Source organism: Microbispora sp. NPDC088329, from assembly GCF_040685655.1.
Lineage (GTDB): Bacteria > Actinomycetota > Actinomycetes > Streptosporangiales > Streptosporangiaceae > Microbispora.
The window spans coordinates 1-112,864 of record NZ_JBFBIP010000011.1 but is presented as its reverse complement, the minus strand read 5'-3'; the positions used below and the strand labels follow the sequence as shown (position 1 = coordinate 112,864).

At 71.3% G+C, this 112,864-nt stretch carries 106 protein-coding genes and 5 pseudogenes (1 of these 111 cut by a window edge); 67 read left to right on the top strand and 44 right to left on the bottom strand.

Features of this window, described 5'->3' with window-relative positions:
* A protein-coding gene (locus tag AB0O28_RS21630) for a glycoside hydrolase N-terminal domain-containing protein (RefSeq protein ID WP_363642777.1) crosses the window boundary here: on the bottom strand, nt 1–1,858 show its 5' portion. It extends 1,748 nt beyond the left edge of the window; the window shows 1,858 of its 3,606 coding nt (coding positions 1–1,858); its start codon is at nt 1,856–1,858; its stop codon lies beyond the left edge, outside the window.
* 362 nt (nt 1,859–2,220) lie between these two features.
* On the opposite strand from AB0O28_RS21630, the gene AB0O28_RS21625 reads away from it, so the two are divergent.
* Nucleotides 2,221–2,940 (top strand): FadR/GntR family transcriptional regulator, encoded by a 720-nt coding sequence (locus AB0O28_RS21625; RefSeq protein ID WP_363642775.1) that lies wholly within the window; start codon nt 2,221–2,223, stop codon nt 2,938–2,940.
* Between the two features lie 42 nt (nt 2,941–2,982).
* Here AB0O28_RS21625 and AB0O28_RS21620 read toward each other — a convergent pair whose 3' ends face one another.
* The 3 genes and pseudogenes from AB0O28_RS21620 to AB0O28_RS21610 all read right to left on the bottom strand — a co-directional run bounded on the left by AB0O28_RS21620 (nt 2,983) and on the right by AB0O28_RS21610 (nt 5,589).
* Nucleotides 2,983–4,371, bottom strand: coding sequence for an alpha-L-fucosidase (locus tag AB0O28_RS21620; RefSeq protein WP_363642773.1), 1,389 nt, complete (start codon nt 4,369–4,371; stop codon nt 2,983–2,985).
* Nucleotides 4,359–4,781 (bottom strand): annotated as a pseudogene (locus tag AB0O28_RS21615) (alpha-L-fucosidase); the annotation flags it as partial. The gene AB0O28_RS21620 and the pseudogene AB0O28_RS21615, both read right to left, overlap by 13 nt.
* Nucleotides 4,782–4,845: 64 nt before the next feature.
* A complete protein-coding gene (locus AB0O28_RS21610) occupies nt 4,846–5,589 on the bottom strand; it encodes a FadR/GntR family transcriptional regulator (protein ID WP_363642771.1) in 744 nt (247 codons plus the stop codon).
* Between the two features lie 299 nt (nt 5,590–5,888).
* Here AB0O28_RS21610 and AB0O28_RS21605 point away from each other — a divergent pair, with 299 nt between their 5' ends.
* Genes AB0O28_RS21605 through AB0O28_RS21595 form a run of 3 tightly spaced genes read left to right on the top strand, consistent with a single transcriptional unit; the run spans nt 5,889 to nt 9,592 of the window.
* Nucleotides 5,889–6,974, top strand: coding sequence for a sugar ABC transporter substrate-binding protein (locus tag AB0O28_RS21605; protein WP_363642769.1), 1,086 nt, complete (start codon nt 5,889–5,891; stop codon nt 6,972–6,974).
* Nucleotides 6,975–6,987: 13 nt separating this feature from the next.
* Nucleotides 6,988–8,553 (top strand): sugar ABC transporter ATP-binding protein, encoded by a 1,566-nt coding sequence (locus AB0O28_RS21600; RefSeq protein WP_363642767.1) that lies wholly within the window; start codon nt 6,988–6,990, stop codon nt 8,551–8,553.
* Entirely contained in the window at nt 8,546–9,592 is a 1,047-nt protein-coding gene (locus tag AB0O28_RS21595; protein ID WP_363642765.1) for an ABC transporter permease, read from the top strand. The genes AB0O28_RS21600 and AB0O28_RS21595 overlap by 8 nt, the downstream gene beginning before the upstream one ends.
* Nucleotides 9,593–9,697: 105 nt before the next feature.
* Here the strand turns inward: AB0O28_RS21595 and larE are convergent, their stop codons facing one another.
* From larE to AB0O28_RS21580, 3 genes are read right to left on the bottom strand one after another with little or no spacing between them, the layout of a single operon-like run.
* Nucleotides 9,698–10,576: an ATP-dependent sacrificial sulfur transferase LarE gene (gene larE, locus AB0O28_RS21590; protein ID WP_363642763.1), complete on the bottom strand. Its 879-nt coding sequence runs from the start codon at nt 10,574–10,576 to the stop codon at nt 9,698–9,700.
* Nucleotides 10,569–11,276 carry an FCD domain-containing protein gene (locus tag AB0O28_RS21585; RefSeq protein ID WP_363642761.1) on the bottom strand — a complete coding sequence of 236 codons (708 nt, stop codon included), beginning with the start codon at nt 11,274–11,276 and terminating at the stop codon, nt 10,569–10,571. Before AB0O28_RS21585 ends, larE begins: the two co-directional genes overlap by 8 nt.
* Nucleotides 11,277–12,566, bottom strand: coding sequence for an enolase C-terminal domain-like protein (locus AB0O28_RS21580; RefSeq protein WP_363642759.1), 1,290 nt, complete (start codon nt 12,564–12,566; stop codon nt 11,277–11,279).
* Between the two features lie 216 nt (nt 12,567–12,782).
* On the opposite strand from AB0O28_RS21580, the gene AB0O28_RS21575 reads away from it, so the two are divergent.
* From AB0O28_RS21575 to AB0O28_RS21535, 9 genes are all read left to right on the top strand, one after another.
* Nucleotides 12,783–13,583 carry a fumarylacetoacetate hydrolase family protein gene (locus AB0O28_RS21575; RefSeq protein ID WP_363642993.1) on the top strand — a complete coding sequence of 267 codons (801 nt, stop codon included), beginning with the start codon at nt 12,783–12,785 and terminating at the stop codon, nt 13,581–13,583.
* Nucleotides 13,580–14,317, top strand: coding sequence for an SDR family oxidoreductase (locus tag AB0O28_RS21570; RefSeq protein ID WP_363642757.1), 738 nt, complete (start codon nt 13,580–13,582; stop codon nt 14,315–14,317). Before AB0O28_RS21575 ends, AB0O28_RS21570 begins: the two co-directional genes overlap by 4 nt.
* Nucleotides 14,314–15,228, top strand: coding sequence for an aldo/keto reductase (locus AB0O28_RS21565; protein ID WP_363642755.1), 915 nt, complete (start codon nt 14,314–14,316; stop codon nt 15,226–15,228). Before AB0O28_RS21570 ends, AB0O28_RS21565 begins: the two co-directional genes overlap by 4 nt.
* Nucleotides 15,218–16,474 carry a nickel-dependent lactate racemase gene (gene larA, locus AB0O28_RS21560; RefSeq protein ID WP_363642753.1) on the top strand — a complete coding sequence of 419 codons (1,257 nt, stop codon included), beginning with the start codon at nt 15,218–15,220 and terminating at the stop codon, nt 16,472–16,474. Before AB0O28_RS21565 ends, larA begins: the two co-directional genes overlap by 11 nt.
* A 2-nt stretch (nt 16,475–16,476) precedes the next feature.
* Entirely contained in the window at nt 16,477–16,899 is a 423-nt protein-coding gene (locus tag AB0O28_RS21555) for an RbsD/FucU family protein (protein ID WP_363642751.1), read from the top strand.
* A 99-nt stretch (nt 16,900–16,998) separates the two neighbouring features.
* Nucleotides 16,999–17,664, top strand: a complete 666-nt coding sequence (larB, locus tag AB0O28_RS21550; RefSeq protein WP_363642749.1) for a nickel pincer cofactor biosynthesis protein LarB — start codon at nt 16,999–17,001, stop codon at nt 17,662–17,664.
* The gene (gene larC, locus AB0O28_RS21545) at nt 17,661–18,791 is read left to right on the top strand and encodes a nickel pincer cofactor biosynthesis protein LarC (protein ID WP_363642747.1); all 1,131 of its coding nucleotides are present in this window, start codon (nt 17,661–17,663) and stop codon (nt 18,789–18,791) included. Before larB ends, larC begins: the two co-directional genes overlap by 4 nt.
* On the top strand, nt 18,788–19,678 hold the full coding sequence (locus AB0O28_RS21540) for an amidohydrolase family protein (RefSeq protein ID WP_363642745.1): 891 nt from the start codon (nt 18,788–18,790) through the stop codon (nt 19,676–19,678). Before larC ends, AB0O28_RS21540 begins: the two co-directional genes overlap by 4 nt.
* A gap of 121 nt (nt 19,679–19,799) precedes the next feature.
* Nucleotides 19,800–20,150, top strand: a complete 351-nt coding sequence (locus AB0O28_RS21535) for a hypothetical protein (RefSeq protein WP_363642743.1) — start codon at nt 19,800–19,802, stop codon at nt 20,148–20,150.
* Here AB0O28_RS21535 and AB0O28_RS21530 read toward each other — a convergent pair.
* Nucleotides 20,137–20,343: a hypothetical protein gene (locus tag AB0O28_RS21530; RefSeq protein WP_363642741.1), complete on the bottom strand. Its 207-nt coding sequence runs from the start codon at nt 20,341–20,343 to the stop codon at nt 20,137–20,139. The genes AB0O28_RS21535 and AB0O28_RS21530 overlap by 14 nt on opposite strands.
* Before the next feature lie 223 nt (nt 20,344–20,566).
* On the opposite strand from AB0O28_RS21530, the gene AB0O28_RS21525 reads away from it, so the two are divergent.
* Nucleotides 20,567–21,394, top strand: a complete 828-nt coding sequence (locus AB0O28_RS21525) for a hypothetical protein (RefSeq protein WP_363642739.1) — start codon at nt 20,567–20,569, stop codon at nt 21,392–21,394.
* A gap of 143 nt (nt 21,395–21,537) precedes the next feature.
* Here AB0O28_RS21525 and AB0O28_RS21520 read toward each other — a convergent pair.
* Nucleotides 21,538–22,015: pseudogene (locus tag AB0O28_RS21520) on the bottom strand (IS3 family transposase); the annotation flags it as partial.
* Between the two features lie 494 nt (nt 22,016–22,509).
* Between AB0O28_RS21520 and AB0O28_RS21515 the strand changes: the two are divergent.
* Nucleotides 22,510–22,983: an aegerolysin family protein gene (locus tag AB0O28_RS21515; RefSeq protein ID WP_363642737.1), complete on the top strand. Its 474-nt coding sequence runs from the start codon at nt 22,510–22,512 to the stop codon at nt 22,981–22,983.
* 190 nt (nt 22,984–23,173) lie between these two features.
* Nucleotides 23,174–24,283 (top strand): hypothetical protein, encoded by a 1,110-nt coding sequence (locus AB0O28_RS21510; RefSeq protein WP_363642735.1) that lies wholly within the window; start codon nt 23,174–23,176, stop codon nt 24,281–24,283.
* A gap of 353 nt (nt 24,284–24,636) precedes the next feature.
* Here AB0O28_RS21510 and AB0O28_RS21505 read toward each other — a convergent pair whose 3' ends face one another.
* From AB0O28_RS21505 to AB0O28_RS21495, 3 genes are all read right to left on the bottom strand, one after another.
* Nucleotides 24,637–25,530: a methyltransferase domain-containing protein gene (locus AB0O28_RS21505; protein ID WP_363642733.1), complete on the bottom strand. Its 894-nt coding sequence runs from the start codon at nt 25,528–25,530 to the stop codon at nt 24,637–24,639.
* A 198-nt stretch (nt 25,531–25,728) separates the two neighbouring features.
* Nucleotides 25,729–25,905, bottom strand: coding sequence for a hypothetical protein (locus AB0O28_RS21500; RefSeq protein ID WP_363642731.1), 177 nt, complete (start codon nt 25,903–25,905; stop codon nt 25,729–25,731).
* Nucleotides 25,906–25,915: 10 nt separating this feature from the next.
* Nucleotides 25,916–26,812 (bottom strand): aminoglycoside phosphotransferase family protein, encoded by an 897-nt coding sequence (locus tag AB0O28_RS21495; RefSeq protein WP_363642991.1) that lies wholly within the window; start codon nt 26,810–26,812, stop codon nt 25,916–25,918.
* 94 nt (nt 26,813–26,906) lie between these two features.
* Between AB0O28_RS21495 and AB0O28_RS21490 the strand changes: the two genes are divergently transcribed.
* Both AB0O28_RS21490 and AB0O28_RS21485 read left to right on the top strand, forming a co-directional pair.
* Entirely contained in the window at nt 26,907–27,446 is a 540-nt protein-coding gene (locus AB0O28_RS21490) for a GNAT family N-acetyltransferase (RefSeq protein ID WP_363642729.1), read from the top strand.
* A 429-nt stretch (nt 27,447–27,875) separates the two neighbouring features.
* Complete coding sequence (locus tag AB0O28_RS21485) at nt 27,876–29,228, top strand: family 43 glycosylhydrolase (RefSeq protein ID WP_363642727.1); 1,353 nt, start codon at nt 27,876–27,878, stop codon at nt 29,226–29,228.
* Nucleotides 29,229–29,306: 78 nt separating this feature from the next.
* On the opposite strand, the gene AB0O28_RS21480 is transcribed toward AB0O28_RS21485, so the two are convergent.
* Both AB0O28_RS21480 and AB0O28_RS21475 read right to left on the bottom strand, forming a co-directional pair.
* The gene (locus tag AB0O28_RS21480) at nt 29,307–30,710 is read right to left on the bottom strand and encodes a sorbosone dehydrogenase family protein (protein WP_363642725.1); all 1,404 of its coding nucleotides are present in this window, start codon (nt 30,708–30,710) and stop codon (nt 29,307–29,309) included.
* Nucleotides 30,711–30,957: 247 nt separating this feature from the next.
* Nucleotides 30,958–31,674, bottom strand: a complete 717-nt coding sequence (locus tag AB0O28_RS21475; protein ID WP_363642723.1) for a hypothetical protein — start codon at nt 31,672–31,674, stop codon at nt 30,958–30,960.
* 217 nt (nt 31,675–31,891) lie between these two features.
* On the opposite strand from AB0O28_RS21475, the gene AB0O28_RS21470 reads away from it, so the two are divergent.
* From AB0O28_RS21470 to AB0O28_RS21435, 8 genes are all read left to right on the top strand, one after another.
* Nucleotides 31,892–33,067, top strand: a complete 1,176-nt coding sequence (locus AB0O28_RS21470; protein WP_363642721.1) for a sensor histidine kinase — start codon at nt 31,892–31,894, stop codon at nt 33,065–33,067.
* On the top strand, nt 33,064–33,717 hold the full coding sequence (locus AB0O28_RS21465; RefSeq protein WP_363642719.1) for a response regulator transcription factor: 654 nt from the start codon (nt 33,064–33,066) through the stop codon (nt 33,715–33,717). The genes AB0O28_RS21470 and AB0O28_RS21465 overlap by 4 nt, the downstream gene beginning before the upstream one ends.
* A gap of 148 nt (nt 33,718–33,865) precedes the next feature.
* Nucleotides 33,866–34,615, top strand: a complete 750-nt coding sequence (locus tag AB0O28_RS21460) for a GntR family transcriptional regulator (RefSeq protein ID WP_363642717.1) — start codon at nt 33,866–33,868, stop codon at nt 34,613–34,615.
* On the top strand, nt 34,599–34,826 hold the full coding sequence (locus AB0O28_RS21455) for a ferredoxin family protein (protein WP_030510254.1): 228 nt from the start codon (nt 34,599–34,601) through the stop codon (nt 34,824–34,826). Before AB0O28_RS21460 ends, AB0O28_RS21455 begins: the two co-directional genes overlap by 17 nt.
* Nucleotides 34,827–34,838: 12 nt before the next feature.
* Nucleotides 34,839–36,293, top strand: coding sequence for an ABC transporter substrate-binding protein (locus AB0O28_RS21450; protein WP_363642715.1), 1,455 nt, complete (start codon nt 34,839–34,841; stop codon nt 36,291–36,293).
* A complete protein-coding gene (locus AB0O28_RS21445; protein WP_363642713.1) occupies nt 36,290–37,165 on the top strand; it encodes an ABC transporter permease in 876 nt (291 codons plus the stop codon). The genes AB0O28_RS21450 and AB0O28_RS21445 overlap by 4 nt, the downstream gene beginning before the upstream one ends.
* Nucleotides 37,162–37,947 (top strand): ABC transporter ATP-binding protein, encoded by a 786-nt coding sequence (locus AB0O28_RS21440; RefSeq protein ID WP_363642711.1) that lies wholly within the window; start codon nt 37,162–37,164, stop codon nt 37,945–37,947. Before AB0O28_RS21445 ends, AB0O28_RS21440 begins: the two co-directional genes overlap by 4 nt.
* A 2-nt stretch (nt 37,948–37,949) precedes the next feature.
* Entirely contained in the window at nt 37,950–40,736 is a 2,787-nt protein-coding gene (locus AB0O28_RS21435; protein WP_363642709.1) for a fumarate reductase/succinate dehydrogenase flavoprotein subunit, read from the top strand.
* Between the two features lie 109 nt (nt 40,737–40,845).
* Here AB0O28_RS21435 and AB0O28_RS21430 read toward each other — a convergent pair.
* Nucleotides 40,846–41,439, bottom strand: a pseudogene (locus tag AB0O28_RS21430) (helix-turn-helix domain-containing protein); the annotation flags it as partial.
* Nucleotides 41,440–41,756: 317 nt separating this feature from the next.
* Between AB0O28_RS21430 and AB0O28_RS21425 the strand changes: the two are divergent.
* On the top strand, nt 41,757–41,960 hold the full coding sequence (locus AB0O28_RS21425; protein ID WP_363642707.1) for a hypothetical protein: 204 nt from the start codon (nt 41,757–41,759) through the stop codon (nt 41,958–41,960).
* Here AB0O28_RS21425 and AB0O28_RS21420 read toward each other — a convergent pair.
* Both AB0O28_RS21420 and AB0O28_RS21415 read right to left on the bottom strand, forming a co-directional pair.
* A complete protein-coding gene (locus AB0O28_RS21420; protein WP_363642705.1) occupies nt 41,953–43,086 on the bottom strand; it encodes a putative sulfate exporter family transporter in 1,134 nt (377 codons plus the stop codon). The genes AB0O28_RS21425 and AB0O28_RS21420 overlap by 8 nt on opposite strands.
* Nucleotides 43,083–43,220, bottom strand: coding sequence for a hypothetical protein (locus tag AB0O28_RS21415; RefSeq protein WP_363642703.1), 138 nt, complete (start codon nt 43,218–43,220; stop codon nt 43,083–43,085). Before AB0O28_RS21415 ends, AB0O28_RS21420 begins: the two co-directional genes overlap by 4 nt.
* 468 nt (nt 43,221–43,688) lie before the next feature.
* Between AB0O28_RS21415 and AB0O28_RS21410 the strand changes: the two genes are divergently transcribed.
* The 4 genes from AB0O28_RS21410 to AB0O28_RS21395 all read left to right on the top strand — a co-directional run bounded on the left by AB0O28_RS21410 (nt 43,689) and on the right by AB0O28_RS21395 (nt 47,683).
* Nucleotides 43,689–44,213, top strand: a complete 525-nt coding sequence (locus AB0O28_RS21410; protein ID WP_363642701.1) for an NAD(P)H-dependent oxidoreductase — start codon at nt 43,689–43,691, stop codon at nt 44,211–44,213.
* Nucleotides 44,214–44,368: 155 nt separating this feature from the next.
* Nucleotides 44,369–45,673, top strand: coding sequence for a hypothetical protein (locus AB0O28_RS21405; RefSeq protein ID WP_363642699.1), 1,305 nt, complete (start codon nt 44,369–44,371; stop codon nt 45,671–45,673).
* Nucleotides 45,674–45,850: 177 nt separating this feature from the next.
* On the top strand, nt 45,851–46,633 hold the full coding sequence (locus AB0O28_RS21400; RefSeq protein ID WP_363642697.1) for a hypothetical protein: 783 nt from the start codon (nt 45,851–45,853) through the stop codon (nt 46,631–46,633).
* Between the two features lie 315 nt (nt 46,634–46,948).
* Nucleotides 46,949–47,683 (top strand): 1,4-alpha-glucan branching protein, encoded by a 735-nt coding sequence (locus AB0O28_RS21395; protein WP_363642695.1) that lies wholly within the window; start codon nt 46,949–46,951, stop codon nt 47,681–47,683.
* Between the two features lie 164 nt (nt 47,684–47,847).
* Here the strand turns inward: AB0O28_RS21395 and AB0O28_RS21390 are convergent, their stop codons facing one another.
* From AB0O28_RS21390 to AB0O28_RS21370, 5 genes are all read right to left on the bottom strand, one after another.
* Complete coding sequence (locus tag AB0O28_RS21390) at nt 47,848–49,386, bottom strand: FAD-dependent monooxygenase (protein ID WP_363642990.1); 1,539 nt, start codon at nt 49,384–49,386, stop codon at nt 47,848–47,850.
* Between the two features lie 101 nt (nt 49,387–49,487).
* On the bottom strand, nt 49,488–51,530 hold the full coding sequence (locus AB0O28_RS21385; RefSeq protein ID WP_363642693.1) for a beta-galactosidase: 2,043 nt from the start codon (nt 51,528–51,530) through the stop codon (nt 49,488–49,490).
* Nucleotides 51,531–51,608: 78 nt separating this feature from the next.
* Nucleotides 51,609–52,973, bottom strand: coding sequence for a sugar ABC transporter substrate-binding protein (locus tag AB0O28_RS21380; protein WP_363642691.1), 1,365 nt, complete (start codon nt 52,971–52,973; stop codon nt 51,609–51,611).
* A gap of 65 nt (nt 52,974–53,038) precedes the next feature.
* Complete coding sequence (locus tag AB0O28_RS21375) at nt 53,039–53,968, bottom strand: carbohydrate ABC transporter permease (RefSeq protein WP_363642689.1); 930 nt, start codon at nt 53,966–53,968, stop codon at nt 53,039–53,041.
* 3 nt (nt 53,969–53,971) lie between these two features.
* Nucleotides 53,972–54,844, bottom strand: a complete 873-nt coding sequence (locus tag AB0O28_RS21370; protein WP_363642687.1) for a sugar ABC transporter permease — start codon at nt 54,842–54,844, stop codon at nt 53,972–53,974.
* A gap of 311 nt (nt 54,845–55,155) precedes the next feature.
* Here AB0O28_RS21370 and AB0O28_RS21365 point away from each other — a divergent pair, with 311 nt between their 5' ends.
* From AB0O28_RS21365 to AB0O28_RS21355, 3 genes are all read left to right on the top strand, one after another.
* Nucleotides 55,156–56,253, top strand: coding sequence for a LacI family DNA-binding transcriptional regulator (locus AB0O28_RS21365; RefSeq protein WP_363642685.1), 1,098 nt, complete (start codon nt 55,156–55,158; stop codon nt 56,251–56,253).
* Between the two features lie 688 nt (nt 56,254–56,941).
* A complete protein-coding gene (locus AB0O28_RS21360) occupies nt 56,942–57,085 on the top strand; it encodes a hypothetical protein (RefSeq protein ID WP_363642683.1) in 144 nt (47 codons plus the stop codon).
* A gap of 498 nt (nt 57,086–57,583) precedes the next feature.
* Nucleotides 57,584–58,123 (top strand): hypothetical protein, encoded by a 540-nt coding sequence (locus AB0O28_RS21355; RefSeq protein ID WP_363642681.1) that lies wholly within the window; start codon nt 57,584–57,586, stop codon nt 58,121–58,123.
* A 163-nt stretch (nt 58,124–58,286) separates the two neighbouring features.
* On the opposite strand, the gene AB0O28_RS21350 is transcribed toward AB0O28_RS21355, so the two are convergent.
* Entirely contained in the window at nt 58,287–59,498 is a 1,212-nt protein-coding gene (locus AB0O28_RS21350) for a cytochrome P450 (RefSeq protein WP_363642679.1), read from the bottom strand.
* A gap of 228 nt (nt 59,499–59,726) precedes the next feature.
* On the opposite strand from AB0O28_RS21350, the gene AB0O28_RS21345 reads away from it, so the two are divergent.
* Entirely contained in the window at nt 59,727–60,356 is a 630-nt protein-coding gene (locus AB0O28_RS21345; RefSeq protein WP_363642677.1) for a DedA family protein, read from the top strand.
* Between the two features lie 132 nt (nt 60,357–60,488).
* On the top strand, nt 60,489–60,980 hold the full coding sequence (locus AB0O28_RS21340; protein WP_363642675.1) for a pyridoxamine 5'-phosphate oxidase family protein: 492 nt from the start codon (nt 60,489–60,491) through the stop codon (nt 60,978–60,980).
* A 14-nt stretch (nt 60,981–60,994) separates the two neighbouring features.
* Here the strand turns inward: AB0O28_RS21340 and AB0O28_RS21335 are convergent, their stop codons facing one another.
* Nucleotides 60,995–61,879 carry an NAD(P)H-binding protein gene (locus AB0O28_RS21335; protein WP_363642673.1) on the bottom strand — a complete coding sequence of 295 codons (885 nt, stop codon included), beginning with the start codon at nt 61,877–61,879 and terminating at the stop codon, nt 60,995–60,997.
* An 83-nt stretch (nt 61,880–61,962) separates the two neighbouring features.
* On the opposite strand from AB0O28_RS21335, the gene AB0O28_RS21330 reads away from it, so the two are divergent.
* A complete protein-coding gene (locus AB0O28_RS21330) occupies nt 61,963–62,526 on the top strand; it encodes a helix-turn-helix domain-containing protein (RefSeq protein WP_363642671.1) in 564 nt (187 codons plus the stop codon).
* 199 nt (nt 62,527–62,725) lie between these two features.
* Here AB0O28_RS21330 and AB0O28_RS21325 read toward each other — a convergent pair whose 3' ends face one another.
* Nucleotides 62,726–62,971, bottom strand: coding sequence for a hypothetical protein (locus tag AB0O28_RS21325; protein WP_363642669.1), 246 nt, complete (start codon nt 62,969–62,971; stop codon nt 62,726–62,728).
* Nucleotides 62,972–63,090: 119 nt separating this feature from the next.
* Between AB0O28_RS21325 and AB0O28_RS21320 the strand changes: the two genes are divergently transcribed.
* A complete protein-coding gene (locus tag AB0O28_RS21320) occupies nt 63,091–63,510 on the top strand; it encodes a hypothetical protein (RefSeq protein WP_363642667.1) in 420 nt (139 codons plus the stop codon).
* Between the two features lie 58 nt (nt 63,511–63,568).
* Here the strand turns inward: AB0O28_RS21320 and AB0O28_RS21315 are convergent, their stop codons facing one another.
* The 3 genes from AB0O28_RS21315 to AB0O28_RS21305 are packed head-to-tail and all read right to left on the bottom strand — an operon-like array spanning nt 63,569 to nt 66,086.
* Nucleotides 63,569–64,228: a 3-oxoacid CoA-transferase subunit B gene (locus AB0O28_RS21315; protein ID WP_363642666.1), complete on the bottom strand. Its 660-nt coding sequence runs from the start codon at nt 64,226–64,228 to the stop codon at nt 63,569–63,571.
* On the bottom strand, nt 64,225–64,902 hold the full coding sequence (locus AB0O28_RS21310) for a 3-oxoacid CoA-transferase subunit A (protein WP_363642664.1): 678 nt from the start codon (nt 64,900–64,902) through the stop codon (nt 64,225–64,227). The genes AB0O28_RS21315 and AB0O28_RS21310 overlap by 4 nt, the downstream gene beginning before the upstream one ends.
* A complete protein-coding gene (locus tag AB0O28_RS21305; protein ID WP_363642662.1) occupies nt 64,899–66,086 on the bottom strand; it encodes a thiolase family protein in 1,188 nt (395 codons plus the stop codon). Before AB0O28_RS21305 ends, AB0O28_RS21310 begins: the two co-directional genes overlap by 4 nt.
* Before the next feature lie 239 nt (nt 66,087–66,325).
* On the opposite strand from AB0O28_RS21305, the gene AB0O28_RS21300 reads away from it, so the two are divergent.
* Together AB0O28_RS21300 and AB0O28_RS21295 are read left to right on the top strand one after the other, a co-directional pair.
* A complete protein-coding gene (locus AB0O28_RS21300; protein ID WP_363642660.1) occupies nt 66,326–66,676 on the top strand; it encodes a hypothetical protein in 351 nt (116 codons plus the stop codon).
* 47 nt (nt 66,677–66,723) lie between these two features.
* Entirely contained in the window at nt 66,724–67,332 is a 609-nt protein-coding gene (locus tag AB0O28_RS21295; protein WP_363642658.1) for a class I SAM-dependent methyltransferase, read from the top strand.
* Nucleotides 67,333–67,354: 22 nt separating this feature from the next.
* On the opposite strand, the gene AB0O28_RS21290 is transcribed toward AB0O28_RS21295, so the two are convergent.
* Both AB0O28_RS21290 and AB0O28_RS21285 read right to left on the bottom strand, forming a co-directional pair.
* Nucleotides 67,355–68,800 (bottom strand): MFS transporter, encoded by a 1,446-nt coding sequence (locus tag AB0O28_RS21290; protein WP_363642656.1) that lies wholly within the window; start codon nt 68,798–68,800, stop codon nt 67,355–67,357.
* A gap of 191 nt (nt 68,801–68,991) precedes the next feature.
* Entirely contained in the window at nt 68,992–70,065 is a 1,074-nt protein-coding gene (locus AB0O28_RS21285; protein WP_363642654.1) for a hypothetical protein, read from the bottom strand.
* On the opposite strand from AB0O28_RS21285, the gene AB0O28_RS21280 reads away from it, so the two are divergent.
* Nucleotides 70,025–71,653 (top strand): DUF3883 domain-containing protein, encoded by a 1,629-nt coding sequence (locus AB0O28_RS21280; protein WP_363642653.1) that lies wholly within the window; start codon nt 70,025–70,027, stop codon nt 71,651–71,653. The two genes, AB0O28_RS21285 and AB0O28_RS21280, sit on opposite strands and share 41 nt — an antisense overlap.
* A gap of 204 nt (nt 71,654–71,857) precedes the next feature.
* On the opposite strand, the gene AB0O28_RS21275 is transcribed toward AB0O28_RS21280, so the two are convergent.
* Nucleotides 71,858–72,040, bottom strand: a complete 183-nt coding sequence (locus tag AB0O28_RS21275; RefSeq protein ID WP_363642651.1) for a hypothetical protein — start codon at nt 72,038–72,040, stop codon at nt 71,858–71,860.
* Nucleotides 72,041–72,059: 19 nt separating this feature from the next.
* Here AB0O28_RS21275 and AB0O28_RS21270 point away from each other — a divergent pair, with 19 nt between their 5' ends.
* Complete coding sequence (locus AB0O28_RS21270; protein ID WP_363642649.1) at nt 72,060–72,581, top strand: TIGR03086 family metal-binding protein; 522 nt, start codon at nt 72,060–72,062, stop codon at nt 72,579–72,581.
* 136 nt (nt 72,582–72,717) lie between these two features.
* Nucleotides 72,718–73,215, top strand: a complete 498-nt coding sequence (locus tag AB0O28_RS21265; RefSeq protein WP_363642647.1) for an HAD domain-containing protein — start codon at nt 72,718–72,720, stop codon at nt 73,213–73,215.
* A 46-nt stretch (nt 73,216–73,261) separates the two neighbouring features.
* On the opposite strand, the gene AB0O28_RS21260 is transcribed toward AB0O28_RS21265, so the two are convergent.
* Nucleotides 73,262–74,353: an ADP-ribosylglycohydrolase family protein gene (locus AB0O28_RS21260; protein ID WP_363642645.1), complete on the bottom strand. Its 1,092-nt coding sequence runs from the start codon at nt 74,351–74,353 to the stop codon at nt 73,262–73,264.
* Nucleotides 74,354–75,238: 885 nt separating this feature from the next.
* Between AB0O28_RS21260 and AB0O28_RS21255 the strand changes: the two are divergent.
* From AB0O28_RS21255 to AB0O28_RS21245, 3 genes and pseudogenes are all read left to right on the top strand, one after another.
* Nucleotides 75,239–76,006: pseudogene (locus AB0O28_RS21255) on the top strand (beta-galactosidase); the annotation flags it as partial.
* Between the two features lie 61 nt (nt 76,007–76,067).
* A complete protein-coding gene (locus AB0O28_RS21250) occupies nt 76,068–76,328 on the top strand; it encodes a beta-galactosidase trimerization domain-containing protein (RefSeq protein ID WP_363642643.1) in 261 nt (86 codons plus the stop codon).
* On the top strand, nt 76,325–76,522 hold the full coding sequence (locus AB0O28_RS21245) for a Beta-galactosidase C-terminal domain (protein ID WP_363642641.1): 198 nt from the start codon (nt 76,325–76,327) through the stop codon (nt 76,520–76,522). The genes AB0O28_RS21250 and AB0O28_RS21245 overlap by 4 nt, the downstream gene beginning before the upstream one ends.
* Nucleotides 76,523–76,528: 6 nt before the next feature.
* Here AB0O28_RS21245 and AB0O28_RS21240 read toward each other — a convergent pair whose 3' ends face one another.
* Nucleotides 76,529–77,521 (bottom strand): LacI family DNA-binding transcriptional regulator, encoded by a 993-nt coding sequence (locus AB0O28_RS21240; RefSeq protein ID WP_363642639.1) that lies wholly within the window; start codon nt 77,519–77,521, stop codon nt 76,529–76,531.
* Nucleotides 77,522–77,866: 345 nt separating this feature from the next.
* Here AB0O28_RS21240 and AB0O28_RS21235 point away from each other — a divergent pair, with 345 nt between their 5' ends.
* The 8 genes from AB0O28_RS21235 to AB0O28_RS21200 all read left to right on the top strand — a co-directional run bounded on the left by AB0O28_RS21235 (nt 77,867) and on the right by AB0O28_RS21200 (nt 87,785).
* Nucleotides 77,867–78,859 carry an ABC transporter permease subunit gene (locus tag AB0O28_RS21235; RefSeq protein WP_363642637.1) on the top strand — a complete coding sequence of 331 codons (993 nt, stop codon included), beginning with the start codon at nt 77,867–77,869 and terminating at the stop codon, nt 78,857–78,859.
* Complete coding sequence (locus AB0O28_RS21230; RefSeq protein ID WP_363642635.1) at nt 78,856–79,728, top strand: carbohydrate ABC transporter permease; 873 nt, start codon at nt 78,856–78,858, stop codon at nt 79,726–79,728. The genes AB0O28_RS21235 and AB0O28_RS21230 overlap by 4 nt, the downstream gene beginning before the upstream one ends.
* A gap of 60 nt (nt 79,729–79,788) precedes the next feature.
* On the top strand, nt 79,789–81,450 hold the full coding sequence (locus tag AB0O28_RS21225) for an extracellular solute-binding protein (protein WP_363642633.1): 1,662 nt from the start codon (nt 79,789–79,791) through the stop codon (nt 81,448–81,450).
* A gap of 70 nt (nt 81,451–81,520) precedes the next feature.
* Nucleotides 81,521–83,110, top strand: a complete 1,590-nt coding sequence (locus AB0O28_RS21220; RefSeq protein WP_363642631.1) for a hypothetical protein — start codon at nt 81,521–81,523, stop codon at nt 83,108–83,110.
* Nucleotides 83,107–83,841 (top strand): hypothetical protein, encoded by a 735-nt coding sequence (locus AB0O28_RS21215; RefSeq protein WP_363642629.1) that lies wholly within the window; start codon nt 83,107–83,109, stop codon nt 83,839–83,841. The genes AB0O28_RS21220 and AB0O28_RS21215 overlap by 4 nt, the downstream gene beginning before the upstream one ends.
* A complete protein-coding gene (locus tag AB0O28_RS21210; RefSeq protein WP_363642627.1) occupies nt 83,828–85,969 on the top strand; it encodes an alpha-glucuronidase in 2,142 nt (713 codons plus the stop codon). Before AB0O28_RS21215 ends, AB0O28_RS21210 begins: the two co-directional genes overlap by 14 nt.
* Nucleotides 85,966–87,252: an SGNH/GDSL hydrolase family protein gene (locus AB0O28_RS21205; RefSeq protein WP_363642625.1), complete on the top strand. Its 1,287-nt coding sequence runs from the start codon at nt 85,966–85,968 to the stop codon at nt 87,250–87,252. Before AB0O28_RS21210 ends, AB0O28_RS21205 begins: the two co-directional genes overlap by 4 nt.
* Before the next feature lie 77 nt (nt 87,253–87,329).
* Nucleotides 87,330–87,785 (top strand): GNAT family N-acetyltransferase, encoded by a 456-nt coding sequence (locus AB0O28_RS21200; RefSeq protein ID WP_363642623.1) that lies wholly within the window; start codon nt 87,330–87,332, stop codon nt 87,783–87,785.
* A gap of 8 nt (nt 87,786–87,793) precedes the next feature.
* Here AB0O28_RS21200 and AB0O28_RS21195 read toward each other — a convergent pair whose 3' ends face one another.
* A complete protein-coding gene (locus AB0O28_RS21195; RefSeq protein ID WP_363642621.1) occupies nt 87,794–88,261 on the bottom strand; it encodes a MarR family transcriptional regulator in 468 nt (155 codons plus the stop codon).
* A gap of 235 nt (nt 88,262–88,496) precedes the next feature.
* Between AB0O28_RS21195 and AB0O28_RS21190 the strand changes: the two genes are divergently transcribed.
* On the top strand, nt 88,497–89,855 hold the full coding sequence (locus AB0O28_RS21190; protein WP_363642619.1) for a PHB depolymerase family esterase: 1,359 nt from the start codon (nt 88,497–88,499) through the stop codon (nt 89,853–89,855).
* Nucleotides 89,856–89,940: 85 nt separating this feature from the next.
* Here the strand turns inward: AB0O28_RS21190 and AB0O28_RS21185 are convergent, their stop codons facing one another.
* Nucleotides 89,941–90,804: a PaaX family transcriptional regulator C-terminal domain-containing protein gene (locus AB0O28_RS21185; RefSeq protein WP_363642617.1), complete on the bottom strand. Its 864-nt coding sequence runs from the start codon at nt 90,802–90,804 to the stop codon at nt 89,941–89,943.
* Nucleotides 90,805–91,000: 196 nt separating this feature from the next.
* Between AB0O28_RS21185 and speB the strand changes: the two genes are divergently transcribed.
* From speB to AB0O28_RS21160, 5 genes are all read left to right on the top strand, one after another.
* Complete coding sequence (gene speB, locus AB0O28_RS21180; protein WP_363642615.1) at nt 91,001–91,948, top strand: agmatinase; 948 nt, start codon at nt 91,001–91,003, stop codon at nt 91,946–91,948.
* Nucleotides 91,945–93,597, top strand: coding sequence for a N,N-dimethylformamidase beta subunit family domain-containing protein (locus AB0O28_RS21175; RefSeq protein WP_363642613.1), 1,653 nt, complete (start codon nt 91,945–91,947; stop codon nt 93,595–93,597). The genes speB and AB0O28_RS21175 overlap by 4 nt, the downstream gene beginning before the upstream one ends.
* Complete coding sequence (locus tag AB0O28_RS21170; RefSeq protein WP_363642611.1) at nt 93,594–93,974, top strand: cupin domain-containing protein; 381 nt, start codon at nt 93,594–93,596, stop codon at nt 93,972–93,974. Before AB0O28_RS21175 ends, AB0O28_RS21170 begins: the two co-directional genes overlap by 4 nt.
* Nucleotides 93,975–94,099: 125 nt before the next feature.
* Entirely contained in the window at nt 94,100–95,590 is a 1,491-nt protein-coding gene (locus AB0O28_RS21165; RefSeq protein WP_363642609.1) for an APC family permease, read from the top strand.
* Nucleotides 95,583–98,138 (top strand): CehA/McbA family metallohydrolase, encoded by a 2,556-nt coding sequence (locus tag AB0O28_RS21160; RefSeq protein WP_363642607.1) that lies wholly within the window; start codon nt 95,583–95,585, stop codon nt 98,136–98,138. Before AB0O28_RS21165 ends, AB0O28_RS21160 begins: the two co-directional genes overlap by 8 nt.
* Before the next feature lie 69 nt (nt 98,139–98,207).
* Here AB0O28_RS21160 and AB0O28_RS21155 read toward each other — a convergent pair whose 3' ends face one another.
* Nucleotides 98,208–99,059, bottom strand: coding sequence for an SDR family NAD(P)-dependent oxidoreductase (locus AB0O28_RS21155; protein WP_363642605.1), 852 nt, complete (start codon nt 99,057–99,059; stop codon nt 98,208–98,210).
* A gap of 272 nt (nt 99,060–99,331) precedes the next feature.
* Between AB0O28_RS21155 and AB0O28_RS21150 the strand changes: the two genes are divergently transcribed.
* From AB0O28_RS21150 to AB0O28_RS21130, 5 genes are read left to right on the top strand one after another with little or no spacing between them, the layout of a single operon-like run.
* On the top strand, nt 99,332–100,681 hold the full coding sequence (locus AB0O28_RS21150) for an MFS transporter (protein ID WP_363642603.1): 1,350 nt from the start codon (nt 99,332–99,334) through the stop codon (nt 100,679–100,681).
* Between the two features lie 15 nt (nt 100,682–100,696).
* Entirely contained in the window at nt 100,697–102,235 is a 1,539-nt protein-coding gene (locus tag AB0O28_RS21145; RefSeq protein WP_363642601.1) for a long-chain fatty acid--CoA ligase, read from the top strand.
* Between the two features lie 3 nt (nt 102,236–102,238).
* Nucleotides 102,239–103,306 (top strand): aromatic ring-hydroxylating dioxygenase subunit alpha, encoded by a 1,068-nt coding sequence (locus tag AB0O28_RS21140; protein WP_363642599.1) that lies wholly within the window; start codon nt 102,239–102,241, stop codon nt 103,304–103,306.
* Complete coding sequence (locus AB0O28_RS21135; RefSeq protein ID WP_363642597.1) at nt 103,303–103,524, top strand: hypothetical protein; 222 nt, start codon at nt 103,303–103,305, stop codon at nt 103,522–103,524. The genes AB0O28_RS21140 and AB0O28_RS21135 overlap by 4 nt, the downstream gene beginning before the upstream one ends.
* A gap of 60 nt (nt 103,525–103,584) precedes the next feature.
* On the top strand, nt 103,585–104,541 hold the full coding sequence (locus AB0O28_RS21130) for a PDR/VanB family oxidoreductase (RefSeq protein WP_363642595.1): 957 nt from the start codon (nt 103,585–103,587) through the stop codon (nt 104,539–104,541).
* Here AB0O28_RS21130 and AB0O28_RS21125 read toward each other — a convergent pair.
* Nucleotides 104,492–105,412: a substrate-binding domain-containing protein gene (locus AB0O28_RS21125; RefSeq protein ID WP_363642593.1), complete on the bottom strand. Its 921-nt coding sequence runs from the start codon at nt 105,410–105,412 to the stop codon at nt 104,492–104,494. The two genes, AB0O28_RS21130 and AB0O28_RS21125, sit on opposite strands and share 50 nt — an antisense overlap.
* A gap of 231 nt (nt 105,413–105,643) precedes the next feature.
* The gene (locus tag AB0O28_RS21120) at nt 105,644–106,906 is read right to left on the bottom strand and encodes an ROK family transcriptional regulator (protein WP_363642591.1); all 1,263 of its coding nucleotides are present in this window, start codon (nt 106,904–106,906) and stop codon (nt 105,644–105,646) included.
* Nucleotides 106,907–107,114: 208 nt separating this feature from the next.
* On the opposite strand from AB0O28_RS21120, the gene AB0O28_RS21115 reads away from it, so the two are divergent.
* Together AB0O28_RS21115 and AB0O28_RS21110 are read left to right on the top strand one after the other, a co-directional pair.
* Nucleotides 107,115–108,647: a cellulase family glycosylhydrolase gene (locus tag AB0O28_RS21115; protein WP_363642589.1), complete on the top strand. Its 1,533-nt coding sequence runs from the start codon at nt 107,115–107,117 to the stop codon at nt 108,645–108,647.
* A gap of 274 nt (nt 108,648–108,921) precedes the next feature.
* On the top strand, nt 108,922–109,464 hold the full coding sequence (locus tag AB0O28_RS21110) for a hypothetical protein (protein WP_363642587.1): 543 nt from the start codon (nt 108,922–108,924) through the stop codon (nt 109,462–109,464).
* 135 nt (nt 109,465–109,599) lie between these two features.
* Here AB0O28_RS21110 and AB0O28_RS21105 read toward each other — a convergent pair whose 3' ends face one another.
* From AB0O28_RS21105 to AB0O28_RS21080, 6 genes and pseudogenes are all read right to left on the bottom strand, one after another.
* A complete protein-coding gene (locus tag AB0O28_RS21105) occupies nt 109,600–110,058 on the bottom strand; it encodes a hypothetical protein (RefSeq protein WP_363642585.1) in 459 nt (152 codons plus the stop codon).
* A 42-nt stretch (nt 110,059–110,100) separates the two neighbouring features.
* A pseudogene (locus AB0O28_RS21100) lies at nt 110,101–110,894 on the bottom strand (glycoside hydrolase family 44 protein); the annotation flags it as partial.
* 80 nt (nt 110,895–110,974) lie between these two features.
* Entirely contained in the window at nt 110,975–111,094 is a 120-nt protein-coding gene (locus AB0O28_RS21095; RefSeq protein WP_363642988.1) for a hypothetical protein, read from the bottom strand.
* Nucleotides 111,095–111,169: 75 nt separating this feature from the next.
* Nucleotides 111,170–111,331 (bottom strand): hypothetical protein, encoded by a 162-nt coding sequence (locus AB0O28_RS21090; protein WP_363643002.1) that lies wholly within the window; start codon nt 111,329–111,331, stop codon nt 111,170–111,172.
* A 143-nt stretch (nt 111,332–111,474) separates the two neighbouring features.
* Nucleotides 111,475–112,188: a FadR/GntR family transcriptional regulator gene (locus tag AB0O28_RS21085; RefSeq protein ID WP_363642584.1), complete on the bottom strand. Its 714-nt coding sequence runs from the start codon at nt 112,186–112,188 to the stop codon at nt 111,475–111,477.
* Between the two features lie 146 nt (nt 112,189–112,334).
* The coding region (locus AB0O28_RS21080) for a ricin-type beta-trefoil lectin domain protein (protein WP_363642582.1) at nt 112,335–112,864 on the bottom strand (530 nt) is incomplete at its 5' end.

Genomic DNA, 112,864 nt, shown 5'->3' with positions numbered 1-112,864 from the left:
TCTGGTGGCTGGGGTGCAGGCCGTAGAGGTGCGAGATGTGCCGGTGGTTCCGCTCGGTCTCCACCCAGTCGTACAGCCACTCCTGGATGTTGCCGCGCGAGCCGATCTTCATCGGGGGGAGCCGGTCCCTGGCGGCCAGGACCTGCGCCCGGAAGCTCGCGTCCACGCCGAGAACCTCGCTGGCCTCGGCGCAGCCGGTGAACAGGTCGCGCAGGATCTGGTTGTCCATGGTCGGACCGGCGGCCACGCTGACGTTCGCGTGGTGAGGGAGCTCCGGGGAGTTGGACGGGTTCGTGACCAGGTATCCGAGCTTCGGCTCCTCCACGAGCGTGTCGAGGAAGAACTGCGCCGAGCCCTTCATCGCCGGGTAGTTCTTCCTCAGGAACTCGACGTCGCCGGTGAACAGGTAGTGGTCCCAGATCATCGTGGCCAGCCACGCGCCGCCGGTCTGCCACATCCCCCAGAGCGCACCGTCGACGACCGAGGTCGCCCGCCACGCGTCGGTGTTGTGGTGGGTGACCCAGCCGCCGGCGCCGTACTGCACCTGGGCCGTGCGGGCGCCGGTCACCGTGAGGTCCTGGATCATGCTGAACACCGGCTCGTAGCACTCCGACAGGTTCGTGGTGTCGGCGGGCCAGTAGTTCATCGGCAGGTTGGCGTTGATGGTGTACTTCGAGTCCCACTGGGGGCTCATCGAGTCGTTCCAGATGCCCTGCAGGTTGGCCGGCTGGGTCCCGGGCCGCGAGCAGCTGATCAGCAGGTAGCGGCCGAACTGGAAGAGCAGCGCGGAGAACTGCGGGTCGTCGACGGCCCCGTGCTGGGTGATCCGGACGTCGGTCGGCTGGTCGGCCGCGTCGGTGCGGTCCAGTTCGAGCGTCGTCCGCTTGAACAGGGCCTGGTAGTCGGCCACGTGCCGGCTGCGCAGCGCGTCGTAGGCCTTGCTCTGGGCGGCGTCGAGGTGCCGCCGCGCGATGCCCTGGTAGTCGCCGCTGACGTCCTTGTAGTTCACGTAGCTGGAGCCGATGGAGATCAGCAGCGTCACGCTGTCGGCGGCGGACACTTGGAGCGTTCCGCCCGAACTGGTGACGGCGCCGCCCTCGGCGACGGCCTTGGCCAGCGCCAGGAACTTGACCTGGCCGGTGATGCCCTCGAAGTTGCCCGAGACGCCGTCGAGCGCCACCGTGGTGCTGTCCGGGCTGGTGAGCGTCGTGCGCTGGGGGCTGTCGAACGTCGCGCTGAACGTGATCGAGCCGGGCTTGTCGGCGGTCAGACGGATGGCGATGACCTGGTCGGGGGCGCTGGCGAACACCTCGCGCTTGTACCGCACGCCGTTCAGCAGGTAGGTGACGGAGGTGGTGGCGGTGGTGAGGTCGAGCTGGCGGTTGTACTCCGTGAACCCGCTGGTGCCGGGGAACGTCAGCCTGATGTTGCCGACGGTCTGGTAGGCGAGCTGGCCCGCGGGCTTGCCCAGCATGTTCTGGTCGATGAGGGTCTGGGCCTGGCTCCACTGGTCCTCGAAGACCAGGCGCCGGATCTCCGCCAGTGCCGACGCGCCCTTGGGGTTGCTCTGGTCGTATGGCCCGCCGCCCCAGACGGTGTCCTCGTTGAGCTGCAGCCGCTCGGCGTCGACGTTGCCGAACACCATGGCGCCGAGGCGCCCGTTGCCGATCGGGAGGGCGCGGAGCCAGTCCGTGCCGGCGCCCTTGTCGTACCAGAGCGCCATGTCGTTGGCTGCGCGTACCTCCGGGGGCGCCACCGATCCGGCGCGGGCGACCGCCGTCCACTGCATCGGCAACAGCAGGGCTCCGGCTCCGACCGTACCGATCTTCATCAATTGCCTGCGCGACAGGTCTGGCATCTCGCTTCTCCAAGCGCATCGCGGCCTTGCGGACAACCGGCACCCGCGCATGGACGACGAGCTCGCGAACGACGAGACGAGGGGGGTGCGAAGGGGCCGGCGGCTCAACGAGGCTCTGTGTGGGGGGAGTGACCGCAAAGCTACAAAGATTTGATGTATGCGTCAACGGTCGTTATCAAACAGTCCAAAATTGCGCATCTGTAACCGCTTGCGGCGGGAAACATCTAATCTTTGAGCCGGTGGCGCCGCCTGCCGCGGCGTCCGCCGCCACCCGGGGCCGCCGGCCGAGCGGAATACGGTCGGAGCCCCGGGAAGACACCCCCCGCATGAGGCTCCGGCCGGGACCGAGGGAACCCACTGCCATGTCACGCACAGAGGACGTAGTAGACAGCATCAAGCGGATGATCCTCGACGGGGCGCTCCGGCCCGGCGACCGCCTGCCCGTGGAGAAGGACCTCGCCGAGTCGCTGGGAGTCTCGCGCGGCGCGTTGCGCGAGGGAGTGTCGGCCCTGTCGATCCTCGGAATCGTCAGCACCCGGCAGGGTGACGGGACCTACGTCACGAGTCTCGACGCGACGCAGCTGCTGGCTCCGATGGGCTTCGTCGTCGACCTGCACGGCCAGGGCGACCCGCGGCACGTGTACGCCGTCCGGCGTCTGCTCGAATGCGAGGCGGCGCGGATCGCCGCCACCAGGATCACCGATGAAGCGCTCGGCCGGGCGAGGGAACTGCTCGACGAGGCGGCCCGCATGGTCGGCCAGATCGACCACGACCACGAGCGACTCATCGAGATCGACATCGCCTTCCACCGCATCATCGCCGCCCACTCCGACAACCCGGTCATGGTCGGCCTGATCGAGGCGTTCGCCAGGCGGACCGTACGCGGGCGGCTGTGGCGCAGCCGGCACGAGGAGGACGCCGACCGGCGCACCCACGACGAGCACGTGGCGATCTGGACGGCGCTGGCGGCGCGCGATCCCGAACGGGCGCGCATCCGGATGGCCAACCATCTCATCGGGGTCGAGGAGTCCTTGAACCGCCTGCCCGGCGACGGCGACCCGCGCCGGGCAGGGGACCGGTGAGACGCGGCACGCCCTGGGCGCGCGAGCGTGGGGCGGGGTGGGTCAGATCGCGGTGACGGTCCACTGCAGGTTGGTGCTGCCGTCCCAGTTCCACTGCTTGAGGTTCGACCCCGACGCCACGTTGCCGCCGCTGTCCAGGACGAGGCCGGTGGCGACGTTGGTGATCCGCACGTAGCCCGTCGGCGTCGAACCGCCGCCGAGCGCGGGGATCTGACCGTTGAAGGTCAGCTTGACCACGTACGCGGGCGCGCTGAACGGGGCGGTGGACGAGGGCATCGAGACGTGCAGCCCGGAGCCGTCCTGGGTGCGGCCCGGCAGCGTGGTGTACTGGCCCGCCGAGGAGCCGAGCAGCTGCACCGAGGCGAGGTTGCCCAGGTTGATCCGGTTCGAGCCCAGGGTTGTGATGTGCAATGTGCTGCCCGGCCAGCCCAGCACGGTGGCGTACAGGACCGTGTTGTCCTTGCTGCGGGTGAAGCGGATGTCGGTGTTGGTCCCCGCCCGCGGTGTGGTGAAGGAACCGCCGCCCATCTGCGTCGGCCCCTCCCCGTGGACGGCCCAGGCGCGGGTCGAGTAGACGGACTCGCCAAAGCGCTTGAGGTAGTCCCCGATGCCCAGCAGGATCGACCGCTGCCCGGAGGGGATGGTGCCGTCGGCCATCGGGGCGATGTTCAGCAGCATGGTGCCGTTCTCGCTGACCCGGTCGATCAGCGAGTGCAGCATGGTGTTGAGCGAGTAGTAGCCGATGCCGTTGGTGTAGCACCAGCTGGAGCTGGAGATGCTGTCGTCGGTCAGCCAGTAGGGGTTCTGGATGGCGGCCGGGCCGCCGCGCTCGTAGTCGAAGACCTCGCCCCGGGTGTTGAACCCGTCCTTGTACGTCGCGACGACGTCCTTGTTCCAGGCCACCGCCTGGTTGTAGTAGTACGCCAGGAAGGCCAGCCGCCGCGACTCGTCGAGACGGCTGAGGTTGAAGTCCTGCCAGATGATGTCGGGCTGGTAGCCGTCGATGACCTCCTTGATCTTGTCGTACCACAGCTGCTGTTCGTCGGCGAAGCCGAGCTGGCCGTACAGCTTCTTGAGCGAGGCGGAGGACTGGGACGGCACCCACTGGTAGAAGCCGGTGAAGTTGTAGGCGTGGTGCATGGCGACGAGCAGGTTCAGTCCCTTGGCCCGGACGGCGTCGGCGTGTACTCGCAGCAGGTCGAGCCTGGGCCCGGTGGCGACGGAGTTCCACTCGTTGACCCTGCTGTTCCACATCGAGTAGCCGTCGTGGTGCTCGGCCACCGGGCCGGCGAATCGCGCGCCGGCGTCGGCGAACAGCTGCGCCCACTCGCTGGGGTCGAAGTTGCCTCCGGCCGACTTAGCTTCGGCGCGAACTGCACCCAGTTGCCGGCCTTGTCCCGGGCGCCGTTGACGAAGTTGTGGTACGGCCACGCCGCCGGATCACCGTAGACGCTCTTATGGTGGTTGTTCTCGTTCGACCCGTTGTTGTCCATGTTGCGCGGGTACCACTCGTTCGCGAACGCCGGGACGCTGAACACGCCCCAATGGAAGTAGATGCCGAACTTGGCGTCCTGGACGGAACCACTCGGCGGCCGGCGGGTGCCGGTCGACCGACGACCAGCTCGGGCTGTAGCTCTGCGGCCCGGCCGTGGCCCACGCGGGGCCTGCCTTGAGGATGCCGGCGGCCGCGCCGACGCCCGGCGTGATCGCGGATACGACGAGTCCCCGAGGTCGGCGGGAGATCGGGCCGGGCCGGCAGCTCCGCGGACTCCGTGCGCGGCGTCGGCGTTTCCGCATGCCGGTTGGCCTGGTGGCGATCCCGTTCGTGTGTCCGGGCGCACAGACAACCCATGTCTGTGCCGTTGTGGAGCCCTCTGCCGTCGCGGAACGGGTCGTCTGTACGTTTCACGCCCCGGCGGCGGCCGGTGGTGTGGTCACTTGTGGGGGTTGTGTGGTGGTGTCGGTGAGGGTGTGGCCGAGGTTGTCGCGTAGCCAGGTTTCCGTGGTGCTGACGTGCATGAGGGCGGCGGCGTGGGCGAGTGGGGCGTCGTGGTGGGCGAGGGCGTGGTAGATGGCGGCGTGTTCGGCGATGGTGCGGCCGGCGGCGTTCGCTTCGGCGAGGCCGCGCCAGACGCGGGAGCGGAGGGTGCGGCCGGCGATGCCGCCGAGGAGGGCGGCCAGTGATTTGTTGCCGGTGGCGTCGAAGACGGCGCGGTGGAAGGCGTCGTCGTGGTGGTTGAGTGCTTCGACGTCGTTTTGGGCGTCGATCATGGCGTTGAGGTGGCGTTCGACTTCGGTGAGCTGGGCGGGGGTGATGCGGGTGGCGGCCAGTCCGGTGGCGACGGGTTCGAAGAGGCGGCGTACTTCGGTGATTTCGAGGAGGTCGTCGCCGCGCATCATTTCGACGGCGAGGCCGACTCCTTCGAGGAGGAGTGCGGGGGACAGGCTGGTGACGTAGGTGCCGTCGCCTCTGCGTACTTCGAGTACGCGGGTGGTGGCCAGGGAGCGGACGGCTTCTCTGAGGAGGTTGCGGGACAGGCCCAGTTCGGCGGCGAGTTCCTGTTCGGGGGGGAGCCGGGCGCCCGGGGGGAGGGTCCCGTCCTTGATGAGCTGCCTGATGCGTTCGATCGCCTGCTCGGTCAACGACATAGGAGGATTCTGATACCTCCGGGCCAGTGACCTCCACACACCCCACTGTCCGGAGAGCCGGACATGCGCCGTATCTGTCTGCCTCTGAACGCGAGAGCAGGCGATACGTCGGACCCTTCGCAGGCGAGCGCGAGGGATTTTCGTGATTATTCCCTAGGGTCTGGACACTGACCGGGGTTTGGTCATAAAAAGACATCCCATGTCCTGTCAGTGATGAGCCGGCTCCAGGCGAACCTCGCCGGAGTCTGCGGCGCCGTCCGCGGCGGCATGGCACCCGTGGTGCTTGAGAAGGAGAAACGATGGTACGCAGACGGTTCGCGCTCGCCGCGGCCTTGACTTTATCGGGGTGCCTCGCCGTGGCCTGCGGCGGGAACAGCGGGAGTGGCGAGAGCGGCGGCTCCGGCGGCGGTGGCGACGCCGCGGCGAAGCCGGTCATCGGCGTGGACTACCCGCGTTCGGACACCGACTTCTGGAACTCCTACATCAGCTACGTGCCGAAGTCCGCCGGCGAGTTGGGAGCGGACACCAAGACCACCAACTCCCAGAACGACATCGCGAAGCTCACCTCCAACGTGCAGACCCTGGTCGGGCAGGGCGTGAAGGCCGTGGTCATGGCGCCGCAGGACACCGCCGCCGTGGCTCCCACGCTGCAGCAACTCGAGAACAAGAAGATCCCCGCCGTGCTCGTGGACACGCGGCCCGACACGGGGAACGCCTTCATGGTCGTCCGCGCCGACAACCGCGCGTACGGGGAGAAGGCCTGCCGCTTCCTGGGCGAGAAGCTTCAGGGCAAGGGCAAGGTGGTCATGCTGGAGGGCGACCTGGCCTCCATCAACGGCCGCGACCGCACCGAGGCGTTCAACGACTGCATGAAGCAGAACTATCCCGGCATCAAGGTGTTCGGCGAGGCGACGAACTGGGACGGCGCGGTGGCCTCGCAGAAGCTCTCCACGGTCATGACCGCGAATCCGGACGTCAAGGGCGTCTACATGCAGTCGAGCTTCGCCCTCGCGGGCACGCTGCAGGTGCTCAAGCAGCGTGACCTGCTGGTGCCGCCGGACGACCCCAAGCACGTCTTCGTGGTCTCCAACGACGGCATCCCGCAGGAGCTCAAGGACATCGCCGCCGGCAACATCGACGCGACCGTCTCCCAGCCCGCGGACCTGTACGCCAAGTGGGCGCTGTCGTACGCGAAGGCCGCGATCGAGGGCAAGACGTTCCAGCCGGGCAAGACCGACCACGACAGCACCATCATCCAGGTGCGGTCCGGTCTGCTGGAGGACCAGCTGTCCGCGCCGCTCGTCACCGCCGACGGCGGCACGTACGGAGACATCCCCAGCGTGAAGTACGACGACAAGTCGCTGTGGGGCAACAACCTGAGCTGAGAGGGCGTGACCCATGGATGAGTTCGCGGGAGGGCCCGCGAGCCCTCCACCCGCTCGCGACGGCGGGCGGACCCGCACGGGCTCGCCCGTCGCCGAGGCGGAGCGCATCACCAAGAGATACGGCGAGACGGTGGCGCTCGACCGGGCGCACATCACGATCAACGCGGGGGAGACGCACGCCCTCGTCGGCCGCAACGGCGCGGGCAAGTCGACCCTGGTCTCCATCCTGACGGGACTGCAGGCGCCCGACGACGGCGAGGTCCGCTTCGCAGGGGCCCCCGCTCCGCGGCTCGCCGACCGCGACGCCTGGCGGGAGCGGGTCGCCTGTGTCTACCAGAAGTCCACGATCATCCCCGAGCTGACCGTGGCGGAGAACCTGTACCTGAACCGGCACGATCGGAACCGGTTCGGGCTGGTCGGCTGGAAGGGCCTGTGGCGGAAGGCGGCCGAGCTGCTGGAGGCATGGTCGGTGGACGTCGACGTCCGCCGACCGGCCGGGGAGCTCGGAGTGGAGCAGCGGCAGTTCGTGGAGATCGCCCGGGCGCTGTCGTTCGGCGCGAGGTTCATCATCCTCGACGAGCCCACCGCCCAGCTCGACGGCGCGGCGATCGCCCGTCTGTTCGACCGGATGCGGGCGATGCGCGAGCAGGGGATCACCTTTCTGTTCATCAGCCACCACCTGCAGGAGATCTACGAGATCTGCGACACGGTCACCGTCTACCGGGACGCCCGGCACATCCTCACCGCACCGGTGGCGGACCTGCCGCAGGGCGAGCTGGTGGCCGCGATGACCGGTGAGGCCGCGGGCCTGCGGGAGCACGCCGTCCGCCCGCCGGTCGCGGCGCAGACCCCGGTGGTCCTCGACGTCCGGGGCCTGTCCGACGGCGAGGTCTACCGGGACGTCGACATCCAGGTGCGGGCCGGGGAGATCGTGGGGCTGGCGGGCCTGGGCGGCAGCGGGAAGACCGAGCTGGCCGAGACCCTCGTCGGGCTGCGGGCCTCCCAGGAGGGGACCCTGGAGGTCGCCGGGAGCCGCCTCCGCCCCGGAAGCGTGCCGGAGTCGCTGGCCGCCGGTGTGGGCTTCGTGCCCCGGGACCGCCACCACCAGGGGCTCGTCCCCCTGATGTCGATCGCGGACAACGCCACGATGACCGTGCCCGAGCGGCTCGGACAGGCGGGGTTCGTCAGCGGCCGCCGCAAGGACGCACTGGCCCGCGAAATGATCAAAAACCTCGCGATCAAGACACCCGGCCCGGAACTCCCCGTCTCCGGGCTGTCCGGCGGCAACCAGCAGAAGGTCGTCATGGCCCGGGCCCTGGCGAACGACCCCCGTCTGCTCGTGCTGATCACGCCGACCGCCGGGGTCGACGTCCGGTCGAAGGAGTTCCTGCTCGGCAAGGTCGAGGAGATCGCCGACACCGGGACCGGCGTCGTGATCGCCTCCGACGAACTAGACGACCTGCGCCTGTGCAACCGGGTGCTGGTGATGTTCCACGGCCGCGTCGTCGCGGAACTGGCCGCCGGCTGGCACGACCACGAGATGGTGGCCGCCATGGAAGGAGTCGACCTCGATGCCTGAGACCACCGCCGCACACGCCACGGCGGGACACCCGCCGAGCCCCCCGGGCCCGGAGGAGGCGGAACGGCGCCGCCCGAGGATCCCCCTGGCGCGGCTGCGGGACTTCGCGCTGGTCCCCGCGGTCATCGTGATCGCGATCGTCGGGCAGATCGTCAACCCGATCTTCCTGCAGAGCGACAACCTGATCAACATCCTGCAGACGATGTCGGAGATCTCGCTCCTCGTCCTGGCGCAGACGCTCGTGCTGATCGCGGGCAGGATGGACCTCTCGCTTGAGTCGACCTTCGGGCTGGCGCCCGGCGTCGCCGCCTGGCTGACGGTCGCGAGCGGAACGGGGGCCGGGCTCGGCCTGCTGCCCGGCGCCTGGGGGATTCCCATCACCCTCGCGGTGGGGGTGCTGGTCGGAGTGGTGAACTCGTTGTTCATCGTCCGCTTCGGGCTCAACGGCTTCATCGTCACGCTGGGCATGCTGATCGTGCTGCGCGGCCTGCTCACCGGCATCTCCGGCGGGCAGACCTTCTTCAACCTCCCCGACTCGATGACCTACTTCGGCTCCACGATGTGGCTCGGCGTGCCGGCGTCGATCTGGATCTGCCTGCTGCTGTTCGCGGCGGGCATCGTGGTGATGGGCTTCACCCGGTTCGGCCGGGCGCTCTACGCGATCGGCGGCAACGTCGACGCGGCCAAGGCGGCCGGCATCCGCACCGACCGGGTGCTGTGGATCACGCTGATCTCCGCCAGCCTGCTGGCCGCGATCGGCGGCCTCCTGCTGACGGGCCGGCTCGCCTCCGTCGCCGCCGCCCAGGGCGACGGCGCGATCTTCACGGTGTTCGCCGCCGCCGTCATCGGCGGCGTCAGCCTCAACGGAGGCAAGGGCACCGTGTTCGGCGCGTTCACCGGCATCCTGCTGCTCTACATGATCCAGAACGTCCTCACTCTCGCGGGCGTCCCCGCGCAGTGGATCCAGGCGCTCAACGGGGCGATCATCCTCACCGCGCTCGCGATCTCCCGCCTCACCGGCGGCAAATCGCAGGACTGACGGGTTCCGGCGGCCCGGGCGCTCTCGTACGCGCCCGGGCCGGCGGCGTCCGCGCGGGGCCCGGCGCCCGGACGCGTACGAGACGGTTGAGAGAGTAGCGGCAGGTTATGAGGGGAGCAGCGGCAGCAGCGCGTTGAGGCGCCCGGACGCGAAACCCGACAGGTCGAGCGAGCAGAAGGTGAAGCCGGCGCCGCGGACCGCGGCGTCGACGCGCTCGCGCAGCTCGCACGCGCGGGGGATCTCACCCTTCGGCACCTCGACCCGGGCGAGCGTGCCGCCGGCGTGGGCGCGCACCCGGCACACCGGGAAGCCGAGGTCGCGCAGCGCGGCCTCGGCGGTCTCGATCCTGCGCAGGACCTCCGGGGTGACCGGGTCGCCGTAGCTGACCCGCGAGGCCAGGCAGGGGGCGGCGGGTTTGTCCGCGGTGACCAGGCCGAGCTCCCGGCTGACCGCGCGGACGCCGGCCTTGGTCAGGCCGGCGTCCACCAGCGGCGCGACGGCCCCGCGCTCGGCCGCGGCCCGCTGCCCCGGCCGGTGGTCGCCGAGGTCGTCGAGGTTGGTGCCGAGCGCGATCCTGGCGCCCATGGCGGCCGCCAGCGGCGCGAGCGCGTCGAACAGCGCGGACTTGCAGTGGTAGCAGCGGTCGCGGCCGTTGGCGGCGTACTCGGGCCGGTCGGCCTCGTCGGTGCAGACCTCCAGGTGGGTCAGCCCGTGGCGGCGCGCGAAGTCGCGGGCCGCGGCCCGCTCGGAGGCGGCGAGGCTGGGGGAGACCGCGGTCACGGCGAGCGCCCGGGTGCCGAGCACCCGGGCGGCGGCGAAGGCGAGCAACGCGGAGTCCGCGCCGCCGGAGTAGGCGACGACGATCGCACTCTCCTCGCGCAGCCGCGCCGTCAGCCGCTCCATCAGCCGCGCCGGGGCGTCGTTCTGGGCGCCGTCCGGGGGGGTCGCCGTCGTCCGGTCCGCGGGAGCAGGGCGGTCACTCACCTGGGCCTCCATACGTACGTGTGCCGGCGAGGCTCTCCTCGACCCCGAGGACGTGCAGGGCGGCGTGGAGCCGGGCCCGCTCGGCGTCCCGCGCCAGCAGGGCCCGATGCACGGCCCGGTGCTCCCGCAGGGTGCGCTGGACCGCCTCGGGGTCGCTCATGCCGCGCCAGATCCTGGCCCGTACGGTGCGGCCGGACATGTTGTGGATGACCGCGGCGAGCACGGCGTTGCCGCAGTGGGAGGTGATGAGGGCGTGGAAGTCCTGGTCGAGGGCGACGAGTTTCTCGTGGTCGATCACGTCTGCCGCGGCCACCTTCTCGGCGTCGTCGAGCAGCTCGCCCAGGCGGGCGAGATCGGCGTCGGTGATGCGCGTGGCGGCGAGGGCCGTCGCCTCCGCCTCCAGGATTCTGCGTACGTGCAGGAACTGCCCGGCTCCGGCGTCCAGGTGGATGTCGGCGACGAAGCTCATCCCGTCGAGCAGAAGGCCGGGGGACAGGCTGGTGACGTAGGTGCCGTCCCCCTGGCGCGTCTGCAGGACCCGCATGGCGATCAGCGCGCGTACGGCCTCACGCAGGGTGTTGCGGGCGACGCCGAGCTGTTCGGCGAGGTCCTTCTCGGCGGGAAGCTTCTGTCCGGGGCGCAGCTTCCCGTCGATGATCATCTGTTTGATCGTGTCGATCGCCGTTTCGATGGCGCCCACTCAGCCTCCCCAATGGTGGCCATCAGGGTAGCGGTAGCCGGCGATCGACTCGGGGTGCATACGGGCGCTGTAGCCGGGGGCCTCGGGCAGCCGGTAGTGGCCGCGCTCGATGCGGACGGGGTCGGTGAAGTGCTCGTGCAGGTGGTCGACGTACTCGAGGACCCGGCCCTCCAGGCTGCCGCTCACGCAGACGTAGTCGACGACGGACATGTGCTGGACCAGCTCGCACAGGCCCACGCCCCCCGCGTGCGGGCAGACCGGCACGCCGAACTTGGCCGCCATCAGCAGCACGGGGACGATCTCGTTGACCGACGCCAGCCGGCAGGAGTCGATCTGGCAGTAGTCGATCGCGCCGGCCTGCAGGAGTTGCTTGAACATGACGCGGTTGTGGCAGTGCTCACCGGTGGCGACGCCGACGGGGGCGACGGCCTTGCGGATGGCCGCGTGCCCGAGGACGTCGTCGGGGCTGGTCGGCTCCTCGATCCACAGCGGCTCGTACGGCGCGAGCCGGTTGACCCACTCGATGGCCTGGGGCACGTCCCACACCTGGTTGGCGTCGATCATCAGCGTGCGCTCGCCGAGCTCCTCCCTGGCGATCGACAGGCGGCGGATGTCGTCCTCGATGTTCGCGCCGACCTTGAGCTTGACGTGCGTCCAGCCGTCGGCGACGGCCTCACGGATAAGGTGGCGCAGCTTGCCGTCGTCGTAGCCGAGCCAGCCCGGGGTGGTGTTGTAGGCGGGGTAGCCGCGCCCGGCGAGCTCGGCGATCCGTTCCCCGCGCGTCGGCGCGAGCCTGGCCAGCATCTCGACGGCCTCGGCGGGGGTCAGCACGTCGGACAGATAGCGGAAGTCGCAGGCGGCCACCAGCTCCTCGGGCGACATGTCGGCGAGGAGGCGCCACAGCGGCACGCCGGCCCGGCGTGCGGCAAGGTCCCACGCGGCGTTCAGCACGGCCGCGGCGGCGAGGTGCACCACGCCCTTCTCCGGGCCCAGCCAGCGCATCTGGCTGTCGGACATGATCTCCCGGTAAAGGCCGCCAAGGTCGCCTGCCAGCTCGTCCACGTCACGCCCGGCCAGCCGGGCCCCGATCTGCCGGGCCGCGGCCACGCACAGGTCGTTGCCGCGCCCGATGGTGAACGTCAGGCCGTACCCGGCCAGGTCGCCGTCGGTCTCCAGCACCACGTACGCCGCCGAGTAGTCGCCGTCCGGGTTCATCGCGTCCGAGCCGTCGAGTGTCGCGGAGGTGGGAAACCTGATGTCGATCACGTCCACAGAAGTGATCACCGGCATGGGCGGACTCCAATTGGTCGGATGAATATGGATCGAACAGTAGGGTCACCGGGAGCGATGGTCAAGAGAATCCGCAAATGCCCCATAGGAGGCTTTACTTCAACCCGATGAATCTGACAGGCTCGGCACCACATACGCACCTGTGACACCAGCGGGAGAAGGCAGATCGTGAAGCTGTTGCGAGTGGGTCCGGCGGGTGAAGAGCGGCCTTGCGTGATGGGACCGGACGGGCGGGTGCTCGACCTGTCGTCGCTGACGGCCGACATCGACGGCGCGTTCCTCGCGGGAGGAGGCGTCGAGCGCGTGCGGACCGCCCTGGCGGAGGGCGCCCTGCCCGATGCCGGGCCGTACGAGCGGGTGGGCGCTCCGATCGCCAGGCCCGGGAAGATCGTGTGCATCGGCCTCAACTACTCCGACCACGCGGAGGAGACCGGGGCGGCGCTCCCCGCCGAGCCGGTGGTGTTCATGAAGGCCTCCAACACGCTCGTCGGTCCCGACGACGAGGTGCTGGTGCCGCGGCGCAGCGTGAAGACCGACTACGAGGTCGAGCTGGCGGTGATCCTCGGCCGTACCGCCCGCTACCTGGACTCCCCGGACGACGCGGCCGAGGTGATCGCCGGATATGCGATCGCCAACGACGTGTCGGAGCGGGAGTTCCAGAACGAGCGCGGCGGCCAGTGGGACAAGGGCAAGTCGTGTGAGACGTTCAACCCGCTCGGCCCGTGGCTGGTGACGGCCGACGAGGTCGGCGACCCGCAGGCGCTGGGGTTGCGGCTGTGGGTCGACGGCGAGCCGCGCCAGAACGGGAACACGAAGAACCAGATCTTCGGCGTGCATCACGTGATCTGGTATCTCAGCCAGTTCATGGTGCTGGAGCCGGGCGACGTGGTGAACACCGGCACGCCGGCGGGTGTGGCGCTCGGCCGCGGCCCGCAGGCGTACCTGCGGGCGGGCCAAGTGGTGGAGCTGGAGATCGACGGCCTCGGCCGCCAGCGCCAGCGGGTGGGCCAGGCATGAGTGAGGAGTTCGAGGGCCTGGTGGCGATCGTCACCGGCGGGGCCTCGGGCATCGGCAGGGCCGTCGCCGAGGAACTGGCCGCGCGGGGCGCCCGGGTCGCCGTTCTGGACCTCAAGGACACCGAGTTCGTCTGCGACGTCACCGACGACGCCTCCGTACGCGCGGCGGTGGCGGCGGTGGCGGAGCGGTACGGCAGGATCGACGTGCTGGTGAACAACGCGGGCATCGGCGCGCAGGGCACGGTGGCCGACAACGACGACGCCGAATGGCTGCGCGTGTTCGACCTGAACGTGGTGGGGATCGCCCGGGTGACCAGGGCGGCGCTGCCGCACCTGCGCAGGTCGCCGCACGCGGCGATCGTCAACACCTGCTCGATCGCCGCCACCGCCGGGCTGCCGCAGCGGGCGCTGTATTCGGCGTCCAAGGGGGCGGTGCTCGCGCTCACCCGCGCGATGGCGGCCGACCATCTGCGCGAGGGGATCCGGGTCAACTGCGTCAACCCCGGCACCGTCGACACCCCCTGGGTCGGCCGGCTGCTGGACGCCGCCCCCGATCCGCAGGCCGAGCGCGCGGCCTTGTGCGCCCGCCAGCCGCACGGCCGCCTGGTCACGGCGGAGGAGGTCGCCCACGCCGTCGCGTACCTGGCCAGCCCGCGTGCGGGGTCGACGGCCGGGGTCGAGCTGGCCGTGGACGGCGGGATGTCCGGCCTGCGGCTGAGGCCGGTGACCTCGTGAAGCTCTCCCTCGGGCCGTACGGGCTGGGCACCGCGCCGCTGGGCGGGCTGTTCGCGCCGGTGAGCGAACAGCAGGCAGAGCAGGCGCTCGCCGCCGCGTGGGAGGCGGGGATCCGCTACTTCGACACCGCGCCGCACTACGGGACCGGGCTGGCGGAGGAACGTCTCGGACGCTTCCTGCGCGGCCTGCCCGGTCAGGCCGCCGGGGAGGCGGTCGTCTCCACGAAGATCGGCCGCGTCCTCGTGCCCGGACAGGGCGAGGAGGACGGGTTCCCCGGCCGCACGCAGTATGTGCGGGTGCGGGACTACAGCCGCGACGGGGTGCTGCGCTCGCTGGACGACAGCCTGAGACGCACCGGGCTGGACCGGTTCGACCTGGTGTTCATCCACGACCCGGACGACCATTGGGAGCAGGCCGCGGGCGAGGCGTACCCCGCGCTGGCCGAGCTGCGCGACCAGGGAGTGATCGGCGCGATCGGCGCCGGGATGAACCAGGCCGAGATGCTGACCCGGTTCGTCCGCGAGACCGACCTGGACGCCGTGCTGGTCGCGGGACGCTACACGCTGCTCGACCGCTCCGCCGCCGGCGAACTGCTGCCCGAGTGCGAACGGCGTGGTGTCGCCGTCGTCGCCGGCGGGGTGTTCAACAGTGGTGTTCTCGCCGGCGGCACCACCTTCGACTACGACGCCGCCCCGCCGGCCGTGCTGCGGCGGGCGCGCGAGCTGGAGCGGATCTGCGCGTCGCACGGCGTGCCGCTGCCCGCCGCGGCCCTGCTGTTCCCGCACCGGCATCCGGCCGTCACCACGGTCCTGTTCGGCGCGCGCAGCGCGGAGGAGGTGCGGGAGGACCTCGATCTGGCCGCCACCCCCGTGCCCGGGGAACTGTGGGAGGAACTGGACCATGCGGGTTGAGCTCGCCTACGGCACGGACGGTCTCGTGCTGGACCTGCCGGACGACAGGACCACGGTGATCGCGCCGGTCGCCCGGGCCGCCGTGGCGGACGAGGCCGCCGAGGTGCTGCGGGCGCTGCGCGAGCCGGTCGCGGGCCCGCCGCTGCGGGAGCGGGTGCGCCCCGGCCAGACGGTGGCGATCTCGGCCTGCGACGGCACGAGACCCCAGCCGCGCCACCTGATGATCCCGGCGATCCTGGCCGAGCTGGACGGAATCGTGCACCTCGACGACGTGGTGATCCTGGTGGCCACCGGCACCCACCGCGGCAACACCGACGAGGAACTGCGCGCGATGTTCGGCGACCAGGTCGTCGACGCCGTGCGGATCGTCAATCACGACGCGCGTGACGCGTCGTCCCTGAGGTGGATGGGCAGGTACGGCAAGGACGTCCCGGTCTGGCTGAACCGGGAGTGGACGGACGCCGACGTGCGGATCACGACCGGCTTCGTCGAGCCGCACTTCTTCGCCGGGTTCTCCGGCGGGCCGAAGCTGGTCGCACCCGGGCTCGCCGCCCTGGAGACCGTGCTCACCCTGCACGACGCGGCCCGGATCGGCGACCCCCGGGCCACCTGGGGCGTCATCGAGGGCAACCCGGTGCACGACGACGTCCGCGCCATCGCGGAGGCGACCGGGGTCACCTTCGCCCTCGACGTCGTGCTCAACCGGGAGCAGAAGATCGTGCGGGCGTTCGGCGGCGATCTGCCGCCGATGCACGCCGCCGCCACGGCCGTCGCCCGCGCCGTCGCGATGCGGCCGGTCGCCGAGCCCTTCGACGTGGTGGTGACCACCAACGCCGGATTCCCGCTGGACCAGAACCTGTACCAAGCGGTGAAGGGCATGAGCGCAGCCGCGCAGGTCGTACGGCCCGGCGGCACGATCGTCTGCGCCGCCGAGTGCCGGGACGGGTTCCCCGACCACGGCTCCTACCGCGACATACTGACCTCCGCCGCATCCCCCGACGCGCTGTTCGAGGAGATCTCCCGCCGCACCGAGACCGTGCCCGACCAGTGGCAGGTCCAGATCCAGGCCCGCATCCAGCGGCACGCCCGCGTGGTCATGCACACCTCGCACCTGAGCGACGCCGACCTCGCCGCCGCCCACCTGGAGCAGACCGGCGACATCGCCGCCACCGTGCGCGCCCTGCCCGGCCGGGTCTGCGTCCTGCCCGAGGGGCCCATGACCATTCCGTACCTCGGGGGAGGATGACCGTGCTCCGCTACCCCCTGATCCACCCGCCGCTGCTGTCCGCGCTCGCGGCCACCGGCCACGGATCGCGCATCCTGCTCGCCGACGCCAACTACGCCCACGCCACCAACGTGCGGGCCGGCGCCCAGGTGATCCACCTCAACCTGCGTCCCGGGCTGGTCCGCATGGACGACGTACTGGAGGTTCTCGTGGACGCCGTGCCGCTGGAGTCGGTCCACTCGATGCGCCCCGACGAAGGCGGCGAGCCCGAGGTGCTCGCCCGCTACCGGGAGCTGCTCGGCCCGGACCTGCCCATCGAGGCGATGGACCGGCTCGAGTTCTACGAGGCCGCGAAGGGCCCCGACGTCGCCTTCGCGGTGGCGACCGGCGACGACCGGCTCTACGCGAACCTCCTGCTGACCGTCGGATACATCGTCCCGAAATGAACATCTTCCCGAAATGAACAGCGTCCCCGTCATGAACATGCGTCCCGTCACGAACAGGCGGAGCGACCGCGACCGCGCGCCGTCGGGCAGGAGGAGGCCGTGAGCGACGCCCTCGACCTCGGTTACGCCCGCGTCGACCTCGGCCGCGAGGTGCGCCAGGGACTGCCCGAGATCGTCTACGGGCCGGGCAAACAGGTGACCGAGATCGCCGGAATCGTCACCACGCTGCTCGGCCGCAACACCGGGCCCGTCCTGGTGACCAGGGTCGACCCCGACGCCGCCGCGGCCGTGCTCGGGCGGGTTCCCGGCGGCCGGTACGACCGGGACGCCCGGCTGCTGGTCTGGCGCGAGGCACGGGCGGTCGAGCACACGGTCGCCGTGGTGACGGCCGGGACGGCGGACGGCCCGGTGGCCGCCGAGGTCGCGGCCGTCGCGTCCGCCCTCGGCCTGCGCACCACCCTGATCAGGGACGTGGGAGTGGCCGGGCTGCATCGCGTGCTCGCCGCCGTCGAGGACCTGCGCGCGGCCGACAGCGTCGTCGTCATCGCCGGTATGGAAGGGGCGCTGGCGAGCGTGATCGGCGGCCTGGTCGAGACGCCGGTGATCGCCGTGCCCACCAGCACAGGTTACGGCGCCGCGCTGGAGGGCGTCACCGCCCTGCTGGCCATGCTCACCTCGTGCGCGGCGGGGATCACCGTGGTCAACATCGACTCCGGATTCGGCGCCGCGCTCGCGGCCTTCCGCCTCACGAGGAGGCCGAGGTGATCTGTTTCCTGAATCCGTTCACCGGCCTGGCCGGCGACATGCTGCTCGGGGCACTCCTCGACGCGGGCGCCTCCCTCGACGCCGTACGCCGGGCCGTCGCCCTGACCGGCCTGACCGGATGGCGGCTGGACGCCGAGCGCGTGCGGAGCGGAGCGCTGACCGCCACCCGCGTCCTGATCGACGTCGAGGACGACGCCGGTGAGCGCCCCGCCGCGGAGCTGATCGCGATGGCGGCCCGGGCCGGCCTGCCCGTCGCCGACGCGGCGCTGACCGCGATCGCCGAGGCCGAGGGCGCGCTGCACGGTGTTCCGGCCGCCGATGTGCATCTGCACGAGCTCGGCGGGCACGACACACTGATCGACATCGTCGGCTGCGCGGCGGCCCTGCGCGACCTCGGCGTGACACGCGTCCACTGCGCACCGCTGCCACTGGGGAGCGGCACCGTGCGGACCCGTCACGGCGTGCTGCCCGTGCCCGCTCCCGCCACGCTCGCCCTGCTGAAGGGAGCGCTGGTGCGCGGCGGGGCGGCGGGGGAGGCGGTCACGCCGACCGGGGCGGCCCTGCTCCACGCCGCCGGCACGGTGTACGGCCCGGTGTACGGCCCGGTCCCGGAGATGGAACTGCGCGCCACCGGGTACGGCGCGGGCACCCGTGAGCTGCCCGACCGGCCGAACGTGACGGTGGCGATGCTCGGGCGGCCCACCGCCGCCGGCCCGGACCACCAGGTCGTCCTGTCGACGAACCTCGACGACGTGACCGGCGAGGTCCTCGGGCACGTCATCGAGCGCGCCCTGGCCGCGGGCGCGGCGGACGCGTGGACCACTCCGGCGGTCATGAAGAAGGGCCGGCCCGCGCACGTCCTGCACGTGCTCGCGCCCGCAGAACTGGCCGGCGCCCTGCAGGACCTGGTCCTGCGCGAGACGGGCAGCCTGGGGTTGCGGCGCAGCGTGGTCGAGAAGGTGGCGCTGCCCCGGCACTTCGCGACCGTGCGGCTGTACGGCCAGGACGTGCGGATGAAGCACGGGCCGTGGGGGGTGAAGCCCGAGCACGACGACCTGGCCAGGCTGGCCCAGGTCACCGGAAAACCATTACGGGAACTGGCACGAGAGGCATTCGACGCGCTGTGACATCCACCGCGACACCCGATGCGACGCCCACTCAGGCGATCGTCGACGCTCATCACCATCTCTGGGAACTGTCCCGGCGGCCGCAGACATGGCTCGATCCTCCGCGGATGGCGCCGATCCGCCGCGATTTCACCCCCTCCGACTACGCGGACGTCGCGGCGGAAGCGCGGATCGGGCGGTCGGTGCTCGTACAGGTCCTGCCCGACGCCGAGGAGACCCGGGAGTTCCTCGCGCTGGCGGCGCGGTCGGACACCGTCGCCGCCGTGGTGGGGTGGGCGGACCTCACCCGGCCCGACCTCTCCGCCGAACTCGCCGCGCTCGCCGCCGCACCGGGCGGTGAACTGCTGCGCGGCATCCGCCACCTGGTGCAGGGCGAAAGCGACCCCCGCTGGCTCGCCCGCGACGACGTCCGCGAAGGACTGCGGCAGGTGGCGGCGGCCGGGCTCGTCTACGACCTGCTCGTCCTGCCCCACCAGCTGCCCGCCGCGATCGAGACCGTCCGGGCCCTTCCCGAGCTGACCTTCGTCCTCGACCACCTGGCCAAACCTCCGGTCGCGTCCGGCGAGCTCGAACCGTGGGCCGGTCTCGTCCGTGAGCTGGCCGCCGAGCCGAACGTGTCGGCCAAGCTCTCCGGCCTGATCACCGAGGCGGACTGGGACGACTGGGACGCGGCGCGGCTGCGGCCGTACGCCGATGTCGCGCTCGACGCGTTCGGACCCGGGCGTCTGATGTTCGGCTCCGACTGGCCCGTCTGCCTGCTCGCGGGGGCCCTGCCCCTGTGGGCCGAGACCGTGCGCGCGCTGCTCACGGACGCGGGGCTGTCGGCCGCCGAGCGTGACGTGGTCTTCCGGGGGACGGCGGAACGCGTCTACCGCCTCGGCACATGAGCGGACGCGAGCGCCGGTCCGCCTCTCCTCACGCCTGAGCTGCCGATATGACAGGTGTCACGGGTGATGACACGACGCGCGACACTTATCGCCGCATCGGCCGGTCCGTACCGTAAAGGTCATGACGAACACGACAGCATCGCAGCGTACGGACTGGCACATCACCCTCCTCGGCGGTCTGAAGCGCCGGGGGCCGGGGCGGGTGCCCGCTGACACCGTGGTCCTCACCCCTGTCGGCGGCGCCGACCTCGACCTCAGCGACGCCGAGATCGCGCCGGTCACCTCGGTCACGAAGATCTCGATCGCGGGTGGCGTGCGGCTGCGGGTGCCCGCCGACAGCACCGTGGAGGTCGAAGGCTTCAGCCTGTTCGGCGGCCGCCGGGTGGACCCGGGAACGCCCGGCTCCTCCGGACCGGTCATCCGCGTGCGCAACTACGGCGTCTTCGGCGGCGTGCGGGTCACCCGCGGCTGAAGACGCCGTGATCGGGAGGCGCTCCCGGCGTCTTCCCCAGCGGATGGTGCCCGAGGATCCGGGAGAGCCCATCGGCGGTGACGAGGTCAAGTTCGACGGCATCGTCGGCGCTGCCGGGGTCGATGGCGACGCAGCCGATGTTGACGCTCGGCCAGGAGCGCCAGAGTTGCGACCGCAGACGGATGGCCGACATGACCTGTGATGAGCACGGGCCGCAGCCTTGGCCCCGCCAGCGACCGGACAACCGAGCGGTGACCGAGTCCGGCTGACACCCCGACACTGCCCGGCAGAATCGACCGGGAAATTATCCGATCGAAGTTGTCGTATCCGAGCCGCGTCGTTCGTAGCGAGGGTGAACGGTCGCCCACGAGGGCGCTGTCACGACCAGCTGCCACGACCAAGGGAGATGCCGACCGATGCAGCAGCACCCACAGGCCAAGATCCACCGCATGTTCGAGCTTGTCGAGCCGATCGCCACCGTCACCTTCTCCGAGATGGCGAACGAGGCGTTCCTGGCCCTCGGTATGCGCAACTACTGGGACGGATACTTCGCGGGCCGGGCCGCGCCGCTGGGGCCGGCACCGGCCGCGGTGGTACACGCGGTCTTCTACAACTTCGCCGACGGCGAGGTGGCACGCCACATCCCCTGGGTGTGGGGAAAGATCACCCCGCAGGAGGCGGTCGCCGTGCGCGAACGGGGCAGCACCGCCGCCCTGCGGCAAAGGATCGGAGAGCTCGCCGACTCGCCCGGTCTGGTGCGGGCCGCCGACCTCGCCACCCGAGCAGCGGTCAGCGCGCCGGTCGAGGGCCGGCCACTGTACGCCGGGCTGCGTGCGCTCGACGTACCCGAGGAGCCGGTGGCCAGGCTCTGGCACGCGGCGACGCTGCTGCGGGAGCACCGCGGGGACGGCCACAATGCCGCCCTTCTCGCCCACGGCATCGGCGGCACCGAGGCCCACGTCCTCATGGCTGTTTCCCTCGGAATGAGGGCGGAGGAGTTCGGCCGGATCCACCACCTGCCCAAGGCACGGCTGACCGCTGTTGTCGACGGGCTGCGCGGCCGCGGCCTCGTGGACGCCGCCGGCGGGTTCACCGACGCCGGCCGAGAGACCAAGCAGCGGATCGAGGCGCTCACCGACGAGCTGGCAGCCCCGGCATACGACGTGCTCAGCGCGGACGAGCTCGACGAACTGGCCGCGGGGCTCGAGCCGATCGCCGCCGCGGTATGGGCCTTCGACAACTGAGCGGCGCATCAAGTTGCTGGGACGGCCACGACTCCAGCCCGGCCACCGAGGTGAGCAGGTCGTTGCGCGGGATCACCCGCCTGGCGTAACCGAAGGCGCCGCCGCCAAGCGGCGCGAGGCCGAGGCCCACGGGGGAACTGGCGGGAGTAGTCCCGCCTGAGCGAATCGGACACCGTCTGCGCCGCCGACTGCGGCACGGTGGTGCGGATCTTTCTGCGCAGGTGAAGCCCGACGATGCCATGAGCGCGCAGCACCAGCTCCACCCGCTTGTGATTGACGCCCGCCCCATCCTGGCGCAGCTCGGCGGTGATGCGGGGGCTGCCGTAGGTCCCGTCGAACTCGGTGTGCATCTGCCTGATCCGCTGGGCGAGCGCGGCGTCCGCCGCAGCGCGGGCTGATCGCGCGGGTGCGGCCGAGCGCCGGCGGTAGTACCCCGAGCGGGAAACGGCAAGGACGCGGCGCAGTCGCTTGACGCCGAAGGCGCTCGCGTGGTCGGCGACGAACTGGAAGCGACTCACCAGGTGGTCTCCCCGGCGAAATACTTCGCCGCCCGGCGCAGGATGTCACGCTCCAGCTCCAGTTCCCGGATCCGGCCTTGAGCTGCTTGTTCTCCTCTTCCACGTCGCCCGGCGGTAGCGGGGCCTGCGAGTGCCTGGGCACCAGGCGCGCCTTGGCCGGCGCCCCGGCCGCACATCGGGGGGAGTGCCCTGCAGCCAGGTACACGCGATTCAGTTCGCCCAGTTCAGCGGTGGCCCTACCGTACCGGCTGCCCCTCGCCAACTGGCTGCGCGACCATGGCGAACTCGACCTTGGCCAGGTCAACAGCATCGGCTACCGGCCACTTATTTCCCCAATGCACCGCTGCCGACCACGTTCGGGCCTCAGGGCGTCGAGACGCCAGCGCCGTCGCGGTCTCGTCTTTTGGTAAGGGCATAGTGGCGGATCGGTCGTTGCCGGGAGGAGGACGAGTGAATACGTTGAGTAACAGACCGATTACACAGAGTGCGGACTGCTGAGAGATCGCAAGTCGGCCCGCCCAGGAGGAAAGGACGATCTCGGTCTGCCTTTGCGCGACGTCCGGTCAAAGACATCTCGTCTCGGGAGAGGAGCATCCGATGACCCGTTGGGTTCGCCTGGCCGCCGTAGCGGCGCTGGGAGCCGGGCTTGCGGCGGTTCCTGGTGCCGCACAAGCCGCGCCGGCCCCTGCTTCGGTGGCACAACAGCAGCGCGCGGCACGCAGCGTCGCCGTCACGTTCATCAACACGACCAAGTGTGTGCTGGCGCTGCGCGACAAGGAGCTGGACCACGGAATTTGGGTCACAGACCCCGCGCGGACGATTCAGCCCGGCGCCACCGACAACTTCGAGACCGAGTCCGATGGACTCATGACCGGCACCGAGGCCGCGGTGAGCTACCTGGCCAGCAACTGCACCCAGTCAGGCAAGCGGGTCCGCTTCCACTGGGACAACCCCTACACGGGACGCAACAGCTACGACTGGGACCAGACCGACCAGGTCTTCGACACCGACTACACCGGTGGCAACGGCAACAACGCCTCCGTGACCGCGACGGTCTCGGCACCCGACTGATCCGCCGGCCTGCCGGCTCTCACCTAGACAGATCACCGACCCGGTCCCGCGGCGGCGACCCCCGCGGCCTGTTCTGGAGCCTCCTACCGGCCGGAACAGGCCGCCGGGGACGGACCGCGCCCTCCCGGAGCCGGTCCGGGTCGCGACAAGGCCAGATTCCCTGTGATCCTCCATTCCCAAGGAGCGCGCTGTGACGACAGCCGACCAGACCTACGACGCCTCCCAGCCCTCCGGCGCCATGCTCAAGCCGGGCGGCATCTACCTGATCAAGCAGGCCGACGGGAACAACGTGCGGGTGTACCGGCCCGAGCTGCCCACGTGCCTGCTCGACCTGGCCGCCAAGCCCGATGCCGCCAACTACTTCCACCTGATGCCGATCAACAGCGCACGCACCACTTTCTGGATCGTCAACGCCAACCGGGGCGAGCTGGTGATGCCGGAAAACCTCAGCAGCGCCGCGGACACGAACCTTGTGATCGAAACCTCCGGCCAGCAGCGGGCCTGGGCGGCCAACACCCTCACCCACTGGGCCATCGTCGGCGATGGCGCCGCCTACGAGATCACCAACGCCAGCACCAGCCTGTACGCCCGCCGCAAGAAGGCGGGCGACCCGCCGCTGGTCGTCGGGGACGACGATGAAACCCTGGCCCGGTTCACCCTCCACCGGGTCAATCACCTGCCCAAGGTCGAGAACTTGGCGCACATCGACACCGACCCGTCCCAGATCGGTGACGTGAACCGGCTCAAGGGCTTCCAGCAGCCCAGGATGCGCACCGACGAGGTCCTCATCGGCCAGGTCGCCATCCCCTTCCTGGCAATCAACGAGCCCGGTAAGGACACCACCTGGCAGGCCAAGCACAGCCCGTACTACATCGTGCGGCGCTACGGCTACTGGCAGCAGGTGCTGTACTACGAGCACGCCGGCAACAGCAACTACACCAAGACCGAAGAGGCCTACATCGGGCTGACCACTCGCAACGCGCAGGTGGTCGAGGAGACCACCAACATCCGCGTCAGCCTCGACCTCGCGTTCTCCTACGAGGGATTCTCCTCCGCGGTCAGCTCCTCCTACGAACACGAGCTGAAGGTCACCACCACCTCCGAAGAAGTCAAGGAGCAGTGGAAGAAGGTGACTGTCAGCCGGGACTTCAAAAACGACGGGAAGCGTGTCGCCCTGTGCGTCTGGTACCGCGGAGATCACTACACCGTCCACCGGATCGATTCGGCCGAAACCCTGATCGCCGACTGGCGCACCCTCACCGAGACTGGCCATATCGACGACGGATGGCCGAAGAACTGACCCATCCCGGCGTCGATGTCGACACGCCGTTCTCGCCGGCGGCAAGGGCGTCATCAAGACCTGCGACGGCTCAGCCGCCCAGGACTGGTCCCGTCGGCTGGAGGAGACCCGGTCCAGCCACGTCGCCTCTCACGGTGATGTGCCGCAGATCACGTGTGCCAAGAAGCGGCTCTCGTTCCGGAGCGCTGGCCTCCTGGGAACAGCGCTTCTCGAGACCGAGATTGCCTCCCGTGGCCTGCAGCCGCACGATGCTCGGCAAGACGTCCACCCCCGTAAGGGGCTTACTCCTGCGGCCCGAAAGTCTCCTCGACGAACAGCGTTGCGGGCAGGTCGGACAACGCCTGGATCCGCACCTAATCGAGTGCCGGCGGGTACTCGGCCGGACGGCGTCCCCAGGCCGAGATCAGCGGCGCGAGTGTCAGGTCGAGTTCGCCCGCGTGGATGGCGGCCAAGTGCGCGTCGATCTCGGCGTCGTCGGCCAGGCCGGCCGCGAGCAGCTCGCCGCGCACATGCCGGATGGTCGCCGCCTCCAGCCGGTCGCAGGCCGGCCCGCCGACCGGGAAAGAGCCCGCCGCGGCGACGTCCACCAAACCGGCCTCACGCAATGCCCGCGGCAGTGTCCGGCCGTAGCGCAGGTCCGCGCCGCGGCGCGTCAGCAGTTCCCGGACCGCGTCGCGTAGCCGGTTGGCCCGCCGCTGCGCCGGGCCGCTGTCGTCCAGGCATGCCAATGGCTGCAGGGCGGTATCGGCGTCTTCGACCAGCAGCCAGCCGCCGGGCCGTAGCGCCGCAGCCATCGTGGCCAGCGCCCGAGCCCGGTCGGGTACATGGACCAGCACGAGCCGGGCGTGCACCAGGTCGAACGTCCCCGGCTCTGGGGGCGGATCAGCGGCGACGTCGTGCCGGCGTATCTCGTACCCGTCGCCCGCCTTCAGCCACGACGGGTCGATGTCGGTGGCCAGCACGTGCCCGGTCGGACCGACGGCCGCCGCGAGCGCCTCCGGGATACTACGGCCACCGGCGCCCACCTCCCAGCAGCGTGAGCCAACCTTGACCCCCAGTCGATCGAAGTGCCCCCGCGTCACACCGTCGAACAGCTCGGCCAGCCAAACGAATCGCTCGCCCGCCTCGGCACGCGCGTTGTCCAGCAGGTACCCGCGAGCGGGAGCGGGCTCTCCACCGAGCGCGGTAGTCCCGCCTATCGGATCCGGTCGGCCACTGGCGTGCGGTGGGCGAGGCGAGGGCGTCATCACCACATGGTGACCTACCCAGACCACCAGCGCCACGACGGCGCGAGAGGGATGTCTCGCAAAGCCAGCGAACCCCGCACGTCCTACAACACGGATCTGCACCGAACAAGCAGCTCAAGGACCGGATCCGGGAACTGGAGCGTGGCATCCTGCGCCGGGGCGCGAAGTATCTGGAAAGCTCAGGACAGACGCCATGAGCTACGAGTCACACCCGCTGTTCCTCGCGGCCGCCATCCGCCGCCCGGTCGCGCTCTTCGCCCAGCCGCGGTCGTCATCGCCCGCGCCGGCCCGGTCGGACGGGACGCAGATGAGGAATGGCGTCGGCAACGGGCCGCTCATGTCCACCGTCTCGACGCCGCCGAGGAGGGTCACCACTTCAGTGAGCTCAGGCGGGCCCGCCGTCCGCCAGGATGCGTTCCAGCGTGCGCCGGCCCATGCGGGCCATGGCGGGGTTGGTGTCGAGGTAGTACCAGACGAGTCCCATCGCCTGTTCGAAGGCCCACGCCTTGCCCCGCTCCCACTCCAGGTCGTCGCACTTCAGGTCGAGGCGGAGCGCCCGGCGCGGCCCCGCCTCCAGCAGGTGCCAGGCGCTCACGAGGTCGAGAGCGGGATCGGCCGGCCCGAAGCCGCCGGCGTCGAGGATCCCCGCCAGCCGGCCGGCGGACACGAGCACGTTGCCGGGAATGAGATCGCCGTGGCACATCACGTCGGCCGCCTCGCGCGGCAGGACGCGGAGCTCGTCCCACATCCGGCGCAGCCGGGGAACGTCCAGGAGCCGTTCGCTGCGCTCGAAGCAGGTCTCCATCCAGGCGTCGTGGGAGCGCAGGTCGCCTCCCCGGCCCGTGCCGGCGAAGGTGCGGCCGCGCGTGCCGGCCGCCCGCAGATCGGTGATGAGGTCGGCGAGGTCATGGGCGAACGCGATCGATTCGCCCGGATCCTCGTCGTCCGCCACGGTGCCGGGCAGCCACGTCTGCACCGCCCACGGAAGCGGGTATCCCGCGCCGGGCTCGCCGAGCGCGACCGGCTCGGGCGTGGGAAAGCGGGTGCTGCCCGCCAGCTCGCGGGCCGCCTCCGCTTCCGACTCCAGCCGGCGCCGCACCTCGCCGGCCGGGCCGGGCCGCAGCGGGAGCCGGGCCGCGAAGCGGTCGCCGACGCGGAAGACGGCGTTGACCGTCCCCCGGGTGGCGACGGCCGTGACGGGCAGGCTCCGCCACTGCGGGAACTGCTCATCCACCAAGGTGCGCACCGTCTCCCGCGACACCGTCAGCTGACCGGCGTGCATCGTCACGCCGGAGAGCGTTCCGCGCGGCGGTCGTCCGCCGCAACGTGTTTTTCGGCGCTTCCCTGGCCTGTTCACGGTCTGCGAGGGTGAACGCATGACATCGATCGATCGCGGCGCGGCGCGCTCCCTGACCGTACGGCCGCTCGCCGCCGACGAGCACGCGTGGGTCCGGGACCTGTTCGTCGAGCGGTGGGGCGGGGTCGTGTCCGTCAGCCGGGGCGTCGCCCACGACACCACCGCACTGCCCACGTTCGTCGCCGACCTCGACGGGCGCCCCGCGGGGGTCGCCACCTACCGGCTCGACGGCCGGGAGTGCGAACTCGTCACGCTCGACTCCCTGAACGAGGGCGTCGGCGTGGGCACGGCCCTCGTCGACGCCGTCGCCCGGGCGGCGCGCGAGGCCGGCGCCGTCCGGCTGTGGCTCATCACGACCAACGACAATCTGCGGGCGCTGCGTTTCTACCAGAGGTACGGCTTCGACCTCGTCGCCGTACACCGCGACGCGGTCGCCCGGTCGCGCGCGCTGAAGCCCTCGATTCCTGAGATCGGGCTGGACGGCATCCCGCTGCGTCACGAACTCGAACTCGAACTGCCGCTCCCGCGGCCGGCCGGCGGTGCGCACCCGGGCGCATGACCGCGGACGGCCTCGAACCCCCGAAGAAGACGCGCGCCGTCATCGCCGACGAAAAGACGGATCGGCGTGGCAAGCAATTCGGCGGCCGAAACACCCGGCTGTTCTCGTGTCCCGGCGGGCGCTTTTCCGGTGCCGGAAATCCGGGCAGGGATATCCGGGCGCAGCATATTCCGTGCGGGAAATGTCGACGGAGTGATCGACCGGCGGAAGGCCGTTTCCGGACCGTCGTGATTACGCGCTCCCGGCGCCGTACCGGACGGATGCGGGCCGGGCGAGGTGCGAGGACACCTCCTGTGGCGCCTGGTGCCGCCGCCATTGGCGCGACCGGAAAGAACCTTTCTGTCGTCTGTTCACTGTCGGAATAGGTCCCACTACCGTTTCCTCCCGGCAGGGCGACCTGCGTCCTGGACACGTGGGAGGACGTGACTGATGACTGATTCCGATAACGGGTTGTACGTCGGCCGGCGGTCCGTACTGGCCGGTGTCGCGGGCCTGCTGGGAGCGGCGGCGCTGCCCGCGGCCGCCGCGCACGCGGACCCGAAGGAGCTGCCGAACGGGGGCGCGCCGAAGGGGCGGTACCCGTCGAACTGGCCCGAGCTCGAGCCCTACGGCCTGGCGGACACGCGGGTGGACCTGTGGCCGCGTGACGACAACTCCTTCATCCTCCCGCTGGAGCCGCGTCCCCGCGACGAGGAGCTCGGCCGGGTCTGGATGCGCGACACCTATGTCAACTGCTTCGACGTCGGCGGGCGCCCGGTCTACGTCGCCACGGGCACCACCCGGGTGCCCGGCCTCGCAGCGGCCGGCCCGTGGAACGACGGCATCTTCGTGTGGACGGCGCCGTCCCTGCACGGGCCGTGGCGGCTGGCCGACACCACCGGCATCCGGCCGGACGCCGAGAAGGGCAAGGTGTGGTCGCCCGAGTTCGCCGGCGAGAACCGGCCCGGGCGCACGGTCGTCGCTCCGTGGCAGGAGTACTGGTACGACGACCAGTTCGGCAAGCGCGGCAACGCCTGGGCGCCCGAGGTGCACTACTTCCGCGGCAAGTGGTACATCGTCGCGTGCATGGGCGACCACTCCCAGAAGGTCGGCTCGTTCATGCTCGTGAGCGAGGGCGGCGTGGAGGGCCCGTACCGGCTGGTCCAGGGCAACCACGACAAGCCCTTCGGCGACTCCTTCATCGGCGGGCCCGCCTTCATCAAGCCCGGCGCCTACCACCACATCGACGGTGGCCTCTACAGCGAGGGCGACGAGGCGTGGCTCGTGCTGCACAACAACCTGTACGCGAAGTTCCGTGATGACATGGAGGACATCGTCCCGACGACGAACCTGCCGACGTTCCAGCAGACGCCCTACGCGCCCGAGCCGTACCTCGAAGGTGCGTACGTGTTCAAGTACGGCGGCAAGTACTACCTCATCCATGCCGCGTGGGACCGTTCGTCGGTCAACGCCGACGGCAGCACGCGGTACGCCTACGACACGGCGGCCGCAGGCCGCGTGCAGTACCAGTACGACGCGATCATCGCCGTCGCGGACAAGTTCGAGGGGCCCTACTCCAAGCGGTGGACCCTGGGCGTCGGCGCCGGCCACAACAACATCTTCGTGGACCGCAGCGGCCAGTTGTGGGCGACGTTCTTCCGCAACCCCAACGCCGGCTACTGGGCCGACCCGTCGCGCATCGGCGACGCCGCCGTGCCCGGGGTCGTACGGCTGGAGTGGACCGGACCGGAGGGCGATCGCCTGTACGTCGCGCGCCGGAACCCGGGGCACGGCAAGGACTGATCACCACGTGTGGCGCCGTCGGCGGGCCGTGTAATTCATACGTGCGCGTTACCGCCCTCGAGCCGTGCCGCCGCGGTGTCAGCTCTTCGGAGCGACGCGCCACACGGTGTCGCCCGCGTCGTCGGCGACCAGCAACCCCCCGGCCCGGTCGAGGACGACTCCCACGGGGCGCCCGTAGGTCGTACGGTCACCGGGGTCGGGTTTGAAGCCGGTGAGGAAGTCGCGGGGCGGGCCGCTGGGCATGCCGTGGGCGAACGGCACGTAGACGACCTTGTATCCCACCGGGTCGCCGCGGTTCCACGATCCGTGCTCGCCGACGAACGCGCCGCCGCGATACTCGGCGGGGAACGCCGGCCCCGTGGAGAAGGCCAGCCCCAGCGGGGCGGTGTGGGCGCCCAGCGAGTAGTCCGGGCGCAAGGCCCGGGCCACCAGATCCGGCCTGGGCGGAGTGACGCGGTCGTCGACGTTGCTGCCCCAGTAGGTCCACGGCCAGCCGTAGAAGTCGCCGTCGCGGACCCTGGTCAGGTAGTCGGGGGACACATCGTCGCCGAGGACGTCGCGTTCGTTGACGACGGCCCAGAGTGTGCCGGTGACCGGCTCGATGCCGAGACCGTTGGGGTTCCTGAGGCCGGAGGCGTAGACGCGCGCTCCGCCTCCGCCGGGATCGAGTTCGAGCACGGCGGCGCGCCCGCGCTCGACGTCCAGGCCGTATTCGCCCGCGTTGCTCGCGGAGCCGACGGTGACGAAGAGCCTGGAGCCGTCGGCGGCGGCGAGCAGGTTGCGCGTCCAGTGGTTGTTGTATCCGCCCGCCGGCAGGTCGAGGATCTTCTCCCCCGGGGCGGTGATCCGCGTGTCGCCGAGCCTGTGCGGGAAGCGCCACACGCCGCCGGTGCCGGCGACGTAGAACATGACCTCGGTGCCCGGCCCGGCGTCCGGCCCGACCGCGTACGGCGGGGCCGCCCTCAGCAGGGCCATGCCGAACGGCTGGTCGAGGCCGGTCAGGAACGTGCCGCGGAAGTCCGCGACGCCGTCGCCGTCGGAGTCGCGCAGCAGGGTGATCCGGTTGGCGCTCCGCTCTCTGGTCGAGCCGTCGGCCCGGCGCAGCCAGGAGAGGAGCCGCATCACGACCGAGTCGGGAGCCTTCGGCAGCGTGGCGGACTCGGCCACGAGCACGTCGCCGTTGGGAAGCGGGTAGAGCCAGCGCGGGTGGTCCAGCCCGCCCGCGAACCGCGTGACGGAGAAACCCGCCGGGGCCTTCGGCGTCCTCCCGGAGGGCCATCCGACCACGTCGGGCGCGTTGACCTTGGGAATCGGGAACGTGTCCGGCCGTTCGAGCCGGGGATCGGCCCCGAGGCGCGCCTCCGTCTGGGGGGCGCCGCCGCGGCCGACGGCGGCGAAGGCGCCCGCCACCGCGAGGGCGGCGAGCAGGCCCAGCGCCACGAGGAGGCGGACCGCGATCCGTAGCACGCGGCGACCGCTCACCGGGACCACCCCCGATCGGCGGAGGCGGAGCCGGGGGCGGGCGACACGGTGGCGACGTGACGCGCACGCGCGCCGGGCGGTGTCGCGAGGGCGGCGCGGCGGCCGGCGGAACGGAGGATGGGCAGGGCTTCCACGTCATCACCTTCCACGGACTCTCGGGGTGGAACTCCGACTCTGTCCGACGGTCCGGAGGCGCCGCCTCCGCCTCCGGGCTCACGGTGACGGCCACTCGGCCGGCAGGTCCGGCCTACCGGCCGATCTCGGCCGGCCGATCGGCGGAGTCGTACGGGCCGGCCGCCTCGGCGGTGCGCACGTCGGATCGGGACCGGCGCAGCAGCCGTGCGCCGATCAGCATGAGCGGGGCGTACGCGGCCAGCGCCAGCACCGGCCCGGCGACCGGGACGGCCGGGCCGGCGACGTAGGGGAGCGCGACGACCGGAACCGTCCACCAGCCGACCACGCCGGCCCGGGCCAGCCCGGCCAGGACGAGCGGCAGCAGCAGGACGCCCCCGGCCATGCCGCTGAGCCGCCAGGCGTTCAGCGAGGGGTCGGCGGTCACCTGGTCGAAGACCCGCACCGCGTCGCGGAGGGGGACGACGTCCGGCATCGCCCCGGTGAACCAGTCCGACAGCAGCAGACCGGACATCTGCACCGCCCCGAACATCGTGAGCACCACTGCGGCGGTGGTGAGCCCCCGGCCGCGCCGGCCGCGCAGCAGCAGCAACGCGCCCGGAACGCCCAGCGCGATGAGCACCCAGGCGTAGTGGAACAGGTTCGCCGACAGCACGGTCAGGCCGAAGTCCTCGGCGAGTGAGGAGAGGTAGGCGGAGGAGGAGTCGCCGGCCTGCGGCGGCGAGGTGAGCATGCCGCCGGTCATGAGGACCGGAGCGGCGATCAGGGCGGCGCCGGCGAGGCGGCGCAGCGGCGCGCCGGAGGCGTCGACACCGGTGTTCGTCGTTGTCATGGCCGGAACGCTACGGCCGGGGCCCGGTCCGGCGGATCGTCGTGCGGGCCCGTCGTCACTGCGACCGTGAGGCGGCCACGGTGGCGCCGGGTCGTCTCCGGGGAGGACGGACGGCCGCGCGGCGTCCTCCCGGGAGCCGATCCCGGGGTGGTCCGCGCGCCGTTACCCTCCATGTTGCGGCCACTGAGGTCGCGATTGTCCATATTTGGAGGGCGATGTGCGCGCACCGCAGGGGCGCGGACAGTGGCTGGTGCTCGGCGTGGGCGCCGCGCTGCTGTTCGCGGTCGTGGCGGCGGTCGAGATGGCCGCGGACCCCGGGCGCGGCGGCACGAACGTCCGCGACATCGCGCTCGCGGCGGCGGTCGCGGTGTGCTTCCCGGTCGCCGCGCTGTACCCGGTCACCGGCATGACCATCGCGATGCTGAGTTTCCCCCTCGCGCTCGCGGCCGGGGCCGAGGGTCTCGGCGGCGCGCAGCTGATCGCGGAGCTGGTCCTCGTGGCGCACGCCGGATACCGCAGCACGGTCCGCCGTGGGCTGACCGCCGCCGCGGCGGCCGCGCTGGTGCCGGCGGCGGCGCTGACCGTGTCCGGCGAGAGCCCGTGGGAGTTCCTGTTCTTCGGCGCCCTGGTCAGCTGCGCCTGGGGCCTCGGCGCGCTGCTGCGCCGGGAACAGAAGCGCTCCGCGCAGCTCGCGGCGCTCGCCGACGCGCTGGCCGCCGAACGCGAGGCCCGGGCGCGCGCGGCCGTCGACGAGGAGCGGGCCCGGATCTCCCGAGAGCTCCACGACGCCGTGGCGCACACGCTGAGCGTGATGACGATGCAGGCCGGAGTGCTGCGCCGCAGGCTCGCCGACCGTCCCGTCGAACGCGACGCGCTCGCCCAGGTGGAGGAGCTCGGCCGCCGCTCGGTGGAGGAGATCAGGCGGGTGGTCGGGCTGCTGCGGCCCGACGCCGCCGACGGTCTCGGGCCCCCGCCGTCGCTGCGCCGGATCGAGGACCTGGTGGCTCAGGTGCGCTCCGCGGGGCTCGACATCTCCCTGGCCGTCACGGGGGAGCCCGTGTCGCTGCCCGCGGGTCTCGACATGTCGGCGTACCGGGTCGCCCAGGAGGCCCTCACGAACGTGCTGCGGCACGCGGGCGCCGACCGGGCGGCGATCGAGGTGGCCTACCGCCCGGGCGAGGTCGCGCTCCGGGTGACCGACGACGGCCGCGGCGCCCCGGCCGCGTCCGCCGCGTCACCGGGGGCCCCGGCGACGCGCGCCGGCGGGCACGGGCTGGTGGGGATGCGCGAGCGGGTCGGCATGTTCGGCGGGACGCTGCGCACGGGCCCCCGCGAGGCCGGTGGTTACGAGGTCTACGCGACGTTCCCCGTCCCGTCCGGAGGGATCGCATGATCAGGGTGGTGCTCGCCGACGACGAGGCGATCATGCGGGCCGGGCTGCGCATGCTGATCTCCGACGAGCCGGACATGGAGGTCGTCGGGGAGGCCGCCGACGGCGCCGAGGCGGTCCGGGTGGCCGCCGCGACGCGACCGGACGTCGTGCTGATGGACGCCCGGATGCCGGGCCTGGACGGGATCGGCGCGGCCGCGGCGATCGCCGCGGAGCACCCGGGCGTGCGGGTGCTGATCCTGACCACGTTCGACGAGGACGTTCTGGTCGACGGGGCGCTGCGGGCCGGGGTGGCGGGGTTCCTGCTCAAGGTCTCCCCGCCGGAGCAGCTCCTGGAGGCGCTGCGCGAGGTGGCCGCCGGGCGCGGCCTGCTCGATCCGGCCGTGGTGCCGCGGGTCATCGGCCGGTACGCCGGCGCCCCGCGCCCGCGCCCGCGCGACCCGGCCCTGGACAGGCTCACCGCCCGGGAGGCGGAGGTGCTGGCGCTGGTCGGCCGCGGCCTGTCGAACGCGGAGATCGCCGCCCGGCTGTTCCTCGGCGAGACGACGGTCAAGACCCACCTCGGCCGGGTGCTGGACAAGCTCGGCCTGCGCGACCGGGCCCGCGCCATCGCGTACGCATACTCGAGCGGCCTGATCACCCCGGACGACTGATCCGCGGACTCCGTCACCGCTTCCCGGGGTGGCGGTTGTCGGCTGTCTCCCGGTGAAACGGCAGCTCACGGCGGTGCGGCGACCCGCCGGGGTGGCGTAATCCCGCCGTTATCCGCATATTCCTACCTGAACAGTAGGCTTACGCCTCATGGAGTTGGCGGACGCGAGACGGCGCCGGGCGGACAGGGCCCGCCAGGTCGCCGACCTGCTGCGGCGGGAGGTCGTGCTCGGCGGTTTCGGCGGCGGTCACCTGCCGCTCGAGTCCGCCCTCGCGCGGGAGTTCGGGACCTCCCGCAACACGATCAGGGACGCCCTGGACCTGCTGCGCGACGAGGGCCTCATCGAGCGGTGCCCGGGAGTCGGCACGACGGTGGCCGCGGAGAAGTACCCGCACGGCCTGCACCGGCTGCTCGGCCTCGCCGAGACACTCAGAGAGCACGGCGAGGTCACCAACGAGGTCCGGGCGATGGGCCTGATCCCGCCTCCGGCCGCCGTCCGGGGGCGGCTCGGGCTGCCGCCGGGCGAGTCCGTCGTCTACGTGGAGCGGCTGCGCAGGCTCAACGGGCTGCCGCTCTCGCTCGACCTGACCTACCTCGTCCGCGAGGTGGGGGAGCCGCTCTTCGACGCCGACCTCGTGCACAACGACGTGTTCGTGCTGCTGGAACGGATCGCGGGCCAGCCGCTCGGCGTGGCCGAGCTCACGATCGAGGCCGTGAACGCCGACGCCCACACCGCGGCCGTGCTCGACGCGCCGCGCGGCACGGCGCTGCTGATGGTCGAACGCCTCACCCACCTGTCCGACGGCCGCCCGGTCGACCTGGAGTTCGTCAGGTTCCGCGGCGACCGCCTCACCATGCGTGGCCATCTCTGGAGGAACACCGATGACCCTGGTCAATAGCCGCGCCGACGTGCCGGTCACGATCGACGAATCGCTGTGCATCGAAGGCTGCACGCTGTGCGTGGACGTGTGCCCGCTCGACTCGCTGGCCATCCACGAGGTGAGCGGCAAGGCGTACATGCACGTGGACGAGTGCTGGTATTGCGGCCCCTGCGCCGACCGGTGCCCCGCCGACGCGGTCACGGTGAACATCCCCTACCTGCTGCGATAGAAGGACACCCCCATGCGTAAGCTCATCGCCGCCGTGGCGCTGCTGGCCGCGGCCGGCTGCTCGGTGTCCGCGGGCGCCGACGACGGCAGGCGGACGGTCGTCGTCGGATACCAGTCGAAGACCATCAACACGGTGACGGCCGGGACGCTGCTGCGCGGTCTCGGCTACCTCGAAAAGCGCCTCGGCGACGGATACCGGGTCGAGTGGCAGGACTACGACACCGGCGCCCCGATCACCGCCAAGATGGTGGCCGGGAAGATCGACATCGGGTCGATGGGCGACTACCCGCTCCTCATCAACGCCTCCCGCACCCAGGGCCTGCCCGCCGCGCGGACCGAGCTCGTCTCGGTGACCGGCTACAACCTGCGCGGCGGGCTGAACTCGGTCGTCGTACCCCCGTCGTCGGACGTGCGGACGCTGGCCGATCTGAAGGGGAAGAAGGTCTCGGCCAGCTCGGGGTCGGCCGGGCACGGCACGCTGGTCCAGGCCCTGGAGCGGGCCGGACTCGACCCCGCCACCGACGTGGAGGTCGTGAACCAGCAGCCGCCGGTGGGCGCCTCCGCGCTGCAGTCGGGCAACGTGCAGGGATACGCCCAGTTCGTGGCCTGGCCGGGACTGCTCGTCTTCAAGAACCAGGCCAGGCTCGTCTACGACGGCTCGGCGCTCGGCGTGCCGACGTTCCACGGCGTCGTCGTACGGCAGGCGTACGCGAAGGAGCACCCCGACGTGGTCCGGGCGTTCCTCCAGGCGCAGATCGACGCGACGAACTACCTCCACGGACATCCCGTGGAGGCGGCCGAGGCGGTCGCCACGGCCACCGGCCTGCCGCCGGAGGTCGTCTACCTCTACAACGGCCGTGACGGCATCGCCTCGTTCGACGTCACGATGAAGCCGCGCCTGCTGGCCGCCCTCGACCACGACCAGAAGTATCTGAAGTCGATCGGCGCCGATTTCAACGGCGTCGACGTGGCGAGGTTCGCGAACGACTCCTACCTCAGGGAGGCGTACGGCGCCTCCTATGACGCCGGCACCGCGAACACCGCGAACGCGGCGAGGATCACCGGGACCGACGACGCCTGCGGGACCGCCGTGAGCGACCCGGCGAAGGCCGGCGAGCTCTGGCTGGCCGGGGAGGACCGGCTCCGGCCCGCGGCCACTCCCGCCTGCCTGCTGCGCCAGATCGCCGCCGCCATCTCGGGCGGCCGGACCGTACGGGCCGCCTACGTGCCCGACGCGGCCACGGGGACGCACTGGTTCGCGGACAGATCGGTCTGGGTGCGCGACCCTTCGGCCGGTGAAAACGAGCGGTTCGAGCCTTTCACCACTCGCGACGGCGCGCAGGCGTACGTGAAGGAGCACCCCCGGGCGGAGATCGTCGGCTACGACGAGGCGCTGAAGGCCGCGGCGGGAGAGCCGAAGGCGGCGGCGCAAGAGCCGAAGGCGGCGGGGGGAGGTGCGTCGCGATGAGCACCCCGGCGCTGGACGCGGCCCTCGCTCCCAACGCCCCCGCCGCCGCGAGCGCGGACGCCGCCGCTGCGACGGGCCGGACGAGGACGGCGGCCGGCCTGCGCAGATGGGCGGTCAGGCTCGGCTCCCTGGCGGTCGTCGTCGCGCTGTGGCAGTGGCTGACGACCGCGGACGCCCGCCTCGGACTGCGGTTCGACCGGCTGCCCTCGCCCGCCGAGGTCGCGACGGAGTTCGGCCGGCAGCTCGGCACCCGGATCTACTATCTCGACCTGGCCCAGAGCATGATCCGCATCCTCACCGGGTTCGCGCTGGCGGCCGTCGCCGGCATCGCCCTGGGCGTCCTGGTCGCGCGGTCCCGGTGGATCGGCGACCTGCTGCTGCCGCCCGTCGAGGTCGTCCGGCCGATCCCGGCGATCGCCCTCGTGCCGATCGCGATCCTGGTGTTCCCCACCGACGAGCAGGGCATCGTGTTCATCACGTTCGCCGCCGCGTTCTTCCCGATCATGGTGAGCACGCGGCACGCCGTACGCGCGCTGCCGACGCTGTGGGAGGACGCGGTCCGCACCATGGGCGGCGGGCGCGCGCACGTGCTGTGGAACGTCGTCCTCCCGGGCACGCTGCCGGGCGTCTTCGGCGGGCTGTCGGTCGGCATGGGCGTCGCCTGGATCTGCGTGATCTCCGCCGAGATGATCTCCGGGGAGTTCGGCGTCGGCTACCGGACCTGGCACGCCTACACCGTGGTCGACTACCCGGCGGTGCTGGTCGGCATGGCGTCGATCGGCGTGCTCGGCTGGGTCACCTCGGCCTCCATCGAACTGCTCGGCCGGCGCCTCACCCGATGGCTGCCTCGCGGGGAAGGGACCGCCCGGTGAGCGCGCGTGCCGCCGGATCGGCCGTGGAGACCGCACGCGCGGACGCCGGGCTCGCCATCCGGCTGGAGGGCGTCTCGCTCGGCTACGGGCGGCAGGCCGTGCTGGAGGATCTGCACCTCGACATCGCCCCCGGTGAGGTCCTGGTGATCGTGGGACCGTCCGGGTCGGGCAAATCCACCGTGCTGCGGGCGATCGCGGGACTGCTGGCGCCACGCGCCGGCCGGGTCCTGGCCGAGGGCGTCCCCGTCACCGGGCCGTCGCCCGACCGTGCGATGGTCTTCCAGGACGACGCGCTGCTGCCCTGGCGCACCGTCCGGCGCAACGTCGAGCTGCCGCTGCGCATCCGCGGCGTGCCGAGGCGGGAGCGCGGGACGGCCGCGGCGAGCTGGATCGCCCGCGTCGGCCTCGCCGGCTGCGAGGACCGGCTGCCCCGGGAGCTGTCCGGAGGCATGCGGCAGCGCGTGCAGCTCGCCAGGTCACTGGCGGGCGCGCCGCGCGCCGTGCTCATGGACGAGCCCTTCGGCGCACTGGACGCGCAGACGAGGGCCGGGATGCAGCGCCTGCTGCTCGACGTGCTCCGCGACACCCTCGCCACGGTCGTCTTCGTCACCCACGACGTGGACGAGGCGCTGCTGCTCGCCGACCGGGTCGTCGTGCTCGGCCAGGGCGGCGGGCAGGGCGGCGGATACGGCGGCATCGGATGTGTCCTGCGCGTACCGGACCCGCGCACCCCCGACATCGACCGTGCCGGGCTGCGCGCCCGCATCATCGAGGAGCTGTGAACATGGACATCCCTGCCCCGGCGGACCGTACGCATCTGGAATGCCAGGTCCTGGTGGTCGGCGGCGGCACCGCCGGGACCATGGCCGCGATCACCGCCGCCGAGCGCGGCGCCGACGTGATCCTGCTGGAGAAGGCGCACGTACGGCACAGCGGCGCGCTGGCGATGGGCATGGACGGCGTGAACAACGCGGTCATCCCCGGCAAGGCCACGCCCGAGGACTACGTCGCCGAGATCACCAGGGCCAACGACGGCGTGGTCAACCAGCGCACGGTCCACCAGACGGCCACGCGCGGCTACGACATGGTCCGGCGGCTGGAACGCTACGGCGTGAAGTTCGAGAAGAACGAGCACGGCGAGTACGCGGTGCGCCGGGTCCACCGCTCGGGCAGCTACGTCCTGCCCATGCCGGAGGGCAAGGACGTCAAGAAGGTCCTCTACCGCGTGCTTCGCCGCCGCGACATCCGTGAGAAGGTGCGCATCGAGAACCGGGTGATGCCGGTCCGCGTGCTGACCAGCGAGGGCCGTGCCGTCGGCGTCGCCGGGTTCGACACCCGCTCGGGCCGCTTCGTCACGGTCGCCGCCGGCGCCGTTATCCTCGCCACCGGCGCGTGCGGACGGCTCGGCCTGCCCGCCAGCGGCTACCTGTACGGCACGTACGAGAACCCGACCAACGCTGGCGACGGGTACGCGATGGCCTACCACGCGGGGGCCGAGCTCAGCGGCATCGAGTGTTTCCAGATCAACCCGCTGATCAAGGACTACAACGGCCCGGCCTGCGCGTACGTCGCCAACCCCTTCGGGGGCTACCAGGTCAACGCCGAGGGGGAGCGGTTCGTCGACTGCGACTACTGGTCCGGCCAGATGATGGCCGAGGTCGCCAGGGAGATCGCCTCGGCCCGCGGCCCGATCTACCTCAAGACCAGTCACCTGCCCGGCGAGACGCTCACCGCGCTCGAGAACATCCTGCACACCACCGAGCGCCCCACCCGGGGCACCTTCCACGCGGGGCGCGGGCACGACTACCGCACCCACGACGTCGAGATGCACATCTCCGAGATCGGCCTGTGCGGCGGCCACTCGGCCTCGGGCGTCTGGGTGGACGAGAACGGCGCCACCACGGTCCCCGGCCTGTACGCCGCGGGCGACCTGGCCTGCGTGCCGCACAACTACATGATCGGTGCGTTCGTGTTCGGCGACCTCGCCGGCGCCCACGCCGCCGAGCATCACCGGACGCCGGGCGGTCTGCCGGAGGACCAGATCGCCGACGCGCACGAGCTGGTCTACCGCCCGCTGCGCAATCCCGACGGCCCGCCGCAGCCGCAGGTGGAGTACAAACTGCGCCGGTTCGTCAACGACTACGTCGCCCCGCCGAAGACCGCCAGGAAGCTGGACATCGCGCTGGAGACGTTCGAGCGGATGCGCGAGGAGATCGCGGCCATGGGCGCGAGAACCCCGCACGAGCTGATGCGCTGCGCAGAGGTGACGTTCATCAGAGACTGCGCCGAGATGGCCGCCAGGTCCTCGCTGGTCCGCACCGAGAGCAGGTGGGGTCTCTACCACGACCGCGCCGACCTGCCCCGCCGGGACGACGACGAGTGGCTCTACCACCTCAACCTGCGCAAGAACGCCGCCGGGGCGATGGAGTTCGTCAAGCGCCCGGTCGAGCCCTATCTCGTGCCGGTCGAGGGATTCGCTCCCCGCCCGGCCGAGCCCGTCCTGCTCGGCGCGTACGGCACGGCGGGCGGCCAGGCCGGCACGGCGCGGCGCAGGGCGGGCGGGCGGCTCGCGGTGGAGGCGATCGGGCGCTCGCCCCGCATCCTCGAACTCCTGCGGCTCGCCGACGGCGAGCCGGCGCTGGACCAGATCACTCCCTACCTGGCGGACGCCGACCCCAAGGTGCGCAGGGCCGCCGTGGCGACGCTGACCGAGACCGCGCCCCGGGGCGTGGAGACCGCGCTGGTCCGGGCCCTCGCCGACCCCCACGGCACGGTGCGCCGCGCCGCCGCCACCGGCCTGCGGGAGCTCGTGGAGGTGTTGCCCGCGACCGCCGAGTTCGGCGCGTCGCTCCGCGCGGCCGCCGGTTACGGAGAGGAAGCGGCCGGTGGAGTGGCGGCGGATGGGGTGGGGGCCGGGGCGGCGGGGGATCCGCTCGTCCGTGCGGCCGTTCTGGACGTCCTGCGGGCGCTGCGCCTCGGTGACGCCGCGTTGTTCGAGGCGGCGCTCGCCGACGCCGATACGCGGGTGCGGATCGAGGCGGTCAGGGGCCTGGTCGCGCTCGACGACGCGGAGCGGGTGGCGCTCGCCGCCGGCGACGAGGACCGCGAGGTACGCGTGTGGGCGGCCAGGGGGCTCGGCGTCGTCGGCCTGCCGGCCGGCGCCCCCGCCGCCGCGCGGCTGGTCGCCGACCCAGACCTCCTCGTCCGGGCCGCGGCGCTGGAGGCGTTCGCCGGGCTCGGGCCGGCTCTCCAGGCGGAACCGGTCCTCGCGGAGACGGTCGTACGGGCCCTGGCCGATCCCGCCTGGCAGGTGAGAGTGGGCGCGGCACGGGGACTGGCGGCCGCAGGCCCGGCCCTCGCGGCTGGACCGCTGGTGGCGGCGCTGGCCGATCCGCACCTCGACGTGCGCAAGGCCGCGGTCCTCACGCTGTCCGCGTGGGCGGTGCGGCCCGAGGTGACCGCGGCCCTGCGGGATGCTCTCGGCGACTCCGACGCCGACGTCCGGGCCTACGCCCGCAGGGCGCTGGACACCGCCACGGCCGAGGCCACCGGGGTGCCGGCAGGGGTCTGAATGTGCGGGGGCACCGGCTTGGAACCCCGCGGCCGGGGCCCGGCCGGCCGATCACGCCGGCACGTCCACCCGCGTCGCCGCCGCGTCGGCCGGACCCTTCAGGCCACGGACTCGACGACCGGAAGGTCTGGCGATATGCCGTGGGGGAGACGCCCAGCGCGGCGGTGAGGTGCTGACGGAGGGAGGCGCCGGTGCCGAACCCGGCCTCGGCGGCGATCCGGTCCACGGGCAGGTCGGTGCTCTCCAGCAGATGGCGGGCGAGTTCGACGCGCTGCCGGATGAGCCACTGGCCCGGGGCCACGCCGACCTCCTCGCGGAAGCGGCGGGTGAAGGTGCGCACGCTCATCCGGGCATGTCCGGCCAGCTCCTGAAGAGAGAGCGGCCGGTGCAGGTTCTCGAGGGCCCATGCCCGGGTGGCCGACGTGGACAGGTCGGTCGTCGTCGGGACGGGCCGTTCGACGTACTGCGCCTGGCCGCCCTCCCGCCACGGGGGGACGACGCAGCGCCGGGCGACCTGCCGGGCGACCGCGGCGCCGTGGTCGCGGCGCACGACGTGCAGGCACAAGTCGATTCCGGAGGCCACGCCCGCCGAGGTCAGCACGTCGCCGTCGTCGGTGAACAGTACGTCGGCATCCAGCCGCACTCGCGGAAACAGCCGCCGGAAGCGGTCGGCCTCGTTCCAGTGCGTGGTCGCGGGCCGGCCTGTGTCCGCCCCCGCGGCGATGCTGAAGATTCGCTGCGTCGCCTTCACGCTCAGCGAGGGCCGGTTCGGCACGACTGCGGACCCGGACGACGGCCACGCCGCCGGTGGGAGTCGCGAGCTGACCGGCACACGTCAGCCGGCGTGCGCCGCCCCGCCGGCCGCGCGGTCCTGACCGTGACAGCCGAGATCCCCGGCTGAGGCCCGGTCGGCCGCCGAGTCGCGCCCGCGCCGCGTCGTTCGTGGGGTCGCCCGGGACGGAGCAGAAATCCCTTTATTACATGTCGAATGTGTGGAGAACCTGTGCCAGGATGAAGCCCGTGACCGATTCCGACCGTGGTGCGCAATCCGTGGACCTGGCCGTGGCCGCCGTCCCCGCCCCCAGGGGTGCGGCGGAGGCGCCCGGTGTGCGGCGCGACCCCTACCCCGGGGACACGCACTGGTACGACCTGCCGGACGACGACGCCGCGCCGGAGGAGGACGAGGACGGGCGCGGGCCCTGGTGGCGCCGGCTGTTCAGGTGACGGTGAAGCCGCTGAACAGGACCGTGGCGAGCCCCAGGGCCAGCACCACGTTGGCCACGGTGGCGGCGGCGAAGACCACGACCGGGCGCCAGCCCGCCTCCCGGAGCGAGGCCACCCGGAACTCCAGGCCGATGCTGACGAAGGCCAGGATGAGGAACCAGGTGCGCAGGTCGTTGGCGACGCCGACGACGGCCTTGCCCTCGGCCGCGCCGACCGTGGTGAGATACCAGGTGGTCACGACCGAGGCCGCGACGAAGCCGAGGACGAACTTCGGGAACCGCCGCCACAGCTCGCCCGCGCCCGGCCGCTCGGCATCGGGACGGCGCTCGACGCGGAAGGCGAACCAGGCGGTCAGCGCGACCACCACGACGCCGATGAGGGCGTTCTGAGTGACCTTGACGATGGTCGCGACGGCCAGCGCGTGCTCGCCCGAGAGGGTGCCCGCCGCGGTGACCGCCGCCGTCGTGTCGATGTTGCCGCCGATCCAGGCGCCCGCCACCTCCGGGCTCAGCCCCAGGGCGGAGGCCAGCGCCGGGAGGACGAAGATGGACGGAAGGGCGAACGCGATCACCAGGCTCGCGCTGTAGGCGAGCTGCTCGCGCCTGGCCTGTACGGCTCCCGCCGCCGCGATCGCGGCGCTGACGCCGCAGATGGACACCGCGGCCGACAGCAGCGCCCGCAGCCTGTCGTCCAGCCCGAGGCGGCCGCCGAGCCACCAGGTGAACAGGAACACCGCGCTGATCAGCACGATGCCCTGGACGATCGCGGGACCGGCCGCCGTGGCGATCACCTTCAGATTGATCGACGCCCCGAGGAGCACGAGCCCGGTCTTGATGAAGAACTCGGTGCGGAAGCCGCCGGCCAGGCGGTCGCGCAGCCCGGTCGCGGTGAGCACCGCGTTGCCCAGCAGGCCGAGGGCGATCGCGTAGACGGGATACTCGATGGCCTTGGCCAGATCGGACCCGGCGAACCACTCGGGCACGCCCTTCTCCAGGGCTCTCGTGCCGGCGGCGAGGACGAGGACGACGAGGACGCCCAGCGTGGGCCACTGCCACGCCGCGGCTCTCGCTGCGGCGCCCGGAGTGGCTCTCGTGGTGGCGGGGACGGCCGCTTCGTCGCTCGTCACGGCACCAGTCCGGTCGGGATCACGCCGGTGATGACCAGCGCGAGGAGGACGAGACCCACGATGGTGGCGGCCCAGTCCTCGTTGATCGCGGCACGGGTGTGCTCGCCGACGGTCGGGGGGTGTTGGTTGCTCACGCCGGACGCCTCTCTCGGTAGTGCGAGTGCTCGGCACGACTGTGGGACGGCAATACACATCAAGTCAATAGGGAATGCAGGAAAATGGAGGGTGGTGGCGGCATGGTGGGCCGTGGGCGGGGGTGCGCAGGGCTGAGATATCTCCTCAAAGCGAGTAGGAAATATTGACTTCTCGGGCCCGTGATCGTACGTTCGGCGGTATGAGCCGGGGCGTCCGTCTGACCAGGTCGATCCGGCCGCTCGCGACGCGCGCGAGGGCATCGGCCGGTGCGCCGAGCTCTCCGTGACCCGCGACTCCGCTTCGCCCGAACGTCGTTCCGATCTGGAGGACCGTCTGTTGACCATTCGCGAACCCCGGCCGATCGGCCTCGCCCCGGACCCGGGACATCCCGCGGCTCCTCCTGGCGGAACCGCTCCGTGCACGGACGTCCGGCACCGCCGGGGGCCCGGCCACGAGGCGGTGGCCCCGTGAGCTCTCTCGTGGTGCTGGTCGGCAACCCGCGCGGCGGTTCCCGGACCCATCTCGCGGCGGTGTCGGCGGCCGAGGCACTGGGGCGCCGCATCGGGCACGAGGGGCCGCCCGAGGTCGTGGACCTGTCCGCGATCGGCCCGCACCTGTTCACCCCCGGCCCCTCGCCCACCCTGGAGGTGGCGCTGGAGCTGGTCGCCGGAGCGCGGGTGCTCGTCGTCGCCAGCCCCACGTACAAGGCCACCTACACCGGCCTGCTCAAGGCGTTCCTCGACCGCCTCCCCGGCGGCGCGCTGACCGCGACGGTGGCGCTGCCGCTGCTGGTCATGGGCGCTCCCCGGCACGCCCTGGCGGTCGAGCTGCACCTGCGTCCCGTGCTGGTCGAGCTGGGCGCGCTCGTGCCCACCCCCGGCCTGGCGCTGCTGGAGGCCGAGATCCCCGACCTCGACCGGGTCCTCGCCGACTGGACGGAGCGAGTCGCCCCGCAGGTGATCGCGGTCGTGGAGAAGAGAGCGACCGCGTGAGCGGCTCCGGCGGCATCGTGCGCCGGGCGTCGTCCTCGGTCTGCCGCCGCTGCGGGAGCCGCGCCGGGGAGTAGTGATGGGCTGCGGCGGATGCTCGTCGCCGGTCGAGCCCGGCCGGGACCTGCCGTGCCCGCGCCGGGCGGTAGGGAGCTGACGTGACCCGCGGGACGCAGAAGGACGACCCCTGCCGGCGCGACGCCGCGCTCAGAGGCTGGGAGGAGGTGCGCTCCCACCCGCTGTTCCGCCACCTCGGGGGCTACCTGTACGCGGCCGACGAGCGCGAGCTGCCGCACGACCGGTGGGCCTACATCACCCCCGCGGGCAGCGTCTACCACCACCCCGGAAGGCGCGCCGAGCCTGGCGAGTGGGCATGGGTGTTCGCGCACTGCCTGCTGCACGCGGGCTTCGGGCACCTGGACCCGCGCAAGGCCCTGCCCGGCGACCTGTACGGGGAGGAGACCCCTCGCCGGGAGCAGCCGCTGCGCGCCCCCCGGCACGCGTACCTGGCCGCCTGCTGCCTGAGCGTGGACAGGTTTTTGACCACCCTCGGAATCGGCCGGGCGCCGGAGCCGCTGCCGCCCGCCTTCCCGCCCGAGGACGAGCGGACGCTGGCCGGCCTGTGGCGCACGTCAGGGGTGCCCGACGAGTTCGACGTGCCGGCCTTCCCCGACTTCTTCGCCGGAACGGTCAAGACCGCGAAGGCACGCAACTACGAGAAGGAGTTCGCGGTCGGGGTCTGCACCGCGGCGACGACGGCCATCGAGGTGGCCGGGGGCGTGCACGACTGCGTTCACGGCGCGGCGAAGAAGCCGTGGGACCACGCGCTCACCTGGTTCGTGTCGTCGTACCCGCTGCTGGGGGCGCTGGCGGCGGGCATGACCATCGTGGCGGACGCCGGCCTCGCGCGCGCCCGGGACATCGCGGTGGCCGCGGCCGATGCCGAGGCCGGCGAGATGTACGTCAACCCGCTGGTCTCGATGACCGCCGAGGAATGGCGGTTCGTGCTGGCCCGCGAGATGCTGCACGCCGTGCTGCGGCACGACGAGCGGATCGGCCGGCGGGAGCCGTACTTGTGGAAGGTCGCCTGCGACTACGCGGTCAACGGCTGGCTGACCGAGATGGGCGTCGGCGAGATGCCCGAGGGACAGCTCCACGATCCGGCGCTGCGCGGGCTGTCCTGCGCGGCGGTCTACGACCGGATCGCACGCGACCGGCGTCGCCTGCGCGGGCTCGCACCGCCGCGCGGGCGCGGGCCGGGCGGCCTGCCCGGCGGGCCGCTGCCGCGTCCGGGCGCCCTGGGGCGTTACGTGGATCTGGACGAGTACTACCGCAACGCCCTGGTCACCGGCCTGGCCTACCACCACAACGAGGGGAGAGGCAGCCTGCCGGCCGGGCTGGAGCAGGAGATCCAGGCGCTCGACCATCCTCTGCTGCCGCGGAAAGCGGCGCTCGCGCGCTGACCCGAGGAGCACGCCCGGCCCGTCGAGCGGCGCGGGTCCTACGGCGTCGAGGTCCCGGCCTTCCGCCGAATCCGTGGTCATGGCGAAACCTCTCGCTGGTGGTGGGGCCGGCGGACAACCTCGCGCGCATGACGTTCGCCGCCCCCACGGCCCCTGGCCGCCACGCCGCTCGAACTCGTGGCCTTCCGCATCGGACAGGGGGTGTTCGGCGGCCTGCTCATCCCGCAGGGGTTCGTCCTGCTGGTGCGGGTGATCCCCCGTGAGTCGATGGGCAGGCTGTTCGGCCTGTTCGGGCCCCTGCTCGCGGTGTCGTCGATCAGCGGCCCGGTGGTCGCAGGGCTGCTGATCGAGCTCGACCCGTTCGGCCTGTCCTGGCGCTCGGTGTTCCTCCTCAACGTCCTGTTCGGAGTGCTGATGCTCGTGGCGGGGCTGAAAGTCATCCCGCCCTTCGGCGGCGACGCGTCGATCCGCATCCGTCCGGGCGCCGCCTTCACCTTGATGGCGGGTCTCGGACTGCTCCTCGCCGGACTGGTCGACGGCGGCACGAGCGAGTGGACCGCCCGGGCACTCGTCGGCACGGTCGCCGGAGCCGTCGCGCTGGCCGCGTTCGCATGGCAGCAGGCACGCACCAGCAGGCCGCTGCTGGAACGGTCGCTGTTCGGCAACCGCGGCTTCGTGGCCGGTCTGGGCATGGGCTGCTGCTTCGGCGACGTGTTCGCGGTCGCCCTCGGCGACGTGAACGCCGCCCAGGCGGGCAGCGCCGGCGGCGTGCTCAACGCGGTGCAGCAGATCGTCAACGCGGCCGGTTCCGCCATCGTGTCGACGGTCTACCTGGCCACCGTCACGCCGGGGGCGCCGTCCAGCGGCGTTCTGCCCTGCCTGCTGCTCACCCTGGCCATCACCGCGGCGTGCGCGATGAGCATCCCGCTGCTTCCGCGCCGGGGAGTGCTCGCGCACTGAGCCTTCCACGCTTCCGGAAGGCACCCGCATCCACATCCGTACCGTTCGGCGGCCTGCCCTACTCGGGCTCCCACACCGGCCCTTTCATGTCGCGGCGTTCCGCGACCTGTCCATACCGGCATCACGCCGGAGGAGTACCGCACCGCCGTCAGCGTCCTGGAGCGCATGACCGCCAACCTGACGTCCGATCCGTCCTGATGACGATCGCCGCCCCCGCCGGTCACCGCCGCGAACCGTATGAGACGATGATCGGCCCCGGGGCGGCCGCGCCGGGGAAAACAGGTGACGGGACGCCGACAGAGGGGCTTCACGGTAATGGCTGTCATCCATCACACCACCTTGGCGCCAGGCAAACTGGAGCTGCTCACGTCATGGCTTCCCGCTCAGCCCTGGTACGAGGGCAACGGGCGGCCGGAGCTGACGAAGGCGGGCGGCTTCCGCCTCGACGACCCGCAGGGTGAAGTCGGCATGGAGTTCATGGTGGTCACCGACGTGTCCGGCGAACGGCCGGTGTCCTACCAGGTGCCGCTCACCTACCGGGGAGCGCCGCTGGAGGGAGCCGATCACGCCCTCGTCGGGACGATGGAGCACGGCGTCCTGGGACGGCGGTGGGCCTACGACGGCACGCACGATCCGGTCCTCGTCGCGCAGCTTCACGCTTTGTTCCAGGGCGACATCGAGGCGCAGGACCAGAACGTGAGCGACACCCCCGACCCCTCGGTCACCGTGAGCTTCACGGGAGCGGCGGCGCCGGGCCCGATCCGGCTGACGGCCGTGGCCGAGGCGCCGCACGCCACCGACATCGTCCTGCGCACCCTCACAGCGGACGGCGCAGCGGACGGCGCAGCGGGCGGCCCAGTGGCCGGTGCAGTGGCCGGTGCAGTGGACGGCGGCCGGGGCGGACGGCTGACCATGCGCGTGACCCGCGTTCTGCGGCCCGGCGAAGCCGACGCCGCCGACGCCTTGGGGCACCTCACGGCCGGTTGGCGGCTGCCGGACGGCACCGAGGTCCGCGGCGTGTTCGCCGTCGTCACCGGGGCGTCTCGCTGACCGCGCCTTCCCCTAGTCGTCCGGCCGCTGCGGGCGGGCCTCCGCTCTGACGGGTGGGTCACCTCGTCTCCGCTCTCCGAGGTCTTCTGGGGCTTCCTGGGGCTTCCGGGGGCTCTCCTGGACGCTTCCGGACACGCCGCCGAGGGCGCCCGCCGGGAAGGCGGTCAGTCCGGTGTCCCGGCGCGTGCCGTGGCGGCGAGGGCCGTGGCCGCCGCGGACCGCAGCGCCGCGTCGTCCTCCTCCTCCGAGGCCCAGGCGACGTGCCCGTCCGGGCGGATGAGCGCGGCGCGGACCAGCCGCCATTCGGGCCGGGACCCGACCGGCCCGTCCACGCACACGGCCAAGCCCGGCGGCATGGGCGGTTCCGGGGACGCGGTCACCCGGCCGGCGAGGACGCGGCCCGCTCCCGTGAGGTCGAGCAGCACGTAGCGCCCGGGGACGAGCAGCGCGAACAGCCCCCGCCCGCCGGACAGCCGCAGGTCGGGGGCCCGGGTCCCCACGAGCGGATGATCACCGGCGTCCCGCCCGTACGACACGCCGACGCCGGAGATCTGTTCCGCGAGGAAGCGGGAGAACTCCGGCACCCGCGCGATGGCGTCGTCCAGGACCGACCGCAGGGCGAGATTCTCGGGCGTGAACGTCGTCATGAGCGCGGTCTGCCCCCGGGTCAGCCGCAGCGTGGCCGCACCCACCGGGTGCCTTTCCGCGTGGTAGGTGTCCAGCAGCCCTTCGGGAGCCCAGCCCCGCACCGTGGCGGCCAGTTTCCAGCCGAGGTTCGACGCGTCCTGCACGCCGAGGTTCAGGCCCATGCCCCCGGCGGGGAACAGGCGGTGCGCGGCGTCTCCGGCCAGCAGGACGCGACCGCTGCGGTATCGGTCGGCGAGGCACGAGGCGGATCCCGTGCCGGACACCCACACGGGATCGCGCAGGCCGAAATCGGTGCCGGCGACGGCCACGAGCCAGGCGCGCAGGTCCTTGTCCGCGGGCCGGCCCCCGCGCCCGAGGACACCGGCGCCGTCGACGCCCGCCACCCGGTGGAGGCCGGGGCCGATGGGCACGACCAGCACCTGACCGGTCTCGCCGGTCGTCTGGAAGTACGGCACCGCCGGGGGATCGTCGAGCGTCACGTCGGCGACCCAGGCGTACGCGGTGGAGGCGGTTCCCGGAAAGCCGATTCCCGCGGCCGAGCGGACCGCGCTGCCCGCCCCGTCGCAGCCGGCCACGAAGCCCGTCTTCAGGGTGTAGGGCCCCGCCGGGCCCTCGGCCCGCACCACGACCCGGTCCGCGTCCTGCGTCAACGCGGTGAAGGCGTGCCCGCGCCGGACGTCCACCCCCAGGTCGCGGGCGTAGCCCTCCATCAGCTCCTCGACCTTCGGCTGCGCGAGCAGAAGGACGTACGGGAAGGGGGTGTCGAGCGTCCCGTAGCTCATCCGGTGGTCGAGGAGACCGAAATGCGAGTCGGGCACCCGGGTGCCCCACGCGGCGAACGACTCGCCGACGCCGCGCGAGGCCCACAGCTCCATCGTGCGGGGGTGGATCGTGAAGCCCTTGGAATGCGGGTCGCGTTCCGCCCGTCTCTCCAGGACCGTGACCTCGACGCCCGCGAGACGTAACTCCGCCGCGAGCCACAACCCGGTGGGGCCGCCTCCGACGATGACGACTTCTCCCATGCGCCTCTCCCAGGAACGACCCGCTGACGTGATCGTCGGTGCGAGGACGACGGACCGCGCGTGCGGCGCCCGGCCCTCGTCGCCCCGTCATCTTCTCCCGGCGAAGGGGACGGCGCCAGCCGGTGACGGCCCCGCTATGGGCGGGGCCGTCGCAGGACGCGGACCTGCCGGGGGGCCAGGGTCGTGTCAGAGGCCAGGGCGGGTCCGTGGAGGGGTTCGCCGGGGATCGCGGACAGGTCGACGTGCCGGTCCGTACGGTTGATCAGGAACCAGTAGTCGCCGGTTCCGTCGGTGCGGACGGCGACGTCGACCAGGCCGCGGGCCTCGGGCGGCAGCTCCGAGGAGACCCCGGCGACATCCAGCAGGCGGGGGAGGACGACTCCGAGGCCTTCCGAACCGAGCCGGGTGGAGACGTACGACGCCGACCCCGCTCCCGTGCGGCGCGTCGTGACGGCGGGGCGTCCCGCGTGGTCGCCGGACTTGTACGTCGCCACGACCTCGGTCGCCGGGTCGGTGAGGTCGATCCGGTCGGTCCACAGGGTGCCGGACACGCCGAGGTCGAGGTCGACGGCCTCGCCGGCCGGCAGGGGCCCGAACTCCTCGATGCGGATGCCGAGCAGGTCGCGCAGGGCCCCGGGGTAGCCGCCGAGCCACACGTGGTCGTCCTCGTCGACGATGCCGGAGAAGTAGGTGGTGACGAGGTGCCCGCCCGAGGCGACGTAGTCCTCCAGCCTGCGCGTGAGCGCGGCGGGCACGACGTGCAGGATCGGTGCCACGAGCAGCCGGTAGCCGCTGAGGTCGTCGTCCACGTCGACCACGTCCACCCGGACGCCCGCGTCGAGGAACGCGGTGTACCAGTCGAGGGCCTCCTGGCGGTAGCGCAGCAGCGAGGTGGGATGGGAGTCGAGCTCGCCGGCCCACCACGAGTCCCAGTCGAACACGACGGCCACGGAGGCGCGGCGCCGCCGGCTGCCCGCGACCGGCGCGAGGGCGGCCAGCGTGGCGCCCAGCTCGGCGACCGACCGGAACACGTCACTGTCGGTGCCCGCGTGGGGGACCATCGCCGAGTGGTACTTCTCGGCCCCGCCCGCCGACTGCCGCCACTGGAAGAAGCAGACGGCGTCGGCGCCGTAGGCGACGTGGGTGAGCGAGTCGTGGGCGAGGCCGCCGGGCTTCTTGGCGAGGTTGACCGGCTGCCAGTTGACCGCGCTGGTGGAGTGCTCCATCAGGAACCACGGCAGGCCGCCGGCGAGCGAGCCGGTGAGGTTGGCCGAGAAGGACAGCTCGTCCTGGGCCTGGGGGCCGGTCAGCAGGTAGTGGTCGTTGGAGACGAAGTCGACCTCGCCGGCCCAGTCGGCGTAGTCCATGCCCTTGGTCTCGCCCATCACCATGAAGTTCGTGGTCACGGGGACATCCGGGGTCAGCTCGCGCAGGATGTCGCGTTCGGCGCGCAGGTGGTCCTTGAGCGCGTCCGAGGAGAACCGCTTGAAGTCCAGTTGCTGGGTGGGGTTGGGATAGGAGGCCGCCAGGCGCGGCGGCAGGATCTGCGACCAGTCGCCGTAGCGCTGGGACCAGAACGAGGTCGCCCAGGCGCGGTTCAGCTCGTCAAGCGTGCCGTACCGTGCCCGCAGCCACTCGCGGAAGGCGGCCGCGGCGTCGTCGGAGAAGTCGTAGACGTTGTGGCAGCCGAGCTCGTTGGAGACGTGCCAGGCGGCGAGAGCGGGGTGGCCGCCGTACCGCTCGGCGAGGGCCCGGGTCAGCCGCAGCGCGTGCTCCCGGAAGACGGGCGAGGTGGGCCGCCAGTGCTGCCGCGCGCCCGGCCACAGCGTGTGGCCCTTCTCGTCCACGGGGAGGATCTCCGGGTGCTTCGCCGTCAGCCACGGCGGCGGCGAGGCCGTCGCCGTGGCCAGGTCGACCGCGATGCCGTGGACGTGCAGCAGGTCCATCGCCTCGTCGAGCCAGCCGAAGTCCCACACGTCCTCGCCCGGCTGGATCCGGGCCCACGAGAAGATCGCCAAGGAGACGATGTTCACCCCGGCCGCCCGCATCGCGCGCATGTCCTCGTCCCAGACCTCCCGGGGCCACTGCTCGGGGTTGTAGTCGGCCCCGAACCCCAGGCGGGCCCGTCCGGGGTCGGACGGCCAGCGCAGCCACCGGTGGCCGTGGTCAGATCGCACAAGGACTCCTGCTTCAACTCGGAGATGGTCACGTGAACATGGGCGGCGAGCCTACGCCGGGGACGAACGGGAACCTGGCTACTTGACGGTGAAGCCCTGCTCCTCGCCGTACTTCAGGGAGGCGTCCTGCCAGGCCTTCAGGCCGTCCTGCAGAGTGGCCGAGGAGGTGTACGCCTTGCCGACCGTGTCGTTGAAGATGCTGTTGGCGTAGACCTGGAAGGGCAGGTAGGACCAGCCGTTCACGACCTGGGAGGCGGACTCGGCGAGCACCTGGTTGACCTTCTGGCCGCCGAAGTAGGGGAACTCCTTGTCCTGGAACTTCGGGTCCTGCAGCTGGGCGGTGGTGGCGGGGAAGGCGCCGCCGTCGACCCGGGTCTGCACTCCCTCGTCGACGTTCGCGTACTTCAGGAACGCGTAGGCGAGGTTCTTGTTGGCGCTGCCCTCGGGGATCGCCAGCGAGCTGCCGCCGTTCTCGGCGGTGGCCCTGCCACCGGCCCCCCACTGCGGCATGGGCGCGACCTGCCACTTGCCCTTACCGGCCTCGACCCCGGACTCGAGGTTGGCGGGCATCCAGGCGCCGATGACCAGGGTGGCGATGCTGCCGTCACCGAGGCCCTTGTACCACTCGTCGCTCCAGCTGGTGACCGGCGCGAGCAGCTTGCCGTCGATCAGCTTCTGCCAGGTGGCGGTGAACTTCTGCGTGCCCGGCTCGGCGAAGTCGATCCCGACCGTGGTGCCGTCGACCGTGTACGGCTTGCCGCCCGCCTGCCAGATCATGCTGGTGGTGAAGCCGGCGTCACCGGTGTCGTTGGTGATGTACGCCTTCGGGTTCGCCTTGTGCAGCTTCTCGGCGTCGGCCGCGAACTCGTCCCAGGTGGTGGGCACCTTGAGGTCGTACTTGTCGAAGACCTCCTTGTTGTAGAACAGCGCCATCGGGCCGGAGTCCATGGGCAGGCCGTAGATGCCGTTGCCCATGTGGACCGAGCTCCACGGGCCGGGGGTGAAGGTGCCGTCGAGCTTGCCGGCGCCCAGGGCGCTGAGGTCGGCGACCGACTTGGCGAGGGCGAACTGCGGCAGGGCGTAGTACTCCACCTGAGCCACATCCGGCACTCCGGATCCGGCCTTGATCGCGTTCTGCAGGGCGGTGTACTGGTCGTTGCCGGTGCCGGCGTTGACCAGGTTGACCTTCACCTTCGGATACTTGGCCTGGAAGTCCGCGACGACCTGCTTGAGCGTCGGCTCCCAGGCCCAGACGGTGATGGAGCCGCCGGTGTCGAGCGCCTTCTGGATGTCGGCGTCGGAGACGGTCGCGGACGCCGCGGGGGCGGCGGGCGCGTCGGCGGCCGAGGAGGAGGCGTCGTCGCCGGAGCCGCAGGCCCCGGCGGTGAGCGACACGGTCAGGGCCGCGCCCACGAGGAGGGCGCGGCGGCGGGTTATCGCCATGGGATATGCCTTTCTGAGTTGTCCGGGGAGACAGACGTCGGTGGGAGCGGTCGTTCCTTGTCCGGTCACTCCTTGACGCTTCCGGCGGCCAGGCCCGACTGCCAGTAACGCTGGAGCAGCAGGAACGCCACGATCAGCGGGACGATCGTGAGCAGCGATCCGGTGATCACGAGGTTGAAGACGGCCTCGCCGCCCGCCGTGAGGGCCTGCTGGTTCCATTCCTTGAGGCCGACGGTGAGCGGATACCAGCTCGGGTCCTTCAGCATGATCAGCGGCAGGAAGTAGTTGTTCCAGGTCGCGACCACGTTGAACAGCAGGACCGTGACCAGGCCGGGGGCCAGCAGCGGCAGGCTGATGCGGAAGAAGGTGCGGAACTCGCCCGAGCCGTCCACCCGCGCCGACTCCAGGATCTCCTTGGGCACGGCGTCGGTGGCGAAGGTCCACATCAGGTAGAGGCCGAACGGCGAGACCAGCGACGGGATGATGATCGCCCACGGGGTGTCGGTCAGGCCCATCTTGGCGAACATCAGGAACGTGGGGACGGCGAGCGCGGTGCCGGGCACCGCCACCGCCCCGATCACCACGGCGAACACCGCCTTCTTGCCGGGAAAGTCGAACTTCGCCAGCCCGTAGCCGGCGAGCGCCGCGAGCAGGGTCGCGCCGCCCGCCCCGGCGACCACGTACAACAGGGTGTTGAGCAGCCACCGGAGGAAGATCCCGTCGTTGTAGGTGAAGGCCGCGCCGATGTTGTCGAACAGGGCGAAGTCGTCGTCGAACCACAGGCCGAACGAGCCCAGCAGCCCCTCCTGGGTCTTGGTGGCGTTGATCACCAGCCACACCAGGGGGAGCAGCGTGTAGACGAGCATGAGCGCGGTCAGCACGGTGAGCGTCGCGTTGCGGGGGCCGCGCGGGGACCGGCGGCGCTTGATCACCAGAGGGCCGGGGCCGGTCTTGTGGCGAGGCGCCCGGTCGGCGGTGGGGGTGGAGGTCGCCATGACTCAGACCGCCTTCCGCATGCCGCGCAGCTGGACGATGTAGGCGACGATCATCGTGATGATCCCCATGACGATGGCGACCGTCGCCGAGTAGTCGAACTGCTGCCCGTTGAAGGACAGCGAGTAGGCGTAGTAGTTCGGCGTGAAGTAGGTGGTGACCGAGTTCGGCGCGATCGTCTTGAGGATGCTCGGCTCGTTGAACAGCTGGAAGCTGCCGATGATCGAGAAGATCGTGGCGATCAGCAGCGCGCCGCGCAGGGCGGGAAGCTTGATCGCCCAGATGATCCGGAGCTGGCCGGCCCCGTCGAGCGCGGCGGCCTCGTACAGCGAGGGGTTCACCACCTTCAGCGCCGAGTAGAGGATCAGCATGTTGTAACCCACGAATTCCCAGGTCACGATGTTGCCGATGGACGCGAGGACCAGGTCGGGCGACAGCGGATCGGGCAGTGAGATCCCGAACACCTCGTTGAGGTTGCCGATCAGGCCGAACCTGGTGCCGTACATGAAGCCCCACATCAGCGTGGCGACGACCGCGGGCACCGCGTACGGCAGGAACACCGAGATCCGGAAGAACGCCGAGCCGTACAGCCTGCCGCTGTCGATCGCCAGCGCGACCAGCAGTGCGAGGAACAGCATGATCGGCACCTGGACGACCAGGAAGAGCGCGACGCGCCCGAACGCCGACCAGAACTGCGGGTCCTGCAGGGCCTTCAGGTAGTTGTCGGCTCCGACGAAGGACGTCCCCCCGATGAGCCGGGTGCGGAACAGGCTCAGGTAGACGGAGTACGCGATCGGGGCCAGGAAGACCAGCGCGAAGACCGCCATGAACGGCCCCACGAACCGCCACCCGATCCATGACCGGCGTCTGCCGGTCATGGCCCCCCGACCATGCGAATACCCTTCCGAGACCACCGGCTCGCTCCTCTCCGCGGTGTGGTTACCGGCCGTGACTCTCCTGTTCACGTCAACATCACGAGCATGTTTACGTGAACATCGCGAGCGAACGAGCACGGCTCAGTTGTCGCGGAGGGTGATCTCTCGAGTCGCCAGGGTAATGTTTACGTAAACTTCTGCTGCGGTATGGTGGCACCCGTCCATTGAGAGGTCAAGGCTCGCCCACGTCACACCCGGTCGGATCGCGGCGTACGATCTCCGGCGACGGGTGAGCAGGCGGGAGCGACACAGGAATGGATCCGGACGGCCCGGCCCGGCAGGTCCCGGCGCCGATCGGCGGTGCGCAGCGGGGCGGCTCGGGCATCCCGGGCGGGCGCCGCAAGCAGCGGGTCTCCATGGCCGACGTGGCCAGGCTCGCGGGCGTCTCGTCCCAGACGGTCTCCAGGGTCGCCAACGGCCATCCCGGCGTCGTCGGCGCGACCCGCGAGCAGGTGCTCGCGGCGATGCGCGAGCTGGGCTACCGGCCCAACAGCGCCGCCCGGGCGCTGCGCTACGGGCAGTTCAACACGATCGGCGTGATCCTCTTCGGGCTCGCGTCGACCGGCAACAGCCGCACCGTGGAGGCGATCGCGACCCACGCCGCGGCCGAGGGGTACGCGATCACGCTGATCCCCATCGGCGTTCCCACGCAGGACAACGTGCTGGGCGCCTTCACGCGGATGGGCGAGCTGGCCGTCGACGCCGTCATCGTCATCATCGAGATCCACCTGCTCGACGCCGGCACCGTGACGCTTCCTCCAGGAGTCCACGTCGTCGTCGTGGACTCCGACGCCGGAGACCGTTACAGCGTCGTCGACACCGACCAGGCCGAAGGCGCCCGGCTCGCCGTACGCCACCTCCTCGGCCTGGGCCATGAGACGGTCTGGCACGTCACCGGCCCGGAGACGTCCTTCGCGAGCCAGCGCCGCGCGCAGGCGTGGCGCCTGGCCCTGGAGGAGGCCGGACGCCCGGTGCCCCCACCGTTGCACGGCGACTGGTCGGCCGGGTCGGGCTACGCCGCCGGGCTGGCGCTGGCCGGCGAACCCGGCTGCACGGCGGTGTTCGCCTCCAACGACCAGATGGCCCTCGGCCTGCTGCGCGCCTTTCATGAGAAGGGGCGGGCGGTTCCCGCCGACATCAGCGTGGTCGGCTTCGACGACATCCCCGACGCCTCGTGCTTCGTGCCACCGTTGACGACCGTCCACCAGGATTTCGCCGAGGTCGGCCGGCGCTGTGTCCAGGGCGTCCTGCGGCAGATCCGCGAGGGCGGCGCCTCGCGGCCCGGCACCGACCTCGTCCCCACCCGCCTGGTCGTCCGCGACAGCACGGCGCCGCCACGCACCCGGACCTGAGACGAGGTCCCGAGGCACGGGGGATCCGGTCAGCAGCCGCCGCCGCAGCCGTCGTCCTGAGCGGCGGCGGAGGCGGAGACCGCGGCGGCCGGCACGGCCCGGCAGGCGTCCCCGCGAAGCGCGCTCCGTGCCCTCGATCAGCTCCCGGGCGACACCGCACCGGCCGGGACGAGCATGGATCAGGTGGTCCTTCCGGCGGTCAGCGACGGCATGGCGGGGATCACGGCGGCGAGCCATCCGTCGGGGTCCGCGGTGAAGTGCGGCGCCTCCCGCGTCTCCCACCACGACCGCACGGCGAGGACCGTCTCCGCCTCTCCCGTCCGGCCGTCCCGGTAGGCGACCTCGCGTCGCCCGGTCTCCCTTGACCACGACGCGGCCCCGCTTCGCGCCCGCGTCGTAGTCGTTCCAGTTGATGCCGTGGCCGGCCCACAGCATCTCCTGCATCTGGCCGGTGGACCTGCCGTGGAGCTCCGGTTGGGGGAACTTCGCCTGCGCGGCCATGGTGATGCTGTTGCGCACGCAGTCGCGCTGCCGCCACAGGAAGTAGTTCGCGACCTCGAGCGGGTCGGCCAGGGTGAACGCGCGGGCGTCGAACGTGGCACGCCGGCCGCCGACGCCGCCGGAGGAGGGGTACGCCTCGTTGAACGCGACCGTCGCGATGCTCGCGGCCACGCTGACGATCTTCTGAGTGACGCCGCCGAACCACGGCTGCGTGGACGGGGTGGCGAAGTCGGTCACCAGGACGCTGCACTCGTCGGACTGGACGTACGCGAACACGCTGCCGGCGATCTCCTCGCCCTGCGCCGCCTGGCCGGGCCTCGTGGGTGAATGATGCAGGATCTCAAGCCGTGGTGGGGTGCCGCCACAGGTGAGGGCGGCCGGGGACCGCCGCGGGCGTGACCCGGGGCGACCGCGACCACCAGGGGCCGGAAAATCACGCGGGACCATCCAGCCCGCAGACCTTTCCGCTCTTCGGTCTCGGTCTTCACGCCCGATGTCCGCGCCGGCCGTACACGTCCGAGGGCATGGGGCATCTCCTGCGGAGAATCGACGGGAATAACGGGGAGCGGCCTTCGCGTCATGGCCACATGCGAGCGCCCGCCACCGGCGAATGCTGAAAACAACCGGCGCTTCGCCTTGAGTCCGAAAATAGCCCTCACCGAATGACGGCGAAAGCGTCACCGGGCATTCTGGTCGCCGAAACCGATATTCGGACCGGTGCCGGTTCTGCCCGTGCCGTCAATCGCTTGTGGGAAAAGGTGCGCGGACGTATTTTGAGTGGGGCCGTGGCCTTTCGGCTCCCAGGGCTCTCGGATGAGGTGACCCGGCGATGAAGCGTCGATCAGGCAGCGGTGTGCCCGACCCGAATGAGATCGCGGAGTTGCGGGTTCGGGCTGATGCCGGCGACCAGAACGCGGCGGGGCGCTTGGGGGAGTTGCTCGCCAGGAGCGGTGACAAGGAAGGCGCGCTGTACGTGTGGGCTCGAGCCTACGGCGGCTCCTCGCCCACGACGAAGCGGTTGGCTGAATTGATGGCCGAAGACGGTGATCCGCAAGGCGCGGTGCGGGCGTGGGAGGCGTCGGACGCTCTGTGGTACAACCCGGAAGGTCTTCATCAGGAGCACATGCGCAGCCTGGATCCCGAGGACCGGATGTGGGAAGACGACGGCCCAGAGGAGTGGGGGTTCATAGAGGCGGAACAGTTGACCGTGACGCTGGTAGAGCGGGGAGATGAGGCGACGATCGCGGAGCTGCGCGCCAAGGCCGATGCCGGCGACTCCTACGCGGCGATGCTGCTGGCTGTGGGCGAAGAACGCTATCGCCGCAGAAGGAACGCGAGGGCGCGGCCAGAAGGCCCCCTTGCGGAGTGACCGTCGATCGGTGTGAAGACCTCGCCCGGCGTTCGGGCGCGAGTATCGGCATGTCGCGACTTCCTTCTCAGCTCGGCGGTTTCCGGGGCGCACGCCGCCGCGACCGTACCGGGGCCCGCGGGGAGCGTGCCCGCTCGGGGGAGTCGCGGGCACGCTCCCGGGGTCACCAGCGGACCGGGACCTCGCGCAGGCCGCCGACGGCCAGCCCCTCCACGCGTTCCAGCTCCTCCACGGGCACCGCCAGCTCCAGCGTCGGCAGCCTGCGCAGCAGCACCTCCAGGACGACCTGCAGCTCGGTGCGGGCCAGCGCCTGCCCCAGGCAGGAGTGGGCGCCGGAGCCGAAGGCCAGGTGGGGGTTCGGGCTGCGGGTCAGGTCCATCTCCGCGGCGTTCGCGAAGGCGGTCTCATCGCGGTTGGCGGCTGCCATGCCGCACACCACGGTCGTGCCGCGGGGCAGCACCGTGCCGCCGACCTCGGTCTCCTCGGGCAGGTAGCGAGGCAGGCCGAAACCGGAGTTGGTGTCGAAGCGCAGTGACTCCTCCACCGCGGTGCGGACCAGCGACGGGTCGGCCAGCAGCCGTTCCCACCGGGAGCGGTCGGCCAGCAGCATGGAGACCATCTTGCCGATCATGTTCGCCGTCGTCTCGTGCCCGGCGACCAGCAGAGCCATGCCGGTGACCACGATCTGGAGGTCGGACAGCCCACCCTCTTCGGGGCCGCCGGCCGCGATCAGCTCGCTCAGCAGGTCGTCTGCGGGCGCGGCGCGCCTGGCGGCGACGAGGTCGGACATGTACTGGAAGAAGTCGCCCTGCGCGGCCTCGGTCTCCGCCCTGCCGTACCGGGTGAGGTTGAGCAGGGTGTCGGACCAGTAGGAGAACCGGTCCCGGTCGGCGGAGGGCACGCCGAGCATGTCGCAGATCACGTAGACCGGCAGCGGGAAGCCGAGGCCCGCCCTGAGATCGCCCGGCGTGCCGCGCTTGACCATGTCGTCGACGAGGTCTTCGGCGATCTGGATCATGGCGGGCCGCATGGCGTCCATGCGCCTGACGGTGAACCACCTGCTGATCAGACGGCGCCAGTGCCGGTGCTCCTCGCCGCCGTCCGGGATGATCGCCGCCATCTCGCCGCCGAACACTCCGCCGCCGTCCGCCGACACCCGGGCCGCGTCGGCCGCGTCGAGCCTGCGGGTGAAGCGCGGGTCGGCCAGCACCTGCTTGACGTCCTCGTAACGGGTCAGCAGCCTCGCTGGGTCGCCGCTGGGCAGCGTGACGTGCGCGACCGGACAGGTGGCGCGCAGTTCGGCCCATTCCGCCGGCGGATCCAGCGCCGCGTCGTTGGGGATCGGGTAGTTCAGGATCTGCTCGTCGGCATTCATTCCGGCGTCTCCTCGTACATAGGTGGTCGGTCGCCGCGAACCCTCCTGATCGGAAGGACGGCGCCCATCACGTATGCCCGGGTAAGCGTGAAGGCCGGTCGTGCGGGTGTCCGTCGGTAGGCAAACTCCCGGAATGTCTCAGGGGCGGACCGCGACCGTCCACGTGGCGGCACGCGTAAGCGCGCCTCCTTCCGGAGACGACAACGGAGGGGGCCGCGTGGAGGACCGGTGGACACGATCATCAATTGGCTGTGGGGCCTGTCGGGCATCGTGCTCTACACGGTCGTGGCCGCGCTGGTCTTCGCCGAGGACGCGCTGTTCGTCGGCTTCGTCGTGCCGGGCGAGACGGCCGTGGTGCTCGGCGGTGTGTTCGCCGCCGAGGGCAGGCTGTCGGTCTACTGGCTGGGGCTCGTGGTGACGCTGGCCGCAATCGCCGGCGACAGCACGGGTTATTTCATCGGCCGCCGCCTCGGCCCCAGCGTCCTGGACGTACGGGTGCTGCGCCGCCGCCGCGATCGCGTGGAGCGGGCCCGGGCGCTGATCCGCCGCTGGGGTCCTCAGGCGGTGCTCGTCGCGCGGTTCGTCGCGTTCCTCCGCGCCCTGATGCCGACCCTGGCCGGGGTCTCGCACATGGATTATCGGCGGTTCTTCCTGTTCAACGTCCTGGGCGGGGTGATCTGGGGAGTCGGTTACACGCTCGTCGGCTTCTTCGCCGGAGCGGCGTACGAGCGGGTGCGGACGGCCGTCGGCGGTGTGGTCGCGGGCGTCATCGCCGCGGCCGTCGTGGCCGCGCTGGTCGTGTGGCGCGTACGGCGGCACCGCAGAGGCTCCCGCGAGCGCGAGGACGTCACTCACTGACCCGGGCAGCGGGGTCTGCCGGGGGCGCCTCTCGGCTGGTCGAACACGTGACGATCTCGACCGCGGCTGTTTGTCGGTCCCGTCTGACAGGCTGGATCCGCTTCAAATTCGGAATCGCATGAGGGGGGCCGCATGGCCGACTGGCGTGAGGTCGCCGAATCGGCACCGGAGTTCGCCGGCCGGATCAGGGCGTCGTTCGAGTCGCACAAGCACAAGACCATCGCGACGCTGCGCAAGGACGGTTCACCGCGGGTCAGCGGCATCGAGGCCTACATCATCGGCGACGACCTGTGGTTCGGGTCGATGCCCGGTGCTCTGAAAGCCCGCGACCTGCGGCGTGACCCGCGCTTCGCACTGCACGGCCCTCCGGTTCTCCTCGGCGCCGGCGATTCCGCCGGTGCGGCCGGCGACACGAAGCTGTCCGGACACGCGGTCGAGGTCACCGATCGGGACCGGATCGCGCCGATGCTGGCCGCACGCGGGTTCGGCCCCGGTGATTTCAGCGAGTCCCATTTCTTCACGGCCGACATCCGTGAGGTCGTCCTGACGCGGATCGAGGGGACCGCCATGGTCATGGATCTTTGGCGTCCGGGGCAGGGACTCCGCCGTCTCGAGCGCGCCTAGACTGCATCACTTTTTCAGGCGGCCCCGGCGTCCGCGGCGGGCTTGAGCACTTCCCTGCACCAGGTGCGGAAGTCCGTCGATGTGGGTGTGGCGGTCGCCCAGTCCGCGTCGTAGATTCCGTGGTCCTGCGCGGCGAACGCCTCGGTCACGTCCTTGACCGCCTGGTCGCCGGCGCCTCGGGAGCGGAGAAGCGACGCGTAGTCGTCCACGCTCGTGCGACGGTAGGCGACCGGCCGCCCGAGCTCCTGGCCGATCACCTCGGCCATGCCGTCAGGGGTCAGCCGGTCGGGACCGAACACGGGGAGGTTCTCCTGCCCGGTCCAGGACAGCTCGGTGAGCAGGCCTGCGGCGGTGCCGGCGATGTCCCGCGTCGCGATCAACGCCAGCGGCAGGTCACCTGCACAGGTCAGGGAGAACGCGCCGTGCCCGCGGATCGCATCGAGTTGCCCGAGGAGGTTCTCCATGTAGAAAGGCATGGACAACGCCCGATACGCCGCACCGGACGTGCGGAGTTCGGCGTCCATCGCGAAGGCCGCCGAGAGAACGCCGGCCGGGGCCGGCCAGCCGTGCCCGGCGCTGGACACCCCGACGACGTGACCGACCTCGTGACGGGCGATGGCAGCGGCACCCGCCCGGGCGAAACCGAGGTAGTGCTCCTCGGCGCTCGGCGCCCGCGGGTTCGGCGGGACGAGCCAGAACAGCGCTTCCGCCCCGGGCAGTGCCTTGTCGAGCACGGCCGGATCGTCGTGGGAGCCGGCGACGACCTCGACCCGCTCCCGGACCGTGTCATCCAGACGCGAGGCGTCACGGACGATGACCCGGACCTCCTTGTCCTGGTCGAGCAACTGACGGACCAGCTGACTGCCGATTCGTCCTGTCGGTGTGGTGACGACGATCACCGAATCTCCTCTAACGTGAACATGAACTCCGGTTCCGAATATAGAGACGGCGTCCGCGCATCGTCAACTAAAGTGGAGTGACCATGACCGCTCCCGAACGTGCGCTGCGCGCCGACGCCCGGCGTAACCGCGAGGCCGTCCTCGACGCCGCCGGCGAGCTGTTCGCCCGGCGAGGCGACGCCGTGCAGATGGACGAGATCGCCGAGCGCGCGGGCTTGGGCGTCGGCACCCTCTACCGGCACTTCGCCGACAAGCAGGCGCTGCTCGCGGCGATCATCGGCCGCCGGTTCGAGGCGATGACCGCCATGGCCCGCGCCGCCGACGAGGCCGAGGATCCCTGGGTGGCCTTCGAGACGCTGCTCTACGGCTATCTGGAGTCCGCGCAGGCCGACGCCGCGTTCCGCTTCGCGCTCCTCGGCCCGGAGGAACCGAGCTGGAACGACATCGCCGCGGAGAAGACGGATTTCTCGGCGATCACCGAACGCATCGTGCGGCGCGCCGTCGGCGCCGGCCGCCTCCGCGAGGACTTCCGCGCCGATGACTTCGTCCTCATCACCCGTGGCGCCATGGCGAACATGACCGGTGCCGGTGACTGGCGCAGGCACCTGACGCTTCTGCTCGAGGGCATCCGCGGCCCCGAACGCTGATCCGCACCGAGCCTCCGGATGCCCGGCGCCAGGCGTTCCGGTGGTCGACACGATGCCACTGGGCGGCGGGGCCGACGTCCCCTGCGCGCTGTGGTTGTCGATCGAGCTGGACACGGTCTTCGTCCTGATCGCCGGCACGGTCTTCAGCGCCTGGGGCCGGTCCCGGGGAAAGCCCCCGCCGGGAGGTGCTCGTCGCCCGTCAGCCCTTGTTCGACTGCCGCCAGTCCCGAACGGCATCGCGGATCTTGTCGAACACGGCCACGGGCGGCCCGGCCAGCATGTTCGCGGTCGCGGACTCCCCGGCGCCCGGGTGGGGCCTGGTGGGTGAGATCGCCTCGGCGGCCCGGACCGCACCGGCCATGCGGCGCCCCGCGAACATGGTCTTGATCTGGTTGTGCTGGGCCAGCAGCAGGTCGATGACGTCCTGTTCGGTGGTAGTGGTCACTCTCGTCACCTTTCGACTCGAAGACTGCGACCGCCTGCCCCGCGCCGGCGTCCCTACACCCCGACCCGCCACGGCAGGTGTTCGGTGAGCCGGAGGGCACCGTGATACGTGTTAGGGCCATGAGGATTTCGCGTGCCGCGCTGCTGCCGCTGGCGGCCCTGCCCGTCCTGGCCGTCACGGCTCCCGCCGAGGCGGCCACGGCGCACAGACACCTGCTCGTCGAGTTGCGGGAGGAGGGCGGGTTCGCCGGGCTGCACAACAGGGTGGCCGTCTACACGGACGGCTGCGCCGTGCTGAGTCGCCGTACCGGACCCACCGTCCGCAAGTGCCTGACCCCCGCCGAGTGGCGTGGCCTGCGCGGTTCGCTCAAGCACCTGCGGCTCGGCCGGTCCGAGCCCCCGCCGCAGGGGGCGGACTTCCTCGCCTACCGGCTGACCTACGGGAGTCACCAGGCCACTCGCTACACCTTGCCGCCGACCTGGCAGCCGGTTGTGAGCGAGCTGGACAAGATCCTGGTCAAATACTCGACCCCCAACTGACCCTCCGCTCCCCGCACGGGTCGTCCGTGCACCCGGCGGCGTTTTCCGGCGTCCACAGCTACGCGGGGCGTAGGGCGATGTCCAGCCGGGAGGCGAGCTCGGCCACGCTCGTGCCGTACGTCTCTGTCACGGTGACGCCGCCGGGGCCGATGTGGAAGACGGCCAGGTCGGTGTAGAGGCGGCTGACGCAGGCCAGCCCGGTGAGCGGGTAGGTGCACTCGGGGACGAGCTTGGGCGTGTCGTCCTTGGTGAACAGCGTCATCATGACGAACACCTGCTTGGCCCCGGTGGCCAGATCCATCGCGCCGCCGACGGCGGGGATGGCGTCGGCGGCGCCGGTGTGCCAGTTGGCCAGGTCGCCGCGTTCGGAGACCTGGAAGGCGCCGAGCACGCACACGTCGAGGTGGCCGCCGCGCATCATGGCGAAGGAATCGGCGTGGTGGAAGTAGGAGGCGCCCGGCAGCTCGGTGACGGGGATCTTGCCGGCGTTGATCAGGTCGGGGTCGGCCTCGTCGCCGCGGGCGGCGGGACCCATGCCGAGCATGCCGTTCTCGGTGTGCAGGACGACCCCGGAGCCGGCCGGGAGATGGTCGGCGACCGTCGTCGGCTGACCGATGCCGAGGTTCACGAACGAACCGGGCGGGATGTCCCGGGCGACGAGGGCGGCGAGTTCGTCGCGGCCGAGCGGGCCCCGGCCGAGGTGCTCCACGGTGCTCACTGCGTTCCCTCCGCTGCGCTCAGGTCCAGAATCCGGTCGACGTAGATGCAGGGGGTGACCACCGTCTCGGGGTCCAGCGCGCCGGTGTCGACAACGTGGTTCACCTGCGCGATCGTCATGGTCGCGGCGGTCGCCATGACCGGCCCGAAGTTGCGCGCGGTCTTGCGGTAGACGAGGTTGCCCATCCGGTCGCCGGCGTGGGCGCCGATGAGGGCGACGTCGCCCTTGAGCGGATACTCCAGCACGTAGTCGCGACCGTCGATGGTGCGCGTCTCCTTGCCCTCGGCCAGCGGCGTGCCGACCCCCGTGGGGCAGTAGAAGGCGCCGATGCCGGCCCCGGCCGCGCGCATACGCTCGGCGAGGGTGCCCTGCGGGACGACCTCCAGCTCGATCTTCCCGGCGCGGTAGAGGCCGTCGAAGACCCACGAGTCGCTCTGGCGCGGGAACGAGCAGATCATCTTGCGGACCCGCCCGGCGGCCAGCAGCGCCGCCAGGCCCGTGTCGCCGTTGCCCGCGTTGTTGCTGACCACGGTCAGGTCGGTCGCGCCCTGCCAGATCAGCGCGTCGATGAGCCGTACGGGCATGCCGGCCATACCGAAACCGCCGATCAGCACGGTGGAGCCGTCGGCGATGCCCGCCACGGCCTCGTCGGGGTCGGTGAACACGGCGGTCATGCGGCGCTCACATTCTCCAGCACGACGGCCAGGCCCTGGCCGACGCCGATGCAGATCGCGGCCAGGCCCCACCGTTGGCGGCGCTCGCGCAGCACGTGGGCGAGCGTGCCGAGGACACGCCCGCCGGAGGCACCCAGGGGGTGGCCGATGGCGATGGCGCCGCCCTTGGTGTTGACGATCTCGGGATCGATCTTCCAGGCGTCGAGGCACGCCAGCGACTGGACGGCGAACGCCTCGTTCAGCTCGACGGCGCCGATGTCGTTCCAGCCGATGCCGGCCCGGCGCAGCGCCTGGTTGGCGGCCTCGACGGGCGCGTACCCGAACATCTGGGGCTCCAGCGCGCACGCGGCGCGGCCCGCGACGCGGGCGATCGGGTCGGCGCCGATCCGGGCGGCGGCCGCCTCCGAGCCGAGCACGACCGCAGAGGCCCCGTCGTTCAGCGGAGAGGCGTTGCCGGCCGTGATGGTGCCGTCGGGGCGGAAGGCCGGCTTGAGCCCGGCCAGGATCTCCGGCGTCGTGCCGGGCCGGATGCCCTCGTCCCGGGCCAGGTCGGCACCCTCCACCGGGACGACCAGGTCGTCGTAGAAGCCGTCGTTCCACGCCGCGTCGGCCAGCACGTGGGACCGTACGGCGAAGGCGTCCTGCCGCTCGCGCGAGATGCCGAAGCGCTCCTGAAGCTGCTCGTTGGCCTCGCCGAGGGAGACCGTCCACTCCTTGGGCATCCGGGGGTTCACCAGCCGCCAGCCGAGGGTGGTGGAGACCGCGGTCACATCCCCGGCGGGGAAGGCCCGAGACGGCTTGGGCAGCACCCAGGGGGCCCGCGTCATCGACTCCACGCCGCCGGTGACGACGACGTCGGCGTCGCCGCTCTCGACGGTACGCGAGCCGATCATGGCGGCGTCCAGGCTCGACCCGCACAACCGGTTGACCGTGGAGGCCGGCACGGTGACCGGCAGCCCGGCCAGCAGCACGGCCATCCGGCCGACGTTGCGGTTGTCCTCGCCCGCGCCGTTGGCGTTGCCCCAGACGACGTCGCCGATCTCCGCCGGATCCAGCTGGGGGAGCTTTGCCAGGACGCCGCGCAACGCGGTGGCCGCCAGGTCGTCCGGGCGGACACCGGCGAGCGCTCCGTTGAACCTGCCGAACGGCGTGCGCGCCGCGGCGTAGACGAAGGCCGAACCCATGACGCTCCCTTCTGTTCGCTATGCGAACGGAGGTTCATTCTGCGAACAATTCGAGCATAGTCCATGCCTGTCGCCGTGCTGCTGGGCGGATCCGCACCTCGCAACAGGGGAGGCGCCGCCGACGGCCGGGGCCGGGACGTGGGGCTGCAGGGAGTTCCATGTGGATCACAAGGACCAGGCGCCACGCTGGTGCGGAAAAGTGACGGACCTTTGCGACAACCGACGTGAGGACAGCAACCATGACCAGGAAGTTCGCCGCGGGCGTGGCCGTCGCCCTGACCGCGCTCATCGTGCAGCCGTCGATCGCGCGGCCGGCCGGCGCCGCGACGACGTACAGCAGCCCATGCCAGGGGATTCGCAACTGCGCGGGTGAGATGCAGAGCGGCGAGGGATGGATGATCGAGACCCCGGTCAAGAACTGGAAGCGGGTGGTCTACCGGTTCAAGCACCTGAAGAAGAGCGAGAAGAGGGTGTGCGCCCACGAGTACCCCCGCCTGACCATGTGGATCAATGATCCGGACAGCAGGCGCCACAAGACGGTCGTCATCAAGGCGTCCGGCACGCTTCCCCGCCGTGCCTGCTCCTACTAGGGACAGACGCGTTGATCTACGCCGCCGGGCTGCCCTAGCTTGGGGCGATGTCGATTGACGGTACGGCGGCATATGACGGCGTCGAGGGATTGCCTCCGCTGGTCAGGCGCGCGGTCCAAACGGCACGGCAGGCGGGCTTCGCCCCTTCCTGCCGCCCTGAACAGGGGCGACTGCTGTACGCCTTGGCGGCCGGCGCCGAGATGATCGGGGAGACCGGAACCGGGTGCGGAGTGGGCCTGGCGTGGCTGGCCTCCGGCGCCCGGCCCGGGGCCCGGCTGGTCAGCGTCGAACGGGATGCCCACCGGGCTTCCCTGGCCGCCCAGGTCTTCCACGATCACCCGCAGGTGTCGGTGATCTGTGGTGACTGGCGGGAGATCCATCGGGACGGGCCGTATGACCTGCTCGTGCTCGACGGTGGCGGCCAGGGCAAGGGCGTCGAGCAGCCGGCTGATCCGCACCGGCTGCTCAGGCCGGGAGGAACGGTCGTCATCGACGACCTGACCCCGGCACGGCACTGGCCGCCGCGATTCGACGGCGTCGTCGACCGGGCGCGGATGCACTGGCTCGATCATCCGGGGCTGGACGCGGCGGAGCTTCGGCTCGGGCCGGATCTGGCCGCGCTCGTCGCCACTCGTCGTTTCGCCGCCGATCAGTGATCGAGGCGATCCCCTCCCAGGCTCAGGGCTTGGCGGTGGTGACGGGCTCGGCGGGGACGTCGCGCCCGGTCGCAGGGGTGGACATGCGCGTGGGGAGTGCCAGTGTGACCGCGGCGGCGACGAGGGCGGCGGCGCAGCCGATCAGCATGCCGGCACGGAAGCCGCCCTCCGACGGCAGGACGTGGCCGGCCAGCCGCACGGTCATCTGTGACAGGACGACGCCGACCACCGCGGCCGAGACGGTGGTGCCGATGGAGCGCATCAGCGTGTTGAAGCCGTTGGCGGCGGCGGTCTCGGAGCGGGGAACCGCGCTCATGATCAGCGCGGGCATCGCCCCGTAGGCCAGGCCGACGCCGGCGCTGCAGACGCAGGTGACGATCAACATGCCCCAGGCGGAGCCCAGCAGCGCCATCGAGGAGCCGTACCCGAGCGCCATGACCAAACTGCCGGAGATCAGGGTGACCTTGGGGCCGCGGGCGGCCGACATGCGGGCGCCCAGCGGCGAGACGGCCATCATCACCAGGCCGGAAGGGGCCATCCACAGGCCGGCCGCCAGCATCGACTGGCCCAGGCCGTAGCCGGTGGCCGCCGGGAGCTGCAGGATCTGCATGACGATCAGCGCTTGGGCGTACATCGAGAAGCCGACCACGATCGAGGCCAGGTTGGTCAGCAGCACCTGCCGCCGCGCGGTGACGCGCAGGTCGACCAGCGGGTCCTTCACGCGCAGCTCCCACCAGCCCCACAGCAGCAGCACGACCGGCGCGGCGGCGAGCAGGCCGAGCGTGGTGCCGCTCGACCAGCCCCAGTCGGCGCCCTTGGAGACGCCCAGCAGCAGGCACACGAGCCCGGCTCCCAGGCCGAGCACACCGGCGACGTCGATCCGGCCCGCGGCGCGGGCGGGCGTGGCCGGGACCAGCAGCCGGATCAGCACCGCGACCAGCACGCTCAACACGGCCACGCCCCAGAACAGTGCCCGCCAGCTCGCGTATTCGGCGACCGCCGCCGCGAGCGGCAGGCCGAGCGCGCCGCCGATCCCCATCGACGAGCTGAGCAGCGCGATGGAGGGGCCGAGCCGCTCCGGCGGCAGAAGGTCGCGCAGGGCGCTGATGCCCAGGGGGATCATGCCCATGCCCATCCCCTGCAGGCCCCTTCCGATGATCATCGGCGCCAGGGAATCGGCCACGGCGCAGACGGCGCAGCCCGCGATCAGCGGCACCGAGCAGAGCAGCATCATGCGGCGCTTGCCGTACAGGTCGCCGAGGCGGCCGGTGACCGGGGTGGTGACCGCTCCGGCGAGCAGCGTGGCGGTGATCACCCATGAGGCGTTCGACGCGGTGGTGTGGAGAAGGCCCGGCAACTCGCCGATCAGTGGCACCACCAGGGTCTGCATGAGCGAGGCGACGATGCCGGCCATCGCCATCACGCTGACGATGCCACCGGGGCGGGCGGCGGACGTGGAGCCTTCCACGCGGGTCTCCCTTGATCGGCGATCAGAGCGATGTGCACCCTACACACCATGTGTTACCCGAAGGCCTTCCCGTCCGCATGGTGGGAGATGATGTCGCTTCGTCAGTCGGGGCCGGCAGGCCCAGGGCGGCCAGGAAGCGTACGCCTTCAGGGTCGTGGCGCTCGAAGCCGAGCTCCCTCCTCTGCACCCAATCAGCGAACCAAGAGCTTGACCGGCTCGGACAGTACGGTGGTCGCCCCCGGGTAGTCCGCCAGACGTGAGGCCAGCGTCTCGACGGCGAGCTCACGAGGCAGCAGCACACTGAACTTCAGGCCGTTCAGCGCCCGCTCGTCGACCTCGGGCCGGCTCAGCCTGTCTGCGAGATCCTGCCGCCACCCCGTGCCCGTCAGGTCGTTTCTCACCCGGATGTACTGGTCGTCGACGCGCTGCGCCGGATCGGCGAGCGGGCCGAGGGTGGCTTTGAGAGTGGCGTTGGCGCGGTTTCCGGCCCAGGTCCACCACTGGAGGTCTCCGTCGTCACGCACGATCACCGTGCCGTCGGGGCGGACGAGGTGCCGGCTGTCTTCCCGCACCCGTGCCAGTCCGGCCGCCGCCCGGCGGGTGAGCTTCACCGGAGGGTCGGCGCCGAGAACGACGTCCCGCATGGCCCGCGACAGGGCGAACGACGCGCCGCCGGACATGGACGTGGCCCAGCGGGCCTTGCCGCCGCTCCCTTCCACGGGCTGGACGAAGCACCGCCGCCGTCTCCAGTCGATCCAGTCCACGGCCCAGGTGCGGCCCGCCGGCAGCAGAAGACGCGGCCCCGATACGGCGGAGGTCAGCAGAGCGGGATCCGTACGGCCGATCTCGGCACTGCCGCGCAGGACGGTGAACTCCGGCGGAGCCGTGAACACCGCGGTGAGATCTATGAAGTTCCTCCGTCCGAAGCGCTGCTCGGCGTGCGGACCGACGAGGAGGTCGCCCCCGTCGCGCTCGAGGAAGCCCTCGGAGGTGAGGTGATCGAGCACCGTGCGCGCCTGCGGTTCCCGGAAGGGGCCGAGGCCGTGCCACCAGTCCGGCCACAGGGCGTCCCCCATCCGCCCCTCCTGCAGGGTGAGCGCGAGGAACTGCTGCGCGACGATGTGCCGGGGCGCGGGCGGCGGATGCAGCGGCTCGACGTAACCCCTGCTCCACAGCAGCAGGAGTCCCGCGGAGGCGAAGAGGTCCTCCACGGTCAGGGCCAGGATGAGGCAGTCGCGCCGGGCCCCCGCCCACCTGATGGTCAACTACGACCTCCCGTGGAACCCCAACCGCATCGAGCAGCGTTTCGGCCGCATCCACCGGATCGGCCAGACCGAGGTGTGCCGCCTGTGGAACCTCGTGGCCGCCAACACTCGCGAGGGGGAGGTGTTCGGCCGGCTGCTGCAGAAGGTCGAGGAGCAGCGCAAGGCCTACGGCGGCAAGGTCTTCGACGTTCTGGGGTCGGCCTTCGACGAGACACCGCTGCGCGAGCTGCTGATCGAGGCCATCCGGTACGGCGACCTCGCCGAAACCCGGGCCAGGATGGAGCAGGTCATCGACGATTCGGTCGCCCACGGCCTCAAGGAGCTTCTCCAGGAACGCGCGCTCACCCACGACGTCATGTCGGACGCGGACCTGGCCCAGATGCAGCGCGTCATGGAGGAGGCGCGCGCCCGCCGGCTGCAGCCGCACTACATCGAGTGGGCCTTCCGTTTCGCTTTCCAGCGCCTCGGCGGCCGGCTCGCGAGACGTGAGCGCGGTCGCTACGAGATCGCGCACGTTCCCGCGGCGGTCCGCGCCGTCACCAAGCACGGCCCTGTCGCCAGCCGCTACGAGCGGGTGACGTTCGAACTCGACCGCGTCGACGTCCCCGGCAAGCCCCGTGCCGACCTGCTCGCCCCCGGGCACCCGCTCCACGACGCCGTCGCCGAGCTCACCATCACGCAGCTGCGCCCCATCCTCGAGCGCGGGACCGTCCTGGTCTCCGCGGACGTGGAGGAGCCGAACCTGCTGGCCGGCGTCGTGGAGGAGGTCGTCGACGGCACCGGGGCGTCGATCGCCCGGCGGTTCGGCTACGCCTACGTCGACGCCGCCGGCCAGGTCAGGCCAGCCGGCCCCGCGCCGCCTCGCCGAGGTGGCACCCCGCCGGCTCGCCGAGATCGAACGGACCCGGGCGCGGGTGGACGAGCGACTGGCCCACGAGTCGAACCGGCTCATCGGCGAGGCGGTCGCGGCTCAGGAAAAGGAGCGGGCCGGCATCAGGCCGAAGGAGAGCTCCGACAGTCTTCTCCGCAAGGCGCAGGACCTCCAGGTCCGGCGGGAGACCCGTCTGGCGCTACTGGAGCAGCAGGCACAGCTGGCGACCAAGCCGCCGCGCATCATGACCGCCGCGCTGGTGCTGCCGCTGTCCATGGTGGAGACCGAGATCGCAGCCGACGCCCCCATCCATGCCAGGGAGACCAAGGCCGTCGAGCGGCGCGGCGCGGCGGCGACCTGGTGCTCGCGACCGAGCGTGCTCTCGGCCGGGAGCCGCGGGAGCGGGCGTTCAACAACCCCGGCTACGACATCCTGTCCCTGCCCTCCGACGGCGGCCCCTCCGTCCGCATCGAGGTCAAGGCGCGGATCGAGGGAGCCGAGGACTTCTACGTCACCCACAACGAGATCGTCACCGGCAAGAACGCCGCCCCTCATTACCGGCTCGCGCTGGTCACCGTCAGCACGGCCGGCCCGGAGTACGACCAGGTGCGGTACATCGCCGATCCCTTCGCCGGCGTGGACCTCGGTGACCTCGCCGCCACCGGCGTCCGCGCCGACTGGCCGAGAACCTGGGCCGCCGGCAGCGGGCCCTTCTGACCCTTGCCGCCGCTCATGGGCGATGTGGCCGACGCATGTGAACGTTTGCCGATCCCCGGACACGTGCACTGACGGTGATCTCGAGTTTGAGTGATCACCGGTCGTCGTCGCGATCAGGTCCGGAGTGGTGGCTCGGCCTGGCGTCGGGCTCCGCATCGCGGAGGAGAAGCCGCCCTTGATCACTCCTGCGATCCGGTGGAAGTCCTAGGCGATCGTCATGTTCACGGTGAGGTGGGAGATGATGCGCTGTTCGTACGGCTCGGCGAGGTCGGTCCACGTGACGATCCAGAAGTGCTCCACGTACGCTCCCGCGTACGGGTTGATCCAGCCGCGCTGTCGCGTTTCTACGAGCCGCGACTCGGACGGGCGGGGCAGGATAGCCGACATGGAAGAGATCATGCCTTTGATGACGCGTGCGACCGAACGGACCGCGGCGTTGGTGCGGGTGGTGCGGCGCGAGCAGCTCCGGCTGCCGACGCCGTGCGCGAAGTTCGACGTGCGGGACCTGATCAACCACCTCGAGTGGGTGGCGGAGCTGTTCGAGTCGCTGGCTCACAAGGGGCCGCGCATCGAGCAGGGGCCCTACGCCGGCGACTTCCCCGAGCGGGCGGAGCGTGCGCTGGCCGCCTGGTCGCGGCCCGAGGCGTGGGAGGGGACCAGCCCCGCCATGGGCCTGCCGATGACCACGCTGGCGCACATGTACCTCGTCGACATGGTCGTGCACGGCTGGGACCTCGCCACAGCCACCGGTCAGGAGTACGAGCCGGACCCCGAGGCCGTCTCGCGGGCGCGGAGTTTCACGGAGAACATGGTGGAGATGGGCAGGCAGCGCGGCGCCTTCGGGCCGCCGGTCGCGGTCCCGGACGACGCTCCGCCGTTCGGGCGTCTGCTCGGCGTCATCGGCCGGGACCCGGCCTGGAGACCGTGAGCCGGCCGGCCGCGGTCACGATCCCGCCCTCGCCGGCCGGTGCGGATGGTCGGGCCGTTCCGGGCGCCGCACGCGTGTGTGCCGCGCCCGCTTCCGAACGCGGCGTACTCGTGAAACATGACAAGGCCGACCCGGCATGACCGCTCAGCCCGAACGCCCGCTGCTCTTCCTCGACGTCGACGGGCCGCTTCTCCCGTTCGGCGAGGACCCGCACCGCGCACCGCGGGGTACTGCACCCGGTGCGCGCTGGGCGCGGCTCACCGCCACGCTGGGGAGCCGGCTGGCGGCGCTGCCCTGCGAACTCGTCTGGGCGACAACCTGGGAAGAGGAGGCCAACGCCGAGGTAGCACCCCGAATCGGGCTCCCGCGGCTGCCCGTAGTGCGCTGGCCGGAGCCGGCCGACCGAGATGAACGTGAGGACCGATGGTTCGGGTTGTGCTGGAAGACCCGGACCCTGGTGAGCTGGGCGGGCGGACGCCCGTTCGCCTGGGTCGACGACGAGATCACCGGCGCGGACAGGGAGTGGGTCGCCACGCACCATCGCGGCCGAGCTCTCCTCCACCGTGTGGAGTCATACCGGGGGCTCACCGACGACGACTTCACGACCCTCGAACGATGGCTTCGGAGCCGGTGAGTCAGCTCGTTTCCACTGGGTGGCCCGGCCGTGTGCCGGGCACGGGTCAGCAGCCGGGGTACTTGCCGGGTGCGAGGCGGCCGCCGGTGAACTCGGTGATGAAGTCGCCGGCGAGTTCGGAGATCGCCTGACTGCCTTCCAGCGGCGACAGCCAGCGCTGCGGAAGGGCCGCCTCGCCGTACGCCGTGCCGAGGAGGTTGCCGCAGAGGGAACCGGTGGAGTCGCTGTCGCCGGAGTGGTTGACCGCCAGCAGCAGCGCCCGCTCGACGTCGTCGCCGCTCACGAGGGCGCAGTAGACCGCGATCGCGAGCGCCTCCTCGGCCACCCATCCGCCGCCGAGCGTCTCCACCGCCTCCGGTGACGGCTCCGCCGTACCGGCCAGGGCGACCGCCGCCTCGATCGCGGCGGTGGTCTCCTCGTGCGCGGGCCGCTCGCCGAGCAGCGCGAGGGAGTCGTGTACGGCCTCCGCGGGCAGGGCGCCCTGGGCCAGCAAGCAGATCAGCGCGGCGAAGGCCCCGGCGGCCAGATACCCGGTGGGGTGCCCGTGCGTGATCTGGGCGCACCGCGCCGCGAGCGTGAACGCCTCCTCCGCGTCGCGGGTGGCCAGCCCGAACGGCGCGGAGCGCATGACGGTCCCGCAGCCCTTGGAATTGGGATTGACCGGCCCGGGCGTGCCGAGGGCGGCGAGCGGGCCGGGAGCGGCGCGCAGCCCGGACAGGCAGGCGTTGCCGGGCGCGCGGCGCGAGTACAGCCAGGCCTGCTCGCGGAGCCGGCCGGTGCGCACGAGATCGTCCGCCGGCGGCGGCACGCGGTGCTCCTGTGTGTCGAGCCAACGCAGGTACGCGTGGCGGATCACCTGCACCTCATCGCAGGCTCCTCGCTCCCGCACGCGTACGTGGGCGCGGATCAGGCCTTCGGCGGTGAACAGCGTCATCTGGGTGTCGTCGGTGATCAGGCCGGTCCTGCCACGCCAGTCGGGCGTGAGGTCGGTCAGCCCCGTCTTGCCGTGATCGCGGCGGATGGCGCTGATCGGGTCGAACTCGACGGGCGCGCCGAGGGCGTCACCGATCGCCCCGCCGAGCAGACAGCCGCGCACCCGTGCCTCGAACGAAATGTCGACGATTTCCTCATAGCTCACGATGATCTCCTTTGTCCCCTGAAGCGAACCGTAGCGGTCTTGTCGTACGGCCGCCGGTCAGATGGAAACGGTGCTCATCTCGAGCAGGAGACTGTCCGGCCTACCGGGGCCTGGACGCGAGGTGAGCGGGAGCGGGTCACGACCGGCGTTGACGCCAGTTCGCCCACCGGCCCCCCTTTCCCTCCTGCACTCGCCGCTTGGCCAGCTCGTCCAGCGCGGTGCTGTCGCCGGCGTCGGCGGCGGCGCGGGCGAGGCGTTCGGCGCCTTCGTGGTCGCCGGCCTGCTCCCGCGGTCGCGGGCGGCCTGAGCGAAAGCGCGGTGGTCGCCCATCGTGGCGGCGTGGCGGACGGCGCGTTCCAGAAGGCGGCGGGGGGAGACAGGGCGCGGCGGATGCCGCTGCCGTGTTGTTCGAGGTAGTCGGCGAGGCGATAGGTTGGCTCGCTTCCGCTTTGTGCGGCGGGGGCGTGACCGGTGCCGGGACGAGGTTTGATCCGGGCCAGCGGCGGGCGGGCTCCCCGGCAGCGTCGGTGATCGGTGAGGTAGGCGAAGGCGCGGTCGAGCCAGCCGTCGCCGAGCAGGTGCCATTGCTCGTCGCTGAGGTAGCCGGGGGCGGCTTCCGCGAGCAGGAGGCGGTTCGCCATGTCGTGGCTCCTTCGCTGTCCTCCCCCGACGGATGCCCGGTACCGCCGGCTACGGCGGCGATTTCAGGCTAAAACCGGATCGCCCGCACTGCACGGCAGCGGGGGCCACCGGGTGACCCCGGGTAACCCGGGGTCACCCGGCACCCGGACGTCGCAGGCCGTCGGAGGGGTGCGCGTGCGCCGGCTCCGCCCTTCCCGCCGATCGCGGACGGGGACGCGTCGACCTCTCACCGGGGAGTGACGGATGACGGGCGCTCGCACGCGGGCCCTCCGGGAGCGCCTGGGCGGCCTGGCGTACGGCGGGGACTGCAACCCCGGGCAGTGGGATCCGGTCGTGGGGCGGGAGGACGTCCGGCCCATGCGCGAGGCGAGGGTGGACCTCGTGTCGCTCGGCGTCTTCGCGTGGGCGTCGCTCGAACCCGAGCCCGGCAGGTACGAGTTCGGCTGGCCCGACGAGGTCATGGACCTGCTCCACGAGAACGGCATCGCGGTCGACCTGTCCACTCCCACCGCCGCGCCGCCCGCCTGGCTCGTCCGGCGGCATCCCGAGGTCCTGCCGGTCATGGCGGACGGCGAGCGTTCGGTTTCGGCAACCGCATGCACTACGACCCCTCGTCGCCGGTCTACCGGGAGCACGCGGCGGACATTCCGGTCGTCACCAACTTCATGCGCTTCTACCGGCACGCGGACTATTGGAGATGGGCCCCGGAGGAGGACGCGGCGGCCCTGGCATCTACCCCGACCCCGCCGATCCGGACGCGCACGTGTCGTCGGCCTTCCAGTTCGACCTTTCCGGTCGCTCAGGGGCGGGCAGCCCTGGCTGCTGATGGAACAGGCCGCGAGCGCGGTCAGCCAGTGGAGGCTCAACGTGGTCAAGGAGCCCGGCCGGATGCGGCTCGGCTCGCTGCAGGCGGTCTCCCGCGGGGCCGACTCCGTCATGTCCTTCCAGTGGCGGGCCAGTCGCGGCGGGCACGAGCGCTTCCACTCGGCGATGCTGCCGCACTCCGGCCCGGACTCGCGCACCTCCGCGAGGTCACCGAGCTCGGCCGCGAGACCCCCGGCTGCTGTCACCCGTGGCGGGAACCACCACGCGCGCCGAGGTCGCCGTCCTGTTCGACTGGAACGGCTGGTGGGGGCTGGAGGAACTGTGGGGCCTGCCCCGCAACGACTTCCACTACGTGGACTCCGTCATGCGGCACTACCGCCCGCTGTGGGAGCATCCCCACGCGGTCGACGTCGTGTCGCCGCACAGCGATCTCTCGGGATACAAGGTGCTGGTCGTGCCTAAGGCGTACCTGATGGACGACGAGGGCGTGGCCGCCGTCACCGGGTGAGCGCTTCACCGTCCAGTTCACCGACGGACGAGCGGCACGAATATCTCTTCCTCCTCAACCACGACCCCGGCACGCCCGTCGCGGTCCCGGTCGAAGGCGAGGGTACGGACCTCCTCACCGGCCTGCCGGTGTCGGGGGAGATCACCCTGCCCGCCCTCGGAGCGGCGGTCGTCCGCCGGGCGCGGCGGCCCTGACCGCGGTCAGGGCCTCGGCGGGGCCGTGCTCTGCCGCACGACGAGCTCGTTCGCGAGGTCGATCCGGCTCGTGGCCGGCTCCACGCCGCGGGCCAGGTCGAGCAGCATCTGGGCCGCGACGGTCGCCATGTCGCACAGCGGCTGGCCCACCGTGGTGAGGGCGGGCTCGACCCAGTCGGCGACGGGCACGTTGTCGTAGCCGACCACCGACAGCTCGCCGGGGACGTCGAGGCCGAGCCGCCGGGCCGCGCGCAGGACGCCGAGCGCCTGCAGGTCCGACCCGGCGAAGATCGCGGTAGGCCGGTCGGGGCGCGTCAGCAGGTCCATGGCGTGCTCGTATCCGGCGTTCACATAGAAGTTGCCGTACCTGACCAGGTCGGGGTCGACGGCGAGCCCCGCCTCGTCGTGGGCGACCCGGAAGCCGGCGACCCGTGCCCTGCTGCACATCACGTCCTTCGGGCCGGAGATGACCGCGATGCGGCGGTGGCCCAGCTCAAGGAGATGACGGGTGGCGAGCAGGCCGCCGTCCCAGTTGTTCGAGCCGACCACGGGAACGGACTCGGCGATCTCGCCGTCGGTGTCGACGACGACGAACGGGACCTGCGCGCGCCGCAGCTTCTGCTGCTGCGACTGCGACGGGCTGCACATGACGAACAGCACGCCGAGAGGCCGATGGTCGAGCGCGCCGTCCAGCCACTCCTCCGGCGGCCTGTGCGCCCCTTTCAGCTGGGACAGGACGACCTCGATCCGCGCGGCGGCGGCGACGGTGTCGACCCCCCGGATGATCTCCATCGACCACATGGAGTTCAGCTGGTGGAAGACGAGGTCGATCTGTCCCTTGAGCGGCCTGCGCCGGAGGCGGCGACGGTACTGGTGGCGCGTCAGGCCGGCCTCGACGCGTTCCCGGGTCTCGGGGGCGACGTCGGGACGGCCGTTGAGCACCTTGGAAACCGTGGTCACCGAGACGCCGAGCTCTTCGGCGATGGACGCGATCGTCACGGGGCGTGGGCCGGAGGCTGGAGAAGGGCTGGGCATCGTTCCGCTCATTGTTGTCGAAACTTTCGCGAAACTCTAGCATCGAAAGTTGTCGGGCATAACCCAAGACCACGCCGGGATATGAGGTCATCAACCCCCTTGTGAAGATGGCTGACTGCCCCCTTGACGAGGCTCTGGGCTGCGCCTATATTTCCGCAATATTACTGAGGATCACCGAAAATTTCTGTCGCGTCACCCGGCATTTCCGGCAGTCGGCGTCGGGGAAACGGCGGTGCCGCAGCCCCTCGCGGGGCCGTCCGGAGAGGTGGCCGCGGCCGTCGGCGTGAGCAGGGCACCGGAGGCACAGGGATGAGCACGACCAGAACGATCGACGTGTCACCGGACGCCGGGGAGCCCGGCCGCGCGAGACCCGGTCCCTCCCGTGCGCTGCGCCCCCCGCGCCGGACCTGGCGGCAGGCGCTGCGCCGTGACTGGCAGCTGTATTCGCTGGCGATCCTTCCGCTGCTGTTCTTCCTGGTCTTCCGGTACCTGCCGATGATCGGCAACGTCATCGCCTTCCGGAAGTTCGAACCCGGCGGCAGCGTGCTGGGCGAGGAATGGGTCGGCCTGCGTTACGTGAAGATGTTCCTGAACGACCCGACGTTCTGGCAGGTCTTCACCAACACCGTGGTCATCGGCGCGCTGACCCTGCTGTTCTGCTTCCCGACGCCGATCGTGCTCGCCCTGCTGATCAACGAGCTACGCGGCCAAAGGATCAAGCGGTTCGTGCAGTCGGTGTCCTACCTGCCGCACTTCCTGTCGATGGTGGTCGTGGCCGGGCTGGTCATGGAGCTGCTGTCGGTGGACGGGCCGGTCAACCAGCTCCTGCGCGCGATGGGCGACGATCCCGTCGCGTTCCTGCAGGAGGCGGGATGGTTCCGGACGATCTACGTCTCCTCCGAGATGTGGCAGACGGTCGGCTGGGGGACGATCATCTATCTCGCCGCGCTCACGACCATCGACGAGCAGCTGTACGAGGCGGCCAGGATCGACGGCGCGAGCCGGTGGCGGCAGGTCTGGCACGTGACGCTCCCCGGCATCCGGCCGACCGCGGTCACGCTGCTGATCCTCAACATCGGCACGTTCATGGCGGTCGGTTTCGAGAAGATCCTGCTGCTCTACAACCCGCTGACCTACCCGACGGCCGACGTGATCTCGACGTACCTGTACCGGATGGGCATCGTCTCCAACAGCTTCAGCTACGCCGCCGCGATCGGCCTGTTCGAGGCCGTGATCGGGCTGACCCTGGTCCTGTCCGCGAACCTGATCTCCCGGCGCACGGTGGGGACGAGCCTGTGGTGACCGTCGACAGGACCCGGGGCTACCGGGTGTTCCGGGTGGTCAACGCCGTCATCCTGACCGGCGTCGTGATCGTGACCCTCTACCCCTTCGTCAACGTCGTCGCCCGGTCGCTCAGTGACGAGTTCGCCATCCGGGCCGGCAAGGTGAACCTCGTCCCGGTCGGGTTCACCTTCCGGACGTACGAGTTCGTCGCCTCCGACCCGACGTTCTGGACGAACTACCGCAACACCGTGGTCTACACGATCGTCGCCACGGTCATCGCGATGTTCATGACCACGTGCTACGCGTACGTCCTGTCGAAGAAGCACCTGAAGGGCCGCAAGGTCCTCATCGGGATCGCGGTCTTCACGATGTTCTTCTCCGGCGGGCTCATCCCCAACTACATCCTGATCTCCAGCCTCGGGTTCAAGGACAGCATCTGGGCCATCGTGCTGCCGAACGCGGTCAGCGTCTTCAACCTCCTGGTGATGAAGGCGTTCTTCGAGGGCCTGCCGGCCGAGCTGGAGGAGGCCGCCGCGATCGACGGCATGAGCACCTACGGCATCCTGCTGCGGATCGTGCTGCCTCTGTCGAAGGCGGTCCTCGCGACGATGGTGCTGTTCTACGCCGTGTCGTTCTGGAACTCGTGGTTCGCGGCCTTCCTCTACATGGGCCAGAGCGACCTGTTCCCGGTGACCGTCTACCTGCGCAACCTCATCGCCGGCGCCACCACCGGCACCTCCGTCGGCGCCGACGCGACCGACATGACCGTGGCCACCAACATCAAGGCGGTGACGATGGTGCTCACCGTCATCCCGATCCTGGTGGTCTACCCCTTCGTCCAGCGGTACTTCGTCAAGGGCGTCATGCTCGGCGCGGTGAAGGGATAGCCCCGCCTCTCGTTCGCTCTCACCCCCCCAGCCCACTGTCAGGGAAAGGACCCCCCATCCATGTATGAGATCAACCGGCGCCAGGCGATGGTCGCCGTGGGAGCGTTCCTCGCGCTCGCCGCCTGCAGCACCGACGGCGGCTCCGGCGACGCGAAGAAGGGCGACGACTTCGCGGCGAACCGCGACGGCGCGATGGCCGACTACGCGGCGGGCAAGCAGTTCAAGGCGGCGGCGCCGCTGTCGTTCAGCATCCTCTACAACAACCACCCGTTCTACCCGATCAAGAACGACTGGTTGTTCTGGTCGGAGCTGACCAAACGCACGAACGTGACGCTGCAGCCGAGCGTGGTGCCGCTGAGCGACTACGAGAACAAGCGCAGCCTGCTCATCGGCGCCGGTGACGCGCCGATGATCATCCCGAAGACCTATCCCGGACAGGAGACCCCCTTCGTCGCATCCGGAGCCGTCCTGCCGGTCAGCGACTACATCGACCTGATGCCGAACTTCAAAGAGAAGATCGCCAAGTGGAACCTCCAGCCCGACCTTGACACGCTCCGGCAGTCCGACGGCCGCTTCTACGTGCTTCCCGGTCTCCACGAGGACTACTGGGTCGACTACACCCTGGCGATGCGCGCCGACGTTCTCGACAAGCTCGGCCTGCAGGTGCCGCAGACCTGGGACGACGTGCACTCCGTGCTGAAGGCGATCAAGGAGGAACACCCGGACTCCTACCCCTTCTCCGACCGGTGGGGGACCATCTCCACGACGGGCGGCGCCCTGATGAACTACCTCGGCACGGGCTACGGCGCTCCCTGGGGGTGGGGCTACACGAGCGGCGGCCTCGTGTGGGACTCCACCGCGCAGAAGTTCGTCTACGTGGGCGCGATGGACGAGTTCAAGCAGGCGCTGCAGTTCCTCAACACGCTGGTGAAGGAGAAGCTGCTCGACCCGGAGAGCTTCACACAGCAGGACGAGCAGGCGATCCAGAAGCTGGTGTCCGGCAAGTCCTTCGCGATCAGCACCAACGCGCAGACACTGGTCAACGAGTACCGCCCGCCGCTGGAGAAGGCGAATTCGAAAGCCAGGCTCGTCAAGATCCCGGTGCCCATCGGGCCGCTCGGCCCGATCAAGGCGGGGTCGAACACCACCCGCCTGGAGAACGGCATCATGATCTCCAAGAAGGCCCGGGACAGCAAGAACTTCGTCGCGATGATGCAGTTCATCGACTGGCTCTGGTACTCCGACGAGGGCCAGGTGTTCGCCAAGTGGGGCGTCGAGGGCACCACCTACACGAAGGACGCCTCCGGCAAGTTCCAGCTGGCGAAGGACGTCGACTTCGTCAGCCTCAACCCCGGCGCGCCCAAGCACCTGCAGAAGGACTTCGGCTTCTCCAACGGCGTGTTCGCCTACGGCGGCAGCACCGAGCTGCTCCAGTCGACCTTCTCCGAGGAGGAGATCGAGTTCCAGAAGACGATGAACGCCAGGAAGGCGCTGCCGGTGGCGCCTCCCCATCCGCTCTCCGACGAGGAGCGCGAGCAGGCCTCGCTGTGGGAGACCCCGCTCAAGGACCACGTCAGCCAGAACATGCTCAGCTTCATCCTCGGCAAGCGGAGCTTCGACGAGTGGGACGCGTACGTCAAGGAGCTCGAGGCGAAGAACGTGTCGTCCTACGTCAACCTCGTGAACGGCGCGTACGAGCGGTACAAGAAGGAGCACGGCTGACCGGACCGTGCCGGCCGTGCCTGTCCCACGGCCGCCGCGCGCCTTTCCGAACGGTGATCGAAGGACGATGATGCGCGACCCTGCCCCCGATGTGCCCGACGCCCCCTCCGTGCCCGCTGACGTCTCCGCGGGCGAGGTTCCGGGGCGATTGCCGGACGCCTGGCGGTTCTGCGTCGGCACCGGCCGCTTCGACCTGGCCCTGCGCCGGGACTACCAGGAGTCGCTGGCGCTGGTCCAGCGGGAGATCGGCTTCCGGCACATCCGGGGGCACGGGCTGCTGAGCGACGCCGTCGGCGTCCACCGGCCGTACGAGTACGAGGGGAAGCGGCACGTACGGCACGCGTTCACCTACGTGGACCAGGTGGTCGACGCCTACCTCGACCTCGGGATCAAGCCGTTCCTGGAGCTGGGCTTCATGCCCTCCGGGCTCGCCTCGGGCGACGAGACGGTGTTCTGGTGGCGCGGCAACATCACCCCGCCGCGCTCGTGGCAGGAGTGGGCCGCGCTGGTGCGGGCCACCGTGACGCACCTGGTCGACCGGTACGGGCTCGACCAGGTGCGCACCTGGCCGATCGAGGTGTGGAACGAGCCCAACCTCAAGGAGTTCTGGCTCGACGCGGACCGGGACGCCTACCACCGCCTGTACGAGGTGACCGCGAACACCGTCAAGGACGTGGACGCCTCGCTGCGGGTCGGCGGCCCGGCCATCTCCCCTGGCTCCGACGAGTGGCTGGTGCGCTTCGCCGAGTTCGTCGTCGAGCGGTCCCTGCCGATCGACTTCGTCAGCAGGCACGCCTACACCTCCGGCCCGGCCAGGCACGTGCCGTTCGGCGTGCACCAGACGCTGGCGCCGCCGTCGCGCCTGCTGGAGCAGTTCGCCATGCCCCGGCGGCAGCTGCGGGGCGGCCCGCTGGCGGACCTGCCCGTGCACATCACCGAGTTCAACTCCTCCTACCGGCCCGACAACCCGATCCACGACACGGCCTTCCACGCCGCCTACCTCGCTCCGGTGCTCGCCGCCGGGGGAGACCTGGTGGACTCCTTCTCCTACTGGACCTTCTGCGACGTGTTCGAGGAGACCGGGGTGCCGACGTCGCTGTTCCACGGCGGCTTCGGCCTGCTGACCCACCGTCAGATAAAGAAACCCGCCTACCACCTGTACGCCTTCATGGCGCGCATGGGCGAGGAGATCCTGGCGCGCGGCGGGGACCATCTGGTCACGCGGGACGACGCCGGCCGGGTCACCGTGCTGGCCTGGGCGCCGGTGGACGTCACCGGGGGCCCGCCGGTCGACGGGCACACCGTGCGGCTGTCGGTGCCGCTCCGGTCTCCGTCCGGCTCGGCCTTCCTGCTGCGCTCGTCGGTGAGCGAGGAGAAGGGCAACGCCTGGCGGGCGTGGTGCGAGATGGGTCGCCCGGCCTCGCCCCGGCCGCGGCAACTCGACGCGCTGCGGGAGGCGGCCGAGCCGGTCCGCAGCCATCACGGCCTGCCCGTCGAGGACGGGATCGTCCGTCTGGACATCACCCTCGACCGTCACGAGGTCACCCTGCTGGAGATCACGCCCGTGGTGGACGAGACCCCGCCATGGGCGGACAGGTGGGACGAGCGCCGCCTGCTCGGCCGGGACCCGCTCACCTCGGACGAGGAAGTCGCGCCATGACGGAGACGACGATGCGACGGTTCGGCGAGGGCCCGCTCTCACGCGCCTCCGCGCTGGTCTACACGCTGCTGGTGGTCGAGCTCCTGCTGCTGGTCACCACCGTGCCCGGCCTGATCGGGCTCGTCCTGCTCGGCCGCGACGCCGGCAACGTCCCGCTGGCAGCGGCCTGCCTGCTCCCGGCCGGCCCGGCGCTGTCCGCCGCGCTGTACGCGGTGCACCACCGCCGGATGGACCTGACGGACCTGCGTCCGGCGGCGGCGTTCCTGCGCGGCTACCGGATGAACGTCCGCGGGGTGCTGAAGCTCTGGACGCCGTGGCTGGCGTGGCTGGCCGTCATCGGAGCGACGCTCGCGAACTTCGGCGCGGCGGGCGTCCCCGGGTGGTGGGCGATCCTGCTGCTCCTCCTCGCGCTGGCGGCGGCCCTCTGGGGCGCCAACGCCCTCGTGATCACATCGCTGTTCGCGTTCCGGGCGAGGGACGTCGCCCGCCTGGCCGCCTACTTCCTGTTCTCCTCGGCCCGGGTCACGCTGGGCAACGCCTGCCTCCTCGTCGTCGCGGCCGGCGTCACGCTGGTCGCCACCGAGGCCGCGCCGGCGCTGCTCGGCTCGGTGTTCGCCGCGGCGCTGCTGCTGAACAGCCGGCCGATGATCGCCGAGGTCACGGAGAAGTTCACCGTGCGGGGCGATTCCCCGCCACCGATCGACACGGAGAGGCCTCGTGACGATTCCTGATCCCGTCCATCCGGCGTGGCTGCCGCCCGAGGCGTTCCGGGCCGTCGGCTCACGCCGCACGCTCGTGCTCGGCGACGGGCTCCTCGTCGAGACCGTGCACGACGAGGTGGCGCAGGCCTGCGCCCGGTACGGCGGACGCGTGCGCCGGGGCGCCGAGGACGGGCCGTACGATCTGGTGCTCGCGCTCATCACTGCGGAGTCGCTCCCCGGCGCCGCAGGGGCGGTCCTGGCGGAGTTCCGGGGCGATGCCGGCCCTGCCGGGCGCGTGATCGGCGCCGAGGGATACCTGCTCGCGCGGCGCGACGGCGTCACCGTGGTGCTCGCCGGCGATTCCGCCGGGCTGCTCTACGGCCTGTTCCACGTCGTACGGCTGGGCGAGCGGGCGTTCGCCGCCGAGCGGGAGGCCGAGCACCACCGGCCGGCGATGCGGCGGCGCATGCTCGACCACTGGGACAACGTCGACGTCCACCCGGTGATGGGCCAGGTCGAACGCGGCTACGCGGGCGGGTCGATCTTCTGGCGGGACGGCGCGCCGCGCGGCGACCTGGCCCGGGTGCGGGCCTACGCGCGGCTGCTGGCCGCGTGCGGGGTGAACGCGATCTCGGTGAACAACGTGAACGTGCACGCCACCGAGGCCCGCCTGCTGACCGACCGGCTCGGCGACGTCGCCGCGATCGCCGACGTGCTCCGGCCGTACGGGATCAGGGTCCACCTGTCGGTGAGCTTCGCCTCGCCCGTCGTCCTCGGCGGGCCGCCGACCGCCGACCCGCTGGACGAGGACGTGCGCACGTGGTGGACGGGGGTCACCGAGCGGGTCTATGAGACCATCCCCGACTTCGGCGGCTACGTCGTGAAGGCCGACTCGGAGGGGCAGCCCGGCCCGTTCGCGTACGGGCGCGATCACGCCGACGGCGCGAACGTGCTCGCCGAGGCGCTGGCGCCTCACGACGGGGTCGTCCACTGGCGCGCCTTCGTGTACAACCACCGGCAGGACTGGCGCGACCGGACCACCGACCGGGCCCGCGCGGCCCACGACCACTTCGCCCCGCTCGACGGGCGGTTCCGCGACAACGTGATCGTGCAGGTGAAGCACGGCCCGATCGACTTCCAGACACGCGAGCCGGTGTCGCCGGTGATCGCGGCCATGCCCGCCACCCGCCTGGCCGTGGAACTGCAGGTGACGCAGGAGTACACCGGCCAGCAGCGGCACGTCTGCTACCTGGCCCCGATGTGGAGCGAGGTGCTCGGCTTCCGTCCCTGGGGGCCGGACGGGGCCGCCGTGGCCGACATCGCCGCCGGTACGGCGGACGTGGCGGACGGAGCGGAGGACAGGCACGGCCGGGCGCCCGGCGACGGCGGCGGGCTCGTCGGGGTCTCCAACGTGGGCGACGACCCGTACTGGACCGGGCACCCGCTCGCCCAGGCCAACCTGTACGCCTTCGGCAGGCTCGCCTGGGTGCCGTGGGCGGACCCGGCCGCGATCCTCGACGAGTGGATCGACCTCACCTTCGCGCCTGCGGCGACCGGGGGAACCGAGCCTGCGGCGACCGGGGAAAGCGAGCGGCTGCGGCGCACCCTGCATGCGATCATGGACGGCTCCTGGCGCACCTACGAGCGGTACACCGCGCCGCTCGGCGTCGGGTTCATGGTCCGCCCCGGGCATCACTACGGGCCCGACGTGGACGGATACGAGTACACGCCGTGGGGCACCTATCACTTCGCCGACCGGGACGGCGTCGGCGTGGACCGCACCCGCGCCACCGGCACCGGCTTCACCGGCCAGTATCCGCCGCCGTGGTCGGGGACCTACGAGTCGCTCGCCGACTGTCCCGACGAGCTGCTGCTGTTCTTCCACCATGTCCCTTACGGGCACGTGCTGCGCAGCGGGTCCACGGTCATCCAGCACGTCTACGACACGCACTTCGCCGGGGCCGAGCAGGTGGCCGAGGCCAGGCGGCACTGGGCGGAGCTCGCCGGCACCGGTGTGGTGGACGAGCGTCTGCACGCCCGGGTGCTGGGCCTCTTCGACGAGCAGCTCCGCTGCGCGGAGGAGTGGCGTGACCAGATCAACGCCTACTTCTTCCGCAAGTCGGGCGTACCCGACGCTCAGGGGCGCCGCATCCCATGACGCGCGCACGACGGGACGGCGTGCCGAGAGCGCCGATGGCCAGGGAGATCACCGTGGTACCGGAGATGAGCGGGAACTGGGTCCCGACGTGGGCGGCGATGCCGCAGGCCGCCGAGCCGGAGAACATGCCGCCTTCGCCGTTCACACGCGACGACGTGGTCCTGGCCGACACCACGCTGCGGCAGACGATCAGGGTGTCGGTGGGCGGCGAGCGGATCCGGCTGCGTCTGTCGAACGCCTTCGGCGGCGCGGCGCTGCCCGTCACGAAGGTCACCGTCGCGCTGCCGGCCGGCGGGCGGGCCGGGGTGAGCGCGATCCAGCCGGGCACCGTGCGGCCGGTGACCTTCGGCGGTGACGCGCCGGTGCGGATTCCCGCCGGGGCGCAGGCGGTCTCCGATCCGCTGGACTTCGAGGTCGCGCCCCTGACCGACCTGACCGTGACGCTCTTCCTGGCCGACGGGCAGCGCTCCACCTCCATCACCTCACACCCGGGCTCGCGGACCACGTCCCACCTGCTGGCGGGCGATCACGTCGGCGCGGCGGACCTGCCCGGCGCGACCCCCGTCGACCACTGGTACGTCCTCGGCGCTCTGGAGGTGTGGGCCGGGCCGTCGGCCGCCGCGGTGGCGGTGGTGGGCGACTCGCTCAGCGACGGCCGGGGCTCGACCACCAACGGCAACGACCGCTGGCCGGACCGGCTGGCCGACCGCCTGCACTCACTGCGCGGCACGTCCGGAGTCGCTGTGATCAACCAGGCGGCCGGGGGCAACCGCGTGCTCGACGACGGTCTGGGCCCCAACCTGCTGGCCCGGCTCGACCGCGACGTGCTCGCGCACAGCGGGGTGGCGTGGCTGGTCGTGTTCGAGGGCGTGAACGACATCGGCACGGCCGAGGCGACCGAGGCGGCGCAGAAGCAGGTGGCCGACGACCTGATCTTCGCCTACGACCAGATCGTCACGCGAGCGCACGCCCGGGGCATCCGGGTGTACGGCGCGACGCTGACGCCGTTCGGCGGCAACACGCCCTACGACGACGCCCGGGGGCACAGGGAGGCGGCCCGGCAGGCGGTCAACCAGTGGATCAGGACCGGTGGCCGGTTCGACGCCGTGATCGACTTCGACCGCGCCGCCCGCGACCCGGCCGACCCCCGGCGGCTGCTCGCGGCCTACGACGTGGGCGACCACCTGCACCTGAGCCCGGCGGGATACCAGGCGCTCGCCGACGCCGTGCCCGCCGGGCTGTTCCTGCGAGAGCCGCTGCCCCCGGGCTTCGGATTCGGCTGACAGCCCGGCTGACACGGCGGCGGCTAAAGTGGCGTCCTGTTGTGGTTTCCGTGAGAATCGATGGATTGACGAGCGCGATGAGAATCGTCGAGGACGACCTGTCAGGCCCGCAGATCGCCGAGTTCCTGCGGGAACACGTGCGGGAGATGCGGTCCATCACGCCGCCGGAGAGCAAGCACGCCCTCGATCTCGACGGCCTGCGCTCGCCCGAGGTCACGTTCTGGTCGGTGCTGGACGGCGACGCCGTCGTGGGGTGCGGCGCGATCAAGAGGCTCGACCCGGCGCACGCCGAGCTGAAGTCGATGCGCACCGCGGCGGGACGCAAGCGCAGCGGCATCGCGTCCCTGCTGCTGGAGCACATCATCAATGAGGCCAGGCGGATGGGCTTCGGGCGGCTGAGCCTGGAGACCGGCTCGGCCGACTTCTTCCTGCCCGCCAGAAGGCTGTATGAGAAGTTCGGGTTCGGCTACTGCGAGCCCTTCGCCGGCTACCGGCCCGATCCCCTCAGCGTGTTCATGACCAGGCTGCTCTGACCTGCCCGTCAGTACGCGTCGGGGCGCAGGGATCGCGCGCACACGCTGAGGCCGTCCCTGAGGGTCTCGCGCATCGCGTCGTCGACCTTCGCGAGCATGACCGTCTCGATGCCGTCGAGGGAGGTGTCGCAGCGCCCGAGCACGGACGTCCCCTCGGCGGTGAGGCGGGCGCACAGCACCCGGCCGCCGTCCGGGTGGGGGTCGCGGCGGATCAGGCCGCGTCGTTCCAGGTCGCGGATGACGAGGTTCATCGCCTGCGGTGTGACGAAGGCGATGCGGGCCAGCTCCGCCGACGAAAGCCCGTCGCGGGAGCGTAGCTCGCTGAGCGCCATGTACTCCGTCGTGGTGACCCCGTGCCGGGCGAGCGCGTCGTCCAGGCGGGCGCGGATGCGGCGCTCCAGGCGGAACACCAGATAACTCAGGCGTGGTGCGGGCCCGGCCGGCTGGGCGGCGGGACGGGTGCGGGGGGCGGTCACCGGACGACGATACCGCGCGATCACACAGATGTAAGTTTCGCGATTTCATATCAAGTGACTTGATAGCAAGTTGCTTGATAAGCAGTGAAAACGCCTATTTGATCTACGGCCCCTTCCGGTCGCTTCTTGACTGCCGGCCGGGCGCGCTTTTATACCGGCTGACATCAGGATTCCGTTGTCGGCGGCGCTCCCGCCCACGAGGACAGGCGCCGCGAAAAAAAACGAGGAGGAGCGAATGAAGCGATTACTCGCGGCGTTCGCCGGCGTCTGCGCGGCGGTGCTGTGCGCCCTCGCGGCCCTGGTGGCCGCGCCCCCCGCCGTCGCGGCCACGCTGACCGAGGTGACGAACTTCGGGAGCAATCCCGGCAACCTGCGCATGCACCTGTATGTGCCGAACAACGTCCAGCAGAACCCGGCGATCGTGCTGGCCATGCACACCTGCGGCGGCACGGGACCGGGCTTCTACTCGTCCACCGAGTTCGCGTCGCTCGCCGACCGGTACGGCTTCATCGTGATCTATCCGTCGGCCTCGAAGAAGATGAACTGCTTCGACAACTGGTCCGAGGCGTCCAAGGTGCGCGGCGGCCAGACCGATCCGGTGTCGCTCATGTCGATGGTGACCTACGTCGAGCAGCAGTACCACGGCGACCCCAACCGGGTGTACGCGACCGGCAGTTCCTCGGGCGCCATGATGACCAACGCGATGCTCGCCCTCTATCCGGAGGTGTTCAAGGCGGGCGCGGCGTTCATGGGCGTGCCGTTCACGTGCTTCCCCAACGAGGCGGCCTACAACCCGGCGGGCAATTCCTCCCCGTGCGTGGGCAAGACCGCGCAGCAGTGGGGGGACGCGGCCCGCAACGCGAACCCGGGCTACCGGGGGCCGTGGCCGCGGATGCAGCTGTGGCACGGCACCAGCGACACGGTGGTCAACTACGCCGAGCTGGAGGAGGAGATCAAGCAGTGGACGAACGTGCACGGCCTGAGTCAGACCCCGACCTCCACGGACTCGCCGCAGTCCGGCTGGAACCGCCGCCGCTACGCGGACGCCTCCGGCACCGTGCAGGTCGAGGCGTACACGATCCAGGGCGCGGGCCACAGCCTCCCGGCGGGCGGCATGGCCGCCGTCGCCATCCAGTTCTTCGGCCTCACCGGTAGCGGCCCGAGCCAGAGCCCGAGCCCGAGCGCCGCCGTCAGTCCGTCCGCGAGCCCGTCTGTCAGTCCGTCCGCGAGCCCGTCTGTCAGTCCGTCCGCGAGCCCGTCGAATCCCCAGCAGGGCGCCTCCTGCCGGATCACCTACAGGGCCAATACCTGGAACAACGGCTTCACGGCGGACGTCACGATCACGAACACCGGCACGGCTCCCGTCAACGGCTGGACCGTCACCTGGACGTGGCCGGGCAACCAGCAGATCGTCGGCGCGTGGAACGCCGGCATCACCCAGTCCGGCGCCCAGGTCACGGCGCGCAACGTCTCCTACAACGCCGCCGTCTCCGCCGGAGGCAGCACGAGCTTCGGCTTCCAGGGCGCCTACAGCGGCAGCAACGCCACACCGGCCGGTTTCGCCCTCAACGGCGCGGCCTGCACCACCGCCTGACCCGCCCCGGCCGCGCCCGCCGGGCAGGCTGAGCCGGCCGAGACCCGGCCGGGCCTCGCCGATCGGGGGCGGGCGCGGCCGGGCGTCAGACGGCCAGCGTGTCCAGGAGGGTCGCGGCCAGCTCGGCGGCGGGCGGCTCGTACCGCTGGGCGAGCGTCTGGAAGGTCTGCTCGGCCTCGATCGCCGGCCAGTTCCGGGGCAGGTGCTCGGCCGGCAGGTGCGGATCTCGGCGGACGAGGTGCAACCAGTCGGTGTGCAGCAGCAACTGCCGCGCGAGGTCGTCCGGTGCGCCGGGAAGCGGCCGGGGGACGTCCCACCGGGCGAGGAACGCCCGGTAGCGCCCGGCGATCTCCTCGATGTCGAACGCCTTGCCGACCAGGTCGGCCGTCTCGGTCGGCTTGAACGCCTTGGCGGTCAGCACCGTCACGTGGTCGCCCAGGTCGAGAGAGGTGAGGACGTCGGTGACGTCCTTGGCGCCCGGCGCGATCCACAGCCCGCTCTGCAGCAGGCCGAAGCCCTGCCAGATGAGCCGGGAGCGCAGGTCGTGCCGGGTGCTGCGGCGGCTGTCCGGGATGGAGAACCCGACGAGCGTCCAGGTGCCGTCCCAGTCGCGGTTCACCGCGCCGGTCTCCCACACCCGCCTGCGTCCGTCCTCCAGGACCTCCACGGCATGCGGGGTGAGCCCGAAATACACCTTACGTCCCTGCCGGTGCCGTGCCAGCAGATTCCGCTTCACCATGCGCGCGAGCGTCGACCGTACGGCCTCCTCGGAGAGGCCGAGGCGGGCGAAGACGTCGATGGCGCTCCCCGAGTAGACGGCGACGCCGCGATGCAGCACGTAGATGCCGAGGAAGCTGAACATCAGGGACTGCGGGCGCAGGGATGGCGCCGCCGGGTCGTCTTCGCCGCCGAGGATCACAGCAGAAGGGTAGACCGTCCCCGACGTCATGCACATCTTGGACCGTCGTCAAATAGGTGCCGTACATTCGCTGCCGTCTCCCTTGCGGCCGGGTTTGTCGTCATCCACAAACCATCGCCCGATTCTCTGTTGATGCACCAATTGCCGGTCAGGTCCGGTTGCGTGCAGACTTGCCGATCCATAAGCCCCTGACCTGGGGCTTCTCGGCGGAGAGAAAGGATCGGGTATGACCGTGCCTCGAGGGCCCGTCGACTCCTCGCGGGTTCCGCGCTTCGCCGGCCCGGCCACCTTCGCGCGGCTGCCGCGACTGGACGAGGTCGGGCACGCCGACGTCGCGGTGGTGGGCGTGCCGTTCGACAGCGGGGTCTCCTACCGTCCCGGCGCCCGGTTCGGCCCTTCGGCCGTCCGCGAGGCCAGCCGGCTGCTCCGGCCGTACCACCCGGGTCTGGACGTCTCGCCGTTCGCGGCGGTGCAGGTGGCGGACGCGGGCGACATCGCGGTCAACCCGTTCGACATCCGTGAGGCCGTCGAGACCATCGAGGAGGCCGCCTCCGGGCTGACGGAGGACGGCACGCGCCTGGTCACCGTCGGCGGGGACCACACGATCGCGCTGCCGCTGCTGCGGGCCGCCGCCCGGCGGCACGGCCCGGTGGCGCTGCTGCACTTCGACGCGCACCTCGACACCTGGGACACCTACTTCGGGGCCGAGTACACCCACGGCACGCCGTTCCGCCGTGCGGTCGAGGAGGGCATCCTCGACACCGAGGCGGTCTGCCACGTCGGCACCCGCGGTCCGCTGTACGGCAAGAAGGACTTGGAGGACGACCGGCGCCTGGGCTTCGGTATCGTGACCAGCGCGGATGTGATGCGCCGGGGCGTGGACGAGATCACCGACGCGCTGCGTCAGCGGATCGGCGGCCGTCCGCTCTACCTCTCGATCGACATCGACGTGCTCGACCCGGCGCACGCGCCCGGCACCGGCACCCCCGAGGCCGGAGGCCTGACCAGCCGCGAACTGCTGGAGATCCTGCGCGGCCTGGCCGGGTGCGACCTCGTCGGCGCCGACGTCGTGGAGGTCTCCCCTGCGTACGACCACGCCGAGATCACCTCGGTCGCCGCCTCCCACGTGGCCTACGACCTGATCAGCCTGCTCGCACTCAAGGAGGAGCCGTGAGCGACACGAACACCACGACAGGACTGCCCGCCGCCTTCGCCTGGTCCCCGAAGGACTGGCCCTCGGAGCGTGCGTTCCGCACGCCGGACGCGGCCGAGGTGTGGTGCTACACCGACCGGTTCTCGTACTTCCCGGGGGAGACCGTCCGCTTCCATCTCAGCGCGAGTGTCCCGTCCTTCGACCTGGAGGTTGTGCGCGACGGGCTGGAGCCGCGCGTCGTCTGGTCGCGCACGGGGCTGTCGGCGGAGCGGTTCGAGGCGCCGGCCGACGCCCACGCCGCCGGCTGCGGCTGGCCGGTGGGGCTGGAGCTGGAGATCCCGGACGACTGGCGCAGCGGCTTCCACATCGTCACCGTGCGCGCGGTCACGCCGTCCGGGGAACTGTGGGAGCGCGAGCACTTCTTCGTCGTCAAGGCCCCGGCCGAGCGGCGTTCCCGGGCCGCGCTCGTGCTGACCACCGGCACCATGCTGGCCTACAACGACTGGGGCGGCGCCAACCACTACCGCGGCCTGGGCGACGACCCGCGGTCGGACAACGGGTCGCCGCTGGCCTCGACCCAGCGCCCCATCGCCCGCGGCATGATCCGCAAGCCGCGCAGCGCGCCGCGCGAGGCCAACCCCGGCACGCTGCCGATGCACGGCGCCCCCCGCTATCCCTCCTACGAGTGGGCGCGGCTGTTCGGGTACAGCCGCCACCACGCCGACGCGTTCTGGGCGACGTACGAGCGGCACTTCGTGGTGTGGGCCGAGCGCAACGGCTACGACATCGACTACCTGACCCAGCACGACCTGCACTTCGACCCCCACGCGCTGGACGGCTACTCCTGCGTCGTCGTCGTCGGGCACGACGAGTACTGGTCGTGGCGGATGCGCGACACCGTCGACGCGTTCGTCGACGCCGGTGGCAACCTGGCCAGGTTCGGCGGCAACTACCAGTGGCAGGTGCGGCTCAGCGACGACGGAACGACGCAGTACTGCTACCGCCTGCCGTCGCTGGACCCCGAGGCGGCCACCACGCCGCACCTGGCCACCACCGTGTGGGAGGCCAAGTCGGTCGGCCGTCCCGGCGCCACCACCATCGGGCTCAACGGCCTCGGCGGGATCTACAACCGCTACGGCGTCGCCACGCCCCGCTCGTCGGGCGGCTTCACGGTCTACCGGCCCCACCACTGGGCGTTCGAGGGGACCGACCTCTACTACGGCGACCTGCTCGGCGGGCCTCCGTACTTCCTGGCGGCCTTCGAGCTCGACTCGGTCGAGTACACCTTCCGGCGCGGCCTGCCGTACCCGACGTTCGAGGACGGCGCACCGGAGACGCTGGAGATCCTGGCCCTCGCCCCGGCCGTACGCGGGGAGGAGGACCGCTTCGGCGGCCGGGTGCCGATCGGCGGGCCGGAGGAGGAGGTCTACAACTACAACGCGGACCTCGGCGACGACCTGCCCGGCTACGTGCACGAGGGCGAGATGCGGGGCGCCGGGATGATCGCGGCGTTCACCCGCGGCGACGGCGAGGTCTTCAACGGCGGCACCACCGAGTGGTCCCACGTGCTCAGCCTCGGCGACCCCTTCGTCGAGCGCATCACCCACAACGTCCTGCGCCGATTCGGCATGGGCGGCCACTTCAAGAACGACGGGGGAGCCGCATCGTGAACGACCCGCAGAGCCCGACGGGCATCGACGCCGTCCGCGCCGTCACCGCCGGGAACGGCGAGCGCTTCGTGCCGCCGCTGAGCGACTACCACCTGCTGTCCGCCGAGTGGACGGAGGCGGAGTTCCGCGTCTTCGGCGGCGCGGCGAGCTCCTTCACCGGCGGTTACTGGACGGGCGAGCCCGGCGCCGTACGGTTCGAGTCCTGGCCCTACGACGAGATCTGCTTCATCCTCAAGGGCCGCGTCGCCGTGCAGGACGAGTCCGGGCGGCGCAAGGAGTTCGGCCCGGGGGAGTCGTTCCACATCCCGCAGGGCTTCCGCGGCGACTGGATCACCCTGGAGCCGAGCGAGAAGGTCTTCGTCGCGGTCACCCGTTGACCCGCCCATCCTCCTTCAGCCCCGAGTGACCCGCCCATCCTCCTTCAGCCCCGAGCCCGAGGGCGGGCGGTCGCCTGCCCGCAGTGCCGACTCCGCAGTGCCGACCCCGCAGTAAGGAACTCACCATGCCAGGTCATCCCCCCGGGAACGCCGCGACCGCGCCCGGCTCCCTCGCCGGCAACGCCATGGGGACCAAGGACCTCGTCTTCACGGTCCTGGCCGCGCTCGCCCCCCTGACCCTCATCGTCGCCGTCGCCCCCCTGCACTTCCTCAAGGGCGGCGCCGCCGTCCCCGGCGGCTACCTGGTCGCCGGGGTGGTCATGGCGCTGTTCGCCGTCGGTTTCATGACCATGAGCCGGTATGTGCGCAACGCGGGGGCCTTCTACGCCACCATCTCGCGCGGCCTGGGCAAGCCGGCGGGCTCGGGCGCGGCGATGCTCGCCGTCGTCGCCTACAACGCCCTGCAGATCAGCACGTACGGCGCGCTCGGCGTGTACGCGAACGAGACGTTCAAGAACTACTTCGACCGCGACGTGCCGTGGTGGGTGTTCGCGCTCGTCGGCCTGGTCTTCGTGGGGTGGCTCGGGTATCGGGGCATCCACACCAGCGCCCGGATCCTCGGGGCGCTGCTGGTGCTGGAGACGGCCGTGCTCGTCGTGCTGGCGGCCTACGTGCTGCTGAAGGGCGGCTCCGGCGAGTGGTCCGCCGCGTCGTTCGCGCCGAGCAGGGTCTTCGACCCGGGCAACAGCGCGATGTTCGCCCTGGTCGCCGGGGCGTTCATGGGCTTCGAGGCCACCGCGATCTTCAGTGAGGAGGCGCGGGGCGGCATCCGTACGGTCCGCCGGGCGACCTACATCGCGGTCGGGTTCATCGCCGTCTTCTACGCCTTCATCACCTGGGTCATCGTGATGGCCTACGGCGTCGGCAAGATCGGCGCCGCGGCCGAGGCCGACCCGGTCAACCTCGTCGTCGCCGTCTTCGACAGGTATGTGCCCGCCCCGATCACCGAGGTGATGCACATCCTGCTGCTGACCAGCGCGTTCGCCGCGCTGCTCGCGCTGCACAACGCGGCCAACCGCTACTTCTTCGCCATGGGCCGCGAGGGTCTGCTGCCCCGCGCGCTCGGCCGTACGCACCCGCGGACCAGGGCCCCCTGGACGGCCGGCCTCGTCCAGACCGTGCTGGCGGCCGTGGCCGTCGTCGTGTTCGCGGTCCTCGGGATCGACCCCTACCTCGGGCTGCTGCTGTGGGGCAGCGCGCTCGGGTTCCTCGGGATCATCTGCCTGTGGGCGCTGTGCTCCCTGGCGATCATCCGCTTCCTTCGCCGGGAGGCGCCCGGCGCCGGGATCTTCCGGACCACGATCGCCCCCGGGCTCAGTCTCGTCGCCCTGACCGTGGTGCTCGTCCTCGTCCTGACCAACCTGCCGCTGCTGACCGGCGCCGGCGCCGCGACCAACGTCGTGATCATCGGTCTCGGTGTGGTCGCCCTCGTCGCCGGCGTCGCCAGGGCCCTTTATCTGCGGACCCGCGCGCCCCGGCTCTACGCCGGGCTGGCCCAGACGTCCGTCGACGAGCCGCCCGCCGGGCGGCGGGAGGCGGCTGCCGGAAATGTCTGATCACGACATGTCGTCGGCCGGCGGCGGCCGGGGCTACCTCCCGCTCGACCTGGCCGGTGTGCTCAACGCGCCCCGTTCGCTGCTCGACGACGGAGACTCCTATCCGCTCGGGCCGCGTACGCTCTACGGTCTGCCGTTCCTGTTCGGCGACGAACGGGACGCCGAGGCGGCGCTGCTGCGTGTCGGCGGGCCCGGCCCGGCGACCGTCACCGTCGCCGTGGGCCGCAGGGTCACGTGGCTGGTGGTCGCCCACGCCCTGGAGACCCCGGACCTGTTCGACGGGCAGACGGCCGGTCAGCTCTGCGGTCACTACATCCTGGTCTACGACGACGGGACCACCGAGCGGCTGCCGGTGCGCCAGCGCCTGGAGATCGGGCCCACGCCCCGGCTGTGGAGCGACCGCGCCATCCCGCTCGACTGGGGCCAGACCCCGTTCCTGGCCGTCCCCGACGCCCAGCACCGGCTGATGCCCCGCACCCACGGGCGTTTCGACGCCGCCGGGGCGCGGTTCGTCGACATCGACGACCCGCAGGCGCGGTCGCCGTACGTCCTGCCGTACCGGTTCTACCTGTGGCCCTGCCGCAACCCCCGGCCCGAGCGGACGCTCCGCGCCCTGGAGATCCACTCCGCGGGCCCGGCCATCCTCGTCGGCGCGGTGACCACGAGCGAGCTCGACGAGGACCCCTTCGGCCGTACGGTGTGGCGCGACGTCCTGCTCGATCTCGGCCCGTCGGCGGGGCCGATCTCGGAGGACCTGGCGGTGACCGTCGACCGGGGCTCGGCGACCTACGTCTACCGCACGGTCGGGTCCGGCTCCGGCGACGCGGCGGCCGGGGGCACGCCGGCCTGGGGGACGCCGGTGGGGGAGCACCATCAGGGCTACGTACGCGTCGCCGCCACCCCGTCGGCCCGGCTGACGCTCACCCGCGGGGAGACGACGATCAGCGCCTGCGAGTGGGGGGAACTGCTCACCGCCGGGCGGCACGACGACGGCGGGGTCACCTGGCGCCTCCCCGACGCCGGGCGGGCCTGGGTGCGCACCACGGTCAGGGACGCGGCCACCGGTGAGCCGGTCCCGTGCCGGATCCACTTCCGCTCGGCCGACGGGGTGCCCTACCCGCCGCACGGCCATCACGGGCACATCAACTCCGACGGCAACACCTGGAACCTCGACATCGGCGGCGACGTCCGCCTCGGCACCACGACCTACTCCTACATCGACGGCTCCTGCGAGGGCTGGCTGCCACTGGGCGAGGTCACGGTCGAGGCGGCCCGCGGGTTCGAGTACGAGCCGCTGCACACCACGGTCACGATCCGGCCCGGCCAGAGCGAGCTCGACCTGACGCTGGCCAGGGTGACGGACCTGGCCGCCGGAGGCTGGCACAGCGGCGACACCCACGTGCACTTCGTCTCGACGCTGGGCGCGGAGCTGGAGGCCCGCGGCGAGGACGTCCGGGTCACCAACCTGCTGCTCAGCCAGTGGGGACACCTGTTCACCAACACCGAGGAGTTCACCGGGCGCCCGCACACCTCCCACGACGGACACACCCACGTGTTCGCCGGGCAGGAGAACCGCAGCGGCATGCTCGGCCACATCAACCTGCTCGGGCTGCGGCGCCCGATCATGCCGTGGTGCACCGGCGGCGCCGAGGAGGCGGAGCTCGGCGGCGGCCTGGAGACCACCCTGTCCCACTGGGCCGACGAATGCCACGAGCAGGGCGGCACCGTCGTGCTGGCGCACTTCCCCGTGCCCAACGGCGAGGCCGCGGCCCTGCTCGCCACCGGCAGGCTCGACGCCGTCGAGATGATCGCCTACGACGACTACAACATCAGGGAGTACTACCGCTACCTCAACGCCGGCTACCGCGTCAGCCTGGTGGGCGGCACCGACAAGATGAGCAGCGAGGTCCCGATCGGTCTCATCCGGACGTACGCGCACGTGCCGGCGGACGAGGAGTTCGACTACTGGTCCTGGTGCCGCGCCGTCCGGCGGGGAGCGACCTTCGCCACCAGCGGCCCGCTCCTGTGGTTCGCCGTCGACGGCCGTGAGCCGGGCCAGGAGGCGCGGGTGCCCGCGGGCGGCACCGTACGCGTCGACGCCCGCGTCCAGTCGATCTTCGACGTCGACCGGCTCGAGATCGTGGTCAACGGTCACGTCGTCGCCGAGCGCAGGCTCGACGCCCCCGGCCGGACGCTCGAACTCACCGCGGACGTGCCCGTGACCGAGGACAGCTGGATCGCCGCGCGCTGCTACGGACCGGGCGCCGGCGTCGCCCGGCACCACGACGTGTGGGCCAGGCCGATCATGGCGCACACGTCTCCGGTCTACCTGCGCACGGGCGAGGAGTACGCCCGTTTCGACGCGGCCACGGTCGAGCACATGCTGAACCTCATCGACGGCTCCCTCGCCTACATCGACGAGCGCAGCCGGCGTCTGTGGCCCGGTCAGGTCTGTCACCGGCACGGTCAGGAGGATCACCTGGCCTTCCTGCGGGCGCCGTTCCTGCAGGCCCGCGAACTGCTGCAGGCGCGTAAGACGGCCGCGTGAGCGCGCCGCCGGCGTGACCGCGGTACGGCTGCCGCCCGGTCCCGCTCGACGGGCGGGTGGCCGGCCCTGTCATCGATCTTCCTGATCGAGGTTGCCGTGCGCCTCCCGCGACAGGTCCTGCCAGTCGGCCCAGGTCTTGAGCCGGTCGGCGTAGACCTGCTGGAGCAACGGGTAGAAGCCGAGGCCGAAGAGTACTCGCAGGGGAGGGTTGTCGGAGTCGACGATCTTGAGAAGTGCCCGGGCCGCGGCGGCGGGGTCGCCGGCGGGCTGCTTTCCCGCGAACGCGGCGAGGCGCCGGCGGAGACCGTCGTAGATCGGGTCGGGCTCGGCCACGTGGCCGTTGTCGAGGGGATCGGGGTTCTTGCCGGACCGGGTGGCGAAGCCGCCGGGCTCGATCACGGTCACCTTGACGCCGAAGTCCGCGACCTCGTGGGCGAGGGTCTCGGCCAGGGCTTCCAGGGCCCACCTGGAGGCCTGGTACGCGCCGCCGAGCGGCATCGCGATGAGCCCGGCGGCCGAGGACATCTGGATGACGTGCCCCGAGCGCTGCTCGCGCAAGTAGGGCAGCGCGGCCTGGATCACCCACACCGCGCCGAACAGGTTGGTCTCGAACTGGTCGCGCAGGTGCTGCTCGGTCAGCTCCTCGATCGCGCCGGTCTGGGCATAGCCGGCGTTGTTCACGATGACGTCGAGACGGCCGAAATGCTCCTTGGCCCGCTTCACGCCCTCGAAGACGGCCGCCTTGTCGGTCACGTCCAGCTCCAGCGGAAGCACCGCCTCGCCGTAGGCGGCGACCAGTTCCTCAAGGCTCGCGGTGGTCCGCGCGGTCGCGGCGACCTTGTCACCGCGGGACAGTGCGGCCTCGACGAAGTTGCGGCCCAGGCCGCGGGACGAACCGGTGACGAACCAGACCTTGCTCATGATGTCTTTCCGTTCTTTCTGCGGTTGTCTGCTGCTTCACCCCCTAGACACACAACCCGGCACGGATATGACAGCAGCCGAGTGTGACCTGCGTCTCTCCCGGTACTGGTGGCACGGTACGCCCGCGGCTCGTGGTCGCCGCGGGCGTGTCGGGGAGCGGGCAGGGTTCCGGCGGTGTCTATATTCGGCAAACTGTTGACCTCCGTTAGGAATCTGCCTAACCTCCGGAGAAGGCGAGAGTCCCAGCTCGCTTCCGGACGAGGAGCTCGGTCATGCCGAAACCGTCAGCCACGCCCCCCAGCCCGATTCAGCTCCGACGCGCGGTGACCTCCAGTTTCCTGGGCAGTGTCATCGAGTACTACGACTTCCTGCTGTACGCCACGGCCTCGGCCGTGGTCTTCAACAAGGTCTTCTTCTCCTCGCTCGACTCGCTCACGGCGACGGTCGCCAGCTTCGGCACGTTCGCCACGGGCTACCTGGCCAGGCCGCTCGGCGGCGTGATCTTCGGTCACTACGGCGACCGGCTGGGGCGCAAGCGCATGCTCGTGCTGACCATGACCCTGATGGGCGTCGCCAGCTTCCTCATCGGCCTGCTCCCCACCTACGCGCAGATCGGCAGCCTCGCGCCCATCGCGCTCATCGTGCTGCGGGTCCTGCAGGGCGTGGCCGTCGGCGGCGAGTGGGGCGGCGCGGTGCTGATGTCCGCCGAGCACGCGACCAGCCGGCGCGGCCTGTGGGCGAGCTTCACCAACGCCGGGGCGCCCTTCGGCATGGTGCTGTCCACGGCGGTGCTCACCGGCACCGGCGCGCTCCTGGACGAACAGGCGTTCCTGAGCTGGGGCTGGCGGGTGCCGTTCCTGATCAGCATCGTGCTGCTGGCGATCGGCCTGTTCGTCCGGGCGCGGGTCCGGGAGACGCCGGTGTTCGAGGCCGCCAGGGAGCGGGCGTCCCGGGCGCCGCTGCTGGACGTGTTCCGCGACCACCCGAAGGCTCTGCTGCTCGGGGTCGGCGTCGGGCTGTCCGCCTTCGTGGCCCAGGGCACCCTCACGACCTACCTCATCGCGTACGGCGTGCGCGCCGGCTTCGCCAGGCAAGCGGTGCTGAACGCGCTCACGCTCTCATCCGCGCTGGCCGTCATCGGCATCGTCGGCTGGTCGGCGCTGTCCGACCGGGTCGGGCGCCGCCCGGTCGTGCTGGCGGGCGCGGTGCTCATGGCGGCGTACGGCTTCGTGCTCTTCCCGATGGTGGACTCCGGCAGCACGGCCGTGCTCGCCGTCGCGCTCGTGCTCGGCCAGGCGGTCGTCCACCCGCTGATGTACGGCCCGCTCGGAGCGTTGTACACCGAGCTGTTCTCCACCGGGAGCCGCTACACGGGAGCCTCGCTCGGCTACCAGCTCGCCGGGCTCGGAGCCGGTCTGGCACCGCTGTTGTTCGCCCAGCTCGACGCGTCGACCGGCGGCGGGACGACGACCATCTCGGTGATCATCGCCGCCTGCTGCCTGCTGACCGTGGTCTGCGTCCTGGCGCTGCGCGAGACCAGCCGCCGCGACCTGACCTCGGTCGTGACCGCGGCCCCGCCGCCCGGACACGTCGCCGACTCGGCGAAACCGTCCTCCGCCTGACGAGGGGTGCCACCGATGCGCAACGCAGGACTGGGAGGCTGGCCGGCACGCCGGGCCCAGATGAGCCCGGACCGCACCGCTTTCGTCTTCGCGGACCGGTCGTTCAGCTACGCGGAGGTCCACGAGCGGACGACGAGACTCGCGTCGCGGCTGCGTGACGCCGGGGTGCGGGCGGGGGACCGGGTCGCCTACCTCGGCCCCAACCACGTGGCCTTCGCCGAGACCATGTTCGCCACCCACGTGCTCGGGGGGATCTTCGTCCCGCTGAACTTCCGGCTGGCCGCGCCCGAGATCGCGTACATGCTGGAGGACTCGGGCGCGTCGGTCCTCGTCTACGCGCCGGAATGCGCGGATCGGTGTGCCGCGGCGGTGCGCGGGCTGCCGGGGCTGCGCACGGTCGTGGCGCTGGAGTCGCCGCTGGAAGGGGAGCGGCACTACGAGACCTGGCTGTCGCAGGGCGACCCGGCGCCGATCGACACCCGGGTGGCGCTCGACGACATCGCCCTCATCCTCTACACCTCGGGCACCACCGGCCGGCCCAAGGGCGCCATGCTCAGCCACGCCAACCTGGTGTGGAACTGCTTCCACATGCTCATCGGCGTGGACGTGACGAGCACCGAGGTGACGCTGATCAGCGCGCCGCTGTTCCACGTGGCGGCCCTGAACCAGACGCTGCTGCCGACCTTCCTCAAGGGCGGCACCTCGGTGGTCATGCCGTCCTGGGACGTCGACCAGTGCTACGACCTCATCGAGAAGCATCGGGTCACCTGGATGTTCGGGGTCACCGCGATGTTCGCCGCGTTCGCGCGGTCGCCGCGGTGGCCGCGCGCCGACCTGTCCTCGCTGCGCACCCTCATGTCCGGGGGAGCGGCGATCCCGGTCGCGCTGATCCGCACCTACCAGGAGCGGGGACTGGTCTTCTGCCAGGGCTACGGACTGACCGAGACATCGCCGGGCGCGACGTTCCTGGAGGCGGGCGAGAGCGTGCGCAAGGTGGGCTCCGCCGGGGTGCCGGTGTTCTTCGCCGACGTGCGCGTGGTGCGGCCCGACCTCGCCCCCGCGGCGCCCGGCGAGCCGGGCGAGGTGCTCATCCAGGGGCCGAACGTCACACCGGGCTACTGGCGGAACCCGGAGGCGACCGCCGCCGCGCTGACCGAGGGCGGCTGGTTCCGCTCCGGCGACATCGGCACGATGGACGACGAGGGACACCTCCACATCGTCGACCGGGTGAAGGACATGTACATCTCCGGCGGAGAGAACGTCTACCCGGCCGAGGTCGAGGGCGTGCTTTTCGAGCATCCGGCCGTGGCGGAGGCCGCCGTGGTCGGGGTGCCCGACGAGAAGTGGGGCGAGGTCGGCCGCGCCTTCGTCGTGCCGCGTCCCGGCGCCGACGTCACCCCCGGCGAGCTGCGGGACTTCCTCCGCCCCCGGCTCGCCAGGTACAAGCTCCCGGTCTACGTCGACATCGTCGGCGAGCTGCCCAAGACCGGCTCCGGCAAGATCCGCAAACCCGACCTGCGCCGGCGGCCCCTGCCCTCCGGCCCCGAGGAGTGATCTGTGATCGTCACGGAATTCGCGCGCAACCAGTGGTACGTGGCCGCCTACGGGAACGAGGTAGGACGGCGGCAGCTCGGCCGTACCATCCTGAACGAGCCGATCCTGCTCTACCGCACCGAGGACGGGCGAGCCGTGGCGATGGCCGACCGATGCGTGCACCGCAGGTTCCCCCTGTCGGAATCGCCCAGCCACCTCGTCGGCGACCGCGTGGTGTGCGGCTACCACGGCTTCACCTACGGCCCGGACGGCGTCTGCGTCGCCGTGCCCGCGCAGCAGCGCATCCCGCGCACCGCGCGGCTGCGCACCTACCCCGTGGTGGAGCAGGACTCGTTCGTCTGGGTGTGGATCGGCGACCGCGAGCCGGGTGACACGCTGCCGCCGCGCGCCCCCTGGCTGGTCGCGCCCGGCTACACCACGGTGAGCGGGATGGAGCCGCTGAACGCGAGGTACGGCCTGCTCGTGGACAACCTTCTCGACCTGTCCCACGAGACGTACCTGCACGGCGGGTACATCGGCACTCCCGAGGTGGCCGAGACGCCGATCACCACGGAGGTCGACGAGGAGGCGGCCGTCGTCTACGTCAGCCGGCACATGGACGATGCGGCCTGCCCGCCGTTCTACTCCGAGTCGACCGGCATCAAGGGCCGGATCACCCGCTGGCAGGACATCGAGTATCACCCGCCGTGCCTGTACCTGCTGCACAGCCGGATCGCCCCGGTCGGGTCGCCACCGCCCGCCGCCGACGGCACGGACCCGCACGCCTTCCACGTCGAGGTCGTGTACGCCATCACCCCGTCGACCGACAGCAGCACCTACGACTTCTGGGCGGTGGCGCGCGACTTCGCGCTCGACGACGAGAAGGTCTCGGACTTCCTGCGGGACAGCAACCGCACCGTCGTGCTGCAGGACGTGGCCGCGCTCAACACGCTGGAGCGGGTCCTCGCCGCGGAACCGGACCGATACCAGGAGCTGTCGGTGAACATCGACACCGGCGGGCTCGCCGCCCGCCGCCTCCTCGCCCGGATGGCCGGGGCCGGAGCCGTACGACCGGAGGCCGCCGCCCGATGAACGCGGACGACGCCGAGGCGGGGGCGGGCCGCACCGTCTACCGCATCCACTGGCTGCCGGGGACGGACCGGCTGCACGCCTCCTGCTTCTGCGGGGCGGAGCAGGAGTTCGAGGACCCGGTGGTCCTCTGGGACTGGCTGCTCGGCCATCCCGAGGGCCACCGGCCCCGCCCCGCGGCGGAGCACGGCTCCCCGGTCCCGGCCGCCGCGCTCGCCTGAACCGTGCCGGGAGACGCGCCGAGCGAGACGGCGAGCACACGAGAAAGGGATGACCACGCGATGCCCCTCGGGGAACCGGAGCTCGATCTGAAGGTGGCGGGCAGGACGCCCGTCGCCGAGGGCGTCGTCCTCCTGCGTCTCGTCCGCCCCGACGGAGGGCCGCTGCCCGCCTGGACGCCGGGCGCCCACGTCGACCTGCTACTCGGCGAGGGACTGGTCAGGCAGTACTCGCTGTGCGGCGACCCGGGCGATTCCTCGGCCTTCCAGGTGGCGGTGCTCCGGGAGCCGGACGGGCGGGGCGGCTCCGCGTACGTGCACGACCGGGTCGCCGAGGGCGACACCATCCGGGTGCGCGGGCCCCGCAACCGCTTCGACCTGGCCGAGTCGCCCCGCTACCTGTTCGTCGCCGGCGGCATCGGCATCACCCCGATCCTGCCCATGATCGAGGAAGCCGCGCGGCGCCAGGCCGAGTGGCGGCTGGTGTACGGCGGGCGCACCCGGGCCTCGATGGCGTTCGCCGACCGGCTCGCGCGAGACCATCCGGGCCGGGTTCAGCTGTGCCCGCAGGACGAGACCGGCCTGCTCGACCTGGACACGCTGCTCGGGGTCCCGCGTACGGACACCCTCGTCTACTGCTGCGGGCCCGAGCCGCTGCTGGCGGCGGCGCAGGAGCGGTGCGCCCCGTGGCCCGCGGGGGCGTTGCGGGTCGAACGCTTCGCGCCCGCCGGCCGCGAGGACGACACGCCGTCGGGCACGTTCGACGTGGAGCTGGCCCTGACGGGCGCGACGCTGACCGTGCCGGAGGGCCGTTCGATCCTGGAGGTGGTCGAGGAGGCGGGCGTCCAGGTGCTCTCCTCCTGCCGCGAGGGCACCTGCGGCACCTGCGAGACGGCGGTCCTCGACGGCGTCCCCGACCACCGCGACCACCTGCTCACCGAGGAGGAGCGCGCGGCCGGGGACGTGATGTTCATCTGCGTGTCGCGGGCCCGGTCGGCCCGCCTCGTCCTCGACCTCTGATGTCCTCGAACTTCGGGGCGATCGCCTTCACGTTCGGGCCGCTCGCGGGCGCGGTGGTGCCCCGGTGGACGAGGGTGGCGGTCGGGCACCGGCGTTCGGCGACCGGCTCGCCCGCCATGAGTTCCAGCAGGGACTCGGCGACCAGCTGCCCGAACCGGTGGACGTCGAGACTCATCGTGGTGAGCGGAGGGGACGCGAGCCTGCACAGGCTGGAGTCGTCCCAGGCGATCAGGCTGAGATCGCGGGGAACGTCGTAGCCGAGCTCCCTGACGGTGTCGAGGCTCGCGACCGCCATCAGGTCGTTGTCGTAGATGATCGCCGTCGGCGGGTCGGGCCGTTCCAGCAGCATCGCCGTGAGCTTCGCTCCGGACTCCTCCGAGTAGTCCCCCTCCACCACGACGGGTTCCACGCCTGCCGAACGCATGCTGTCCACGAGGGCCTCGGTGCGGATGCGCGTGTGGATCAGAGTGTCCGGCCCGCTCACGCGTGCGATTCGGCGGTGCCCGAGCCCGCTCAGGTGGGCGACGGCGTCCCGTACGGCGCCGGCGTCGTCGGTGCGGACGGCGGGGGCGTCGCCCTCCGGCTCGCCCGCGACCACCGCCGGCAGGCCGAGCGCGCGCAGGACGGCGGGTCTGCCGTCGTCCACCGTCCGATTCACGAGGACGACCGCGTCGACGCTCCGGTTGGCCGCCCACCGGCGGTACGCGGCGATCTCGGCGTCATGGGTGGGGACGACGTGCAGCAGCACGGACTGACCGTGCTCGGCCAGATGCTCTTCGATGCCCGCGATGAACTCCATGAAGAACGGTTCCGCACCCAGCAGCCGGGGCGGCCTCGCCAGCACCAGGCCCACGGCCGCGGCCGCGCTCACCACGTCACCCGCGCGTCGCGGCCCGCGACATCGTCCTGTCCCGGGTCACCCGCCGCCTGAATGCGCTGTACGCCGTGCGACGTTTCGCGGATCATCCGCCCTGTCTCCTCCTTGGCAGGGAACGGAAACCTGGTGGTCCCAGCCCGGTTGATCAGCCTACCGAAGCGAGGGGCGCGTCCGGCCGCGGCGGATCTCGCCGAGAACGGCCGCGGACGACGGGCCGCGGCAGGGTCACGAGACAGCGGCGGACTCGGCGCCGGGTCTCTCGGAAAGGCGCGTGCCCTGGCTGAGGGGCACCAGTTCCGACTCCAGCACGAGTGCGGCGGCCCCGACGGCGGAGGCCGTGGCGGCCGAGCGCGACAACCGGACGTCCACGACGTGCGTGCCGCGGGAGAAGGCCGTGCGCCGGAGCTCCCGTTGGACGACGGGGAGGTAGACCGAGCCGGCGACGGCGAATCCCGGCCCGGTCAGCACGAGGACTTCGAGATCCATGATGTTGGCCAGAGTCCGGGCGGCCGCCGCGATGTAGCGGGCCGACCTCTCCAGTAGCGCGAGCGCCCCCGGCTCCCCCCTGCGGGCGGCCCGGCTGACTGCGGCGAAGTCGGCGGTGGTCGAGGCTCGTATCCCGCGGGTCCCCAGGCCGACGGTCCTGGTCAGGGCCGGGTCGGCCCGCACGGCCTGCACGACCGCGGCGGCGCCGGCCATCGCCTCCACGCAGCCGCGGGCCCCGCACCAGCACTCGGGGCCGTCGATGTCGACGCAGACGTGCCCGAACTCGCCCGCGTTGCCACTGGGACCGCGGTAGGTGATGCCGTTGATGACCAGGCCGGCGCCGATCCCGGTGCCCAGGTAGACGACCGCCGAAGACGTGGTGGTGCCCAGGCCGCCGGACCAGTGCTCGCCCAGGGCGGCGGCGGTGGCGTCGTTGTCGAGCACCACCGGCAGGCCTGTCGCCTGTTCGAGCGCCCGGGCCAGGGGGAACCCCTGCCAGTGCCGCATGGTCGGAGGGGCGAGGCCGGTGCCCCGCGTGGAGCCGAGGGGGCCGGGGGAGACCAGGCCGACGCCCAGGACGCGCTCGCGCTCCACGCCGACGCTCTCGATCAGGCCGGAGATCTCCGCCGCCGTCCTCGTCACGACCGTCCGGGGTTCGTCCGCGCCCGCGCCGCGCCTGGTGATGCGAGCCACCACGGTCCCGGAGAGGTCGGTCAGGACATGTGTCACGCCGTCGTGGTCGAGGTGCACGCCGACCGCGTAGCGGGCGGTGTGGTTGAGCTGGAGCAGAACCCGCCTCTTCCCGCCGGTCGACTCGGCGTGGCCGGTCTCGACCACCAGGCCTTCCTCGATCAGCCTGCGGACCAGCGCGGAGATCGTGGGGCCGGTGAAACCGGTGGCGGCGGCCAGGCCGACGCGGCTGATCGTGCCCGCGGCCCTGATGGCGTCAAGGACGGCGGCCTTGCTGCTCGCGTGCGGCTTCGCCTTCACTCCTGTGCTCACTGCCGTCTCGTCTCGACTTCGATCACCTCGGCCACCGTGAGCGTACAAGCCCTGGCCGCGCCCCTGTGGCGGCCGGAACAGGCCCCGCGTGCGGAACGGGCCGAGGCAGGGCCCGACTGAAAGTTTCACCCTTCGTTGACTTACTTAAGTCGCCTACTTAAGAATCTCGCACTGTTTATTCAGACTCGCCAGGCAGGAGAGGAAATCGATGAAATTTCGTGTCGCCTGGGCGACAGCAGCCGCGGTCGGCCTCGTCGCCGCCGCCGGTGCGGCGGTCATCACCGGTCCGGCATCCGCCGCCGGCGCGGGCTGCTCGGTCAAGTACAAGGTCGTGAGCGAGTGGCAGGGCGGATTCCAGGGTGACGTGTCGATCACCAATCTGGGGGACTCGTGGTCCGGCTGGACCCTCGAATTCGACTTTCCCAATGCCGGCCAGGGAGTGAACAACGGCTGGAGCGCCGACTGGTCGCAGTCCGGCTCGCACGTGACCGCCAAGAACCTGAGCTGGAACGGCACCGTCGCCTCGAACGGCTCGGTGTCGGTCGGCTTCATCGGCAAGTGGAGCGGCGGCAACCCGGCGCCCGCCGCCTTCAAGATCAACGGTGTCGCCTGCGGCGGCGCCACCACCAGCCCGAGTCCGAGTCCGAGCCCGAGCCCGAGTCCGAGTCCGAGTCCGAGCCCCAGTCCCAGCCCGAGTCCGAGCCCTGATCCGGAAGGACCCGCGCCGCAGCTGCACGTCTCCGGCAACAAGATCGTCACTGCGGCCGGCAAGCCGTACCGGCTGCTGGGCGTCTCCCGCTCCAGCGGCGAGTTCGCCTGCGTCCAGGGCAAGGGGATGTGGGACTCCGGCCCAGTGGACCAGGCGTCGGTCGACGCGATGAAGAGCTGGAACATCCACGCCGTCCGCATCCCGCTCAACGAGGAGTGCTGGCTCGGCCTCAACGGCTCGCCCAGCGGCACCGCCTACCAGCAGGAGGTCAAGAAGTACGCGGACCTGCTGGTCGCCAACGGCATCACGCCGATCCTCGACCTGCACTGGACCTCGGGCGCCTACAGCAACGGACCGGACTGGCACTGCAAGGACGCCACCGCGACGTGCCAGAAGCCGATGCCGGACGCGCAGTACGCTCCCCAGTTCTGGACCGGCGTCGCGAAGACCTTCAAGGGCGACAACGCGGTGGTCTTCGATCTGTTCAACGAGCCGTACCCGGAGGTCGGCAGCGACTGGAACAAGACCTTGGGCTGGCAGTGCCTGCGAGACGGCGGCACCTGCACCGGCATTCCCTATGAGGTGGCCGGCATGCAGGACCTCGTCGACGCGGTCCGGGCGACCGGCGCGACCAACGTCCTCATGGTGGGCGGCCTGGAGTGGGCCAACGACATGCGGGAGTGGCTGGCGTACAAGCCGAACGACCCGCTGAACAACATCGCCGCATCCTGGCACTCCTACAGCTTCAACGCCTGCGCCACGGCGTCCTGCTGGGACACCCAGGTCGCCCCGCTCGCCGCGAAGGTCCCCGTGGTGACCGGTGAATTCGGGGCGGACAACTGCGGCTACGACTACATGGACCAGCTCACGAAGTGGGCGGACAAGAACGGCGTGTCGTACCTCGCCTGGACCTGGAGCCCGTGGGGCTGCAGCACGGGCGCTGTGCTCATCAAGGACTACGCCGGCACCCCCGAGCCGGGCATCGGCGAGGGCTACAGGGCGCACCTTCTCACCCAGAACCCCTACGCGTGACACCTGTCCCGACCGCAGGTGACACCCGGCCGTAGGTGACACACCGGGACCCGCCGCCGCGGCGGCGGCGGGTCCTTCTGGCCGATCTCCCCGGCCTCCCGACTCACCGCGAGGCCCCGAAGCGGCCGGCGGTAGCGGTGGTGGGCGGCGCGGAACCACGGCAGCCGTCAAGGGTGGTGGCCGGATCCGACCACGCGTTATCACTGATTGCGATTGTGTCGATGCATGTCGTCACCGATACTCGTCCGGTGGACACCGCACCGGGGAGGTTCAGGTGACTCGAGCCTGGCGTGGCAGGACCATCACGGCGGTCGTGGCCGCGACCGCGCTCCTCGCCGTTCCCGCGTCCTCGAGTGCGGCCTCCAGGGGCCCGGTCTTCACGGGCCCGACTTCTTCGGGCCCGGTCTCTTCCGGCGCGGCCGGACCCGGCGGTGACCGGCCGATCGACTGTCGTGGCTGGCTCCGGCCGGACCCCGGCAGCGTGAAGAACGCCAAACCCGTGTATTCGCTGACGAGCGAGAAGTGGGGCGGCGAGGTGGGCGTCACGCTCTGGCGCGGTGACGCGGGCGCGCGCGGCGAGTGGCACTACTGGGCGGCACTCACCGGCCGCACGCGCCCGGGTGACGCGGTCTGGCTCTCCGTCTGGCCGCCGGGCGGCGGCCCGTGGCATCGGTGCGGCCCCTTCCCGGTGGGGCGCGACGGCCAGGCGGTCACCTCTCCGATGGCGGTCTGGCGGGACTTCACCCTCGTGAAAGCGTGCGGCCGGCACGACGACGTCAGCGCGTGCGGACGTGACAAGGGCGCGATGGTGGAGTGACTCCCGTTGGTGCCGGCCGGAGCGGGCCGGCACCGGGATCAGCGGGTCAGCTCGTCGCGCAGGGCGAGCCGTTGAGTGTGAACTGCTTGGGTGCGGGGTTGGCGTCGTTGTCGGAGCGGCCGAGGAGACCGAAGGTCACGCTGCCGCCGTTCGCCGCGATCGTGGCGTTTGGTTGGTGACCGTGTACGTCACCGTGCAGGCGGTGGCCGGCGTCGGCGAGGGAGAAGCCGAGGGGGAGGGCGAGGGGGACGGCGGCGGGCCGGCGCCCGCGGGGATCACGACGGTGCTGATCGAGTTCGCCGGGAACGTGCCGGTGAAGCCTTCGGCCCCGGCTTGCACGTCGGCGTCGCGCCTGACGGCCGACGTGTCGGCCGCGCCGTACCGGTAGACCTGCGCGGTCGCTCCGCCGTCGCGTCCCTTGACGGCGACCTTGCTGGTCAGATCGTCGCCGGTCCTGTTCACCGCGACGAGCGTGAGCGCCTTGTCGGAGGCTCGCTCGGCGGCGTACACCGCCAGCTTGCCCTGGTCGGCGCTGGCCGCGCCGACCGCCGTCTCGCCGAACCTGCCGCCCTTGCCGTCGTAGTTCAGGTACATGCGGAAGGCGTACGCGCCGGGCTGGGAGGCCGTGGGCGGCCCTCACAGCGTGGCGAGGTCGAGGCCCTCCCGGCCGAAGACGCCCAGGATGTCGGCCTGTGCCAGGGCGCCGTTGATGTGGTCGAGGGCGTCCCAGTTGTACTCGGTGATCGCGGTTTTGGTGCCGGGATACTCGGCGGCCACCAGTTCCTTCATCCGCGGGATCGGCCGGACCCGGGTGCCGATCCAGCTCTCGTCCGTGTACGACGGGTCCCACAGCGCCCGGGTGGAGCGCAGCCGCAGGGCGTCGGTGGCCGGGTCGCCGCCGGAGCCGAAGGAGATGCCGGACGCCTGCGGGTAGAAGTGCTCGTCGAAGTAGTCGAGGACGCGCAGGCCGTGCTCGTCCTCGTACTTCTTCATCTGCCGCAGATACCGGGTGGTGAACGGAAGGCCGCCGCGGACCTCCTTGTCCGGCGGGTTCGACCAGCAGTTGGTCCGGCCGCAGGTCTCCTGGTCGAGACCGGAGTAGTCCCAGGAGGACCAGTCCCAGCCGACCGGGCCGAGTGTCTTCGCGCCGGGGTCGGCGGCCATGACGGCGGCGCCGATGAGATAGGCCTTGTCACGCAGCTCGACCGAGCTCGCGCCCTCGGGGTGGACGTCCCGGTGCGTGCCGTGCCAGATGTCGGGCTCGTTGTCGAGGTTGTAGAACTTGACGCCGCCGCCCGAGGCGGTGCCATACCTGCCGGTGAGGTGGCCGATCCAGTCCTTCACGTACGCCGGCCGGCCTCGACGCTCGTGTCGTGGGGGTCGTTTCCGGTGATCTTCGTGCCGTCGGGCTTCACGCCGTTGCCGCAGTCGGGCCGCCACTGGTCGGTCTGCTGCTGCGGGCCGTACTTGGCGACGGAGAACCCGCAGGAGGCGTCGCGCCCTTGGGGACCTAGCCGATCAGGGGGACGGTGAGGATGGTGTCGGTGCCGGTGCGCCGGTCCTGCTCGACGAACCGGTCGGCCGTCGAGCCGTCCGGCAGTTGCGACGGGTCGGCGTCGTCCTCGGCGATGTTCTCGAAGAACCAGTCGGAGGCGCGGTCGCTGGTGTCGTACCGGTAGTTGTAGCGGGTCGTCGCGTTGCCGCCCTAGCGGCGCACCGGCAGGCGCAGTTCCTTGGCCAGCGCTTCGTCGGCGAAGTTCATGCCGTAGATGTATGGGCTGATGGGGTGCCGCCCGGTGGTGGTGTCCACCGTCAGCGCCGGGCCGTCGGCGGCCGCGAGGGCGGGCGAGACCCCAGTGGGGGACAAGAACGAGGTTCGCCCGAGCGCCCGTGAGCAACCACCACGCCAGCCCTCCGATGGAAGTTTCAGGAGAGCGGGCGGTGATCATCTCGCCGGCCGGTGAGCCGTTCCACGACCGCAGGCGAGGCGTGACCCGTGCCCGGGCCGTCTTAGAGCGCGCGGCGGAGCCACTCCTCGACGCCCGCCACGTGGACCGTGGCCCACGCCCTGGCCACCTCCGGGCTCCGGGCCGCGATCGCGTCGCAGATCATCACATGCTGCTCGCGGGTGTCGTCGAGTGCCCCCTCCTGAGTGAGACCGCGCCATACCCGGGCCCGCGTCGTCGGCCCCGAGAGGCTGTCGATGAGCGAGCACAGCACGGGATTGCCCGACGCCGCGGCGATGCGGCGGTGGAAGAGCAGGTCGTTGGCGACCAACTCCTCCACACTCGGGTCGCGGGGCAGCGCGTCGAGGATGGCCCGCAGCTCCTTGACCTCCTCGTCCGGCATGTTCAGCGCGGCCTTCGCGGTGGCGGCGGGTTCCAGGATCCGCCGCACCTCCAGGAACTGCAGCACGGTGTCGTCGCGGTGGAAGTCCACGACGAACGACATCGCCTCGAGAAGCAGGTGAGGCTGGAGACTTGTGACGTAGGTGCCGTCGCCCTGCCGTACGTCGAGCACGTTGATCAGCGCGAGGGCGCGGACGGCCTCCCGCAGGGAGTTGCGGGACAGGCCGAGCCGTTCGGCCAGATCGGCCTCCTTCGGCAGCCGGTCACCCGGAGCGAGCTCACCCGACATGATCATTTGCTTGATCTTGTCGATCGCCGCGTCCGTGACCGCCACCGCGCCGCCTCCACTGTTGTCGTCCCGCGGACGAGACCGCATACATCGGACGTCTAGCAGTGTAGAGGAGGAGGAAGTGCGAGAGGCGCGCCACGTTCGCGGGCGGCGGTGCGCCGAGCCCGCCGGGCGGAACGAGCCGGTCCGCGCGGGTCCGCGCGGACCGGCTCTGATCGGCCTTCATCGCGAGGTCAGCCGCGGGTCCAGCGCTGGTTGGCGGCGCCGCTGCAGGACCAGATCTGGAGCTTGGCGCCGTTGGCGGTCGAATTGTTGGGTACGTCGAGACACTTGTTCGCCCCGACGGCCGTGAGGGTGCCGTCGGAGTTGAAGCGCCACTTCTGGTTGTTCTGGCCGTTGCAGTCCCAGATGATCACGCTGGTGCCGTCGGCGGTGCCGGCGCCGTTCACGTCGAGGCACTTGTTGCCGTAGACGCGCAGCTCACCGGAGCTGGTGGAGGTCCACTGCTGGTTGGCCTGGCCGTTGCAGTCCCAGATCTGCGCCTGGGCGCCGTTGGTCTGGGAGGCGCCGTTGACGTCCAGGCACCGGCCCGAGCCCGTGTTCCTGATCGCGCCGCCGGAGCCGGGATCCGGGGTCGACGTCCCGCCGTTGAGTGCGTTGAGGACGGAGGTGTAGGCCTGCTTCTTGTTGTAGTTGCCGTCGAACAGCAGCGGGGTGTCGCCGCTGCGCCAGGAGTATTTGTCGGTGATGCCCCACACGGTGA

What these genes read in the sequence shown, in the direction of transcription:
- AB0O28_RS21625 (WP_363642775.1), top strand. Translation starts at nt 2,221, where the DNA reads ATGTCACGCACAGAGGACGTAGTAGACAGCATCAAGCGGATGATCCTC.
- AB0O28_RS21610 (WP_363642771.1), bottom strand. Translation starts at nt 5,589, where the DNA reads ATGTCGTTGACCGAGCAGGCGATCGAACGCATCAGGCAGCTCATCAAG.
- AB0O28_RS21605 (WP_363642769.1), top strand. Translation starts at nt 5,889, where the DNA reads ATGGTACGCAGACGGTTCGCGCTCGCCGCGGCCTTGACTTTATCGGGG.
- AB0O28_RS21600 (WP_363642767.1), top strand. Translation starts at nt 6,988, where the DNA reads ATGGATGAGTTCGCGGGAGGGCCCGCGAGCCCTCCACCCGCTCGCGAC.
- AB0O28_RS21595 (WP_363642765.1), top strand. Translation starts at nt 8,546, where the DNA reads ATGCCTGAGACCACCGCCGCACACGCCACGGCGGGACACCCGCCGAGC.
- AB0O28_RS21580 (WP_363642759.1), bottom strand. Translation starts at nt 12,566, where the DNA reads ATGCCGGTGATCACTTCTGTGGACGTGATCGACATCAGGTTTCCCACC.
- AB0O28_RS21575 (WP_363642993.1), top strand. Translation starts at nt 12,783, where the DNA reads ATGGGACCGGACGGGCGGGTGCTCGACCTGTCGTCGCTGACGGCCGAC.
- AB0O28_RS21570 (WP_363642757.1), top strand. Translation starts at nt 13,580, where the DNA reads ATGAGTGAGGAGTTCGAGGGCCTGGTGGCGATCGTCACCGGCGGGGCC.
- larA (WP_363642753.1), top strand. Translation starts at nt 15,218, where the DNA reads ATGCGGGTTGAGCTCGCCTACGGCACGGACGGTCTCGTGCTGGACCTG.
- AB0O28_RS21535 (WP_363642743.1), top strand. Translation starts at nt 19,800, where the DNA reads ATGACGAACACGACAGCATCGCAGCGTACGGACTGGCACATCACCCTC.
- AB0O28_RS21530 (WP_363642741.1), bottom strand. Translation starts at nt 20,343, where the DNA reads ATGTCGGCCATCCGTCTGCGGTCGCAACTCTGGCGCTCCTGGCCGAGC.
- AB0O28_RS21525 (WP_363642739.1), top strand. Translation starts at nt 20,567, where the DNA reads ATGCAGCAGCACCCACAGGCCAAGATCCACCGCATGTTCGAGCTTGTC.
- AB0O28_RS21515 (WP_363642737.1), top strand. Translation starts at nt 22,510, where the DNA reads ATGACCCGTTGGGTTCGCCTGGCCGCCGTAGCGGCGCTGGGAGCCGGG.
- AB0O28_RS21505 (WP_363642733.1), bottom strand. Translation starts at nt 25,530, where the DNA reads ATGACGCCCTCGCCTCGCCCACCGCACGCCAGTGGCCGACCGGATCCG.
- AB0O28_RS21495 (WP_363642991.1), bottom strand. Translation starts at nt 26,812, where the DNA reads ATGCACGCCGGTCAGCTGACGGTGTCGCGGGAGACGGTGCGCACCTTG.
- AB0O28_RS21490 (WP_363642729.1), top strand. Translation starts at nt 26,907, where the DNA reads ATGACATCGATCGATCGCGGCGCGGCGCGCTCCCTGACCGTACGGCCG.
- AB0O28_RS21485 (WP_363642727.1), top strand. Translation starts at nt 27,876, where the DNA reads ATGACTGATTCCGATAACGGGTTGTACGTCGGCCGGCGGTCCGTACTG.
- AB0O28_RS21475 (WP_363642723.1), bottom strand. Translation starts at nt 31,674, where the DNA reads ATGACAACGACGAACACCGGTGTCGACGCCTCCGGCGCGCCGCTGCGC.
- AB0O28_RS21465 (WP_363642719.1), top strand. Translation starts at nt 33,064, where the DNA reads ATGATCAGGGTGGTGCTCGCCGACGACGAGGCGATCATGCGGGCCGGG.
- AB0O28_RS21460 (WP_363642717.1), top strand. Translation starts at nt 33,866, where the DNA reads ATGGAGTTGGCGGACGCGAGACGGCGCCGGGCGGACAGGGCCCGCCAG.
- AB0O28_RS21455 (WP_030510254.1), top strand. Translation starts at nt 34,599, where the DNA reads ATGACCCTGGTCAATAGCCGCGCCGACGTGCCGGTCACGATCGACGAA.
- AB0O28_RS21450 (WP_363642715.1), top strand. Translation starts at nt 34,839, where the DNA reads ATGCGTAAGCTCATCGCCGCCGTGGCGCTGCTGGCCGCGGCCGGCTGC.
- AB0O28_RS21445 (WP_363642713.1), top strand. Translation starts at nt 36,290, where the DNA reads ATGAGCACCCCGGCGCTGGACGCGGCCCTCGCTCCCAACGCCCCCGCC.
- AB0O28_RS21435 (WP_363642709.1), top strand. Translation starts at nt 37,950, where the DNA reads ATGGACATCCCTGCCCCGGCGGACCGTACGCATCTGGAATGCCAGGTC.
- AB0O28_RS21395 (WP_363642695.1), top strand. Translation starts at nt 46,949, where the DNA reads ATGGCTGTCATCCATCACACCACCTTGGCGCCAGGCAAACTGGAGCTG.
- AB0O28_RS21380 (WP_363642691.1), bottom strand. Translation starts at nt 52,973, where the DNA reads ATGGCGATAACCCGCCGCCGCGCCCTCCTCGTGGGCGCGGCCCTGACC.
- AB0O28_RS21375 (WP_363642689.1), bottom strand. Translation starts at nt 53,968, where the DNA reads ATGGCGACCTCCACCCCCACCGCCGACCGGGCGCCTCGCCACAAGACC.
- AB0O28_RS21370 (WP_363642687.1), bottom strand. Translation starts at nt 54,844, where the DNA reads ATGACCGGCAGACGCCGGTCATGGATCGGGTGGCGGTTCGTGGGGCCG.
- AB0O28_RS21365 (WP_363642685.1), top strand. Translation starts at nt 55,156, where the DNA reads ATGGATCCGGACGGCCCGGCCCGGCAGGTCCCGGCGCCGATCGGCGGT.
- AB0O28_RS21355 (WP_363642681.1), top strand. Translation starts at nt 57,584, where the DNA reads ATGAAGCGTCGATCAGGCAGCGGTGTGCCCGACCCGAATGAGATCGCG.
- AB0O28_RS21350 (WP_363642679.1), bottom strand. Translation starts at nt 59,498, where the DNA reads ATGAATGCCGACGAGCAGATCCTGAACTACCCGATCCCCAACGACGCG.
- AB0O28_RS21340 (WP_363642675.1), top strand. Translation starts at nt 60,489, where the DNA reads ATGGCCGACTGGCGTGAGGTCGCCGAATCGGCACCGGAGTTCGCCGGC.
- AB0O28_RS21330 (WP_363642671.1), top strand. Translation starts at nt 61,963, where the DNA reads ATGACCGCTCCCGAACGTGCGCTGCGCGCCGACGCCCGGCGTAACCGC.
- AB0O28_RS21320 (WP_363642667.1), top strand. Translation starts at nt 63,091, where the DNA reads ATGAGGATTTCGCGTGCCGCGCTGCTGCCGCTGGCGGCCCTGCCCGTC.
- AB0O28_RS21310 (WP_363642664.1), bottom strand. Translation starts at nt 64,902, where the DNA reads ATGACCGCCGTGTTCACCGACCCCGACGAGGCCGTGGCGGGCATCGCC.
- AB0O28_RS21305 (WP_363642662.1), bottom strand. Translation starts at nt 66,086, where the DNA reads ATGGGTTCGGCCTTCGTCTACGCCGCGGCGCGCACGCCGTTCGGCAGG.
- AB0O28_RS21300 (WP_363642660.1), top strand. Translation starts at nt 66,326, where the DNA reads ATGACCAGGAAGTTCGCCGCGGGCGTGGCCGTCGCCCTGACCGCGCTC.
- AB0O28_RS21295 (WP_363642658.1), top strand. Translation starts at nt 66,724, where the DNA reads ATGTCGATTGACGGTACGGCGGCATATGACGGCGTCGAGGGATTGCCT.
- AB0O28_RS21280 (WP_363642653.1), top strand. Translation starts at nt 70,025, where the DNA reads ATGAGGCAGTCGCGCCGGGCCCCCGCCCACCTGATGGTCAACTACGAC.
- AB0O28_RS21275 (WP_363642651.1), bottom strand. Translation starts at nt 72,040, where the DNA reads ATGTCGGCTATCCTGCCCCGCCCGTCCGAGTCGCGGCTCGTAGAAACG.
- AB0O28_RS21270 (WP_363642649.1), top strand. Translation starts at nt 72,060, where the DNA reads ATGACGCGTGCGACCGAACGGACCGCGGCGTTGGTGCGGGTGGTGCGG.
- AB0O28_RS21265 (WP_363642647.1), top strand. Translation starts at nt 72,718, where the DNA reads ATGACCGCTCAGCCCGAACGCCCGCTGCTCTTCCTCGACGTCGACGGG.
- AB0O28_RS21235 (WP_363642637.1), top strand. Translation starts at nt 77,867, where the DNA reads ATGAGCACGACCAGAACGATCGACGTGTCACCGGACGCCGGGGAGCCC.
- AB0O28_RS21225 (WP_363642633.1), top strand. Translation starts at nt 79,789, where the DNA reads ATGTATGAGATCAACCGGCGCCAGGCGATGGTCGCCGTGGGAGCGTTC.
- AB0O28_RS21220 (WP_363642631.1), top strand. Translation starts at nt 81,521, where the DNA reads ATGCGCGACCCTGCCCCCGATGTGCCCGACGCCCCCTCCGTGCCCGCT.
- AB0O28_RS21215 (WP_363642629.1), top strand. Translation starts at nt 83,107, where the DNA reads ATGACGGAGACGACGATGCGACGGTTCGGCGAGGGCCCGCTCTCACGC.
- AB0O28_RS21205 (WP_363642625.1), top strand. Translation starts at nt 85,966, where the DNA reads ATGACGCGCGCACGACGGGACGGCGTGCCGAGAGCGCCGATGGCCAGG.
- AB0O28_RS21200 (WP_363642623.1), top strand. Translation starts at nt 87,330, where the DNA reads ATGAGAATCGTCGAGGACGACCTGTCAGGCCCGCAGATCGCCGAGTTC.
- AB0O28_RS21190 (WP_363642619.1), top strand. Translation starts at nt 88,497, where the DNA reads ATGAAGCGATTACTCGCGGCGTTCGCCGGCGTCTGCGCGGCGGTGCTG.
- AB0O28_RS21185 (WP_363642617.1), bottom strand. Translation starts at nt 90,804, where the DNA reads ATGACGTCGGGGACGGTCTACCCTTCTGCTGTGATCCTCGGCGGCGAA.
- speB (WP_363642615.1), top strand. Translation starts at nt 91,001, where the DNA reads ATGACCGTGCCTCGAGGGCCCGTCGACTCCTCGCGGGTTCCGCGCTTC.
- AB0O28_RS21165 (WP_363642609.1), top strand. Translation starts at nt 94,100, where the DNA reads ATGCCAGGTCATCCCCCCGGGAACGCCGCGACCGCGCCCGGCTCCCTC.
- AB0O28_RS21160 (WP_363642607.1), top strand. Translation starts at nt 95,583, where the DNA reads ATGTCTGATCACGACATGTCGTCGGCCGGCGGCGGCCGGGGCTACCTC.
- AB0O28_RS21155 (WP_363642605.1), bottom strand. Translation starts at nt 99,059, where the DNA reads ATGAGCAAGGTCTGGTTCGTCACCGGTTCGTCCCGCGGCCTGGGCCGC.
- AB0O28_RS21150 (WP_363642603.1), top strand. Translation starts at nt 99,332, where the DNA reads ATGCCGAAACCGTCAGCCACGCCCCCCAGCCCGATTCAGCTCCGACGC.
- AB0O28_RS21145 (WP_363642601.1), top strand. Translation starts at nt 100,697, where the DNA reads ATGCGCAACGCAGGACTGGGAGGCTGGCCGGCACGCCGGGCCCAGATG.
- AB0O28_RS21135 (WP_363642597.1), top strand. Translation starts at nt 103,303, where the DNA reads ATGAACGCGGACGACGCCGAGGCGGGGGCGGGCCGCACCGTCTACCGC.
- AB0O28_RS21130 (WP_363642595.1), top strand. Translation starts at nt 103,585, where the DNA reads ATGCCCCTCGGGGAACCGGAGCTCGATCTGAAGGTGGCGGGCAGGACG.
- AB0O28_RS21115 (WP_363642589.1), top strand. Translation starts at nt 107,115, where the DNA reads ATGAAATTTCGTGTCGCCTGGGCGACAGCAGCCGCGGTCGGCCTCGTC.
- AB0O28_RS21105 (WP_363642585.1), bottom strand. Translation starts at nt 110,058, where the DNA reads ATGTACCTGAACTACGACGGCAAGGGCGGCAGGTTCGGCGAGACGGCG.
- AB0O28_RS21085 (WP_363642584.1), bottom strand. Translation starts at nt 112,188, where the DNA reads ATGCGGTCTCGTCCGCGGGACGACAACAGTGGAGGCGGCGCGGTGGCG.